This is a genomic window from Pseudonocardia sp. TMWB2A, assembly GCF_017312135.1.
Genome location: NZ_QKQY01000002.1, coordinates 5,236,597 through 5,351,939 on the forward strand (window position 1 = coordinate 5,236,597; position 115,343 = coordinate 5,351,939).

The window sequence follows — 115,343 nt, forward strand, 5'->3', positions numbered from 1 at the left end:
ATGCTGGTGCTCGGCGCGCTCAACTGGGCGTGCGAGTGGTGGAGCCCCGGGCGCGGCTCGCTGAAGTCCCTGGTCCGGACCGCCCGGACGATCGTCCGGCGCGGGCTGTCGGCTCCGACCGGCGGTTGACCCGACCGGAATTTTATCTAGGTTCGTTTATTCGATCGGTCCACGCCCTCTCCCGCCTCACGGAGGCCCGTCATGAGCACGCAGGCCGTCAGCTCCACCTCCCCCGCCCCGGCGACCGGGCGCTCCGAGTGGCTCGAGGGCCCCGGCCCCGGCCTCGTCGAGGGCACGGTCGGCGGTCTCCTGCGCGAGCAGGCCGCCGCGCACCCGGACACCGTCGCGCTCGTCGCGACCCGGCACGACGGCGCCGCCGGCCGCTGGACCTACGCCGAGCTGCTCGACGAGGCGAGCCGGGTCGCCGGGACCCTGCTGGAGCTCGCCGGGCCCGGCGGGCACGTCGCGATCTGGGCGCCGAACGTCGCGGAGTGGACGATCGTCCAGTACGCGGCGGGCCTGGCGGGGGTCGTGCTGGTGGCGCTCAACCCGGCCCTGCGCCCGGGCGAGCTGGAGTACGCACTCACCCTGTCCCGCTCGACGGTCCTGCTGCACGCCGACCGGGTGCGCGACCACGACCTGACCGGCGTCGTCGCCGACGTCGTGCCGCGGGTGGCCGGTCTCGCCCACGTGGTCAGCCTGTCCGACACCGACCGGCTGCACGGCACGCCGCTCGACGGCGGCTCGCCCGACATGCCGGAGCGCAGCGCGCCGGACGCCCCGGCGATGATGCAGTTCACCTCCGGGACCACCGGGCGCCCCAAGGGCGTGCTGCTGGCGCACCGCTCGCTGCTGAACAACGCCCGGCTCACCATGTACACCGCCGAGGCCCGCGACGGCGCCGTCGCCGTCGCGCCGCTGCCGACCTTCCACACCGCGGGCTGCGTCATCTCGACGCTGGGCCCCGCGGTGCTGGGCGGCACGGTGGTGCTGATCGAGCGGTTCGAGCCCGGCGCCGTGCTCGACGCGATGCACGACGAGCGCGCGACGATCCTGATGAGCGTGCCGACGGTGCTCGGCGCGGTGCTGCACGAGGCGCGCCGCCGCGACGGCCAGGCACCGGCGCTGGACACCGTCCTGGTCGGCGCCGCGACCGTCCCCGGGTCGATGATCACCGCCGTCCGGGAGACCTTCGGCGCCTTCGTGCACAACCTCTACGGCCAGACCGAGCTCTCCCCCGTGCTGAGCCTGACGCGGCGCTCCGACACCGCCGACGACCTCGTCCGCAGCGTCGGCCGCCCGCTGCCGCACACCGGGGCGCGGATCGTCGACCCCGCCACCGGCGACGTCGTGCCGCTCGGCACCGTCGGCGAGGTCTGCGCCCGCGGCTACAACCAGATGCTCTGCTACTACGACGACCCCGGCGCCACCGCCGCGACCGTCGACGACGAGGGCTGGGTGCACACCGGCGACCTCGGCTCGATGGACGACCGCGGCATGATCACCCTGACCGGCCGGCTGAAGGAGCTCATCATCCGCGGCGGCGAGAACATCGCCCCGGCCGAGATCGAGGTCGCGCTGGCCGAGCACCCGGCCGTGGCCGCGTCGGCCGTGGTCGGCCTGCCGGACCCCACCTGGGGCGAGATCGTCGCCGCCGCGGTGGTGACCCACGAGCCGCAGGAGCCCGGGTTCACCGACGAGCTGGCCGCGCACTGCCTGGAGCGGCTCACCCCGTACAAGGTGCCGGTGCGCTGGTTCCTGGTCGACGAGCTGCCCGTGACGCCGTCGGGGAAGGTCCAGAAGTTCGTGCTGCGCGACCAGCTCGACGCCTGAGGGCACGACAGGGTCGGGCCCCGGGCGCCGCCCGGGGCCCGACCCCTTCTCAGCCCAGCACCTCGGCGGCGCGCCGGGCGAGCCGGAACTTCTGGACCTTGCCGGTCGGGGTGGTCGGCAGGTCCTCGGCGGTGGTCACCAGCACGTGCTTGGGCACCTTGAACCGGGCGAGCTTCTCCCGGCAGAGCGCCAGCACCGCGTCGGGGTCGACGGTCGCGCCCGGCTCCGGGACGATCCACAGGCACCCGACCTCGCCCCACCGGTCGTCCGCGACACCGACGGCGTAGGCCTGGCTGACCCCGGGGTGGCGGGTGATCAGCTCCTCGATCTCCTTGGGCATCACCAGCTCGCCGCCGCTCTTGTAGAGCTCCTTGCTGCGGCCGGTGATCTCCAGGTAGCCGTCGTCGCGGACCCGGCCCAGATCGCCCGAGAACACCCGGCCCCCGCGCAGGGCGGCGGCGGTCTCCTCGGGCTTGTCCCAGAACCCGAGCATGTGGGTGGGCCCGGACGACACCAGCTCCCCCTCCGTCCCGGCCGGCAGCTCCTCGCCGGTCATCGGGTCGCAGGTCCGGTAGTGGCACAGGTCGCCGTCGTGGTCGGGCAGCCCGGCCACCCCGGCGCGCTTGACCCGCCCGACGGTCGCCGAGTGCTGCTCCAGGGGGTCCTCGGGCAGCGTCATCGTCATCGCGCCGCCGCACTCGGTCATCCCGTAGCCGGTGGTGATCTCGGAGATCCCCAGCTCGGCGCGGACCCGCTCCCACAGCCACACCGGCGCGGGCGCGGCGCCGGAGAGCACGGCGAACACCGAGGACAGGTCGCGCGCGGAACGGTCGGGGTGCTCCAGCAGGGCGACGGTCATGGTGGGCACGCAGAGGATCTCGGTCGCGCGGTGCCGCTCGATGCCGTCGAAGTAGTCGGCCGCGGAGAACGCCAGCCGCGGGACGATCGCCCCGCCGACGAACATGGCCGCGACCAGGCCCTCGACGTAGCCGAACATGTGGTAGCAGGGCAGCGAGAACAGGATGCGGCGCCCGTCCTCGAAGGCGCGGGTCAGCGCGGAGGCGTAGCCGGTGCGCAGGACGGCGTCGTGGGTGATCATCACCCCCTTCGGCGACCCCGTGGTGCCCGAGGTGTAGAGGATGTCGCCCAGGTCGCCCGGGGCGACCCCGGTGGACCCGGCCGCGACCGGCTCGCCGAGGGCACCCAGCTCCTCCACCGTCGTCACGTCGGGCCGGGCCGGGCGCACCGTCGGCAGCTGGACGACCGCGCGCAGGTCCGGGAGCTCGGCGGTGGGGCCGTGCTCCCAGCCGGGGGCCACGTCGTCGAGCAGGGCGAGGTGGTCGAGGTCGCCGTAGCCGGTCATCGTGACGAGCACCGTGCAGCGGGACTGGCGCAGCACGTAGGCGAGCTCGTCGCGGCGGTAGAGGAAGTTGAACGGGATGGCGACCGCGCCGGCCCGCGCGACCGCGAACTTGAGCGGGACGAACTCCAGGTGGTTGGCCATGAGCAGGCCGACCCGGTCGCCCGGGCGGACGCCGAGCGCGGCCAGCCCGCCGGCGAGCCGGGCCGTCAACTCGGCGGCGCCGGCGTAGTCGAGGGTGCGGTCGTCGGTGACGACGAGCGGCCGGTCGGGGAACTCGCGGGCGCAGTCGTCCAGGAACCCGTCGAGCGTGCGGGGCTGCCACGTCGGGTGGCGTGCCTCCAGGGCCGCTCGGCGGTGCGCGATCGGGGCGGGCATCGTCGGCCTCCTCGTCGATGTTTAATCGCTCGTAGATTAGACACCGCTGGATGGAGCGGGCAATCGTCCGTCCGGCCCACACCGGGGCCCGGCCGGAGCGCGTCTCCCGAGCCGGCCGACCGGCTGTTGACCCGGACGTGATCGGGACGCGACGCTGATGTCACGGCGGTGCCGACGATGGTGTGGGCCCGGCGGACCACGGAGGCGCGGCATGACGGTGTGGGACGTGTCCTCCCAGCCCGCGAGCGAGCAGTTCGCGTACTGGAGAGAGATCATCTGCGAGGCCTTCGTCCCGCTGTCGCCGGCGCCGACCGTCGCGGGTCACGGCTTCGCGAGCCGGGTCGAGACGCGGTCGCTCGACTCGGTCGTCCGGGCGTCCCTCGGCTCGCAGCCGCAGACGACCATCCACGGGCGCCGGGAGGTCGCCAGGACCGACGGTGACTACGTCTTCGTCAACCTCCAGACGGTCGGCGAGTGCGGGGTGGAACAGGCCGGTCGCCGGTCGGTGGTGCGGCCCGGCCAGTTCACCGTCGTCGACACCACCGAGCCCTACCGGTTCGCGTTCGACGCGCCGTGGGAGATGGTGTCCTACCGGGTGCCGCACGCGCTGTTGAGCAGCCGCCGTGACACGGTCCGGGACCTGCTCGCCGGGGCCTGGGGCGCCGACGGGGCGGGGGCCGTGGTGACCGGTCTCGTGCGGGCCATGTGGGAGGTCGAGCCCGGGCCGGGCGCCCCCGACGTCGAGGCCGCCCTCGTCTCGGCGCTGTGCGGCGTCGCCGGCGGGCAGGGCGCCGCCGCGAGGGACCCGCGGGCCGCGCTGCGGACCGCGGCCCTGCGCTGCATCGACCGCGGTCTGGGGGACCCGGCACTCGGCGTGGCGTCGGTGAGCCGGGAGCTCGGCGTCGCTCCGCGCACGCTGCACGCCGCCGTGAGCGCCGGCGGCGAGAGCTTCGCCGCGCTGCTGCGCCGCCGTCGGATGGAGCGGGCCGCGGCGCTGCTCGCCGGCCCGGGCGCCGCGCCGGCGGTCACCGAGGTCGCCGCGGCGGTGGGGTACGACGGCCCGTCGTCGTTCAGCCGGGCCTTCCGGCGTGCGTTCGGCCGGTCGCCGAGCGAGGCCCGCCGCGATGCACGAACTGCACGGGAAGCGTGCACGGACTGAACGGACCGACCGGTGTCCCGCCGTGAGACTGGCGTCGATCGCATGACTGACGACGGAGGTCGACGATGGCGGTGTCGTTCTCGCTCTCACCCGAGCAGGAGCAGCTGAAGAAGGTGGCCCGGCAGTTCGCCGAGGCGCACCTGGCGGATCTGGCCGAGGCCGTGCGGAACGAGCCGGATCCGGCCCGGCGTGCCGACCTCGCCCGGCCGGCGTTCGAGCAGGCGGTGGCGGCCGGTTTCCTCAAGGGGCTGATCCCGGTGCCCTTCGGCGGCGCCGCGGGCAACGGCGTCGACGCCGCGATCCTGATCGAGGAGTGGGCCGCCCACAGCCCGGACTTCGTGATCTCGATGGCCGGGCCGCTGATCGCGCTGGTGCCGGTCTACCAGGTCGGCACCCCGGAGCAGATCGAGCGCTTCGTCGCGCCGTTCCTGGCCGATGCCGGCGCACCGGTCGCGGCGATGGCGTACTCCGAGCCGGGTGGCAGCGCGAACTTCGACGCGCCCGCCCCGGCCGAAGGGGTCCGGACCACGGCGGAACCGGACGGCGACCACTACCTCGTCAACGGGACGAAGGCGTGGGCGTCGCACCTGCCCGGGTGGGACGGTGACGGTCCCGACATCATGACGATCGTCTGCCGCGCCCCGGGCGGGGTGTCGCTCGTCGTCGCCGAGCGGGAGCACCTGGCCGGGCACATCGAGGTCGAGCACCTCTACGACCTGCCCGGCCTGCGCGGGTGTCTCACCGCACGGATCCGGCTGCGCGACGTCCGCGTGCCCCGCGGCAACCTGCTCGGCACCGAGGGGCAGGGCGTCGAGCTGACCCGTGCCGCGTTCGTCGGCAGCGGGGCCTCGATCGGCACGTTCTCCGTCGCGGCGATGCGCCGGGCGTTCGAGATCGCACTCCGGTTCGCGACCACCGAGCACCGGGGCGGCGCCGTCCCGATCATCGAGCACCAGGCGGTGGCCGACGTCCTGACGAACGCGAAGGCGCGGATCGAGTCGGTCCGGCTGCTGTCGTGGCGGGCGCTGGACGCGGCCCTGTCCGGTGACCCGCACGGCCTGGAGTGGGCGCTGCACGCGAAGGTCCTCGGCTCCGACACCGCGGTCGAGGTGATCAACGACCTGATCCGGGTGGTCGGGGTCTCGGCCTACGACAACGGGTTCCCGCTCAAGCGGCTCCTGGACGAGGCGCTGGCCTACCCGGTGATCGAGGGGTCCAACATCGGGGTGCGCCGGCGCCAGATGCAGACGCTGCTGTCCGGCGCCGGGTACGACCCGCTCGCGGCGTCCGGGATGTCCTGAGGTCCGGAGGTCCGCTGCGCGACGCGGTGTGCCCGGCCGCGTCGCGCACCGCGGGCCCACCGTCCGGGACTCCGCCGACGGGACGACCCGGGACCCCGTGGTGCGACCGGGTGCCGATGTCGCCGGCGGACCGCGGCCGGTCACCGGGCCGGGTGCGGCTACGCCTCCTGTGCCGCCCCCGAGGCCAGCAGGGCGTCGACGTCCAGGCCGGCGCCGGCCAGCACCTCCCGGGTGTCGCGCCCGCGGGCCGGTGGCGCGGCGGGTGCGGCGACGGGGTGGCCGGAGAACCGGGGCGCCGGGCCGGGCTGCAGCACCCCGCCGGTGTCGGCCACGCTCCCCCGGGCGGCGACGTGCGGGTGGGCGGCGGCCTCGCGCAGCCCCAGCACCGGCGCGACGCAGGCGTCGGTGCCGTCGAAGACGGCGGTCCACTCGTCGCGGGTGCGGGTGGCGAAGCGCGCGGCGAGCGCGGCCCGCAGCGCGGGCCACCGGCTCCGGTCCTGCTGGTCCTCCGGCGCCGCCACCTCGCGCGGGATCTCCAGCAGCCGTAGCAGCTCGGCGTAGAACTTCGGCTCCAGCGACCCGACCGCCATGTGCCCGCCGTCGGCGGTCGCGTAGACCGCGTAGAATGGGGTGCCGCCGTCGAGCATGTTGACCCCGCGCCGGTCCTCCCAGCGGCCGGAGCCGAGCATGGCGTGGATCGCGGCGAGCAGGTGCGACGCGCCGTCGACGATCGCGGCGTCGACGACCTGGCCGCGCCCGGTGCGCTCGGCCTCCAGCAGCGCCGCGAGCACCCCGATCACCAGGTAGGTGGACCCGCCCCCGAAGTCGCCGACGAGGTTGAGCGGGATCTGCGGCGGGCCGCCCGCCTCGCCCATGGCGTGCAGGGCGCCGGTCAGCGCGATGTAGCCGATGTCGTGGCCGGCGGTGTGGGCGAGCGGGCCGTCCTGACCCCAGCCGGTCATCCGGCCGTAGACCAGCCGGGGGTTGCGCGCCCACACCGCGTCCGGCCCCACCCCCAGCCGCTCGGCGACGCCCGGCCGGTTCCCCTCGACCAGCACGTCCGCGCGTCCGGCGAGGGTCAGCACGGCCTCCACCGCCTCGGGACGCTTGAGGTCCAGCACGACCGACCGCTTGCCGCGGTTGAGCACGTCGGCCGCGGGCGGCGCCGTCGAGAGCGGCCCGGCCGCGGGCCGGTCGATCCGGATCACCTCGGCGCCGAGGTCGGCCAGCGCCATGCAGGCGAACGGCCCCGGCCCGATGCCCGCCAGCTCGACGACCGTCCGGCCGGCCAGCGGTCCACGACCGCGCTCCACCTCGTCCATGCCACGCCTCCAGGTCTTTTTTCTTATTACGATTAGACAGTAGCCTGACGCGATGACGGACGGACCGGACCGGCGACGGGGGCCGCGCCGCGCGGGCACCGGGTCCGCGCCGCGCTCGGCGCGGACCCGCGAACGGATCCTCGACGCCGCGGCGGTCGTGCTGAACCGCAGCGGCTACGCCGGCACCCGGCTGCTCGACATCGCCGGGCTCGCCGGCCTCCAGGCCCCGGCGATCTACTACCACTTCGCCTCCCGCGACGAGCTGATCCAGGAGGTCGTGCAGGTCGGGCTGCGGCGCACGATGGCCCACGTCCACGACGAGCTCGCCGCCCTCCCGGACGGGACGCCGCCGATGGACCGGATCGCCACCGCGGTGCGCGCCCACCTGGAGATCGTGCTGCGCGACTCGGAGTACGCCGCCGCGGCGATCCGCAACGCCGCCCAGCTCCCGCAGGGCATCCGCGACGTCCAGCTGCGCGACCAGCGCCGCTACGGCGCCCTGTGGCGCGGCCTGGTCGACGACGCACGGGCCGCTGGGCAGCTCGACCCGGAGCTGGACCCGCACGCGGCGCGGATGCTGGTGATGGGGGCGCTGAACTGGGCGCCGGAGTGGTGGCGCCCCGACCGCGGCGACCTCGCCGACACCGTGCGCACCGCGCAGACGATCGTGCGGGAGGGTCTCGCACCGGGCGGTTGACCCGGCCACGGCATTAATTTACTGTCGATTAAAAGAAGCGATCGAAGGAGATGACCCGTGGCGCCCATCGAGTCCGACACCGCGTTCGACGCGCTCGTGGTGGGAGCGGGGGCCGGTGGCCTGTTCGCCGCCGCCCGGCTGGCCCACGCCGGCTACCGCACCCTCGTCGTGGAGCGGCTCGACAAGGTCGGCGGTCGCGCCTCGACCACCGACATCGACGGCTTCCTCGTCAACGACGGGGCCATCGTGATCGAGGTCGGCGGGATCACCGAGGAGACCTTCGCCGAGGTCGGCGCCGAGTTCGACGTCCGCACCCCGCAGGTCCCCGTGCTGTACCGGGTCGGCGGGAAGAACCTCGACGTCACCCGCGGCGGCTGGGGCATGCTGCTCTCCCAGCTCACCCGGCAGGGCGCGAAGCTGCTCTCGGGCATCGGCGCCGCCCGCACCGACGACGACGCGCTGCCCGGCAGCGAGATGTCCACCGCGGAGTGGGTCGGGAAGTACTCGAAGAACGAGGCCGTCCAGGGCGTGTTCCGCAACATGTGCGCCTCGGTGTTCGCCGTCGGCTCCGAGGAGCTGCCCGCCCGGGTGTTCCTCACCTACTTCACCCGCAAGTCCGCGTTCAAGCGGTTCGGGTTCTGCCCCGCCGGGACCATCGGGGTCTGGCAGTCGCTGGCGGACTCCGTCGCCCGCAACGGCGGGCAGGTGTGGCTGTCCTCGGAGGTCGAGCGGCTGCACGTCGCCGACGGCCGGGTCACCGGCGCCACCGTCGTCCGCGACGGGGAGCGGGTCGAGGTCACCTGCCGGGTCGCGGTCAGCGACACCGGTCCCGCGGGCACCGTCGCCATGGTCGGCGAGGAGAACCTGCCGGCCGACTACCGCGAGCAGGTCCGGATCAAGGACCGTCCGTGCTCGATGCTCGCGGTGAACTTCGCCAGCCGTGAGCGCCTGGTGGACGTGCCGGGGATGCTGCTGTTCTCGAAGTCCGAGCGGCTCTGCTACGTCGCGAACTTCACCGACACCTGCCCGGAGATGGCCCCCGACGGCTGGAACCTCTACGTCGCGGCGTCGGTGCCCAAGCCCTCGGTCGGCGACTTCGACGCCGACGCCGAGGTGGCGCTGCTGAAGAAGGACCTCCAGGAGCAGGTCCCCGGCTTCGACGGCGCCCGGATCCTGTCCGTGGCCGTCATGCGCGACGGCTGGCCGCCGCAGCGCGCCGTCGCCGGGTACGACCTGACCTCGGAGACCCCGATCGCGAACCTCTGGAACGTCGGCGACGGCGTCAAGGAGTACGCCAACGGTGGCACGACGGCGTGCGCGGAGACCGCCAAGCTCGTCACCGAGCGCATCCTCGCGGACTTCCCGCTCACCGCGACCGTCTGACCTCCGCTCCCCGCCGACGCGCCGTCGCCCGTGCCCGGGTGGCGGCGCGTCGGGCGTCTCAGGTGGTGGCGTAGCGGCGGACGCCGTCGGCACCGTCGGCCGCGACGAGCTCCCCCGCCATGACGAGCACGTCGAGGTGGGCCGCGATCTCCAGCACCGCCAGCGCCGCGTGCTCGGTCGCCAGCTGCGACACGTGCTGCGCGCGCCGGGTCCACGGCAGCGCCGCGGCGACCGCCCAGGCCGTGTCGTCCCCGGCGCGGACCCGGTCGGCCGCGGCGGCCAGGCGCTGCTCGTGGTGGGCCAGCAGCTCGTCGACCCGGGTGTGCACGCTGCGGGTCACCGGCCCGTGTGCGGGCAGCAGCAGGGCGTCGGGCAGGTCCCGGACCAGCCGCAACGAGTCCAGGTAGCTGCGCAGCGGGGTGGGCTCGGGGGCGCGCTCGTAGCCGATCGAGGGCGTGATGTGCGGGAGCACGTGGTCGCCGGCGAACAGCGCGCCCCGTGCGGTGTCGCGCAGCACGACGTGTCCGCGGGTGTGCCCCGGGGTGGCCCGCACCTCCAGGTCCCCCCGCCCGGTCGGGACGGTCCCGCCGTCGTCGAGCCAGACGTCCGGCGGACCCCACGGGGTCGTGTCGGACTGCTCGATCGCCGCCACCAGCGCGGCGTACTCGCGTGCGAGGTCCGCTGCGCCGGCCCGGGCCACCAGCGGGGGCTGCGGGGCCGGGTGGTCGAGGGGGTGGGTCTGCGCGGTGACCGTCGGCTCCTCCCCGCGGCCCAGCAGGACCCGGGTCCCGTGCTCCGCCCGCAGGGTCAGCGCCTGGGTGTAGTGGTCGTGGTGGGCGTGGGTGACCACCACCTGCGCGACGTCGGCCGGGCCGTACCCGAGCGCGCGCAGCCCGCGGGTGAGGGCGTCGCCGTCGGCGCCGGCCCAGCCGGAGTCGACCAGCGTCGGGCCGTCGGCGCCCTCGATCACGTACACGTTGACCGCGCGCAGGCCGTCGGTGGGCAACGGCAACGGGATCCGGTGCACCCCCGGCAGCACGGGGTGCGCCCCCGGCTCGGTCCAGTCCTGCGTCTGCTCGGCGAGCTCCACGGTCACACGGTCTCCTCTGTTTTCGAATCTGAGTTCAATGTAGGTTGCGGGGGTGACCCCGCGCTACGAGGACCTGCGCTACACGACCGGCGACGGGCTCGCCCGGATCGAGCTGCACCGGCCGGACGCCCTGAACGCCTGGACCCCGCAGATGGGCTCCGAGCTGCTGGACGCGGTCCGCCGCGCGTCGGCGGACGACACGGTGCGGGCGGTGCTCGTCACCGGGGCGGGCCGCGCGTTCTGCGCGGGCGCCGACGTGAAGAACGCCCGCGACCTGACCCCGGAGGGCGACCCGGACCTGTCGAGCCGGCTGCGCGAGATCTACAACCCGATCGTCACCGGGATCCGGGCCGCGCCGAAGCCGTTCGTCGCCGCGGTCCAGGGCGCCTGCGCCGGGCTCGGGGTGTCCCTCGCCCTGTCCTGCGACCTGCTCGTCGCCGCCGACGACGCCTACCTGCTGCTCGCCTTCGTCCGGATCGGGGTGATGCCCGACGGTGGGACGACCGCGTTCCTGGCCGAGCGGATCGGGCTGACCCGGGCCGCCGAGCTGTGCATGCTGGGCGACCGGCTGCCCGCCGAGACCGCGCTCCGGTGGGGCCTGGTCAACGCCGTGCACCCCGTCGGGCGCCTCGCCGCGGAGGCGGAGACCCTCGCACAGCGGCTCGCGCAGGCGCCGACGGTCGCGCTGGCGAGCACCAAGCAGGCGCTCGGCGCCGCGGCCCAGCGACGCCTCGCCGACCAGCTGGAGCTGGAGGCGACGCTGCAGCAGCGCCACGCCACGACCCACGACTACGCCGAGGGCCGGGCCGCGTTCGTCGAGAAGCGGCGGGCCGTCTTCCGCGGGTGCTGACCCGCGGGGGCGGCCCGCCGTCCCCTCAGAGCCGCTCGATGATCGTCGCGTTGGCCATGCCACCGGCCTCGCACATCGTCTGCAGGCCGTAGCGGCCGCCGGTGGCCTCCAGGTGGTGCAGCATCGTCACCAGCAGCCGGGTCCCCGACGAGCCGAGCGCGTGGCCCAGCGCGATCGCCCCGCCGCGCGGGTTGAGCCGGGCCGGGTCCGCGCCGAACTCGCGGGCCCAGGCCAGCGGGACCGGCGCGAACGCCTCGTTGACCTCGTAGGCGTCGATGTCGCCGATGCCCAGGCCGCTGCGGGCCAGCACCGCGTGCGTGGCCGGGATCGGCCCGGTCAGCATCATCAGCGGGTCGTCGCCGACCACGGAGAACGCGTGGAACCGGGCGCGCGGGCGCAGGCCCAGCTCCACGGCGCGGCGCTCGCTCATGACCAGCACCGCGGACGCACCGTCGGTCAGCGGCGAGGAGTTGCCCGGGGTGATCTTCCAGTCGACGTCCGGGAAGCGGGCGAGGGCCCCGTCGGTCCGGAACGACGGCCGCAGCCCGGCGAGGCCCTCGGCGGTCGTCGTGCCGCGGACGGTCTCGTCGGTGACCAGGTCCGGTGCCTCCGGGACCGCGACGACCTCGGCGTCGAAGCCGCCCTCGGCCCAGGTCGCCGCGGCCCGGCGGTGCGACTCGGCGGAGTAGGCGTCGAGCTCGTCGCGGTCGAGCTTCCAGCGCTGGGCCACGAGCTCGGCCGAGATGCCCTGGTTGACCAGGCCGTCCGGGTAGCGGGCCGCGTGCCGGGCCCCGGCGCCGGCGCGCGCGCTGCCGATCGGCACCGCGCTCATCGACTCCACCCCGGCCGCGATCACGACGTCGTGCACGCCGGCCATGACCGCCTGCGCGGCGAACGCCGCGGCCTGCTGGCTGGACCCGCACTGCCGGTTCAGGGTGGTGCTCGGCACGCTCTCCGGGAACCCGGCCCCGAGCACCGCGTTGCGCCCGATGTTGCCGGCCTGCTCCCCCACCTGCTGGGCGCAGCCGACGATCACGTCCTCGACCAGCGCGGGGTCGATGCCCGCCCGCTCGACCAGCGCGACGAGCTGGCCGGCGAGCAGGTCGGCCGGGTGCACCCCGGACAGCCCTCCCCCGGCCTTCCCCTTGCCGACCGGGGTCCGGACGGCCTCGACGACGACGGCGGTGCCCATCAGAGCCGCTCGATGATCGTGACGTTGGCCTGGCCGCCGCCCTCGCACATGGTCTGCAGGCCGTAGCGGCCCCCGGTGCGCTCGAGCTCGTGCAGCATCGTGGTCATCAGCCGGGCGCCGGTCGCGCCGAGCGGGTGGCCCAGGGCGATCGCCCCGCCGTTGGGGTTGACCTTGGCCGGGTCGGCGCCGGTCTCGATCAGCCAGGCCTGCACGACCGAGGCGAACGCCTCGTTGATCTCGACGGTGTCGATGTCGTCGATCGTCAGGCCGGTGCGCTTGAGCGCGTACTCGGTGGCCGGGATGGGCGCGGTCAGCATCCACACCGGGTCCGAGCCGCGCACCGACACGTGGTGGATCCGCGCCCGCGGGGTCAGCCCGTGGTCGCGCACCGCCGTCTCCGAGGCGATGAGCAGGGCCGCCGTGCCGTCGGAGACCTGGCTGGACACCCCGGCGGTGAGCCGGCCGCCGTCGGTCAGGGTCTTCAGGGCGGCGAGCTTCTCCAGGGAGGTGTCGGCCCGCGGGCCCTCGTCCCGGACGACCTCGCCGAAGGGCACGATCTCGCGGTCGAACCGGCCCTCCTCGATCGCGGTGAGCGCGCGGCGGTGGCTCTCCAGCGCGAAGACCTCCATGTCCTCGCGGGAGAGGTTCCACTTCTCGGCGATCATCTCCGCGCTGCGGAACTGGCTGATCTCCTGGGAGCCGTAGCGGGCCTCCCAGCCGACGCTGCCCGTCCACGGGTCGGTCGCCCCGAACGGCTCGCCCGCGCCGAACGAGGACAGGATCGGGTACTGGGACATGACCTGCACGCCACCGGCGACGACGAGGTCCTGGGTGCCCGCCATGACCGCCTGCGCGGCGAAGGAGACCGCCTGCTGGCTGGACCCGCACTGCCGGTCGACGGTGGTGCCGGGCACGGACTCGGGCAGCCCGGCGACCAGGGCCGCGGTGCGCGCGATGTCCCCGGCCTGGGCGCCGATGGTGTCCAGGCAGCCGTAGACGACGTCGTCGATCGCGGCCGGGTCGACGCCGGTGCGCTCCACCAGCGCCCGGATCGGGTGCGCGCCGAGGTCCGCGGGGTGCACCGCGGCCAGGCCGCCCTTGCGCCGGCCCACCGGGGCCCGGACGGCGTCGACGATGTAGGCCTCGCCCATGAGTTCCTCTTCCTGCGTCGATCAGTGGCCCGCCGCGACGGCCGCGGCGTTGCGCTCCTCGGCGAACGCGAGTGCGTCCGCCCAGCTCGTGCGGCGTCCGATGCGGACGCGGTACTTCATGACGTCGGCGCGACGGTCGAGCGTCAGCGCGCCGGTCAGCCGGTCCCCGGTGCGGTACAGGGCCACGAAGCGGCCCTCCTCCACCGAGCCGGAGACGACCCGGATCTCGTCGGCGGCGGCGACCCCGACGAACTGGATGCGGCTGGAGTACCAGTCCGACCAGAAGTAGGGCACCGTCTCGTAGGGCGTCGCCGCGGCCGGGTCGAGCGCGTTCCGCGCGGCGCGGGCGCCCTGCTCCGCGGCGCTGGTCCAGTGCTCGATGCGCATCAGGCCACCGGTCGGCAGGTCGGCGAACAGCGGGTTGCGCCAGCGGACGACGTCGCCCGCGGCGTACACCCCGGGCAGCGCGGTCGCGAGCGTCTCGTCGGCGAGGACGCCGTCCTGCAGCCCGACGCCCGAGCCCTCCAGCCACTCCGTGTCCGGGGTGGCCCCGATCCCGGCGACGACGAGGTCCGCGGGCAGCACGGTGCCGTTGCTCAGCCGGACACCGGTGACCCGGTCGGTCCCCTCCACGGCGTCGACGCCGACGCCGCAGCGCAGGTCGGTGCCGTGGGCCTCGTGCAGCCGGGACAGCGCCGCGCCCATCTGCTCGCCGACCGCGCGCACCAGCGGGGTGGGCAGCGCCTCGACGATGGTGGCGGGCAGTCCCCTCCTGCGGGCGCCGGAGGCGACCTCGGAGCCGATGAACCCCGCGCCGACGACGACGGTGCGGGCCCCCGCGTCGAGCGCGGCCCGCACGGCGGCGGCGTCGTCGAGGGTGCGCAGGGTGTGCAGCCCGGCGAGGTCGCCGGGCAGCCTGCGGGCCCGCGCACCGGTGGCGACCACCAGGGCGTCGTAGCCGATCCGTCGGTCGCCGACGACGACCTCGCGGGCGTCGGCGTCGAGCCCGGTCGCGGGCGCACCCAGCTCCAGGTCCACGCCGAGGTCGGAGCGCAGGTGCTCCTCCTCGCGGAAGCGGACGTCGGGGGCCTCCCCGTCCTCGAGGAAGGCCTTCGACAGCGGCGGCCGGTCGTAGGGCAGGTGCGGCTCGGCGCCGACCAGCGTCACCGGGCCGGTGTGGCCGGCGTCGCGGGCGGCCTCGACGGCCCGCAGACCGGCGAGGGACGCCCCGACGACCACCAGACGGGGACCGGAACGCGGCGGCATCGCAGCACCTTTCGTCAACCAGATTTGAATCGAGAATAAACTTATGCGAGATTCGACGTCAACGCCGGGGACGCCGTTCGGGAGGACGCGATGCACGCAGACCGAGCCACCTACCGGGTCACCGAGGGGGTGGCCGAGATCAGGATGACCCGCCCGGATGCGGGGAACGCGATCGATCCGGCCATGGTCGAGGCGCTCGACGCCGCGATCCGCACCGCGGAGACCGACGACACCGTGCGGTGCGTGCTGCTGACCGCCGACGGCCCGGCCTTCTGCGTGGGCGGTGACCTGCGGTTCTTCCGCAGCAACCTCGACGCGCTGCCCGAGCACCTGGACTCGATGATCAGCACCTGGCACCGGTCGGCCCTGCGCAGGCTGTCCGCGCTGCCGGTGCCCGTCGTCGCCGCCGCCCGCGGCGGGGTCGGCGGCGGCGGGCTGGGCCTGCTGTGGGGTGCCGACGTCGTGGTCCTCGCCGACGACGCCAAGCTGGCGACCGGCTTCACCCGGCTCGGCATGACCGGGGACGGCGGCAGCTCCTGGTACCTGCCGCGGCTGGTGGGCCTGCGCCGCGCGCAGGACCTGATGCTGCGCTCGACGCCGGTCGGCGCCGCCGAGGCCCTGGAGTGCGGGCTGGCCTCACGGGTGGTGCCCGGCGCCGAGCTCGAGGACACCGGCTGGGCGCTCGCCCGGGAGTTCGCCGCCGGGCCGACCTGGGCCTACGGCGGGATCAAGCAGCTGCTGCGCGACAGCGGCGACCGCACGCACGCGGACCAGCTGATGGCCGAGTACGAGCTGATGAGGGCCGGCGCCGGCCGCGCCGACGTCCGGGAGGGCATCACCGCGTTCGCCGAGCGCCGCGCCCCGGAGTTCGACGGCCGATGACCGCAGGAGAGGACACGATGGGCACGACCGACGACGAGACCGTGGTCCGCCGCCTCTACCCGGCGCTGGCCGAGGGCGACCGGGAGACCCTCGACGCGATCCTGCACCCCGACTTCGTCGGCGTGCTCGCCGACGGCATGCCCGGCGGCGTCGGCGGTGAGCACCGCGGCGCCGAGGCGATGCGCCGCGACGGCTGGGGCGGTATCGCCCGGAACTTCGCCGCCCGCGCCGAGCCGGAGCGGTTCACCCCGACCGCCGACGGCCGGATGCTGGTGAGCGGGCGCTACCGGGGGCGCGGGCGTCGCGGCGGCGGCGCGCTGGACGCGGCGTTCACCCACGTCGTCACCGTCGCCGACGGCAGGCTCACCCGGCTCGAACAGCTCACCGACACCGCGCGGTGGGCCGCGGCGGCGCCGCCGTACACGACCCTCGACGTGCGGGTCGCCGACGGCGTCGCGACCGTGCGGCTGGACCGGCCCGAGAAGCACAACGCCGTCGACGCGACGATGGGCGCCGAGTTCGCCCGGGCCGTCGACGCGCTCGCCCGGGACACGACGGTGCGCGCGGTCCTGCTGACCGGCGGGGAGAAGGTCTTCAGCGTCGGCGGCGACATCGGGCTGTTCACCGGCTGCCCGCCCGAGGAGCTGCCCGCGCTGCTGCGCGACCTCACCGACCTCTACCACCCCGCCGTCGAGCGGTTGTCCACGATGGACGCCCCGGTCGTCGCCGCGGTGCACGGCGCCGCCGCCGGGGTGGGGCTCGGCCTGGTGTGCGCCGCGGACGTCGTCGTCGCCGCGCAGGAGGCGGTGTTCACCACCGCCTACGGCGGCATCGGGCTGACCTCCGACGCCGGGGTGTCCTGGTTCCTGCCCCGGCTGGTGGGCCTGCGCCGGGCGCAGGAGATGTTCCTGACCGGGCGCCGGCTCACCGCGGCCGAGGCGCTGGACTGGGGCCTGGTGACGACGGTCGTCCCCGACGGCGAGGTCGACGCGGCGGCACGCGACTACGCGGCGTCGGTCGCGGCGGGGCCGACGCGGGCGTTCGGCGCGGTGCGGCGGCTGCTGCGGCAGAGCGGCGACACCGACCTGCACACGCACCTGGCCGACGAGCAGGACTCGGTCGTCGAGGCCGGGCGCGGCAGCGACCTCCTGGAGGGCGCGCGGGCGCTGGCCGAGCGCCGGCGGCCCCGGTTCACCGGGGCCTGAGCGCGGCGGGCCCGGCCCCGACGAGGCGCAGCGCGAAGTCCGCGAGCTGCCAGGCGACCTCGTTCTCCCCCGGGCCCGCGTCGTCGCGGAACCACACCGCGACGCCCATCCCCTGGTCGAGGATCGCGTACGACGCGAGCTGCGGCGACGCGACCGAGAACACCCCGGCGTCGGCGCCCTCGGCGATCAGCCGCCGGAAGCGCTGCTCGTAGTCGGCGCGCCTGCCGAGGATCTCCGACCGGTGCGGCTCGGTCAGGCTGCGCAGCTCCCGGTTGCCGACGAAGGCCTCCACGCGGTGCCGGGCGTGGTAGCGCACGTGCGCCTCGACGGCGCGGCGCAGCCGTTCGACCGGGTCGTCGATCCCGGCCACCGCGGCGTCGTGCTCGCGGATCAGCGCGTCCATGGTGGCGTCGATGACCGAGGCGAGCAGCTCCTGCTTGGAGCGGACGTGCTTGTAGAGGCTCGGCCCGCGGATGCCGACGGCGGCACCGATGTCGGCCATCGTCGTCGCCTCGTAGCCGCGGCGGGCGAACTCCGCCAGCGCCGCCGACCGGATCTGATCGCTCCGCACGGCTAGCAGTCTATAGCCGTGGTGTGAGATGTGGCTCCCGACGCTGTCCTCGCATGGTGCGATGCTGCTACAAGATGGCTAACACCCATTAGCCGATGGAGGAGACATGGCGGTCGACCTCGCCCAGGACGCGCACGTGCAGGACCTCGCGGAGCGGACGGCACGCTTCGTCCGGGAGGTGGTGGTCCCGGTCGAGGAGGCCCACGGCGGCGTCCTGCCGTCGGACGGGGAGCGGGTCCGGCTGCAGGACGCCGCCCGCGCCGCGGGGGTGTTCGCCCCGCACGCCGCCCCCGAGTTCGGCGGGCACGGCCTGGACATGTGCGGCCGCGCCGCGGTGTTCGAGGAGGCCGGCTACTCGCTGCTCGGCCCGATCGCGCTGAACATCGCCGCCCCCGACGAGGGCAACATCCACCTGCTCGAGCGGATCGCCTCCGAGGACCAGAAGGTCCGCTACCTCGCCCCGCTCGCCGCCGGGGACGTGCGCTCGTGCTTCGCGATGACCGAGCCCTCCCCCGGCGCCGGGTCCGACCCCGACGCGCTGTCCACCACGGCCACCCGGATCGACGGCGGCTGGCGCATCGACGGCCGCAAGTGGTTCATCACCGGCGCCGACGGAGCCGCGTTCGCGATCGTCATGGCCCGCACCACCGGCTCCCCCGGTGACCGCGGCGGGGCGACGATGTTCCTGGTCGACGCCGGCAACCACGGCATGAAGATCGGACGGCACATCCCGACGCTGGACGAGTCGCTCTACGGCGGGCACCTGGAGGTCGAGTTCTCCGACTGCCGCATCGGCGACGACGCGGTGCTGGGTGAGGTCGACGAGGGCTACCGCTACGCGCAGGTGCGTCTCGGCCCGGCCCGGCTGACCCACTGCATGCGCTGGCTGGGCATCGCGCGCCGCGCCCAGGACATCGCCGTGGCCTGGGCGGCGGAGCGGCGGGTGTTCGGGTCGCGGCTGGCCGACCTCGGGATGGCGCAGGCGATGATCGCCGACAACGAGATCGACATCGCGGCCGCGCGCGGGCTGATCCTGCGCGCCTGCTGGGAGCTCGACCAGGGCCGCCCCGCCGGGATGGAGGTCTCGATCGCGAAGACGTTCACGGCGGAGGCGGTGTGGCGGGTGGTGGACCGCTCGTTGCAGCTCAACGGCGGGCGCGGGGTGTCCGGGGACGTGCTGCTGGGCCGGTTCCTGCGGGAGGTGCGTCCGTTCCGGATCTACGACGGGCCGTCGGAGACCCACCGCTGGTCCATCGCGAAGCGCACCGTCGGCCGCTACCGCGCGGAGCAGGCCCGATGAGCGTCACCGATACGACCGAGACGCCCGGCACGACCGACGCCGTCGGCACGACCGACGGCCTGGACCTGGCCGCGCTGGACGTCTTCCTGCACCAGCACGTCGACGGCTACCGGGGCGGGGTCACCGCCGAGCTGGTCTCCGGCGGGCGGTCGAACCTGACCTACCGGGTCACCGACGGCGAGCACGTCTGGATCCTGCGCCGCCCCCCGCTCGGCACACTGACCCCCTCCGCGCACGACATGGGCCGCGAGTACCGGGTCGTCGCCGCCCTCGCCGGGTCCGGGGTCCCGGTCGCACCGGCGGTCGCGCTGGCCGACGACGCGGTACTCGGGGTGCCGTTCGCGCTCACCGGGTTCGTCGACGGGATCGTGGTGCGCAGCGAGGACGACCTCGCCGCCCTCGACGACCCGACCGTGCGGGCGACCGCGTTCTCCCTGGTCGACACCCTCGCCGCGCTGCACGCCGTCGACGTCACCACCGGCCCGCTGGCCGAGCTGGGCCGCCCCGCCGGATACCTGCGCCGCCAGGTCGAACGCTGGTACGGCCAGTGGCAGCGGGTCGCCACCCGCGAGCTGCCCGACGTCGACACCCTGCACGGCCTGCTCGACGCGACCTGCCCGGCCGAGAGCGACCACGCCGTCGTGCACGGGGACTTCCGCATCGACAACGCCATCCTCGACCGCGACGACCCCACCGTGGTCCGGGCGCTGGTCGACTGGGAGATGGCCACCCTCGGCGACCCGCTGGCCGACCTGGCCCTGCACGTCGTCTACGGCGACCCCGTGTTCGCCCCGGTCCTGGCCGGGGCCGCGGCCTCCACCAGCCCCCGCATGCCGGGTGCCGACGAGCTGGTGGAGCACTACGCCGCGTCGTCCGGGCGCGAGCCGCGGGACTGGGCGTTCCACCGCGGCCTGGCCTACCTCAAGGTCGCCGTCATCGCCGAGGGCATCCACGCCCGGCACCTGCGCGGCGACACCCGCGGCGACGGGTTCGCGACCGTGGGCGAGGCGACCGCACCGCTGGCCGCGGCCGGGGTCGTCGCCGCCCGCGGTTGAGCGACGGCGGGCCGGGCCGGCCTGCGTGGCACGGCCCGGCCCGGCCGTCAGCGGACCTGCGCCGGCGCTCCGGCCGTGGCCGGGGCCGACGGCCCGACGCGGGCGGGTGCGGTCTCCGCGGCGAACCGGCTCGCCCAGGTCGAGATGATCCCGAGCAGCACGAACAGACCCGCCGGGCCGTACCAGCCGAGGAGCCCGTAGAGCGCGGTGGCGACGAAGGGCAGCAGACCGGCGACGACCGCGGCCGCGTTGTAGCCCAGCGAGATGCCCGAGGACCGCACGTCGCGCGGGAACTGCTCGGAGAACCAGGACGCCTCGACCGCGAAGATCGGGTCGTGGCTGAAGAGCAGCCCGAGTGCCACCGCGACGACGACGGCGATCGCGGCACCGGTGTTGACCAGCAGGAACATCGGGACACCGAACAGGATCGTGAACACCGACCCGAACAGGAACACCGGCTTGCGCCCGATCCGGTCCGACAGCGCCCCGAAGGCCAGGTGGCTGACCAGCCCGAGCGCGGACCCGACCAGGGTGCCGATGAGCACGGTGGTCCGGTCGGTCAGCGAGGCCAGCACGACGTAGGACAGCATGAAGCTGGTGGTGATGTAGTAGCCGCCGGTCTCGGCCAGACGCAGGCCGACGATGCGCAGGACGATCCGCCAGTCGTTGCGAAGGACGTCGAGGGCGGGGGTCTTGCGGATCTCGCCGGAGGCCTTCATCGCGTCGAACTCGGGCGACTCGGCGACCCGCATCCGGATGAACATGCCGACGCCGACCATCACCGCGGAGGCCAGGAACGGCGCGCGCCACACCCAGTCGCCGGTGAACATCTGCTCGGAGAGCAGGAAGGCGCCGTTGGCCAGCAGCAGACCGGCCGGGATGCCGATCTGGGGCACCGCGCCGAAGAAGCCGCGCCGTCGTTCCGGGGCGTGCTCGACGGCCATGAGCACCGCCCCGCTCCACTCGGCCCCGAAGCCGATGCCCTGGGCGATGCGGAGCACGACGAGCAGGATCGGGGCCAGCACACCGACCTGGGCGTAGGTGGGCAGGACACCGACCAGGACGGTGGCGACGCCCATCACGACGAGCGACCACATCAGGACGCGCTTGCGTCCGAGGCGGTCGCCGTAGTGCCCGGCGAGGTAGCCGCCCAGGGGGCGGAAGACGAAGCCGATCGCCAGCGTGGCGAACGAGGCCAGGACGCCGATCAGGGCGTTGTCGGTGTGGAAGAAGACGGTGCCGAAGTAGGCGGCCGCCGCGGTGCCGTAGATGAAGAAGTCGTAGCTCTCGACGGCGGTGCCGATCATCGAGGCGACGGAGACCTTCTTCGGGTCGTCCTTGCCGGCGACGCTGCCTGCGGTCGGGGTCATCGTGCTGCTCCTGTCGGGGGTGCGGTCAGTAGGTCTCGATCACGCGCGAGTCGTCGCGATGCAGCAGCCCCGCCCGGCTCGCGCGGAGGAAGCGGTCGTGGGCCGCGGCGAGCAGCGGGGTGTCCGCGCCGGCCGTCGCGGCGGCGTCGGCGACGAGGCCGGAGTCCTTGACGAAGATGCCGACGGTGCTGGTCACCTCGACGTCGGTGGCCGCGAGCATCCGCGGGCCGCGGTCGGTGAGCATCCAGGAGCCGCCGGCCCCGCCCTCGACGAGCGAGAGCACCTCCGCCCGGTCCAGCCCGAGCCGCCCGGCCAGGGCCAGCGCCTCGGCGGCCGCGGCCAGATGCACCGAGCACAGGTGCTGGTTGACGATCTTCACGGCCTGGCCGTCGCCGGGGTCCGTGCCGACCCGCCGCACCGTGCCCATCGCGCCGAGCACCGGGGCGGCGGCGTCGACGTCGGCGGCGGGCCCGGCGGCGAACAGCGTGAGCTCCCCGGTGCGCGCGCGGGCGACGCCGCCGGTCACGGGCACGTCCAGGACGGCCGCGCCGGCCGCGGCCAGGCGCGCGGCCTGGGCCCGGACGGCGTCCGGACCGACGGTGCTCATCACGATCCAGCACCGGCCGGTGAGCCCGTCCGCGGTGGCGGCGCCGACCAGGTCGTCGAGCTGCTCGGGGGTCGCGACCATCACGACCACGACGTCGGCGGAGCCGGCCGCGGCGAGGTCGGGGACGACCGTCAGGCCGGTCCCGGCGGCCCGCTCGGCCGCGGTGGGTGCCGGGTCGACCCCGGTCACGGTGAACCCGGCGCCGACGAGACGGGCGGCCATGGGCAGGCCGATCGCGCCGACTCCGACGAACACGATGTGCATGGCGGTGTGCCTCGCTCCTCCCGGCATGCGGAGTCCCCGGGCGGGCGCCGGGGGCCCGTCCGGTGGTGTGGGTGGAGGTCAGGGCTCGCCGACGAGCGAGGACCACACCTCGAAGTGGCGGCGCATCGCGGTCCGGGCGCCCTCGCGGTCGCGCTCGCCGATCGCCTCGACGACCCCGTAGTGGACGGTGTCGACGACCCGGGTCTGGCCCGGTCCGAGCGGGGTGCGGCGGACCGCACGGCGGCGGCGCTCGACGATCTCGTCGCGCAGCGCGTGGCTGAGGCCGTCGTGCAGCATCGTGAAGATGGGGTTGTCCACGACCTGGAACAGCCTGCGGTGGAACTCCATGTCGAGCTCGGCGGCCCGGACGTCGTCGCCGCCGCCGCTGGCCGTGACCATCCGGTCCACGAGGGCGCGGAGGTCGTCGACGTCGTCGGCGGTGGCGCGCCGGGCGGCCTCCTCGGCGACCGAGAGCTCCAGCATCTCGCGCGCGGAGCGGAACTGGTCGCCGCTGAGGTGGCCGAGCTGCTGGGACAGGTCGAAGTAGACCTGGATGAACCCGGCGTCGGGCACCCGCAGGTGCGAGCCCCGGCCCTGGGTCCGCTCGACGAAGCCCATCGCCTCCAGCATGGAGAGCTGCTCGCGCAGCGCTCCCCGGCTGATGTCCAGCGAGGCGCCGAGCTCGCGCTCGGTCGGCAGCCGCAGGGTCCCGTTGCGGGGCTCCCGCGTCGCCGCACCGGCGAGCCGGTGCATCAACGCGGAGAGATCGACACCCATCGCAGGACCTCCTCGTCGTCCGGGGGCCGCCCCCGGGTCGCGACGCCGAAGGTAGGGCGCCCACTCCCACCCGTCAAGCATTGGTCGAACCTTTTGTGACGCAGCAGGCCCCCCTATCGCCAGCTTCAGCGGATTGGTACAACCTTTACCCGTGGCGCTGCGCAGAGCGGCGGCCCGACCACCGACCGGAGGTGCCCGACGATGAGCTCACCCACGATCAGCCCGCCCGACACGCGGGCGGAGCGGATCCGCGCGGCCGCGACCCGGATCCGCCACCACGCACTGACCATGGGCGAGGTCCAGGGGCAGGGCTACATCGGCCAGGCGCTCGGCGTCGCCGACGTGCTCGCCGCCTTCTACGCCCGCGGCGACGGCGAGCTGACGCTGCGCCCGCAGGAGCCGGAGTGGGACGGCCGCGACCGGTTCCTGCTGTCCGTCGGGCACTACGCGATCGCCCTCTACGCCGCCCTCGCCGAGGCCGGGACGATCGGCGAGGACGAGCTGGAGACCTACGGGTCCGACGGCTCCCGCCTCCCGATGTCGGGGATGGCGTCCTACACCCCCGGCATGGAGATCTCCGGGGGCTCGCTCGGGCACGGTCTCGGCGTCGCCTGCGGGATGGCGCTCGGCCTGCGCCACCGCGGCAACCCGGCCCGGGTGGTGAACCTGCTGTCCGACGGCGAGCTGGACGAGGGCTCCACCTGGGAGGCGGCGATGGCGTGCGCCCACCACGAGCTCGCCGCCGTGACCGCCGTCGTCGACGTCAACGGGCTGCAGGCCGACGGCCCGACCGGCGGGGTCCTGCGGACCGAGCCGGTGGCGGACAAGTGGCGCGCGTTCGGCTGGTTCACCCAGCGCGTCGACGGCAACGACGTCGACGCCCTGCTGGCCGCCCTCGACCGCATCCGCGACCACACCGGCGGCCCGTCGGTCCTGATCTGCGACACCCGCACCGGGCGCGGCGTGCCGTTCCTGGAGGAGCGCGAGAAGGCGCACTTCCTGCCGGTGGCCGCACACGAGTGGGCCGCCGCCCACGACGCACTCGAGGGGATCGCGCGATGAACACGACCACCGGACCGCGCAGGCGGCTCACCACCTCGGCGATGATCGCCTCGTTCGCCGACCCCGACCAGCGGACCGTCGGTGCACCGTTCGGACACGCGCTGAACCGGCTCGCCGACGAGCGGCCCGAGATCGTCGGCCTGTCGGCGGACCTCGCCAAGTACACCGACATGCATGTCTTCCGCGACGCCAACCCCGACCGCTTCTTCCAGATGGGCATGGCCGAGCAGGCGATGCTCGGCGCCGCCGCGGGCATGGCCGAGGTCGGCCTGGTGCCGTTCGCCTCGACCTACTCGGTGTTCGCCACCCGCCGGGCCTACGACTTCCTGTGCCTCGACATCGCCGAGCCCGGGCTGAACGTCAACGTCGTCGGCGCGCTCCCCGGGCTGACGACCGGCTACGGCCCCAGCCACCAGGCCACCGAGGACCTCGCGATCCTGCGTGCCTGCCCGAACCTCACGATCGTCGACCCGTGCGACGCGACCGACATCGAGCAGGCCGTCCCCCAGCTCGCCGACCACCCCGGCCCCACCTACCTGCGACTGCTCCGCGGCCGGGTCCCCGCCGTCCTCGACGAGTACGACTACCGCTTCGAGCTGGGCCGGGCGGCGCTGCTCCGGCCCGGGCGGGACGTCCTGTTCGTCTCGACCGGGCTGATGACCATGCGCGCGCTGCAGGCCGCGTCCCGGCTGGAGGCCGACCACGTCGACGCCGCGGTGCTGCACGTGCCGACGGTCAAGCCGCTGGACACCGAGACGATCCTGCGGGAGCTGCGGACCGACCGGCTCGTCGTCACCGCCGAGAACCACAGCGTCGTCGGCGGGCTGTCGGAGTCGGTCGCCGCGGCCGCCGCCTGGGCCGGGGTCGCGACCCGCATCCGGCCGGCGGCCCTGCCCGACGAGTTCCTCGCCGCGGGCGCGCTGCCGACCCTGCACGACCGCTACGGCCTGTCCACCGACGCGCTCTGCGCACAGGTGAAGGCCGAGCTGTAGGGCGGCGCGCTCAGCGGGGTGAGGCGCTCGCGCTCGGCGTGCTCGAGCAGCCGCCGCAGCCGCCCGGCGATCGCGTCCTTGGTCATCGGCGGGTCGGCGAGACGGCCCAGCTCCTGCAACGACAGCTCCGGGTTGCGGGCCCGCAGCAGGCCGGTGGCCAGCAGGCGCTCGGGCACCCCGGCGGGCGGGTCCTCCAGCAGCGCCTGGACGCGCAGGGTCGTCATCGCCGCGGCCTGGGAGGCGCGCTCCCGGTTGGCGTCGTGCAGCGCGCCGCTCACCGGGACCTCGCCGGTCCCGCGCCGCAGGTCGGGGGTCCACGCCCGCGCCGCGCGCGGCGCACCCATCAGGCCGAGTGCCGCCCGCACGTCGGCGGGGTCGCGGACGACGACCCGGTCGCCGTGGGTGCTGGGGCGGGTCAGCGCGGCGACGCCGAGGCGCCGGGCCGCTCCGGTGAGCGCCATCGCCGTCTCCGGGGACGGGCAGAGCAGCTCCAGCCCGGCCCGGCCGCGGCCGCCGAGCGCCCCGGCCGCCAGGAACGCGGCGCGCCAGGCCCCGGCCAGGACCGCGTCGTCGCCCGCGACGACCGGCGGCGGCAGGCCGCGCACCCAGCGGCCGGTGCTGTCGCACAGCCGGGTGCGGCGGGCCAGCTCCGGGACCCGCGCGACGACCCGGAGCGACTCGGCGGACAGCCGGACGACGGGGATCTCGAACAGGTCGGTGAGCTGCCGGGCCAGGCGCCTGACGGAGCGCGCGCACCCGGCGGGGACGTCCAGCACCGGGACCGATGCCGCCCCGACGGTCTGGCCGAGGGTCCCGGCGCAGGCGAACCGGAGGGTCGTCGCCGCCTCCGCGCGGCCGATGTCGGCCCGTGCGGGGCGGTGCCGGAACAGCTCGTCCCGGACGTCGAGGATGTCCACCTGAGGCTCCTTCGGATCCGACCGGCGTGCTCCGCCGGTGCGGGCTCGGGTCCCCCCGGCCGTCGGACGACGCCCGGACGGGGGGACGGCCGGTCCGGGACGTACCGCCCTGGCGGGGGCGACGCGCCTCGGACCGACCGGTGGCGCACGCCGGGCTCCCGGTCGGCGCGCACCACACCCCGGACAACGACCGGCCGTCGGAGGACGAGGCGGATCCGCTTGCCCGCCACGACAACCGGGCGACTGGGGACGACCGGCGCGGCGCCCGGGGCGACCGGTGGTCGGCGGACCGCCGACCGGTGACCCTGCGTGATCCCCTCCCCCGGGCCGGCCCGGACGCCCCTCGCCGGTGCGGCCCCGATCGGGTCCGTGGACGGTTGGGACCACTCCGGCCGGGTAGCGCGTCCACAGCGGGCGGGACGCCGACGGGGCCGCCGCCCGACGGTCGTCGAGCGCGGAGGTAGACCCATGGACGGACACAGCGACGACTACGCGGAGGCCGACCTGGAGGTCGGCACGCCCGAGGACCACGCCGTCGGCGCGACGGCCGTCGCGGTGTCGATGAAGCGGTCGCTGGAGCGGATGGGACCGTCCCGCACCGCGCGTACGCTGCTGAAGCTGAACCAGGCCGAGGGCTTCGACTGCACCAGCTGCGCCTGGCCGGACCCGGACCCCGGGCACCGCTCGGTGGCCGAGTTCTGTGAGAACGGCGCGAAGGCGATCGCCGAGGAGGCGACGACGCGGCGCGCGACCCCGGAGTTCTTCGCCCGCCACAGCGTCGCCGAGCTCGACGAGCGGTCGGAGTACTGGCTCGGCCAGCAGGGCCGGATCACCCATCCCATGGTCCGGCGGCCGGGCGGGACCCACTACGAGCCGATCGGCTGGGACGCGGCGTTCCGGCTGATCGGCGACGAGCTGAACGCCCTGGACGGCCCCGGTGAGGCCACCTTCTACACCTCCGGCCGGGCGTCCAACGAGGCCGCGTTCGTCTACCAGCTCTTCGCGAGGGCGTTCGGGACCAACAACCTGCCGGACTGCTCGAACATGTGCCACGAGTCGACCTCGATCGCGCTGCAGGAGTCGATCGGGATCGGCAAGGCCAGCGTGACGCTGCCCGACCTGCTCGAGGCGGACGTGATCGTCATCGCCGGGCAGAACCCGGGCACCAACCACCCGCGGATGCTGACCCAGCTCGAGCACGCCAAGCGCAACGGCGCCACCATCATCACGATCAACCCGCTGCGCGAGGCCGGGCTGATGCGGTTCAAGAACCCGCAGACCCCGACGGGCGTCCTCGGACACGGCACCGACATCTCCGACCTCCACCTGCCGGTCCGGGTCAACGGCGACCTCGCGCTGTTCCAGGCCATCGGCTCACTGCTCGTCGAGTGGGACGCCCTGGACCACGAGTTCCTCGACCGGCACACCAGCGGCTTCGACGCCTGGCGCGACCACGTCGCCTCGATCGACCGCGACGCCGTCACCCGGTCCACCGGGCTGTCCTGGGCCGACATCACCCGGGCCGCGGCCCTGTTGCGGGACTCGCGCAAGACCGTCTTCTGCTGGGCGATGGGTCTGACCCAGCACCGCAACGGCGTCGCGACGATCAAGGAGGTCGTCAACGTCGCCCTGGCCCAGGGCAACATGGGCCGTGCGGGCGGCGGGCTGTTCCCGGTCCGCGGCCACTCCAACGTCCAGGGCGACCGGACGATGGGCATCTGGGAGCGCGTCCCGGACTCCTTCCTCGACGCCCTGCAGGCCGAGTTCGCGTTCGACCCGCCCCGCGAGCACGGCTTCGACACCGTCGACAGCATCCGGGCCATGCGTGACCGGAAGGTCAAGGTCTTCGTCGGCCTCGGCGGCAACTTCCTGCAGGCCGCACCGGACACCGACGTCACGACCGCGGCGCTGACCGGCACCCGGCTGACCGTGCAGATCTCGACGAAGATCAACCGGTCGCACCTGCACGGCGGCCGGACCGCGCTGATCCTGCCCACCCTGGGCCGGACCGAGCGCGACGTCCAGGAGTCCGGACCGCAGTTCGTCTCGGTCGAGGACTCCACGTGCTCCGTGCACTCGTCCCGCGGCCCGCTGCCGCCGGCGAGCCCGCACCTGCGCTCGGAGGTCGCGATCCTCACCGGGATCGCCGAGGCCACCCTGGGCGACCGGTACGGCATCGACTGGGCGGCGATGCGCGGGGACTACCGCCGCATCCGCGACCACATCTCCCGCGTCGTGACCGGCTGCGAGAGCTACGAGGTGAACGTCCGTCGCCCCGGTGGGTTCGTGCTGCCGCACCCGCCGCGGGACTCGCGGACCTTCGAGACCGGGTCCGGGCGCGGCGAGTTCGCGGTGTCGCCGATCGAGGTCCTCGAGGTGCCCGACGGGCACCTGCTGCTCCAGACCCTGCGCAGCCACGACCAGTTCAACACCACCATCTACGGCCTGTCGGACCGCTACCGCGGCATCGAGGGCGGGCGCCGGGTCGTGTTCTGCCACCGCGAGGACATCGCCGCGCTCGGGTACTCCGAGGGCGACCACGTGGACCTGATCACGCGCTGGGAGGGCGACGAGCACACCCGCTGCGCCCCCGGCTTCCGCCTGGTCGCCTACGACGTCCCGCGGGGCACCGCGGCGGCGTACTACCCGGAGACGAACCCGCTGGTGCCGCTCGACGCCACCGCGCTGAAGAGCAACCAGCCGGCGTCGAAGTCGGTGGTGGTCCGGCTCGGCGTCGCCGGGAGCGAGGAGTGCAACCCGCAGGGCGCCCAGGGTGCGGTCGGCGACGACAACAGCCACAAGTCCCGGCCGGAGGTGTCGCACGTGTCCTGACCGCCACCGGGGCGCCGGGCCTCACCAGGGGACGACCGCGCCGGTGTGGTCGAGGAACTGCAGGCCGCCGTCGTGCGCGTGGCCCACCAGGACCTCGGCCACCCCGCGCGCACTCTCCGCGACGGTCAGCCGGGCCCCGGGGCCGCCCAGCTCGGTCTGCACCCACCCCGGGTGCAGGAGCAGCAGGGTGCGCGGGTCCCCGGCCGTCCGGGCGGCGTAGCTGCGCATGAGCTGGTTGAGCGCGGACTTGCTCGCCCGGTAGACCTCGTGCCCGCCCCGGGTGTTGAACCCGATGCTGCCCTGCCGCGACGACATGACCCCGATCGTGCCGGTGGGCGGGACCAGCGGGGCGAGCCCCTCGACGACCCGCATCGGGCTCAGCGCGTTGGTCACCATGACCTCGACGAACACCTCGGTGGGCACCTGCGCGGCCGGCACGTCGGCGTCGGTGATGCCGGCGTTGACGAACAGCAGGTCGATCCGGCGGTCGCCGAGCCGCTCGCGCAGCGCGTCGATCTGCCCGGTGTCGGTGATGTCGAGGTGCTCGACGGTCACCCGCCCGGTCCGGTCGGCGAGTGCCGCGAGGGCCTCCGGGGTCTCACCACGCACGGTGGCGACGACGTCGAACCCCCGCTCGGCGAGTTCGCCCGCCAGGGCGAGCCCGAGTGAGCGCGAGGCCCCGACGACGAGTGCGGTGCGGTCGGTCATGTCTGCTCCTGGGTGTCGGTGCGGGGGTCGCCGGCGAGCCCGTTCTCGATCCGGCGCAGCAGGACGACGGCCGTGTCGATCCCCGCGGGGTCGTCGGCGACCCCGGCGAGCAGCTCGCTCCAGATGCGACGCAGCTCGCGCAGGTTCTGCTCGGCGCGGTCGGTCGGGTACAGGCGGACCCGGCGCGCGTCGTCGGGGTCGGACACGCGCCGCACCAGGCCCTTGGCCTCGAGGTTGCGTAGCGCCCGGCTGGTGTTGCTGGAGATCAGCCGGGTCGCCCGGGCGACGGCACCGGCGGTGATGCCCGGCTCGCGGTCGATCACGCGCATCACCGCGCTCTCCAGCGGGGTCCAGCTCTGCCCGGCGAACGCGGGCTCCTTCGACGCGTGGATGAGCCTGCCGACCGCGAGGATGCGGTCGGCCAGCTCGAACAGCCGGGTCTCCTGGTCGTCGTCCACCCCATCACCGTAGCTGAAAAACTGTCAGACGACAGGTATCAGGCGACAGTATTCGGGTCCGGGAACATCCGCGTCGCGATGGCGTCGTCGCCGGCCGGGACCCGGTCGAGGCCGACCATCCGGTCGACGACCATGTTCTGGAAGCGGTGGACGGGCTCCTCGAAGCGGAAGCACATCCGGCCGCCGCGGAAGGCCGGGTCCGCCAGGCCCTGCTGGACCCGCTCGACGATGTCCAGGTCCTGGCGGTTGACCAGGTCCCAGAACGCCTCGAGCTGGTCGAGCCCCGCACGGCCGGCCTCGTCGTCGACGAACTCGGGGTGGGTGAGCAGCACCGCGGTCTCCTCCGTCCGGTCGGCGGCCACCGGGCGGTTGAGCAGCACGAAGGCGTGGTTGGGCAGGACCACCAGCGCGCAGCTGGGGAACAGCCACACGAAGCGGCCGCTGTCCGCGTCGTCGGGGCCGAGCGTGCTCAGCGGCGCCGGGCCGTCCCAGCCGCCGGCCTCGGTGTTGCGCGACACCGGGGTGGTGCACATGCCGGTGTACATCCCGGGGCCCTGCCAGCGGTAGTGGTCGGAGAACCGCGAGACCCGGTTCAGCTCGGGGTGCACCCAGGGCAGGTGGTAGTACTCCATGAAGTTCTCGCCGACGAGCTTGTAGTTGGCCGCGACGTCGTAGCGGCGGCGCCGGCGGGGCGTCCAGGTCTCCAGCCGGTGGCCGGCGAACCGCGCGGGCAGGTCACCGAGCTGCTCGCGCAGCGGGCCCGGGTCGCGGCCGAGGTGCACGAACAGCAGGAACCCCCAGCTGTCGACGGCGACGGGGAGCAGCCCCTGGTCGGCGCGGTCGAAGCCGGTGGCGACCGAGGTGTCGAACACGGGCTCCTGCCCGGCCGGGACGTCGGAGCCCTCGAACAGCGGGGTGCCCAGGCACGAGCCGTCGGTGTCGTAGGTCCAGCTGTGGTACGGACAGCGGATGCGGCCGCGCCTGCCGACCTCGCGGGCGTCGGCGTCGAGCAGCCGGGTGGCGCGGTGGCGGCAGACGTTGTGGAAGGCGCGCAGCTCACCGTGCCGGTTGCGGGTGACGATCACCGACCGCCCGGCGACCTCGACGACGACGCAGGCCCCGTGCCGGTCGACGTCGGCGGTGAGGCCGACCGCGACCCAGCCGGTCGCGAACACCCGCTCCCGTTCGAGGGCGAAGAACTCCGGCGAGGTGTAGGCGTCGGGCAGCAGGGTCGACGCCAGGTCCACCGGGAGCCGGGTGTGCCGGTAGGTGGCCTCGTCGCCGAACGTGGCGGGGTCGACCGGCCGGGCGGGCAGGGCGTCGTGGTGGGCGGGCGCCGGGCCCGGGGTGACCGGGAGGTCGATGCTCACGGGGTCTCCTCTCGTCGCGGGGCGGACGGGCTCAGGTGTGGAAGCTGCGCGGGAAGGCGGGGTCGGTCAGCGCGGGCCGGGTGACGGAGAAGGCGTCGACCGGGTGCGCCGGCTCCTTGCCGAGCGCGAGATCGGTGAGCAGCCCACCGATCAGTGCGGCGAACTTGTACGCGTGCCCCGCCCCGATGGCGACGACGATCTGCGGGGTGCCGGGCAGGGTGTCGAGGACGAAGTCCTGGTCCGGCGGGACGGTGTAGAGGCAGGTCCTCGAGTACAGCTCCGGACCGCGGAACCGCGGCAGGTGCCGGGCGAGGAAGGCGTCGTAGCGCTCGCGGCGGACCGGGTCGGGGTCGAACGAGCGGCCGTCGGCGGTGGTCTCCTCGCCGCCCATGTGCTGGCCGAGCTTGGTCGCGACCTCGCCGTACACCGGGAAGCCGTAGAAGTTGTGCTCGCCGTGCCACATGAACACCGGGAAGCGGCCGGGCGAGAACTCGGCCAGGTGCGGGGTCGCGTAGTAGGTGACCTGCTCGCGCAGCACGGTCAGCGGCAGCCGCAGCCCGACCCCGGCGAGCAGCTGGTTGGTCCAGGCGTCGGCGGCCAGCACGACGCGGTCGGCGTGCAGGGTGCCCCCGTCGGTGACGACCGCGACCCCGCCGCCGTCGGCCCGGACCGACCGGACCGGGGTGTGCGGGCGGACCTCGGCGCCGTGCGCCCGGGCCAGCGCGACGTGCACAGCGTTCGCCCGCGCGGCGTCGACGATGCCGGATTCATCCTGGTAGAGGGCCTGCTCACCGCCGGAGGTCCGGAACTGGGGCCAGCGCCCGGTGAGGGCGTCGGCGTCGAGCAGCTCGTAGCCGACGCCGTAGCGGTCGAACAGCGCGGTGTAGCCCTCGATGTTGCGGGTGCCGGTCGCGGTGCCCGCGCGGGCGACCCGGTCCTCGATCACCAGCCCGCCGGTGCGGGTGACGAGCCGCTGGCCGGACTCCTCCTCGACGGCGGCCCACGCCCGGTAGGCGGGTGCGGCCAGGGCGGCGTAGGCGTCCTGGTGCTGGGCGAGCCGGATGATCCGCGAGTGGTCCTGGGAGGCGCCCCGGTGGTGCCCGAGCGCGAACTGCTCCAGGCCCAGGACCCCCGGGCCGAGCTCGGTGGCGAGCCGGTGCAGCGCGGCCGAGCCGAGCCCTCCGAGGCCGATGACGATCGCGCGGTACGCACCCATCCGTCGTGCTCCTGCCGTTCCGCGGTGTGCTGACGACGACAGGGTGGGCGCGGAGAACCGTTCAGGTCCATCACGGATTCGGACCCGGAATCTTGTACGTTCCGCGAATGATCGACCGGAGGCTGCGGGTCCTGGCCGCGATCGCCCGGCACGGGACGGTGACCGCGGCGGCCGAGGTGTGCCGGATGACGCCGTCGTCGGCGTCGCACCAGATGCAGGCACTGGCCCGCGAGCTCGGGGTGACGCTGCTCGAACCCGACGGACGACGGGTGCGCCTGACCGCCGCGGCGCGGACCCTGCTGGCGCACGGCGAGACGCTGCGGGCGCAGTGGGAACGGGCGCAGGCCGACCTGGCGGCCCACCGCGACGGCGACACCGGCGGGGCGCTGCGGTTCTCCGGGTTCTCCACCGCGGCGGCGGCCGTCGTGCCGGAGGTGCTGGGACGGCTGCGCGCCGCCCACCCCGGGTGGGAGCTGCAGCTGCGGGAGTGCGAGCCGGCGCGGGCGTTCGACCTGCTCGCCGCGGGTGACACCGACATCGTGGTGGTCGTCGCGACGTCGCGTCTCCCGCCGGTGACCGACCCGGCGTTCGACCAGCGGACCCTGTTCGACGAGCCGCTGGACCTGCTGGTCGGCCCGGACCACCCGCTGGTCGGGCGCGCGGACGTGGCGCTGGCCGACACGGCCGCGGAGCGGTGGATCTGCAGCAACCCGGGACGGGCCTACCACCAGCTCGTGACGATGGCCTGCGCCGGCGCGGGGTTCGCGCCCGACATCGCCCACCACGCCGACGAGTGGGACACCGGCGCCGCGCTCGTCTCCCGCGGGTTCGGCGTCGCGCTGGTCCCCCGCCTGGCCGACGTCCCGGCCCGCCACGAGACCCGGCGGATCCGGATCGGCACGCCGCCGGTGCCGATCCGCCGGGTGGTCGCCGCGGTCCGGGCCGGTGCGCGGCACCGGCCCGCGGTGGCCGCCGGGCTGGCGACCCTGGACGAGGTGTGCCGGGAGCTGGCCGACCGGCTCGCCGCAACCTGACCGCCGGGCCCCGACCGACGACGCCTTTGCCGTTCCAGCAACGATACTTGCCGATAATCACGAGTGGGTCGCACGCTGAGCTGCATGAACCTCTCCTACGACGTCATCGTGGTCGGCGGCGGCTCCGCCGGACTCTCCGGGGCGCTCCTGCTCGCCCGGGCCCGGTGGCGGGTGCTGGTGCTCGACGACGGCACCCCGCGCAACGCCCCCGCCGACGGCGTGCACAACTGGCTCACCCGCGACGGTCTGCCGCCGGCCGAGATCGCCCGGATCGGCCGGGAGGAGGTGCGCGGCTACGGCGGCGTCGTCCGCGACGCCCGGGTGACCGGCGCGCGCCTCCTGCCCGACGGCGGGTTCGCCGTCACCACCGCCGACGGTGCCGAGGTCACCGGTCGCAAGCTCCTGGTCACCACCGGTCTGACCGACGAGCTCCCGGCGGTCGGCGGCCTCGCCGCGCGCTGGGGGGCCGACGTCTTCGCCTGCCCGTTCTGCCACGCGTGGGAGCACCGCGACACACGGATCGGGGTGCTGTCCACCGGCCCGCACGACCTGGTGAAGGCGCATCTCGCCACCCGCTGGAGCGACGACGTCACCCTGTTCCTGCACACCGGACCCGAGCCCGACGACGAGCAGTGGGACGGGTTCGCCGCCTGCGGCATCTCGGTCGTCGACGGCGAGGTGACCGCGGTGGAGACCGGGCCCGGAGGGCTCTCCGGGCTCCGCCTGGGGTCGGGGCAGGTCATCGGGATCGACGCGCTGACGGTCTCGCCGCGGTCCGTCGCGCGGGGCGGGTTCCTCGCCGCGCTCGGGCCGGCGGCCGTCGCCCACCCGTCGGGGCTCGGCGACCACGTCCCCGCCGGTCCGATGGGCGCCACCACGGTGCCCGGGCTGTGGGTCGCCGGGAACGTCACGGACCCGATGGCGACCGTGCCGGCCGCCGTCGCCGCGGGCGCGGCCGCGGGTGCCGGGATCACCCGGGAGCTGCTGGACGAGGACGTCGCGCTCGCCCGCCGGGCGGCCGTCCCCGCCCGGTGACCGGGGGCGCGCCCGTCCCGGCCGGCACGGGGCGGGTGCGCGTCGTCGCCCGAGCGGGACCCCGCCCGCGGGGCCGGGATGGGACGGTGGGCGGGTGCAGATCGGAGCCGGCTGGCCGACCGTCCTCGCCGTCGTCGCGCTGACCGCGATCGCCGCCCTGGCCGCCCGCGTCGGGGGCACCGGCACCGCACGGATGTCGGTGTGGGCGGCGGTCCGCGCCGTGGTCCAGCTCGCCGTGGTCGCCGGGGTCATCGTGTTCGTCGTCCGGCACTGGTGGGCGACCGCGGCGTTCGTCGTCCTCATGCTCGCCGCCGCCACCGTGACCTCGGCACGACGGATGACCCGCCGCCGACGGGGGCTGCTCGCGGGCGTCGCCATCCTCGCCGGCACCGCCCCCGTGCTCGCCGTCGTCCTCGCCACCGGCGCGGTACCCCTCACCGGCGTCGCCGTGGTCCCCGTCGCCGGCATCGTCATCGGCGGCGCCATGACCGCCACCTCGCTCGCGGGCCGCCGGGCGCTGGCCCAGCTCACCGACCGCCACGGCGAGTACGAGGCCGCCCTCGCACTCGGGCTCCTCCCCCGCGACGCCGCCGTCCTGGTCATCCGCTCCGCCGCCCACGACGCCCTGGTCCCCGCCCTCGACCAGACCCGCACCGTCGGGCTGGTCACCCTGCCCGGGGCCTTCGTCGGCGTCCTGCTCGGCAGCGGCGACCCCGTCCGGGCCGCCGTCGCCCAGATCCTCGTCCTCGTCGGGCTCCTCGCCGCCGAGACCGTCGCCGCGCTGGTGACCGTCGAGCTCGTCGCCCGGCAGCGGATCGTGCGCGACCCGCCCCACGACCGGGCGCCCGCGTGAACGGCGCCGTCCGGGTCAGAGGCGGTAGAGGCGGATCTTGCTGTACAGCGCGGTGCGGGAGATCCCGAGCTCACGGGCGGCGGTGGACTTGTTCCCGTCGTGCTCGCGCAGCACGGCGGCGATGACCGAGGCCTCGGCGGTCTCCAGCGGCGTCAGTGCGCGACGTCCGCCGGCGTGCCGGACCCCGGGCCCCAGGTCGGCCGCGCCGACCGCCGGGCCGTCGGCGTCCCGGGCCGCGTCCCGCACGACGCGGGCGAGCTCGGCGAGGTTGCCGGGCCAGTGGTAGCGGCGCAGCGCGGCCAGCGCGTCCGCGGTGAACGTCAGCCCGTCGCCGTGCCGGCGCAGCTCGCCGCGGGCGAGGTCGGTGATCACGTCGGGGGTGCGGCGCAGGGGCGGCACCGGGAGGACGCTCGCGGCGAGACCGTCCAGCAGCAGGGCGGCGGCGGACGCGGGGGACTCGCCCTCGGCGACGGTGACCGTGAGCCCGACCCGGGGCCGGGTGCCGTCGTCGGCGAGGACCTCGCCGAGGACAGCGGTGACGGTGCGGACCGAAGCGGTGTCGAGCAGCTCCGCGTGGCGGACGACCACGGCACCCCGGGCCGCGCCGCGGCGCAGGCGCGCGATCCATCCGGCGGGGTCGAGCCGGTGGGTGGCGGCGTCGAGGACCTCCGCCCCGTCGCCCATCGCGGTGCGGAGCACGGTGGTCCTCCCGGTCCCCGCCTCCCCGAGGACCGCGACCGGACCGGTCCCGGCGAGGGCGGCGGCGCGGGCGGCGATCGCGGTCCGGTCCCCGCCCGCGGCGGCCGGGGGCCGGCGGGCGCGCCGGACCGCCGGGGTGACCCCGGCGGCGGCGGGCGGGTCGGCGGGGTCGTCGACGGTCAGCACCGCACCCGTCGGGGTGCCGCCGTCCCGGACGAGGCGCACCGTCGCGGTGAGGTCGGCCGGGAGCCCGAGGCTGATCCGGTCGCCGGTGCCGCGCAGGGCGCGGAGCTCATCCCAGAGGTCGAGCCGGTCCAGCCCGAGGTCGGCCGCCCGCTGGTCGGTGATGATCAGGTTGTCGCCGATCACGGCGATCGGTCCGGAACCGAGGCGCTGCTCCTGCAGGAACGCCGAGAGCAGGCGGCGCTCGCGGCCGGTGGCCATGTCGGACATGGCCACCCGGATCTCCTCGACGAGCTTGCGCACGACCACCGTGAGCAGGGAGTTCGTGTCGGCGGCCCGGCAGGTCACGTTGACCGCACCGGCGATGCGACGGGTGATGGGGTGCCGGACCGGCGCGGCGACGCAGGTGACGTCGTGGAAACGGTGCACGTAGTGCTCGGAACCGCGCACGACGGCCAGCGCGCCGGTCTCCAGTGCCGTACCCAGCCCGTTGGTGCCGACGTGCTCCTCGCCGAAGTTGAAGTGCTCGACGACCGACAGCTCGTCCAGGGTGTCGCGCAGCATCGGCTCGGACACCCAGCGCCAGATCACGCTGCCCGACGCGTCGGCCAGCGCCAGGCAGGAGCTGTCACCCACCAGCAGCTCGGCCATCCCGCTCATGATCGGGACGGCGACGCGGGCGAACTGGGTGTCGAGGTCGGTCTCGATGTAGGGGACGTCGACGTGCTCCGGGTCGACCCCGCTGAACCGTGACCGTCGCCAGGAGGTGAGCACCTCGTGGCGCAGGCCGCTCGGCTCCTCGCCCGACTGGAACCGCTCCCAGTCGTCACCCCTGGTCGTCATCGGCCCTCCTCCCGGACCCATCCTGCACGTCGGGGAGCCCGGGGTGGGACCGGCGGACCGGCCCCACCCCGACCGGCTCAGTTCCCGGACGCCTTCTCCTGCTCGTACTTCCTGGTCATGTGGTCGACGGCGTCGAGCTGAGTCTGCGCGTGCGCCTCGCGGGTGGCGCCGGCCCGGTCCTTCGCGTCGAGCGTGCTCTGCGCCTGCCCCTGGAAGTGCGGGAACACCTGCTGCGCGATCAGCTCGTAGGAGCGCCGGGTCGCCTCCGGGTTGGCCCACTCGTGGCCCAGCATCAGGAACGCCCCGAACCCGCCGGACTGGTCGACCAGCTTCTGCACCTGCGCCCGGGCGTCCTCGACCGTGCCGATCGCACCGATCCCGGCCTCGTTGATGAAGTCGATCATCCCCTTGACGTCGACGCTGTCCCCGACCGCCATCTGCGGGAACGCGGCGACCTTCTGGAAGTACTGGAACCAGTGCTCGATGCCGTACTCCACGTCCTTATAGGCCTGCTCGCGGGTCTCGGCGATGTGCATCAGCCCGCACAGCCGCCAGGCGGAACGGTCCGGGGCGGGCTGCCCGTGGTGGGCGGCCCGCTCCTCGACCACGTTCCAGTGGTGGGCCAGCGCGTCGAAGCCGTCCTGGGTGAGCGTCGCACCGATCGAGAGGAGCCCGACGCCGTGCTGCCCGGCCATCCGCGGCCCGGTCGGCGAGGCCACCGCGGCGACGACGACGTCGAAGCACGGGTCGGTGTAGGGACGCAGCTGCAGCTGCGCGTCGACCAGGTTGTGGGTCTTCGTCTGCCGGGTGACCGACTCACCGCGCAGCAGCCGCATGATGATGTCGAGGTTCTGCTCCAGCAGCTCGCGGGTGTCGGTCGGGGTCAGGCCGATCATCGCCGAGTCGGTCGGCAGCGATCCCGGGCCGCACCCGAGCATCGCCCGGCCGCGGGTCAGGTGGTCCAGCATCACCATGCGGTCGGCCACCCACAGCGGGTTATGGTAGGCGATCGAGGTGACGCCGGTGCCGAGCCGGATGCGACGGGTGCGCTCGGCCGCGGCCGCCATGAAGATCTCGGGCGAGGCGATGATCTCCGAACCGGCCGAGTGGTGCTCGCCGATCCAGGCCTCGTCGTAGCCGAGGGCGTCGAGGTGCTCGACGAGCTCGAGGTCGCGCTGCAGCGCCAGCGTCGGGTTCTGACCGGGCTTGTGGAAGGGCGCCAGGAAGGTGCCGAAACGCAGACGGCTCACGGGGACTCCAGTACGTGTCGATCAGCGGCCGCGTCCCGACCGCTCTGTCGGAGTCGTCAGCATGACCGCGGTCACGTCGTACGGACTGTGCGGAAAGTGGACACCCCCGCGTACGCCGCCATCGATTCGGACCTCGACCCGAATCAACGATTCCGTTGACAAAGCCGCCGAGGAGTGGCCACGCTCACATCCGAAGGTCCGGCCCGGCAGCAGCAGAGGAGCTGACATGTCACGGATGCGCTTCGGCATCTTCCTTCCCCCGCACCACGTGCCCGTCGGGCAGGACCCGACGTACTCGATGCAGCGCGACACCGAGCTGGTCCAGCGGCTCGACGCGATGGGGTTCGACGAGGCGTGGTTCGGGGAGCACCACTCGTGCGGCGTCGAGCTCATCAACGACCCGATCCTGTTCATCGCCCACTGCGCCCAGGTCACCAAGCACATCAGGCTCGGGACAGGGGTCGTCTCGCTGCCGTACCACAACCCCTTCCTGGTCGCGGACCGGATGGTGCAGCTGGACCACATGACCCGCGGCCGCGCGATGCTCGGCGTCGGGCCCGGCGCCCTGGCCACCGACGCCCTCATGCTCGGCATCGACCCCAAGGACACCCGCGCCGCCCTGGAGACCGACGTCGAGGTGCTGATGCACCTGCTCACCAGCGACGAGCCGATCTCCATCGAGACCGACCGGTACAAGCTGGTCGAGGCCCGCCTGCAGCTCGACTGCTACAGCGACCCGCACTTCGAGGTCGCCACCGCCGCGATCGTCTCCCCCTCGGGCCCGCGGCTCGTCGGCCGGCACGGCCTGGGGATGATCTCGATCGGCGCCACCATGAGCGAGGCCGGCTTCGACGCGCTCGCACTGCACTGGGACGTGGTGGAGGAGACGGCGCAGCAGCACGGGACCACACCCAGCCGCGACGGGTGGCGCCTGGTCGGCCCGATGCACATCGCCGACACCAGGGACCAGGCGATCAAGGACGTGGCGTACGGCATCGACGCGTGGTTCGACTACCTGCAGCACACGGCGTCGGCGCCGCAGCTGTCGGTGCAGGGGAGGTCGACGAAGGAGCGGATCGACTTCGTCATCGAGTCCGGCATGGGCGTGATCGGCACCGTCGACGACGCGATCGAGCAGATCGAGCGCCTCCAGGAGCAGTCGCGCGGCGGCTTCGGCGCCTACCTCATGTTCGCCCACAACTGGGCGCCCTGGGAGGAGACGCTGCACCACTACCACCTGTTCGCCAACCACGTCGCGCCGCGGTTCCGGGGCACGACCAAGCGGCTGCTCGCCAACGAGGCGTGGACCCGCAGCGTGCGCGACCCGCTGGCCGAGCGTCAGTGGGCCGCGATCAACGCCTTCACCGAGAAGCACGCGGCCGAGCGGGCGGCCCGCGGCGCCACCACGGGCGCGTGACCCCGGGTGGCGGCCCCGCGGGGCCGCCACCCGGACCGCACCGGGGCGCTCTGCACCCGACCTCGTCAACGCATTCGTTGATCCACCGGCGACACGAGAGGAACCACCGTGCCCGACACCGTGACCGTGGGGGCCGCCCGGCGGCAGGACGCCGGGCGGGCCGGCGCCACGACACCCGAGAGCCGCTGAGGAGGCGGGGATGGCTGCACCGAACTTCCGGCTCGACGGCGGCGTCGCGTTCGTGACCGGCGCCGCCGGCGGCATCGGCGCCGCGGTCGCGCTGGGACTGGCCGAGTCCGGGGCCGACGTCGCCTGCGCGGACGTCTCGGCCGACGCGTTGAGGTCCACCGTCGAGGCGGTCGAGGCGGTCGGCCGCCGGGCGATCAGCTGTCCGGCGGACGTGACCGACGCGTCGTCGCTGCGCGACGCCGTCGCCCGCACCGAGTCCGAGCTGGGCCCGCTGCGGCACGCGGTGAACTGCGCCGGCATCAACGACGGCGCCCCCGCGGAGGGCATGCCCGAGGAACAGTGGCGACGGCTCGTCGACATCAACCTGACGGGCGTGTTCCTCGCCTGCCAGGCCGAGGGCGCGGCCATGCTCGCCCACGGCGGAGGGACCATCGTCAACATCGGGTCCATCTCGGCGGCGATCGCCAACCGGGGCCTGACCCAGGCGCACTACAACTCGGCGAAGGCCGGCGTCGTGCACCTCACCACGTCACTGGCGCTGGAGTGGGCGCGGCGGGGTGTCCGGGTCAACACGGTGAGCCCGGGCTACACGGCGACCCCGATGGCGAAGTCACCTGCGGTGTGGGAGCACGTGAAGACCTACATCCCGGACATCCCGCTGAACCGGATGGCCGAGCCCGAGGAGATGGTCGGACCGACGGTGTTCCTCCTCAGCGAGGCGTCGTCGTACTGCACCGGGGTCAACCTCCTCGCCGACGGCGGCGCCGTCGCCTGGTGAGGTCGCTCCGCCCCCCCCGGGTGCGGCCGGTCGATGTCATCCCCGGGAGCTCGCGGACGCGCCGTCCGGATCCGGCAGCTCTGCCCAGAAGCGCGTCAGGGCCTCGGCGACCGGCGCCGGCGTCTCCTCCGGCCACCAGTGGCCCACGCCCTCCAGGTGCGCCATCGTCGCGCCCGACCGTCGCGCCGCCCACTCGTGCTGCACCAGCGTCCCGCTGGCCCTGTCGACGTCGTCCACGGCGATGAGAGCGAGCCCCGGACGCTGTGCGGCGTCCGGCAGAAGCCGTCCCGCCTCCGCCATCGCCGGCTGCCGTGCCGACCGCAACAGCGCGAGAACGGCACGACCCATCTCGGGATCCATGCCTGCGGCGACCCGCTCCGCCATGCGCCCGGTCATACCGAGGGCCGAGGTCACCGCGAGCCGCTGGTGCAGATCGCCTCCCCAGATCTCCTGCACCGAGGCCTCCCCGGGGCCCTCCTGCTGCCACACCTGTGCCCGCGGGTGCCAGAGGTAGTCGGGAGCGAACACGCCGAGGGCGTCGGAGGCCCAGCTGCGCAGCAGGTCCGGCCGGCTCATGGCCAACGCGGCGACGTGGATCCCGCCCCAGTCGTGACCGACCAGATCGACCGGCGCACGGAACAGCTCGAGCTGGGACGCCAGCCAGTCCCGATAGGACGTGGCCGAGCAGTCGAAGCCGCGGGGCGCGGGGACGCCGAACCCGGGCGGGGACAGGACGACCGCGTCGGCCCGGTCGAGCTCCGCGATGAGCGGTCCCCAGATGGCCGCCGACTCCGGGTTGCCGTGGACGAGGACGAGTGGGGTGCGGGACATGGAGCTACCTCTCAGATCGGTGGTGGTGGACAAGAGCTGGTCACGGCCGTTGCGGCACCGCGTCCCAGAAGGTGGTGAGCGTCCGGGCCCCGAGCCCCGGGTCCTGGTCCATCCACCAGTGCCCCAGTCCCGGTAGCACCGCGGTCCCGGCTCCCGCCCTTCTCGCGGAGCGGTGTCGCCGGGCCTCGGTGCCGCCCACGTGGTCGGCCGTGGCGATGATCGCCAGGCCGGGCCGTTCCGCCGCGCGGTGCAGGTCGGCGCCGAGCCGGGCCATCACCGGCTGGACGGCCGAGCGGTAGAGCGCGAGAACGGCTCGTCCCATCGCCTCGTCCTGTCCGGCCGCCACCCGCTCGGCCACCGCCGCGCTGATGCCGCGCCCGGTCAGCGACGCGACCCGCTCGGGGTGGGCCGCCCCGAACCTGCTCCGCACCGCGGTCTCCCCGCGGCCGGGCGTCTGCCACTCCTGGGCGAGGTCGTGCCAGACGTAGTCGGGGTCGAAGATCCCGACCGCGTCGCTGACCCAGCTGCGGAGCAGGTCCGGGCGGATCATGGCGACCCCGACCACGTGCCCACCGCCCCAGTCGTGCCCGACGAGGTCCACCGGCTCGGCGAACGCCTCGAGCTCGCCGACCAGCCAGTCCCGGTAGGCACCGACGGTCGCGTCGAATCCCGCCGGGATCGGCGCGCCGAACCCGGGCGGCGACAGACAGGTCACGTCGTCGCGGTCGAGCTCGCGCAGCAGGGGAGCCCAGATCTCGGCGGTCTCGGGGTTGCCGTGGACGAACACGGCCGGCATCCGGTCACGCTCCGATCGGAGTGCTCGACTGCAGGACCGACTCCACGAGCGCCCCGCTGCGGACGTGGGTGACCGCCCGGTCGTCGATCTCGATCATCGGTCCCTCCTCGTCCTGGGGTGGACCCACCGTAAGATACTTGTGAGTCGACACGCAAGTTAGGTCCCGCCTACTATCCGGGCATGCCAGAGGGAGAGCGGGTCGGCCGGCGCACCCAGGCGCAGCGGCGGGAGCAGACCGGCTCCGCGCTGCTCGCCGCGGCCGCGGATCTGGTCGTCGAGTCCGGGGTGCGCGCCGTGACCCTCGCCCGGGTCGGCGAGCGTGCCGGGTACAGCCGGGGCATCGTCACCCATCACTTCGGATCGAAACGGGCACTGCTCGACGCGTTGGCCCGCGCGACGCAGAGCGGGTTCGTTCCGGGGCTCGCCGGCACCGCCCCCGGACTGGAGCGACTGCTGACACTCGCACGCGGGTACGTCGGCGCCCTGGGCGATCTCGGCCCGATGAACCGCGCCTTCCTGCTGCTCTGGACCGAAGCACTCACGGACACGGAGCTCTCCGACGTCTTCCGGGAGCGCGACGACGCGTTCCGCGCCGATCTGCGCACCGACGTGGAGGCCGGGATCGCCGCGGGATCCGTCCGGCCGGACGCCGAGCCGCACGACGTGACCGTGGCGCTCCTCGGCCAGCTGCGGGGCATCGCCCTGCAGGTGCTGCTCGCCCCCGACGCCGTCGACACCGAGCGGCTCGCCCCGGTGGTGGCCGAGCAGTGGCGCCGGTCGCTGGCGACCGGACCCACGTGGTCCGGAGCAACCGGCCCTCCGTACGCGTCGACCGCGACCTGAGAAGACGATCGGGACTGCTGTCCGCAAGTGCGGAGAATAATCCTCATTCGATCCGCGCTAGCGAAGTTGCGCTTCGGGTGACACTCTCGAAACCGCCACCGGGCGGCACGCACACGACCCGCCGCCCGCCACGAGCGACGTCGACCAATGGAGGTCCGACACTCGATGAGCATCACCAGTGACACCCGGGCACCGCTCAAGGCGCTCGACAGGTTCTTCATCGGCGGCGAGTGGGTCACCCCGTCCTCGTCCAGCACGATCTCGGTGATCGAGCCCGCCACCGAACAGGTCTACTACCAGGTCCCGGAGGCCCAGAACGCCGACGTCGACCGGGCCGTCACCGCGGCCCGCGACGCGTTCGACAACGGCCCCTGGCCGGCGATGAGTCATGCGCAGCGCGCGGAGTTCCTGCGCGCCATCGGCGAGGCCGTGCGGGAGCGCACCGCCGACGTCGTCGAGGTCTGGCCGCGCGAGTCCGGCATCGTCCTGGGCGCGGCCCAGGCCATGATCGGCGGGGTCCCGGACGCGTACGCGTTCTACGCCGACCTGGCCGACACCTTCGCGTTCGAGGAGCCGGCGACGCCGACCGCGGGCGGCCGGTACGGGATGATCTCCCGTGAGCCGGTCGGGGTCGTCGGCGCGATCATCCCGTGGAACGCGCCCATGACACTGATCGCCTACAAGCTGGCACCGGCACTGCTCGCCGGCTGCACGGTGGTACTCAAGGCCTCGCCCGAGGCGCCGGGCGCGCCGTACATCATGGCCGAGATCGCGGAGAAGGTCGGCCTGCCCGCCGGCGCCCTCAACGTCCTCACCGCCGACCGCGAGGTCTCCGAGTCCCTGGTCCGCGACCCCCGGGTCGACAAGATCGCCTTCACCGGCTCCACCGCGGCGGGACGCCGGATCGCCTCGATCCTGGGCGAGCGCATCGGCCGCTACACCCTCGAGCTCGGCGGCAAGTCCGCCGCGGTCATCCTCGACGACATGGACCTCGCCGAGGCCGCGGCGAGCCTGTCCGGCGCCGAGTGCTTCCTGTCGGGCCAGGTCTGCTCGTCACTGACCCGCATCGTCGTACCGCGACGGCGGCACGACGAGATGGCCGACGCCCTGGCCGGGACGTTCTCCCAGGTCCGCGTCGGCGACCCGTTCGACGCGAACACCCAGATGGGCCCGCTGGCCATGGAGCGCCAGCGCGACCGGGTCGAGGGCTTCATCGCCCAGGGCAAGGCCGAGGGTGCGCGCCTGGTGACCGGCGGGGGCCGCCCGCAGGGCCTCGACCGGGGCTGGTTCATCGAGCCGACGGTGTTCGCCGGGGTCGACAACTCCTGGTCCATCGCCCAGGAGGAGATCTTCGGTCCGGTCCTGTCGGTGATCCCGGCCGAGGACGAGGAGGACGCGATCCGGATCGCCAACGACACGATCTACGGGCTGAACGCCGCGGTGTTCACCCACGACGCCGACCGCGCGCGGGGGGTGGCCGGCCGCCTGCGGGCGGGGACGGTCGGGCACAACAACTTCCGGACGGACTTCGGTATCGGCTTCGGCGGGTTCAAGCAGTCCGGGACGGGCCGGGAGGGCGGCGTCGACGGCCTGCTGCCGTACCTGGAGAACAAGACGATGATCTTCGAGGAGAAGCCGGGGAACTTCCCGGGCTGACCACTCGGTGCGGTGCGTCGTCGCCCCGACGGCGCACCGCACCGTGGTGTGCGCGCCGGTCAGCCGGGCTTGCGCACGAGGAACGCACTGCGGTCGGCGACGGTCGGGAGCACCCGGGCGTCGACGAACCCGGCGGCGGCGGTCATCTCCGAGAGTTCACCGACCGACCAGCACTTTCCCGGCGTCGAGTGCATCAGCAGGACGGAGTACTCGGCCACGGGGAGTGGTCCGGACTTGTCCGCGTCGATGTGGGTGTCGTGGTCGACCAGCCACCCACCTGGCGGCAGCGCCTCGAAGGACGCCGCAAGCAGCTGCGCGACGCGCTCCCGGTCCCAGTCGTGCAGCACCTGCGAGTAGAGGTGCAGGTCGTACCCCGCGGGAAGCGGATCGCTGAACATGTCGGCGCCGATCACTTCGATTCGCCCGGCCAGACCTCGGGCCTCCAGCAGCGAGCGGGCCGCCGCGTCCACGGGCGGGCGTTCGACGACGGCCGCTCGGGCCGTGGCTCGCTTCTCGATGAGCGCGGCGGCGTAGACACCGGAGCTGCCGCCGATGTCGAGCAGCCCGGTGCAGGGCAGATCGGCGAGAGTGTCGGCGAGCGCGGGGCCGAGGAACGCCCCCCGGGCGTCCATCGCGGCGGTGATGCGACCGGCGAAGTCCGGATCGACGAGACGGCCCGACCAGTCCCGTCGGTCTGCGGTGACGGCGCCGCCCGCTGTGCTGCTCGCCCAGGCGGCCGGCCGATCGGTCCGGAGCACCCGGACGAGCTCCTGGACTCCTGGTCGCTCGGCGAGAGACCGGTAGTAGGCACGGAGGTCGTACGGCGAGCCCGCAGTGAGGTGCGCTCGGGCGAGGTCGGTCACCCGGATGAGGTCACCGGAGGCGAGATCGCGGTCGACGAGTCCCCGTGCCGCGCAGAGCGTCAGGAGGACGTCGGCAGGTCGGGCGGCGAGCCCCAGTTCGCCGCACAGTTCGGATGCCGTCGTGGGCCCGATCCCTGCGAGCAGGCTGAACAGGTCGAGCTCCGCGACGGCCGCGACCAGGAGATCGGTCGCGCAGGCGGAGTCTCGGATCCGGTAGAGCGCCGTGGGGTCGGGAACGACGGGCACACCTTCCATGTCCTGACCGTAGGTTGCCCTCGGATGAGCCGCACCTGCGTTGCATCAGGATGGATGGGCATGCGTATGCGGGGATGATCAGGATGACCGACCCGGTCCGGAGTCCTGTCCGACGGTGGGCGTCTCGATGATGACGTCGGTCGACTTGACGACCGCGACGGCCAGCGAACCCGGTTCGAGGCGGAGCTCGCGGGCCGCCTCACTGCTCATCACCGACACGACCCGGTGGGGCCCGGCCTGGATCTCGACCTTCGCCATGACGAGATCACTGACGACCGACGTCACGAGCCCGACCATGTGGTTGCGCGCCGACGTGTCCCCCGGCCGCGGGTCGTCGGGGCCGAGGCCGGGGTTGTCGCGCAGGAACGTGGCGAGGTCTGCTCCGTCGACGATCATCCGGTTTCCGGAGTCGCGACCGGAGACGAAGGCACCTTTGGCGATCCATCGGCGGAAGACGTCGTCACCGACACCCACCATCCGCGCCGCCGTAGTGACTCGGTACTCCACCATGCTCGGCGATCCTAGGCCCGAGGTGTTCCCACGACCGAGCGGCTCAGATGTCGAGGAGCTGCTCGTAAAAACCCCCGAACCCTCGCCCGGGGTCGACGATGTGGATCTCCAGGATCCAGTGGCACGTCTTCCCCGACGGCGACACGCGTCGCAGCGGCGCGCGGTTTCCGGCGGTGATGTAGCTGCCGCGCTCCTCCCCGTCGATCCGTTCGTGCGGGAACTCGCCCACGAGGTGTCCGGCGTGCGTCTCCGGGTGCTCCCACCCCGCTTCGGCGATCAGCCCCAGGACGTGGTGATACAGCTCCTCGCCGGTGATGTCCGGCCGTTCGTGGAAGTGCCGTCGTCCTGCATCCCACAGCCGTGGCAGGTCCGCGGCGAGCCGATGCCGGGCCGGGTCGTCGCCGAGGACGTAGGTGCGGCCGAAGTCCGCCTCCCACTCGTCGAAGATCGGGCCGAAGTCCAGGAAGACGATGTCGTCGGTGGCGAGCGTGAGGTCGGGCGGGGTCTCCCGGTACGGATGCACCGTGTTCGGCCCGGCCCGGACGATCCGCTTGTGCCAGAAGCGCCGGATGCCGAACAGCTCCGATGCGAGCTCCCGGACCTGGCCGGACAGCGCGTGCTCGGTCACCCCGGGCACGATCAGACCGCGGTCGACCACCTCGTCGAACAGAGTTGACGCCTTCGCCTCGGCGTCGCGCAGGGCCGCCACCCGAGCGTGCTCCTCCGTAGCCATCGCCGACTCCCCCTCCGCGCCCAGCCCTCGCGTCCGCGCAACGGTCCGCCTTCTCCGCGTGTGCGGCTCGTTCCTGACGATAACAACGCCTCAGCGGAGATAGGCCCGGCCCGGGGCCGCGGGTGACTCGACGCCGAACCACCGTCCGGGGAGCCGGACGTCTACCCAGGTCGGCACCGTCGACCGGTCTGCCGAGGGTGCGTCGGCCCGGGCTCCGTCGAGCTCGGCGGCGACGGGACGCGGGCGCCGTCGGCCCCAGTGACCCGCTGGCCCACCGACCGGGCGAGGTCGTACAGGTCCCGGCTCGACCGTGTCCGAGCTGGTCCGGGAGGAGTTCGGCGACGGGATCGTCTCGGCCATCGGCTTCGAGCTCGCCATGGCACGGGTCGCCGATCCGGAGGGCGACCGCCTCGTGATCACCCTGAACGGGAAGGTCCTCCCCTACCGCGTCCGGTGAGACGCGGCGTCCCGACCTCGTGACAGGCACACCACCCCCTGATTAGTCTCACTGTGACTAGTCAGGGGGGTGTGATGTCGGAGGCTGCATTCGACAGCGGTGTTCGTAGCTCCCGCCCGCTCGGGCGGCTCGCCGACGGGACGGTGTTCCATGTCCCGATCGGCGTCATGCAGATCGACGTCGAGCACGCCCGGTGCCACCTCTGTGGCGACTGGTTCCGCTCGGTGGGCGCCCACCTGCGGGCACACGGCTGGGACCGGGCCGGCTACCGCGAGGCCTTCGGGCTGGAACGGAGCCAGCCGCTCGAGGGCCGGGCCACCCGGGAGCGGCGGGCCCGCGCCATGGAACGGCGGCGCCGGGACGATCCCGCGGTGCGGGCCGGGTGCGAGGTCGGACGACAGTGGGCCGCGACCGGCCGACTGTCCCGGCTGGCGGCATCGGCGGCGCGCGGACGCCGCCAGCCCGAGCAGCGCCGCCGCAAGACCCTGCTGACCCTGGCCGCGATCCCGCCCCGGGTACGCCACGAGGCCGCCGGCCGGGCGTCGGTGGCCCGCCTGCGTGCGGTGGCACAGCGTGCGGCCGACGACGCCGGGTTCGCCGACGTCGGGAGCCTCGTGCGGAGCCGTCTGACCGACGGCGGAAGCCTGGCCGGGCTGAGCCGGGCCGCCGGACTGCACAAGGACTGGTTCAGCCGGCACCTGCGGACCGTGGACCCGGACACCGCGCGCGAGGTGGCGGAGATGGTCTCCGGGCCGCGCCCGCCGCGGCACGACGCGGAGCTGTCCCGCCGGATCCGCGGATTCGACGACGTCGGGGCCTTCCTCCGCCGGCGCCATCTCGTCGAGCACCGCTCGGTGCGGGCGATCGCCGAGGAGGTCGGCATGAGCCGGTACGCCGTCACGGCCGCGATGGAACGGCACGGCGTCACCCTCACCCCGCACGTGACGGTGCGGACGGCGGCCCGGGACCACGCCGGCCGGGTGGCCGACACGCACGGGTTCGCGGATCTCGACGCCTACCTCCGCGACCGCCGGGAGGCGGGCTGGAGCTGGCGGCGGATCGCGGACGAGTGCGGCCGGCCACCGACCTGGCTCCGCCGGCACGCGGGCCCCACCGTCCGATGAACCCGTCCGACCCGATCGAGGACTCCTGATGGACAGCGCCGACTCCGCTCTCCGGTGCAGCAACGACGGGTGCAACCGGTCGTGGACGCCTGCCCCCGGGGAGCACCTGCCCCTGACCCCGGTCGACGAGCGACTGGCCTCGGGCGCGCGACGGTGGCATCCCTGCCCGGACTGCCTGCGCGACGACGGCCCGGCCGCCGGCCTGTCCCACCGGGTGCGGGAACGGACGGCCCGCGAGCTGGCCGCGATCACCGAGGACTGATCGCCGCGTTTGCGAGCAGCCCCGTCCCCGGAACACAGCCCGCGTACTCGAACCACTGTTCATGGGGCGCCGCGACGGCGACCTCGTGGTAGAGCCGCAGGGCACTACGACCGCCCTGCGCCCGGACCGCGCGTCCGAACGCGCCGAAGATCGCCAGGTGGGTGCGGTGCGACGCCGACCATCGCTCCAGGTCGGCCATGGTGCGCCACCAGCCCAGCCCGTAGGTGCGCTCGACGGGGTCACCGTCGTCGTCGACGACGGTGAGGAAGCGGTTGCTCAGGCATCCCGCGGCCGGCCCGCCGGGTCCCGCGAGATGGTCCATGCCCTCGTGCAGGCGCGGCGCGATCGCGTCGAGGTAGGTCCTGCGTTCGTCGTCGCCGGTGTCGGACCAGTCCTGGCCGGACCGGATCAGGCACACGCTCCCCCGTCCCCGCACCCGGACGCGGTCGTCCACGACGGTCGCCCAGGGGGTGAACGGGTCGCCCAGGGCCTCCGTCGCCGATGCCGGCATCCGGTCACGCATGCTGCCCCAGTAGCCGTGCTCGACGACCGCGTCCGAGAACCGCTCCGCGACGACGGCCACTCCCTCGGGCCGGCTGCGCGCTCCCGCGATCGTCTCCAGCCGACGGACCGACGGCCGGACCGCCTCGATCCATCGACCACCATCGGCCGGGGACAGCCACGCCTCCCGGTGGGCGTCGAACCACCGCTCGAAGGCGAGCGGGTCGGTCCAGTACGCGGCGACGACGGTCTCCGCGGGGCGGTCGTCCCTCCCGGCGGAGACCGCACGGTCGTGATGGCGGGGCCCGTCCGCACCCCGCAGGGCGGAACCGAGGTCATCGGTGCGCCCCGCACCCTGCGCTCCGAGGAACGCGATCACCACCTGCCGGACGTCGGGCTCGGCCCACGCCGAGAACGACGGGTAGGGCGGGTGGTGGCCGTCCGGGGACGCCGCCTCCAGGACGCGGGCCTCCCGCAGGTGCGGCGGGATCGCGGAGTCCAGGGGCATGGACCAACCTCCGTGCGTCGGCGTCACGTCCATCGTCGCCGAGAAACCGCATCCGCGGACTGTGCAGACGATCGGTTCCGCACATCCGGGTCTCGATCTAGTCTGCTCCCATGCCCACGACGCGTGCTCTGCTGCTCGCCCTCCTCACGACGGCGGCGCTGGTCAGCGGCTGCGGGTCCCCCGCCCCCGCCGCGCCGGCCCCGGCCCCGGCGGCGACGACCACCGCCACGGCACCGACGCCGGGCGAGGTGGCCGTGTCCGGGGACGTCCGCGCGCCGCGGACCTGGAGCCGCGCCGACCTCGCGGCCCTGCCCCAGACGACGGTGACCGTCCGCTACGGCAGCGGCAAGGGCCCGCAGGAGCACACCCTGAGCGGGGTGCCGCTCGTCCGGCTGCTCCCGCCGGAGGCACTCGCCACCACCGACGCGAAGAACGACCTGCTGTCCTTCGGGGTCCTCGCGGTCGGCGCCGACGGGTACCGCGCCCTCGTCTCCTACGGCGAGGCCTCCCCCGACTTCGGCAACCGTGGCCTGCTCGTGGCTCTGACCGAGGACGGGAAGCCGCTGGACCGGCCCCGGGTCGCCGTGCCGGGTGACGTGAAGGGCGGCCGCTACGTGAGCGACCTGGTCGAGCTGCGGGTCGCACGGATCGGCAGCTGAGCCGGCGTACGGCCGCCGCCCCGGACCGGTAGGGCGACGGCCGTCGGTCTCACGGCGCCAGGTAGATGGACTTCAGCGCCTGGTAGGCGACCAGCCCCTCGGGTCCGAGCTCGCGACCCAGCCCGGACTGCTTGACACCACCGAACGGTGCGGCCGGGTCGGGCAGGTAGGCGTTGATGCCGATCGTCCCGGTCTGCACCCTGGCCGCGACCGCCTCGCCCCGCTCGGGATCCGAGGTCCACACGCTGCCACCGAGACCGAAGTCGGACTCGTTGGCGATCCGGACGGCGTCGTCGACATCGGCGTAGGAGATCACCGAGAGGACCGGCCCGAAGATCTCCTCCTGGGCGATCGTGTGCCGGTTGTCGACGTCGGCGAACACGGTCGGCTCGACGAACCAGCCGCGGTCGAGCCCTGCCGGGCGTCCACCGCCAGTGGTGATCCGGGCACCCTCGCCGGCCCCCTTGGCGATGTAGCCCTCGATCCGGTCCCGCTGCCGCGACGACGCGACCGGGCCGATCTGGGTCCGCTCGTCGAGGGCGTCGCCGACCTGGAGACTGCGGGCGAACCCGGTCAGCGTGTCGACGACCTCGGCGTAGCGCGACGAGGGCGCCAGGATGCGTGTGCCCAGGTAGCAGGTCTGGCCGTTGTTGAGCAGGGTCGCGCCGAACAGGCTCTCGAGGTTCGAGGCGAGGTCGGCGTCGTCGAGGACGATCGCCGCCGACTTGCCACCCAGTTCGAGGGTGACCGGACGCAGCAGCCGTGCGCAGGTCTCGGCGACGGTCCGGCCCGCCGCCGTCGACCCGGTGAAGGCGACCTTGTCGACCTGCGGGTGCTCGATCAGGTACTGGCCGGTGTCCCGACCGCCCTGGACGATGTTCACCACGCCCGCCGGGAGGCCCGCGGCGGCCGCCGCCTCGGCGAACAGCTGCGCGTCGAGGACGGTCTCCGGGCTGGGCTTGAGCACGATCGTGCAGCCCATCGCGAGCGCCGGCCCGAGCTTGAACGCGGCGAGGGTCTGCGGGTAGTTCCACGGCACGATCCCGGCGACCACGCCGATCGGCTTGCGGGTCACCCGGATCCGCCCGCCCATCAGCCCGTCGCGGACCTCGTCGAGCTCGGTGCTGCGGATCAGGCCGGCGTAGTAGCGCAACAGCACCTGGGGGAAGACGCCCTCCAGCTGGGCGGCGATCGAGATCGGCATGCCGTTCTGCGACGCCACCCGACGGGCCATCTCGGGCGCGCGGGCGTCGAGCTCGTCGGCGAGCCGCTCCATCACCGCGGCCCGGTCCGCGGGCGCCCACATCGCCCAGCCCGACGGGTCGTCGAACGCGGCACGAGCGGCCGCGACAGCGGCGTCGACGTCCCGCTCGACGGCCTCGGGAGCCCGGCCGATGACCTCCTCCGTACTGGCGGAGACGACCTCGATGGTGCGCGACGACGACGGGGAGACCCACTCCCCGCCGATGTACAGGGACTCGTACACGGTGCTCACTGCGACTCCTTCGTCGGACTGCGATGCACGACAGCACACTTCCGCTGCTTCGGTTATCAGTCGACCATAGTTCAGCAGATGCGGTGATCGCGTCCACACGTGTCGCCTCAGCGCCCTCCGCGACCGGCCTCCCCCGACCGGACGGGCTCGAGCTCCTCCGCCCGGTAGCGCGCCGGTGAGCAGCCGAACCGCGCCCGGAACGCACGGCCGAACCACGCCGGGCTCGGGTACCCCCATCGAGCGCCCACCTCGGCCACCGTCAGGTGCGCGGACCTGGCGTCGCCCAGCTCGGCCCGGCACCGTCGTAGCCGTTGCTCCCGGATGACGGCGGCGACGGAGGTGCCGGTCTCGGCGAAGAGCCGGTGCAGGTGCCCCACCGAGATCCCGCACCGCGCCGCGACGAGGGCGGGCCCGAGATCGGCCTCGGGGAGCAGCCCCTCGATGACCTCGCGGGCCCGTTCGACGTGGACCGACCCGGACGCCTGCCCGTCGGACTGACTGCCGGCGAGGATGGCGAACAGGTTCGCCATGGTGCGCTGCACGCCGTCGAGGGCCGGACCGGACAGCTCCGCGGCGGCGACACGGTGCAGCGAGTCGAGAAGCGTGGCGACGACCGCCCCCATGCCGTCCCTGCCGTCGAACCGCACGGCCCGCATCCGGGCCACCTGCGCCCGACGCACACCCGCCATGCCGATCGGCTGCGTGCAGATGGTGTAGTCGAACGGGTCGACGGCGGTCAGCGTGAACGGGCTCCCGCCGTCCAGGACGACGACGTCTCCGGCGCCCAGCACGACCTCGCGACCACCCTGCACCGCCACCGAGCGGCCCTGCCGGATCAGCGCGGCATGCAGCCCGGCCTCGGCCGAGGGGTCGATGTGACGCTGCGCCCTGACGAACCGGTGGGGTCCGGCGGCGAGGCGGGACACGCGACCGGCGCCGAGCCGCGTCCCGGAGATCCTGCCGGAGACCGTCCGGCCCGCCCGGGGAAGCACGTCCAGGGTCCCGAGCTGGGCGTGCACCGAGGACGACCAGCGCGCGAGCCTCTCCCCCTCGGGCACCGTCGCGGTGTCGAACTCGAGCACGGTCATCCGCGATCTCCGCCGCGACGTCGGGCGGGCGCCCCCTCCGTGGGAGTCGCACGAACTTGACCGTGCCGACACAGTGCACGCGGCGAGCCGACGGCCGCCCGATGACCCGCACACCAGACTGATGTCGCTGTTGCTCCTGATAGAGACGATATCGGCCGCATCTGCGGAACGATACAGGCAGCCACCGACGACTACGTCAATACGTCACTACTCATTGACTGATGCAGGCAGCCGCTCCTACCTTCCCGCCACCGCCCATCAGGGCGCGGAACCAGAGCACCAGCCGGGAGCACGCCATGGAATCAGCCATCGACACCCACCTGCAGTGCCCGCGGACACTGTCCCGCCGCGTCGCGGACGACTACCGGCCGCCGTTCCCGATGTTCGTCGCCCGTGCCGGCAACGACCTCACGCAGGTGGTGATGGGCTACTTCGGCGTCCAGTACCGCGGCGAGGACCACCGCGCGGAGGCGCTGCGCACGTTGCGGGAGATCGTCGGCCAGTTCGCGCTCCCGGACGGCCCCGGCGAGTACGACACCACCGAGCACACCGACGCACAGGACCACGTCAACCTGATCGCCGTCGGCTACTGGCGGGATCCGGCGACCTACGAGCGCTGGCTGTCCGGCCCCGACGTCGCCGGCTGGTGGAACTCCGACGAGCGCCTCGCGGCCGACGTCGGGGTCTTCCGCGAGATCCTCTCGCCGCGTGCCGACCAGTTCGAGACGCTCTACGCCTTCACCGAGGACTTCCCCGGCGTCGGAGCGATCATGGACGGCGTCAGCGGCGAGATCGAGGAACACGGCTACTGGGGCTCGATGCGCGACCGCATCCCGCTCTCGCAGACCGAATGGCTCGGCGCCGACGGGGAGCTGACGGCCTCCGAGGACCCGTCGCGCCGAGGCCGGGTCCTCGTACGACCCCACGGCAACATCGCGCTGATCCGCTCGGGCCAGGACTGGGCCGAGGCCGGCGAGCGGGAGCGGACCCTCTACTCCGAGGAGATCGAACCGGTCCTCCGCCAGGGGATGGACTTCCTGCGCGACAACGGAAAGGACATCGGCTGCTACAGCAACCGGTACGTCCGCTACATCGACCTCGACGGCAACCCCGTCGACAAGTCCTACAACATCGGCCACTGGCGCTCGCTCGACCTGCTGGAGCGCTGGGCCGAGTCCCACCCCACGCACCTGCGGATCTTCGTGACCTTCTTCCGGGTCGTCGAGCGGCTCGAGAAGCTCCGGCTCTACCACGAGGTCTCGGTCTTCGACGCCGGCGACCAATACTACGAGTACGTCAACTGCCACCCGGCGACGGGGCTGCTGCGCGACGCGGTGGTGCCGGCCCGGGCCTGACCTCATCGGACGCCGGGTGCGCCGCAGGAGCGCACCCGGCGGAGAGGACCGGGGGCGAGGACGAGTCGCTCCCGAGCGGAGCTGCCTGACTGCCGGACCGAGCAGGCAGGACCCACTCACCGCGGTCGATCGTGCAGCAGACCTCGAACGTGCACTTCAGGCGATGGAGCGGGCGACGGGAATCGAATCACGAAGCCAGAGCTCGGAAGGCCCGACCCTGACATCTCACACAGCCCCCTGCGCTGCGACGACGGTGGAGCTCGCAGCGCAGGGGCCGCAGGAACGACCGTGCTTGCGGTTCGCGCCACAAACGGATGCACGTCGAGCAGGAGGATCCTCGATCATCAGCCCTGATGATCGACGTTAACGACCGTGCGGTCTCGATCGTCTTCACGGGTGCCACCGACACAGTGGCGCGACCTACGGGGAGAGACCGTGAAGAAGATCAGCCGCCGCACCGCCGTCCTCGTGGGCATCCCCCTCGGCCTCCTGCTCGCCGGCGGTATCGCCTTCGCCATCGTCGTCCTCACCACCACCATCGGAGGCACGACCGGCTTCATCGACTCCACCGCCTCAGCCAAGGTCGCCGGCGCATCAGGCACCAAGTCATCGGCCGACTGCTCGAACGTCACCGTGGACAGCACCACCGCGGTGACGGTCAACCCGCTTGTCTCACGCACGCTCGTCGAGGGCAAGACGCCCGAGGTGATTCCCGGATCCTGCTCCGTGTCCATTCGCATCGAGAACACCGGCCAGGTGCCGCTGATGACGTCCTCGTTCACCCCCGAGCGCGTACCGAACGGTTGGACCATCAGTCAGTCGAACACGCCGTACGCCCAGATCAACCCGGGACAGAGCGGCACGGTCGTGCTCTCGGTCTCCGCCAATGCGCAGGCCACCGCCGGCACCATCTCCGGACGCATCACCTCGTCGTCCTGAGCGGCGATGTTCACGCGAGATAGCGGCAGACCCCACACGAATCAGCGGCCGTCCCGTCTCGGAGTCCGGCTCGACCGACCGGCTCGTCTCGCGACCTCCGGTTGCTTGACGATCCGGCCTCGCCAACCTGGTTTTTGATGGGGACGATCGACGAGAACGCCGTCCAGTTCCAGGAGCGCACATGGGCAGACCCGACCAGCCACCACCTCGACGCCCGGAGGAGAACCGATCGGTCGGTCTGCTCGGCGCCCGGCGGGCGTTGCGCGAAGCCGAAGTCGAGAACGCCGAGCTCCACCTCCGAGTCGGTGAGCTGGAGTCCCTCCTGCACGCCAACGGTCAACGCGCGCGCCAGGAGATCGGGGCGCTCCGCCAGGAGGTGGGAGAGCTTCGCCGGCAGAACGTGGGACTGCGCAACCGTGACGCGGTCGCCTTCGAGCAGGAAGCGGAGCAGGCCGGTGCACAGCTGGCGCAGGTCCGCGCCACGCTGGCAGCCGCTACGGACTCCGTGCGGACCGAGCATCTGCGGGCACGGGAGATCGCGGAGCAGAGCCGGGCCGTTCTCTCCGAAGCGGTGATCGTGTCCGACCGAATCCTGACGACGGCCCGGGCGAAGGCCGTCGATCGGGAACGAGCGGTCGACGCCGAGCTCGCAGAGCGCCGGGCACGCATCGCCGAGTTGGACCGGCAGATCGTCGTCACCGAGGACCTGGCCATGCTGCAGGAGGCCGGAATCTACGAGTTCCGGCATCGCCTCGCGGACGCCGTCGCCTACAAGTCCCGCCTGGAGGATCTGAAGGACCGGTACAAATCCCTGCAACGCAACGACGAGGCAGTACTGGCTGCTTCCGGTTGGACCGTGAACGGGTCGGCAACCGAAGGCAAGCGGATGCTGCGCGACTACACCAAGCTGATGCTGCGTGCCTACAACGCCGAGGCCGACAACTGCATCCGCACGATGCGACCCCATCGCCTCGCCGCCTCGATCGACCGGCTCACGAAGGCCCGCGACACCATCGCCAAACTCGGGCGGACGATGCAGATCCGGGTCAGCGAGTCCTACCACCGGGCACGGGTCGAGGAACTCGAACTCACCGCTGACTACCTCACCCACCAGGAGCAGGAGAAGGAACGCGTCCGCGCCGAACGTGAACGCCAGCGCGACGAGGACGCGGCCCGAAAGGAGTTCGAGCGAGAGAAGGCTCGGCTCCTCAAGGAGCAGAACCACTGGAGGCTCGTGCAGGAGAGGTGGCGTGCGCAGGGGGACGACGCAAAGGTGGCCGAGGCCGATACGAAACTCGACCAACTCCATTCCGCCATCGAGGGCGTCGAGTCGCGCGAGGCGAACATCCGCACCGGTCACGTCTACGTGATCTCGAACGTCGGAGCGTTCGGCGAGCACATGGTCAAGATCGGTATGACCCGCCGACTCGATCCCCACGACCGCGTCCGGGAGCTGGGCGACGCATCGGTTCCGTTCAAGTTCGACATCCACGCCCTGGTGTTCAGCTCCGACGCCGTCGGCCTGGAGAACCGCCTTCATCGCGAACTCGCCGACCGCCGCGTCAACCGGGTCAACCTGCGGCGGGAGTTCTTCCACGCCACACCGGCGGAAGTCCTCGAGGTACTACGCCGTACCGATCAGGGCGACAACGTCCTGCACTTCACCGAACTCGCCGAAGCTGAGGAATGGCGCGCGAGCCGCACGATCGCCGCCGACGGCGCCGCCGTCCCGGCCTGATCCGCCCCGGAGAACACGATGTCCCCCACCGCCTGGCGGCCGCCGCCGAACTGGCCCACACCTCCCGAGGGCTGGACACCTCCACCGGGCTGGCAGCCCGACCCGACCTGGGGCCCCGCTCCTCCCGGATGGTCGTTCTGGGCCGACCCTGTCGTGGAAACGGAGGACGCAGGACCCGCTGACGACGAACCGTTGCTCGGCCACCGAGCAGCCCGGAAATGGCGCCAGAGCGAAACCGCGCTGAGACAATGCCTCGAACCGGGCGAACAGGTACGCGGGTTCTTCCAGGCGAACACCTTGCGTCCGCTGACCGACTACATCGCCGTGACCACGACGCGGATCCTCGGCGGCCTGGTCTCCGACCTCTCTCGCACTCCTCCGCAGCTGCGCGACGCGCGGCTGGCCGACATCGTCGCCCTCGAGTCCGAGTCCGCCGCGCTCACCCGCCTCCCGAGACTGTCCGCACGTATGCGGAACGGCGAGCAGGTGTTCCTCGGGCAGCTCCTGGTCGGCGACGACGAACAGCTGCTCCGCGCCGCCGCGACACTCCCCGAGCGACCGCACCCGACGCCGCCGCCGCCTCAGGCCACCGCGCAGCCCGACCCACAGAAAGCGGACAGCGCCGCTGACGTGCGGGTGGATACACCGGCTCCGACGAACGTCACCCCTACCGTCACCGAGCTGGAGAACGACGACTCGACGACCCTCGAACAGCGCCTCGGAAGACTGCTCGACGAGGCGGTGATCGACGATCAGCAAGCACGCTACATACGGTCGGTGTTACGTCCCTGACCAGATGACAACCGGGCAGGCACGCATCTCGCCGGCGAAGAGCGGGGGACGCGCAGCTGCGCCGCCGCGATTCGGGACGGGACTCCCGGTCGGCGCTTCCGCCTCGCCGGATCAGGGTCATCACTTCAGATGAGCCGCCAGTCGGCGGCATAACACTGGACCGTTCGGCACGATGGACGTGCCGAATGGGTCGTGTCGGGCGACCCGGACCGATTCGGGGACCACACGATGATCACCAGCCGCCGGAGGCGTCCCCTCTCTCACGTCGCAGTCGGCGGCTCCGTGGCGATCGCGCTCGTGGCCGCGCTGACCGGCGCGAGCATGCTGTCGTTCGCTCAGGCCTCCCCCACGGTGACGTCCGCACAGGAGCTGCTGGCTGCGCCGGTCGCGGTAGCGGGACCGGCGCTGGTCGATCTCTTCCCGGCACCGCCGCTCCCGGCCCGCGTCATCCCCGACGTCCCCCTCCCGACCCCGGAGCCCGAACTCACCGCAGCGGACCGCTGCGACGACCCGGCCTGGTGGAACTCGCGCACCACCGGCGACCCGGGTGACTACGTCGCCGCCTGCGGGACCTGGCCCTCGTGGATCGACCGCGGCGACGCCCCGTGCGGGCCCGACGAGCAGGACTGCAGCACCGCGGTCGAATCCCACGGGCCCGGTGCAGCGCCCTACACGGGCCCGACCGAGGGCCGGGCGTGGTCACCGGAGTACGGCTACTACGAAGGCCGCACCGACGGCCCGACCAACAGCAACGGCGAACCCTGCATGCAGGGCCGCGACAACAACGACCCCCACTGCTGAACCGCTGCACTGCGGTGGCCGGCGCTGGACGGGTGTGGATTCCCCGTCCTGCCCGTCGTAGACGGCCCCGATCCTGGTCCGATGCCGTGGTTTCGCGAGGTGGATTCCGACGCGGATGCGATGTGCGGCCCGTTCGGACCCGACGCGCGCACGAGCCGTGAACTAGCCTCGGGCCCGTGTCCGGGACCTCGATCACCCCGACGCTGTTGGTGATCTACACCGAGCAGCTGGAAGCCTGCCGCGTGTTCTACACCGACCTCGGTCTGCCCCTCGTGCGAGAGCAGCACGCTGGCGGCCCCGTCCACTATGCCGCCGAGCTCGACTGCGGCCTCGTGGTGGAGCTCTACCCCGCGGACTCCGCCGAGCGCGCCACCGGTCGCCTACGTCTGGGCCTGGCCGTCCCCGCGGCCATCGCCCAGCGAATCGGGGCGAGGACGCACATCGACCCCGACGGTCGCGCTGTGGTCGTGACCGCGGCCGATCCGGTCCACTACCTCGTCACGACGCGCCGATGGGCCGAGGGCTGGGAACTCCACATCTCCGACGCCGGCGGAGCCGAGATCGGCGTCACCCAGGTCGAGGATCTGAGCGACGCCGAGCGAATGGTCCAGGACTACCTCGCCGCCTGCGACCTCCCGCCCGGCCAGATCGACACACACCCGGCCGACCCGGGAAACACACCCTGAGACGGAATCGAGCCCGCGGCCGGCACTGCCGCACGAAGTCTGTCTCACGATCAGCGCCGCTCAGCGTTCCACTGGAAGTCCGCGGCGTCGTACACGCCGACGACCTGCGACAACGATCGCCGATCGGTGCTCATGAGCTGCCCTGGCAACTCCGTTCGTCGACAGCTTGTCACGCCCGCCCGGTCCGAGTCGAGAGCATGGAGGTCCGTCGGCTGGGTGGAGCCAGGCGGCCGGGGAACCTCGACGGACAGGAGGGCTCCTCGTCCGCCACTTTCAGAGGCGACCCGGCACGGCTAGGGCGCCACGCCGTGCTCGGCGGGATCGTCACCCTGACCCTCCGGAAGCGCTGACCGGCGGCCCGCTAGGCCAGCAAGCAGCGCCACCCCGGGCGCCGGGCCATACCGCACCATCGCCGGCGAGAGGAGCGCGACGCCGGCGAGAACCGGCCGTCGACGCCCGAGCAGGTCGGTGAGCAGACCGACCAGGACGGTCCCGACGAGCATCCCGATCGGGCCGGGCTGCCGAACAGCCCGACCCGAACCACCGTCAGGCCCCAGTCCTGGTCGACGAGCACGGCCAGGCAGGGCGGCGCCGTAGGCGATGACGTCGTACCCCTCGAGCCTCATGCACGCGACGCGGAGCAGCAGGACGCTCGGCGGTGTCCGCGACACCGCCGACGTCGACGCAGCAGCCGGTCAGGCCGGCGATGCGAGGGGAAAGCGCTTGTCCAGCCAGCCGCGGATCTCCTCGGCGGCCAGCTCGTTGCCCGTGGGTTCACCCTCGGCGACGGCGCCGCCGAAATGCAGGCCGCGGACCCTCGCGGTGGTCAGGTCCGCCGCGCCCAGAGCCGCGATCATGCGGTCCGAGTCCGCCGGAAAGGCCGCCTGGTCGCCGGTCAGCTCCAGGAACAGCGTGGGGACGGTGACTCCCGGGGCGCAGCGCACGAAGTCCGCCTTACTCGACAGTCCGGACCAGGTGGAGAGCCAGGCCTCGGGCGTGGTGAGCCGCCCGAAGCCGACCTGCCCGTAGTCGATCAGGTCCGGGCGTCTGCCGAACAGCGAGCCGTAGGGCCGCTCGCTCGGATCCAGGGAGAGATCGACGTTCCGCGGATCGGCGTCCGTGCGGAAGATCGTCATGATGGTCGGGGCCAGCGCCCGGCGCCGGTCGGCGGCCGCGCCGGACTCCTTGTGCGCTCGACGGGCCGCGGCGGTACGGGCCAACGACTCATGGGCGACCGCGTCGAGCCGGGCGACCCGGTCGCGCTGGGCCTGGCGGTAGCGCGCCAGGAACTCCGGGGAGTACGACGAGCTCGCGGGCGGCTCGGCGAACCCGTTGGCGGGGTTCCACGGATCCAGCTCGGGGATCACCGACAACGGGTCCGTCTCGTCGGCGACAGAGGGGTCGATGCAGGCCAGCAGCAGCTTGCCCTGGCCGGGGTGCGGGGCGAGGAAGACCGCACCGTCCGCGACCGGCATGTCCGCGCCCGCGAGGTCGACCGGCCGACCGCCCGGGGTCCGGGAGATCCGCTCCGACGGCACCAGCGCGGCCTGCTCCAGGTAGAACGCGAACAGCGTGCCGCCGCCGGAATGCCCGAGCACCACGACGTCGTCGAAACGCTCGCGCAGGAACACCTGCCCCGCGGCGACGTCCAGCAGCGCCTGCTCGTGGAGCAGGTTCAGATCGTTGTTGACCGAACGGGTGTGCTGGGTCCACACGGCCACCCCGGCCTGCAGCAGCAGCGGGACCAGCGCGTGGTGGGTGACGTCCTGGCGCGGGTGCATCAGGCACACCGCGGTCCGCGCGCCGGGCACGGTGGCCAGCACGCCACGCACGGTGGCCCCGTCCGAGGTGGACAGCTCGTGGACGCTGGTGACCGTCTCCGCGGGCCGTTCTCCTGCGGCGAGGTAGCGCCCCGCACCGAGACCCGTGCCGCCTCCCCCGGTCACACCGACTCCACGCGCAGCGCGTTCTTGTCGTGCTGGGTGATCGCGTCGCCGGGCGCGACACCGGCGATGCACGAGTACCAGACGGCGTGCCGGCAGCCGGTGGCGCGGCGGTCGATCACGACCGGTCCGTCCGCCCGGATCTCGAAGTACGGCCCGATCTTGTCGACGACCACCGTGGGATCCTCCGCCGCTACCGTGGCGACGGTGATGTTCTCCGGGACGTCGAGCACGTACAGCGTGCTCACCGGACCACCGTCTCCCAGCCCGCGGCCCGCTCCACGATCAGCTCCGCCTTGCGGGCGAGCAGCTTGCCGAACGTGGGCTCCGGCCGGGACACGACGTCGATCAGCGCGTCGATGGTGAGCTCCGCGTCGAGGTCCTCCTGCGGCGTCACCGGACGCATGGCGCGGGTGATCTCGAAGAAGTAGCCGTTCGGGTCGTGGGTGTAGATCGACTCGATGGTCTCGTGCTGGATCTGCATCTCGACCGGCCAGTCGCTGGCGTCGAGGCGGCGGCGGTACTCCAGCAGGTCCTCCTCGTTCTCGACGTGGATCGCGAGGTGCCGGGAGCGCACGAAGTACTCGGGGACGTCGGCGTCGAACCTGCCGTAGACGTCCCCCTTCTCCCGGAGCTCGCCGCCGACCGACGGGTCCGTGCCGAAGTAGTAGAAGAACGCGATCCGGTCGTCGTTGCCGATGTCGAAGAAGAAGTGGATGAAGTCCGGGTGATCCTCCGGACCCCAACCCGCGGCGCAGATCGAGTGCACCACCGGGAAACCGAGGACGTCCCGGTAGAAGCGCACGGTGGCCGCGGGATCGAACGTCGGGAACGCGACGTGGTCGACCCCCCGCACCAGGTGGTCCAGCTCGCTCATCAGTACCTCCATGACGGTCGTGCGGTGCTCACCCACGACCCTACGTGCGATTGACGCATGAGTCCATAGTTTGACGCATAAGACGATTCCCTGGGCACACGGGTACCCGGGCCCGTCGTCGCGAGCCTTCAGAGGTCGAGGACGCGCTCCAGGTGGTCCAGGTCCTGCCGCAGGAGCTTGATCGCCGCAGCGGGACCCCCGTCCCCGGGAACCTGGTGGTCAGGGCGCTGCAGCGCGGCGACGGCCATGTCGGCGAGCTGTTCGATCACGCTCTCGGCGGTGTCGCGGCCACCTGGGTGGAACCACCAGGCGACCCAGTTGCACATGCCGAGTACGCCGAGCGCCGCGACCCGGGCGTCGACCGGCCGGAGCACGCCGGAGCGCACCCCGTTGTCGATCACGCCGGCGACGGTCTTCAGCACCGCCCGGCGGCCCTCGTCGTACGCCGCGGTCAGCTCCCCGGGGAGTTCGGCCTCGGAGCGGATCAGCAACCGGAACCGCTCGGGTTGGGTCACCCTGCGCCGCACGAGGACCTCGACGATCCCCCGCAGGGTCACGAGCGGCTCCAGGTCCCGCGCGACCAGCGCGGTGAGCTCGTCGAGCGGCCCGCTGGTCACCTCGGTGACCAGCTTGGCCAGCAGCTCGTCCTTGCTCTTGACGTAGTAGTAGAGCGCGGGCCGGGTGATGCCCAGGGCGTCGGCGATGTCCTGCAGGCTCGTACCTGCGAATCCACGCTCGGCGAACAGCCGCGTCGCGTGCTCGTAGAGCTCGTTCTCCACCAGCTCCCGGCGAGCGGTGCTCGCCGCACCGCGCTTGCGCCCGGTCCCGTTGCCGCTCATGCGCCGATGGTACGGGCCGGTCTCATTCCGCCCCGGCGAGCAGTCGTCCGGCCCCGGGCAGCACGGGGTCGAGGCCGAGGCTCGTGAGCAGCGCGTACGCACCGGCCGTGGCGGCGGAGAGCACCGGGAGCCCGAACTCCTCCTCGGCCGGGACGACGAGGTCGAGCGAGGGCATCTGCACGCACGCGGAGATCACCAGGGCATCCGCCCCGGTGAGGTCGAGGCCTCGGGCCGCCTCCATCACCCGGTCCCCGGGGATGCACCCGACCTCGGTGTTGTCCCCGACCTCGAGTGCCGCCCAGTCCACGACGGTGAACCCCTCGGCCTCCAGGTACGCCACGACCTGCTCGGCGAGAGGCCGCATGTAGGGCGTGACCAGGCCGATCCGACGGGCCCCGAGCGCGGCCAGCCCGTCGACCAGGGCACCGGCGCTGGACAGGATCGGGGTGTCCGGGAGCTGGTCGCGGACGGCCTTCTCCACACGTCGGTGCTCGCCGGGGCCCTGCGCCATCAACGCGACCAGGCAGGCGTAGAGCAGGGCGTCGACGTGGGCGTCGGCCAGCTCGTCGACGCAGCGCTCCCGCTGGGCGTTCATCGCCATGAGCTCCTCGGGCGACACCTGGTGCATCCGCATCCGGCTGGAGTGGAAGGAGAAGCCGTCGGCATGGCGGGCGAGCAGGGCCGGGACCTCGGTCTCGACGGTCACGTTGGAGCTGGGGACGACCAGTCCGATCCGGTGTGTCACGGGACGGCACTCACTTTCCGGGCGATGTCGGCGGCCAGGCGCTTCTTGTCCGTCTTGCCGACGAGGGTGCGGGGGATGTCGGGCAGGTGTTCGAGACGTTCGGGCCACTTGAACTTGGCGACCTGGAGGGCGGCGAAGTGTTCCCGCACCTCGGACAGCGTCAGTTCCGCACCGTCCACCACCACGTAGGCGCAGGTCCGTTCACCGAGCCGCCGGTCCGGCATCGGCACCACCGCGACCGCGGTGATCCGCGGGTGCCGGAGCAGGAGCAGCTCCACCTCCTCGGCGTTGATCTTCTCGCCGCCGCGGTTGATCAGGTCCTTCAGCCGGCCCTCGATGGAGACGAAGCGTTCGCCGTCGATCCTGACGAACGAGGCCAGGTCACCCGTGCGGTAGAAGCCGTCCGAGGTGAAGGCGCGGGCGTTGTGCTCGGGGGCGTCGAAGTAGCCGGGAAGCGTGTAGGGCCCGCGCGCACACAGTTCGCCGACCTCGCCCTCCGCGACGTCGGCCTCCGAATCGGGGTCCAGGATCCGTGCCTCGTCGAGCGCGGACAGCGGGGTGCCCACCGTCGTCAGGCGCGCCTCCCGCGGCGCGCCGGGCCGGGTCGTCAGGAACAGGCCCTCGCCCATCCCGAACAGCTGTCCGGACCAGAGCCCACGGGCCTCGAGGGCCTCGAACAACGCGGGCGGCACCTTGCTGCCGGACAGGACGACCTGGGTCACCGCCCTGGTCGCGGCGTCGAACTCGGGATGGGCGACCGCACGGTAGTGGCCGTGTCCCAGCAGGACGTGCGTGACACTCTCGCGGGCCATCAATGGGAGCGACTCGTCGAGGTCGGGGGTGCCGAGGACGAGGCAGGCGCCCACACTGTGCGGCCCGTGGACCGCGCAGACGATGCCGGCGTTGTGGATGATCGGGATCAGGTGCGCGACCCGCGTCTGCGCCGTCCAGCCCCAGGACCGGGCGTACTCCGCGGCGTTGTACCAGTACTCCGCGTGCAGACGGGGGATCACCTTCGGTACCCCGGTGGTGCCGCCGGAGAGCTGGAAGGCGGCGACGGCGTCGGGGTCGATGTCCGCCTGGATCCGCTCGACCAGGGCGCGGGCCGCCGCGGTGTCGTGGTCACGGCCGAGCGCGGTGAGCGACACGCCGCGCGGGTCGTCCCCCAGGACGAGCACGTGTCGCAGCGTCGGGTGGTCGCGCCGTTGCTCCTCGGCGAAGCCCACGAGGTCGAAGCCGCGCAGGCCCGCCTCGACCAGGTGCGCGACCGCGCCCACGCGGCGGCTGATCTCACCGATCTCGTGCCCACGGTGCGCGGCGAGCGTGGCGACCGGAACCAGTCCGGCCTTGAGCACGCTGTACCAGGCGACCACGGCGTCGAGCCGGTTCGTGACCTGGAACAGCACGGGGTCACCGGGCCGCAGCCCCAGTCCGGCCAGCCCCGCGGCGAGGAGGTCGGTCCTCCGGTCGAGCTCGGCGAAGGTGAGCCGCCCCTCCATCGCGACGACGGCGTCGCGACCCGGATGGCGGAGCGCGATCCGGTGGAACTCGGTCGCGATCGTGTCGCCGCCCCACAGGCCGGTCCCGCGGTAGCGGCTGATCGCGTCCTCGGGGTAAGGGATGGGTGTCATGGCGTCTCCTCGGTGAGCGCCACCAGGTCGGCGCGGCCGCTGACCAGCCCGGCGGCGAGGTCGTCGCGCAGTGCGACCGCCCCCTCCACCGCGGTCAGCGCGCCGGTCTCCAGCCGGACCCGTTCGGCCAGGTCGAGACGGGTGAGCAGGGACGGACGGGCCGCCGGACCGGTGACCAGTACGCCGTCGGTCTCCCGGGCCCGCGCGACCAGCGTGTCCCCCTCCGGGGACCAGGGGTCGTGCAGGTCGACCCACAGCCGCTCCAGCTCCGGGAGCGTGGTGCGGTTCGGGAACGCGCGACCCCCGTGGGTGAGCGGTCGGTCCAGCACCCAGCCGGAGAGGTCGTCCACGGGTGGGTGCCCGCCGCCGTACTGACGCAGGGCCTCGCCGACGACATCCGGGCTGCTCTGGCCGAAGCGGTCCAGCGGCACGTTCCCGGCCCGGGACATGTACGCCACCATCAGCCTCTCCACGGGCAGCCCGGTCCGCGCGGGGAACGACTCCCACCACAGCTGGCTGCGCCGGGCCAGCTCCTGCAGCCGCTCGACGGCGGGCCGGCGGACCTCCTCGTACCGGGCGAACGCAGCGCCGGCCTCCGGCGCCTCACGCAGCGCTTCCACCAGGGCGATCGCGTCCTCCATCGCCAGCTTGGTGCCGGAGCCGATGGAGAAGTGCGCGGTGTGGGCGGCATCGCCGAGCAGCACTGTGTTCCCCGCCGACCAACGGTCGCAGCGGACGGTGCGGAACCGCAGCCAGCGTGTGCGGTTGCCGATCAGTGGCCGACCCCCCAGCTGCTCGGCGAAGATCTGCTCCAGGTACCGCAGGGAGGTCTCGTCCGAGGCATCGGACGACGTGCCGGGGGCCTCCAACGACCTGGTCGTGACGTCGAATCCCGCGCGCCGCCACGTCTGCTCGTCGGTCTCGATCAAGAAGGTGGAGCGACCGCTCGTGTACGGGTAGGCGTGGGTCACGAACGTGCCGTGATCGGTTTCGATCGGCGCGAACACGGCGGCGTCGAGCGCGAACTCGGTCGCGGCCCACAGGTAGAGGCCCTTGCCGATCTCGGTCCGACCGCCGGACGGACCGTTCTCACGGGTAGCGCTGCTGACGCCGTCCGCGGCGACCACCACGTCGGCGTCGAGCTCCTCGGCGGTGCGTCGGACGCCGAACTCGAGCTCCACCCCGGCCTTCTCCGCGTGGCTCCGGAGAACGTCGAGGAGGTCGGTGCGGGCGATGCCGATCAGCCGGTCGTTGCGCACCCGGGCCGAGTGCGGTCCGACCTGCATCGTCATGTCGTGCGGCAGACCTGCCGCGACGATGTCCCGCAGGGTGTCCGGGTCGGCGGCCTCCAGCTTGCGCTGCGTGCCCGCGGCGAGCCCGACACCGAACCCGAACGTCGTGCCGGGATCACCCTGCTCGTGTACGCGGACCTCGCAGGTGGGGTACGCGAGTTTCAGCAGGCGCGCGACGTAGAGCCCACCCGGCCCCCCGCCCAGCACCGCGACCCGTCGTGGCTGCATCACCGAACCTCCGATGGCTTCTTGACTGCTGCGTCGACTATTCGACGACAACGAGGCAGTCGAAGTCAACGTTGACTCTCATCTGAGTCGTTTAATAGTCTACGCAACCGTTAGCCACCTCACTTGCGCGAAGGAGCGCCAGCCATGGCCTATGTCATCGGAGTGGACGTGGGCGGCACGTTCACGGACGCCGTGCTCGACGACGACGCCGGAACCGTGCTCGCCGCGAAATCCCCGTCCACCCCGCCGGACTACTCGCGAGGGGTGCTCGACGTCCTGGAGCTGCTGGCCGAGCAGCTCGGGAAGAGCCTGCCCGAGATGCTGGCGCAGACCCACCACATCGCGCACGGCACCACGTCGTCGCTCAACGCCCTGGTGATGGGCAACGTGCCCCCGGTCGGGTTCCTGACCACGAAGGGGCACCGGGACTCGATCTTCATCATGAACGTCGAGGGCCGCTACCTGGGCCGTTCCCCCCACGAGCTGCAGCACGTCCTCGGCCAGACCAAGGACCACGCACTGCTGCCGAAGCGGCACGCACTCGAGGTCACCGAGCGGATCGACCGGGACGGCACCGTGGTCGTCGGGCTGGACGAGGAGGAGGCCCGCGCCGCGATCCACTCGCTCGTCGCGGACGGGGTCAGCGCGATCGCCGTCTCTCTCCTGTGGTCCTTCCGCAACCCGGTCCACGAGCGGCGGCTGCGGGAGCTGATCGCCGAGGAGGCCCCCGACCTGTTCGTGGCGCTGTCGTCCGAGGTCAGCCCCCGGATCCGAGAGTTCGCCAGGAACGCCACCACGATCATGTCCACCCAGATCGGGCCGGGCCTGCGGGACTACCTGGGCACGCTGGAGAGTTCACTGCGCGACAGCGGGCTCACCGGGCCGCTGCTCGTCATGCAGTCCAACGGTGGTGCCGTGGCGGCGAAGGAGGCCCCCGCGGCCGCGATCAGCACGGTCGGGTCCGTGCTGACCGGCGGTGTCGTGGGGAGTGTGGCGCTGGGACGTCAGCTCGGCCACCGCAACATCATCTCGACCGACGTCGGCGGCACGACGTTCCTGGCGGGCCTCGTCGTGGACGGTGAGCCGGTCCGCGACACCACCACGGTGATCAACCACCACCCGATCAACGTCCCGACCCTGCGGGTGGACGCGATCGGCTCCGGTGGTGGCGCCATCGCCTGGCTCGACGCGGGTGGCAACCTCCGCATCGGCCCGCGCAGCGCCCAGGCCGTGCCCGGCCCGGCCTGCTACGGCAACGGGGGCACGGAGCCGACCAACACCGACGCGAACCTGGTGCTGGGCATCCTGCCCGAGAAGGGCCTGCTCGGCGGGCGCAAGCCGCTGTCGCTGGAGCTGGCGCGCCAGGCCATCGACACACAGATCGCCAAGCCCCTCGGACTCGGTGTCGAGGAGGCCGCCGCTGCGATCTACACCGTGCAGAACGCCCAGACCGGCGACCTGCTGCGGAAGACCGTCGTGGAGTCCGGCCACGATCCCCGCAACTTCGTGCTCTACGCCTTCGGCGGCGCCGGACCCGCGCACTGCGCCGGGTACGCAGCGGAGGTCGGGTGCGAGACCGTCGTGGTCCCGCTGGGGCCCGTGGCCAGCGCGTTCTCCGCGTTCGGACTCGCGTCGAGCGACATCGTCCTGGCCGCCGAGCTCTCGGATCCGACCGTCGTCCCGTTCGACCCGCAGCGGGCCGAACGCAACTTCGCGGAGCTGGAGCAGCGGGTCCGCGCAGGGCTGGAGCGCCAGGGTGTCACCTTCGAGAAGGTCGAGCTGCACCGCGAGATCGACATGCGGTACTCGATGCAGCTCGCCGAGGTGACCGCACCCGTCGCGGGCGGCCCGCTGGGTATGCCGGAGGTCGAGGAGGCCGCGGCCGCCTTCGAGAAGCGCTACGCCGAGCTGTACGGCAAGGACGCCGGTTTCCGCGAGGCCGGCATCCAGGCCATCACGTTCCGGGTCCGGGCCGTCGGCGTGCTGCCGTTCAGCCCTGAGCTCCCGGAGGTCTCCGCGGCGCACGGTGACGCGACCCCGTTCACCACCCGCCCGGTGTGCCTGGACGCGGCCACCGGCTACGTCGACACCCCGGTCTACGACTACCGCGAGCTCCGCGCCGGTCACGTGCTGGCCGGCCCGGCGATCGCCGAGGTGCCGACCACCACGGTCGTCGTCCCCGGCGGAACCACCGGCACCGTCGACCACCTGGGTAACCTCACGATTCGCAGGAGCGCCTGATGACCATGCCGATCCCCGGCTCGGAGGCCTTCTCCAGCCGCCCCGTCGACCCCGACGAGCTGGCCCGCAGCCTGCCGTCGAGCCTGGAGGTCCACACCGTCACCCAGGAGCAGATCGACGGACTCGACCCGCTCACCTACGAGGTGATCCGACACCGGCTCTGGTCGGTCACCGACGAGATGGGCGAGGCGCTCAAGCGCATGTCCGGCTCGCCGATCGTCACCGACGCCAACGACTTCGACTTCGCCATCTCCGACGAGCTCGGCCAGGAGGTGCAGGTCGGCCTCTACAACACCATGCTCGTCGGCGCCGTCGACCTGGCCATCTACTGGACGCTGCGCAACCGGGCCGAGAACCCCGGCATCGAGGCCGGGGACATGTTCCTCACCAACGACCCGTGGGTCGGCGGCGGGCTGCACCAGAACGACGTCATGGTCTATCAGCCCGTCTTCCACGACGGGAAGCTGTTCGCCTGGACCAGTGCCATCGCGCACCAGCCGGACCTCGGGGGCGTGGGGCTGGGATCGTTCTCCCCCGCTGCGCAGGACGTCTTCTCCGAGTCCCTGCCCACCCCGCCGGTGAAGGTCGTCCGCGGCGGGACCCTGCAGCGCGACGTCGCCGACCTGTGGGTGCGCCGCTCGCGGGTCCCGATGCTCGTCGGGCTGGACCTGCGCGCCAAGATCGGCGCCAACAACGTCGGCGGCGAGCGCCTGCACGCGCTCATCGACCAGTACGGCGCGGACACGGTCAAGGCCGTGATGAAGCGGATGATGTCCGACGCCGAGTCCCGCCTGCGCGGCAAGCTCTCGAGCATCCCCGACGGGAGCTGGAGCGCCACCGGCTACCAGGACCAGTCCCACGAGGGCGACCGCGGCCTGCACAAGATCACCGTCACCACGACGAAGACGGGCGACCACCTCACCTTCGACTTCACCGGCACCGACCCGCAGGCAGGCGTCATCAACTGCACCTACGCGGGCATGCGCGGCGGGGTCATGCTGGCGCTGCTGCCGATCCTGGCCAACGACATCCCCTGGTCGGCCGGCGGGCTCATGCGCTGCTTCGACCTGGTCACCGAGGAGGGCACGCTCAACAACGCGACCTTCCCCGCCGCCGTGGGACGCGGGCCGATCGGTCCCGCCTGGCTGACCGGCAGCCTCATCGCGGAGTGCCTGTCCCAGATGCTCGACCGCGATCTGGAGCTGGGCAAGAACGTCCAGGCCACCTGCTGCGGCACCTGGGACACCGCCGTCATCGCCGGGCTGGACGAGCGCGGCGAGCAGCCGGCGCCCTTTCTGTCGATCATGATGGAGCCGATGGCGGGCGGCTACGGCGCCCGCCCGCACGCCGACGGCATCGACACCGGCGGGCTGTTCTGCATCCCGATGGGCCGGGTGCCCGACGTCGAGATGACCGAGTTCCTGTATCCGCTGCTCACCCTGTGGCGGCGCGAGGTGCCGGACTCCGGTGGTCCCGGGCGCCACCGCGGCGGGCTCGGCGCCTCGCTGGCCTTCACCCCGCACGGCACGAGCATCCCCATGGGCCTGGTGCTCGCCTCCAACGGCAAGGCCGTCGCGCAGAACGCCGGCCTGTCGGGCGGGCACCCCGGCAACACCGGTCTCGACGTGCTGGCCCGCCAGAGCCGGATCACCGAGATCCTGGCATCGGGAAGGATGCCGTCCTCCCTGGAGGAGGTGTCCGACTCCCTCGAGCCCGGCCAGAACTACGCGTCGAGCCACCTCGCCCCCGGCGAGGTCTTCGCCATGACCTGGCAGGGCGGCGGCGGATACGGCGACCCGCTCGCCCGCGATCCCGAGGCGGTCGCCCGGGACGTCCGCGAGGAGAAGATCACCGGGCCCGCGGCGGAGTCCGTCTACGGCGTCGTCCTGGGCGGCGACTCGGTGGACACCACCGCCACCGAGTCCGAGCGGTCGCGGCTGCGGAACGCGCGTCGCGACCGCTCCCGGATCGTCGGCGAGTCCCGCGGCAAGACGGACCTCGGGGCGAGGAAGCGCATCGACGACAACCTCGTCGAGGTGGGGTCCGCGGTCGCGTGCGGGCACTGCGGCGAGGTCCTGGGCGACCCCGCCGAGGGCCCGCTGGCACTCGCGGTCTACGACGGCGCTCCCACGGACGCCGGCCCGCAGATCATCGCGACCGCCGTCGACTACGTCGACGCGCCGGTGGTCTTCCGGCAGTACAGCTGCCCGTCCTGCTGGACCGCGTTGTCCTCCGCGGTGGTTCCCGCCGACCACCCGGACGCCGCCACCACCCTCGGGCGGCTGACGGTCACCGCCGGCTAGCACGCGTCGGGGGTGGGCGAGCGACACGCCCGCCCACCCCCGACCTCGTCCCCCACCCCAGGGCGCCGGCCACGCGGTGCTCCCGACCACGGAGAACGACAACATGCCCCTCGACTTCGCCGGACGCGTCGCCGTCGTCACCGGCGCGGGCGGAGGCCTCGGCCGTGCCCACGCCCTCGCCCTCGCCGCCCGCGGCGCACGCGTCGTGGTCAACGACGTCGGCGGCACGGTGAACGGCCTCGGCGCGGACCGCACCCCGGCCGAGAGCGTCGCCGCGGAGATCGCCGCGGCCGGCGGCGACGCCCTGGCCGACTCGACCGACATCACCGATCCCACACAGGTCGACGCCATGGTCGCGCGCGCCCTCGACCGATGGGGCCACGTCGACATCCTGATCAACAACGCCGGGGTCCTGCGCGACCGGACCTTCGCCAAACTCACTCTCGACGACTTCCGCCTCGTGCTGGACGTGCACCTCATGGGCAGCGTCCACACCAGCAAGGCCGTGTGGCCGCACATGAGAGAGCAGCACTACGGGCGCATCCTCATGACGACCTCCGTCTCCGGCATCTACGGCAACTTCGGTCAGGCCAACTACGCCGCCGCCAAGAGCGCCGTCGTCGGCCTCACCAACGTCCTGGCGATCGAGGGCGCCCGACACGACATCCGGGTCAACGCCTTGGCCCCGACGGCGGCGACGAGGATGACCGACGACCTGCTCGAGCCCGAACTCCTCGCCCGCATCACCCCCGAGACCATCACGCCGGGCGCGCTGTTCCTGGTCAGTGACGACGCCCCGACCAAGACCGTCCTCGGCGCAGGCGCAGGCGTGTTCGCCGTGTCGAAGATGCAGGAGGCGACCGGGGTCCACCTCGACGCCGACCACCTCACGCCCGAGGATGTGGCCGCGAACTGGGACCGCATCAGCGACCTGTCGGAGCCGCACGACATGGACTCCGCCTTCGACCAGACCCGGCGCTACGTCGAACTGGCCACCGCCCGGAGCCAGGCATGAGAGAGGCAGTCGTCGTCTCGACCGCCCGCACCGCCATCGGCAAGGCCTACCGCGGGACGCTGAGCGACACCACCGGACCGCGCATGGCCGCTCATGCCGTCGCCGAGGCGGTACGCCGGGCCGGGCTCGACGGGAACGACGACGGCGCCCATTCCAGCATCTGGCACGGACTCAACCGCCGTGAACGACGTCCTCGATCGTGCCGAGGTCTCGCCGACATCTGTCTCCGTCCTGCTCCGATCACCGACTCCGGATCCACTGCCCGCGCTTCGCAGGGTGGCGCTACCGGCTCCTACCCGGCCGGCCGCGGCTCCTCGATGAACTCCACGGTGGTCCCGTCCGGGTCACGGACGTAGATGAACCGGGTTCCCGCACGCGGCCCATCAGCCATCTCCCGCGGCCGCCCCGGAGCAACCCACCCACCCTCCGCGACACGGGCGAGCAGGGAATCCAGGTCCTCGACCACGAACGCGAGGTGCATCGCACCAGGGGCGTCCGGCCCCGGGGCGCGATCCGGCGCCGACCGCGGACGGACGTACTCCAGCAACTCGAGCCGATGTCCGGGCAACGGGATGATCGCAGTCCGGATGTCGGCGCCGGCTACCCCGACGACATCCTCCGCGAAGCTCCCCGTGAGGTGTGCACGTCGCTCCACCTCGACACCGAGGATGTCGCACCAGAACGCGACCGCCCGGTCCAGATCGGACACCGTGATCCCGGTGTGGTCGGTCCTACGAAGTTCGAAGCTCACCGACCCATCATCCGCCCCACGGCGATCACCGCCAGGCGGCGGAAGCCCGCCGGATCGACACGGCGTCCCGCGCACGTCCCCAGCTCGCGTCGTGCCCACCGGCGGCGGAATCTGTACTCGCGCAAGCAGCGCCGGCGCCGACAGCACGAAGCGAGGCGGACGCGTCCTGACCACCTCCCGCAGTGGCGATGTCGACTGAAGTCGGCCCGGGGTGACAGTCCTGATCGGCTCCCGCGGCGGAGGTGCTCGTAGTGCTGGGTGGCGAGCCCGCCGTGCCGTCGTGAGGGAGTGGCCTGATCTTGACGGTTGTCGTCCGTCCAGCCAGTAGAGTTCGCGGAAGGCGATCGCCGATGCCGGGTCGCCCGACGCGCGAGAGCGTGCGTCGGCTCGGGTCGCGGGCAGGCGTTGCCGGAAGGAGCGTGTTCCCTGTGTCGACGAGCGCCCCGGTCGATGGATTCACCCTGAGCTTCGACCGTCTGGGATCGGTTGGTCGGCCGCCGGTGGTCCTGCTTCATGGTTGGCCTGGGGACCGGACGGACATGGCGTCCGTCGCCGAGAGGCTCGGGGACGAGTTCGACGTCGTCGTGCCGGACCTGCGCGGTTTCGGCGCCTCGGACAAGCACCTCGGCGACCCCGGCGACTGCTACAGCATGGTGGCCCAGGCCCGCAGTGTCACGGGACTGATCGACGAGCTGGGGCTCTCCCGAGTCGTGCTGGGCGGTTACGACGTCGGCAGCAGAGTCGGTCAGCAGCTCGCGAAGGACAGGCCCGACCTGCTCAGCGCCATGGTCATCACGCCACCGGCTCCAGGCGTCGGGTCACGGATTCTCAGCGAAGGTCCGTTTCGCGAGTTCTGGTACCAGTCATTCCATCATCTCGACCTGGCCGAGAAGCTCCTCGACGGGAAACCGGACGCTGTGCGGGACTATCTGGAGTACTTCTGGACCCACTGGTCCGGCCCTGACTTCATCCTGGACGCCGCCCGGCTCGAGCACCTGACGTCGGTGTATGGCCCCGCCGGCGCGTTCGTTGCGTCGATCGGGTACTACCGAGCGGCCGGAGACGTCGTGGCGCGCTACCTGGGCGAGACGGTCCCCGACGAGAAGATCATGGTGCCCACGACGTTCCTGTGGGCCGAGCACGACCCCCTGTTCCTGCGCGCCTGGTCCGACCGTGTCGGAGAATTCTTCGCGCAGGTCACCGTGCAGCCCGTGGATGGGGTCGGCCACTTCGTCCCGGTCGAGGCGCCCGACACATTCGCCGGCGCCATCGTGCAAGCAAGCAGATAAGCCCCTGAGGGGCAGGTGGTCGGAGCCGTCTGAGACCGCGAGACACGGCAGGGTCCGAAGGATCAGGAGGCCGCTACTCGTCGGGCGCGGGCGTGGGCACGTCGGTAGGACCGGGTAGCGGTTTCGATGATCAGGCCGGCGAAGATGAGTCGGTCGATGATGGCGGCGCAGAGCCTGGGGTCGGTGAAGGTGTCGGTCCAGCCGGAGAAGGCCTGGTTGGAGGCGATGGGGATGGAGTTGGTTCCTTCGCGTTCGGTGATGACTTGGAAGAGCATCTCGGCGCCGCGCCGGTCGAGCTGCATGTAGCCGAGCTCGTCGATGCAGAGCAGGTCGATGCGGCGGCCCGACAGCAACAACCCCTCCACTGTTCCCCTCAGGTCAGCGAGGAGGTAGGCAGCGATCCACGCCGATGACGCGACCACTACACCCGCGCCAAGCACGAGCGAGCCCCGATTCATCATCGGTCGTCCTGTGGGGCGGTGGCGCCCGGAAGTCGCCGGAGCCAACCTCGGCTGCGCAGCTGCTCGACGTGGCGCGGCGAGAACCGGCCGGACACGATCGCCGTCATGGCTGCCACCATGCGAGCGGCCCACCGCGACGCTGGCGGAGGTCTTCGCGATCGCCACAGGAATCCAGCGGCGGTACAGACTGCTGGTGCTGCTGGCCGCGTGGCGCGTCGCAGCGCGTTCAACAAGATGTGGCAGAAGGCAGTGCGCACGGCGGGAGCCAACCCGAAGCTGCACCTGCACGATCTGCGGCACACCGGCCGCGCAGACCGGTGCGACGCTGCGCGAGGTGATGTCCCGCATCGGCCACGGCAGCGCGCGAGCAGCGCTCATCTACCAGCACGCGACGAGCGAGCGGGACCACCGGATCGCCGAGGCACTGGACCTGATGATCCGCGAAGCGCGAGCCGCCGGAGAAGAGGCCGCGAGCTGACCTCCGGCCACTGATCTGGCACGAATCTGGCACGAACGCCGAACGGCGCCCCTCCCGGGATCGGGAGTGGGTGCCGTTCGTGCTAGTCAGAGCGTGGAGCGGGCGACGGGAATCGAACCCGCGTAGCCAGTTTGGAAGGCCTCGCCAGACTGGCGTTCGCCGCCGCCGACCAGGGGAAACAGCGGACAAGACGCCCTTTGGCTGACCGCGTGTGCCCGCCAGTAGTTGCACGCCAATTGCACGGCGGCCCGGGATGGGCGCGTCGCTGACCACGAACCCGTCTGCCCCTTGCTTCGCTCAGCCAACTGGCAGCGTAGACCTTGCCTCGACTATCGTCGGGCAGCAGTCGATTCCGCGACTTGGAGATGTATGATCCAGCGTAGAACGTTCCTGCTCGCAGGCTTCAATGCTGCGCTTTTGACGCACATGTCGTGCGGGAGCAACAGGCCGCTGGCGTCTGTATCTGGATTTGCGGACGACTTTGAAACCCTGAGCACGGATCTCTGGACCACTGGCGAGCCGCACACCCTCGCGCGTACCGAAATGCTTCCAACGAATGTCACGGTCGTCGATGGAAAGCTGCATCTTAACCTGCCCGGCGGGGATCTGACCGGGGCCGAGCTGCGGAGTGTTGCCGCGCTTCCGGCGGGAACATGCAGGGCCAGGATCAAGGCAGCAGACTCCCCGGATTCGGTCACCGGTTTCTTTCTCTATGCGCCACCAGATTTCGCACATGAGGTCGATATTGAACTATATAATCGAACCGCTGGCCATGCGAGGTTGACGACCTACGCGGGCGGCGAACTCACGAAGACCGTCGAGGTTGACTTACCCTTCGACCCCGTAGCGGACTTTCATGACTACGCCATCGCGACCTTCCCCCGAGGCGTCGAGTTCTACGCGGACGGCCAGCTTCTCGGGTCCTGGGCCGCAGGGGTTCCCATCGACCCGATGAACTTCTATCTCAACGCGTGGTACCCGACCTGGCTCGGCGGCGTGCCCGCCCGTGAGGCGACAGCCGTCGTGGTCGACTCGGCTAGCTTCACCCCGCACCAGGCCTGATGCGTCGCTGAGCTGCATCGAAGCAGCCTGTGAGGAATCACTACGCGGCATCCGGTACCCAAGAAAGATGATCGGAGCGGTAGTGCGCTAACAAGCCGACTGCAGGCCACGACAGGTGACACGAAAGGCGCCGCGGACGCTCCCCATCAAGCGAACCGCCTCGGCCACGGAACCGTGTGGCGCGCCTCCCTGCGATTACAATCTGGGAGAACCGTGTCCAGTCACGCCTCTAGTCCCGCGTTTACCTGCGACATCTTCGCGGCTGGCCCCGCACTGCTCGGCCGCAACTCGGTGATCGATTACGGCCCTGCCGCTCAGGCACTGATCCAAGGCAGGTCGGTGCTCGTGACGGGAGCTGGCGGCTCCATCGGCAGCGAAATCGTTCGCCAGGTCCGAAGTCTCGGCGCCGAGCACGTCTACATGCTCGATCAGGACGAGGGCGCGCTGCATGCACTTCAGCTCGAGATCAGCGGAAACGGCCTACTCACGGATCCGCACGTCATCCTGGCCGACATCCGAGATGTCGACACGCTCCAACGGCTCGTCTGGGACATTCGTCCCGACATCGTCTTCCACGCCGCCGCCCACAAGCACCTACCGTTGCTCGAACGATTCCCCAGCGAAGGAATCAAAGCTAACGTCCTGGGCACTCACAACGTCGTCGCTGCAGCCGAATCCGCCGGCGCCCACCTCATCGTCAATGTGTCAACAGACAAGGCAGCAAACCCGACCAGTGTTCTCGGCGCGACGAAGCGAATCGCCGAGGACATCGCAGCCTGCTACGCCAGTGACCGGACCCGCGTCGCCTCGGTGCGCTTCGGCAACGTGCTCGGCAGCCGTGGCAGCCTCCTGACCTCGTTGGCCTGGCAGGTACGAAACGGCCACCCAGTCACCGTCACCGACGCACGTGCCACCCGCTACTTCATGACCATCCCAGAGGCCGCGTCCCTCGTGATCGAGGCAGCGGTTCTAGCTCGCGGCGGAGAGACCTACGTCCTCGACATGGGCGACCCCGTCGCCATCGTCGATCTCGTCGGCCGCTTCCTTACCCTGACCGGTGCCGACAACCCAATCGCCTACACCGGCCTGCGCGACGGAGAGAAGCTCGACGAACAGCTCGTCGATCAGAGTCGCGAGCAGACCACGGTCACCCCGCACGACCGCATCTCATGCATCCACCGCCGACCGGTCGAGCAGTCCAGCTTCTTCACACAGGTACACGATCTTTGCGCTGGAGCGCCGGTCATGTCCCGCGACGAACTGCTCACCAGGCTTTGGCAACTCGCCAGCCCCGTCGTCGTCCCGTCCGCCCGTCAGACCCCGGAACTGGAAATCGCGTCATGACCATCTACAGCGCGCTCGGATGGGTGCTCGCCCTCCTCCTGCTGCCCCTGGCCTGGATGCTCATCGACGCCATTGGCGGCGTCCGCGCCCGCCACTCCGCTGCGGTGAACGTCGGCACATTCAGCGTCTCCGACTTCGCTGTATTGGTCCCTATCTATGGCAACATCCGCTACCTGGAGAACGTCGACTACCTCGCCACCTACGGACCCAAGGTCGTCCTCTGCACCACGACCCACGAGACGGACGAGTTCAACCGCGCGCTGATCGAGATCGCCAGCAGGCACGGCTTTCGCATCTTCCGAGCCCACGCCGCCCCGGCTTCGCACGACGGCAAGCGAGCTACCGGCGGCACCGTACGCGACACCGTCATCCGTGAGGTTCTTCCGACACTCGCCGAGACGTACGTGGTCTGCATTGACGCCGACACGACCACCACCCAGCCTCTCGAAATCCTCATCGGGGCCATGGTCTCCCGCGGTCTCGACGTCGCATCGATCCGACTCGTACCCTCCAACGCACGCCACTCGATCATGACGCGGCTACAGGCCTATGAATACCGGCTCGCCATGAAGATGCGAGTCATCGCCCCGTGGCTAGTGTCCGGTGCCTGTCACGCCGGACGGACCGAGGCTCTGCGCGACGTCATGCGCCACCACTCCCTGTTCTTCCAAGGCAACGACGTCGAGACGGGTGTACTAGCAGAAGGCATGGGCTACCGCGTCGGCCATGTCCCGTTCGAGGTCCCCACGACAGTCCCCGAGACCTTCCGCGCGTGGTGGAGGCAGCACCTGGCCTGGGCCGGAGGCGAGTTCCGACTGTTCGTCGTCAACGCCCGGATCGGGCTCCGTCACCCGTACTTCTGGAGCTACGGTCTCATCGTCACCATCCTCATGCTCCCACTGCGCTGGCACGCCATCGTCCACGCCAACTCGATTCTGGCAATCGTCGTCGTCCTCTACATCGCACTCGGCCTCTACCTACACCGGGCCGGCCGCGACCTCGCCCTTCTCGCAGTCCCCTTCTATGCCGCGTTCATCAGCCTCGTACTCGTCCCCCTCGGCGCCTTCTCCTACGCGAAGATGGCCCTCAGTGCGCGCAACGCAGGAGTCATCCGGGTACCGGAACGGAGTGTTCGAAGCGGCAGCGACCGCGAGACCACCGCGGCAGGCCATACTCAGTAGCGCTGGCGCCTCGCTGCTACTCCACGGGCTTGCGTCGCGATGGCGGGGGGCGTGAAGCCTACTGATGGCCAGGCTGAGGGTCACGTTCTGGCAAAGCCGCGGCCGCCTTGACGGTATCCGCACCCTCGGGTGAGATGCGCGAATGATGGTCATTTACAAGATCACATGTCCGAGTGGCAAGATCTACATCGGTCAGGATCGAACCGACACGCTGAACTACTTCGGGAGCGCGAGCAGCTGGCTGATCGAGTAGGACTTCACTCGAGTCCAGCAACGCGACTTCACGATTCGCAAGGAGATCCTCTGGGAGTCGGACACTGCGACACAATCCGAGGTCAGCAGGGTCGAGCCTGACTTCATCCGCCGCCTGCGCTCGAACGATCGGGCCGTCGGCTACAACCGCTGGCCCAAGCATGATTCGGCGACCTCTTCGGTGTGAAGCAACTGAGGCGACGGCTCGACAGGCGATGGTGCCCAGGTGAACGGGTTTGTCGAGTCCGTGGACGTCCGCCGGGTGCTGCCGTCGTGAGGGGCCGTTGTCAGGCAATTGGTCAGGCACCCCACGACACGGGGTCTCCCGCCGCGCGTCCACCTACAGACGAGCAGGCGGTAGCCCCGGCTTGCGCCACACCAACAGGTACCGCCACATCGCCAGCAGCCGCGAGCGACTACCAGGGAGCACTGTGCGCGCCGCGTGGCGGACTTCGGCGTAGGTGTGCTGCGGCGGCCACACCATGGGCGCGGAGTGCTCCCAGAAGCCCAGGCGCCTCCGGAGGTAGGCGTGCTGCACCGCACCGAACCCATGCAGCAACACCTCTGGGAGTCGGGAGGTCCGAGCAAGACCGACCACAGCCACAACACCTCCCGGTGCAGTCAGCTCGGCGAACCGCAGCAACGACGCTTCGAGGTCCGGGAGATGGTGCATCGTGGCGACCGAGGCGACCACGTCGAACGAGCCCAGCTCGAAAGGGTGGCTCAGGACGTCTCCCCGCACCCAGCGGACCGAGTCGTCCTCCAGCCGCGCCGCGTCCAGAACAGTCGAGTCACAGTCGATGCCTGTCACGTTGGGGACTGCACGGCGCATTTCCGCCGCGAGCAGGCCGTTTCCTGTGCCCACATCCAAAGCTGATGTAGCCCCGCTGGGGATGACATCGAGCACGAGCCGGTGATAGTGGATGTTGTGGTTCCATCTCTGCGCTGGCTCGTCAGGCACGCACGCAGAGTGCCAGACAGGCACGCCCCGCGATGCGCGCTCTTCGGTGTGACGGCGGCCGAACACGACTACGTTGTACTGGCCTGTGATGTCGCGTGCCGTCTACCCAGGGCCTTCGTGTCATCGCGTCGTCTCAAGTTGCAGCAAGCTCCCCAGTGGTTTGCTCCGGGATTGCTCCGTGTACGCCCCTGTACGGCCACAGTGCCAGCGACCGCTCGCTCTCCCGCGCGACCCACCTCACCGAGCCGTGGCTGCGCCATCTCGTCGACCTGGCGCAGCCCGATCACGTTGGGGTCAGGGGGCACCGCCAGACAAACCGGACCACCTAGGGCGCGGCGCCCTGATCTTGGGCGTCGGCCCAACCCGACCACATTCCCAGGCTTGCCCCCTGGCCCCAACGTGATAGCCCTCCGGAGGTCGTCGAGATGGCGCAGCCACTTGCCACAAACGACCCGGACTCTCGTCGAGCGCGTATCGCCACCATCTCGGAGACCTGCCCGCCCGGCGAGGGCATCTTCTGACTTGAATCACTTTAGGACGGAACAGAACCCTTCGAATTGTACAGATAGCCTAAGAACTCGCTGTGCGCCACTCGCGACTCGTCCCATCTCCACACGCCAGCAGGGCGTGACCGGCGACTAGTCGATGTCAGAACAAGCCGCTTTTCAGCACGAGATATCCCAACAAAGAACGCCGAGGCCTCGTCCGCTGAATCACCCCAGAAAGTCTCTCGCTCAACCGCAAGCATGACCACGGAGTGAAACTCAAGACCCTTACTTTTGTGAATTGTCATTATTCGGACGGCCTGGTCGTTGTCTAAAGAAGTTACAAGATCCTCACCAGTGGTTACAACACCGCATACTTGATTAATGTTCGCAAGACACTGCGCTTGGACCTCATCGAGGTAGTTCCCGTCCCGATATTCCGACGCTAAATTGCGAGTAAAGTCGACACCAATCCTACTGATAAACGATGAGACAGCCTCTTCAACTTGATCCCGCAGGCTGCCGGCTTGACCAAGCTCCTGCTTCGTACTGCTGATGTAGTTCTCCCATTCCAATCGATAGCGGTACTCCGCGGCGGGCGTCAGGTCGGAAGGGATAAGGTAGCGATACAAGCGCACATAGGCACGAGCCTGCCGATCACCAAATAGCACTCGCAAGTAGTCGTTCAACAGGTTGAAGAGTGGCTCCTTCGCGAGGTCCTGCATAGACTGTTCGTCCCGACAGGGGACCCCTCGCTGCCCCAACTCCCGAACCAGGTCAGCGGCATACAGATTAGGCTGCTTAGACACAAGGACACCGATTCGCGATGGCTGCAGATTCTCATCGGAGATCCACCTACTGATTTCGTCCGCGAGGTGTGCCGCCTCATCAACCTCGCTATCGAACCCTAAATGTACTGCTTCGCCTTCATCACCAACCAAGTCCGTAGCCGGCAGGGCCGCATCAGGCTCAAGCACCTTGACCATCTCGTTCTGCATGCGTCGCAGACGAACCCCTGACCGTCGATTGATGTAGAGATTGAATCCGGTTGCCCCGAAATCTTGTCTAAATCGCTCAAAGATTCCTTCTAGCGCACCAGCCCATCGCATAATTCCCTGCTTTGTGTCACCTACTGCTGTTAGGACAGTCGGCGTTCCACCAAAAGCGACGCAAAGAAGCCTGTATTGGTCGCTTGTGCAATCCTGGAATTCGTCGAGTAGAACGTGACTGTACGTCTGTCGAATAGCTCGAAGTGCAATTGGGCTGGCTTCAAGAATCCTCGTCGCCAGAGGAATCATATCCCCGAATCGGATCTGCTTTCCGGGAATCAGCGTCTTCCCAACGGCGTAGTCAACTGTAAGCGCATCAGCCCCCTCTAGCACGACCCGAAATCTGTCGATCAGGCTTTTGCTAAAGGCATGAAACGTGTGACTGTCAAGTCGATCAGCGAGTTCGCTACCGCAGCGGCCCCTCACTCGTTCCGCAAGGTTCGCCCGAGCGTCACGCTTGGCCGAGATTGCCAGAATCCGCCTCGGATAAGGGCAGGATCCGGTTCGGAGTAGGTAATCACACCGTTGAGCTAAGACCTCTGTCTTCCCTGAGCCGGGGCCGGCAGTCACAGCAACACTTGCAGTCGACGTGACCGCTTTCAGAGCGTTAGGTTCCAGAGTCAGATCACCCGCAGGAACCCAAGAGTCTCGCGCGCTCACTCTGGAAGATCTTTCATCAGCTTATCAATAGATTTGATCATTCGAAGCAGTGAAGCCGGGGCACCGTCACGCAACTCGTCATCCGTCAAGTTCGACAGTGCGAACAGATGCGAAACAGGCTTGCTTGAGAGCTTGAAGATCCGGTGGTAGACGGAGAAGTGCATTCGCTCTTCCGTTGAGTACATCTCGACTGATTTAGCACTCTTGCCGAGAACCGAGGAAATCACGTCCGGATCCGGAGGCTCCAACTCGCTCTCTGTGATTCCGTACGCCTGAGCGAAACTAGTAATCATCGAGAAGTCAAGATCAAGGGGGTCAGAGAAAAATACTTGATTCTTCTCCTCAAGCCATTCGCGAGCCTTCGTTCCACGTTTCGACGAATGAGGAAAGTCGCATAGATCATCCCATTTTGGCAGCTTACTGATAACGTCTTCGCTTACCGTCGAAGCGGGATCGTGCTCGCGAAGCTGCTTGAACGCATAACGGATTCGACCCCAGCCGGCCTGATGCCTGCCAGTGTCTAGGTCCAGCAGAGTTACATGGGGGATGTCCAACCCACGCAGAAGACGCCAAAAGTGATGTACGAAACGACCACCGAGAGGAGCAACAGTGATCGAAGCATCGTCCGACCCATACTTAAACGCTTGCAAGAGTCGTGGCAGTACGATCAGCTCACTATCGCCTTCGCCTAGCACTACGAGGCGAGAGAAGTAGAGCTCTGGGTACGCCTGAACTGCTTCTTTTACGAACTTACGGGCCTCAACATCATCAGCAGGAAGAACGATACTCCGGATTGTCGTCTCTCGTTGATCATTAAGTCGAAGGTATCTGATCGCCTCGGGCGACACTCTGCGGAGCATAGAGGGTGCATGAGTCGCTACCGCGGCTTGCGCACTAGCTGACGACGCAAACTTGGTCAGAGCGGCGACGACTCGGCCCAGATAGTGAGGGGAAAGACTATTCTCTGGTTCTTCCATGACAATCATGGAGAACGTGGGTGGCCGCAACTTAGCTGCATCGAAACCGGTCGCCTGTCCCGACAGGACGTCGTTGAAGATGGCTTGAGCGCAAAGGACTAGAGACAGATAAAGAAGAGACTGTTGTCCATCAGACAGTAGGCTGTAGCTGACCGATCCGTCGCCATGTGTCGGACTGAACGAAACAGACAAGTTTCGAAGGACAGCTTCGAGGTCCGAGTTCTCGAAGGCGAGGTTCGGATCAGAGTAGAACGCGCCCTTGTGAAGCGACTTCCAATCTTCTTGTAGGCGTTTGGTCACTGCGATCACACCGGGATTGACTCCTAGAAGGTTGATCCCAACTTCATCGGCCAACTCAGCAAGCTTGCTTCGCTCCTCTGTCCAATCAGCCGCACGCAGGAGTTTCCCCAGAAGAGTAGTTGCATTGAAGGATATGTGCTCAGACGGGTCACGACGAGCCGGAATGTAGTGAACCTGAATCTTTGTGCGATCAAATCGCGAAACGGGCTGGCACTCCAGCGGATCGTTATTCTCATCTGCTCGCGTTACGTACTCGAGCTTTTCGTCGATTTCACCGTCGATATCAATCTGGGCGCTCAAGCGAATGCGGATCAAGGGAGGCGAATCAGGAGTTTCGAGTTTGAGATGCGCGTAGTGGTCAGGAACAGCTGGTGACTCTCCGTCTTCCAACAGCTCGGAGAACCCGAAGTCCGCCTCTATCCAAAGGTTAGCACTAACCTGCTTATCGCTTGTGACGTGAAAGTCTGAGGACTTGACACCTCGATTTCGTTTTTCGACTGCGAACATCCGAGACAGCGCCCGCAGAACGGCGGTCTTACCAGACCCGTTCGGACCGATTAGGAACGTAAGTGAATCGAAGTATACGGTTGAGGGCTCCGATCCAAATGACTGGAAGTTCCGCAGACGAAGACACTTGAGGTGCACAAGACTCCTTGTCGCATGCGGTGGCGTCCGACTGCAACCGCTCAACTACGGATCGTTAGCGACCCCCGAGCTGTTACTTGCTGCACCTCAGTCCAAGTAGCTGATACCGCGTGGCCGCCGGGGACCGGCCGGAGGCCGCACGCCCCGGCGGCCACAAGCGGTGCGGCGCCGAAGGCGCCGCCTTGATACCGAGAGGAAGGTCTAGACACGGCGAGCGCTGGCGTCGTTGTCGTGTCCCGGCTGATGCTTGACGTTCCGGTCTCACCTGATGCTTGACGTGCAGCGCGGACCAGGGAGGTAGGGTCGGAGTCATGTGGCTCCCGCTCGCGAAGCGCCCCCGTACCGCCTGAGGCGGTGCACCCCGCCGTCCGACCCTGCTAGGTCCGACGGCCTCTCACCCGTGCCGACATGGGCTTGCCGTGTAGACGTGCCACCGCCGCGTTCCCGCTTCCACGTTCAGGGACTGCGCGACTGTGGAGACCACTCAGGCCGTCGGCTGCCACGCTGACGGCTCTTCCCGATGCCCGACCCCGCTGGACGCCGTCCTCGAACGGCTGCGGTGCCCGCTGTGCCACGCCGCCGTACTGCGCCGAGACGGCAAGACTGTCCTCTGCCAGAGAGGCCATTCCTTCGACATCGCCCGCCAGGGCTACCTCACGTTGCTGTCCGGCCGACGCCGTCACCGTGGAGACACCGCGGAGATGGTGACGGCCCGAGAATCATTCCTGGGCCAGGGCCACTACGACGCACTGCGCTCGACAATCACAGCGTTCGCCGCCGAGTACGCCCCACGGCAGAGCAGGCTCGTCGCCGACCTCGCCGGAGGCACCGGTTACTACCTCGCCTCCACTCTCAACGCACTTCCGCAAGCATGTGGCGCGACCCTGGACCTGTCGGCAGCTGCACTGCGACGTGCGAGCCGCGCCCATCCCAGGGCCGCCGCCATCGGAGCAGACATGTGGCAACCGCTGCCCCTCGCGTCCCGGTCAGCCGATGTCGTGCTGAACGTCTTCGGTCCACGGACACCGGGCGAGATCGACCGCGTGCTGACCGGTGGCGGGGTCCTGATCATGGCGACGGCGGGCGCGGAGCATCTGCGTGAGCTACGCGACCGCCTCGGCACGATCGGCGTCGACTCCCGCAAGGCGAACCGGCTGCGGCACGCCTTTGGAGGCTTCGTCGAGGTCGCTCGACAACCGGTGAGATGGCGACTCGCACTGAGCCGCGACCAGGTGCGAGCACTCGTCGACATGGGGCCCAGCGCCCATCACATTGACTCAGACCACCGCGCCCGCGTTGTGCAAGAGTTGCCGGACACTCTCGGGCTTACCGCTGCTGTGGACGTCGTCGTTCTCCGTCGCGATACGAGCGGAGGTTAGACGGTCGCGGCGTCGGCGACGACGGTCCATCCTGCGGCACGGTCGGGATCGTCCCCACTGCCCAAGGCGATACTTCTGGCCAGTGCGCGGGCCGTGTTGAGGTCGTCATAGCTCAGCTTGAGCGCAAGCACGGCGATGTCGTACGCGGCTTCACCGTTCATCCCGCGGGGGTCGATGAACCACAATCGTCGGCCCCCGTGCAGGACGTTCGGAGGCGAGAGATCGCCGTGGCAGAGGCCCGGGCGTAGGTCGTCGGCGAGCTGGTCGAGCATGTCGAGTCCGGCGCGACGCTGTTCCTCAGCAGCAGGCCCGCGATGGGGCGGCTGGTCATCGGCCGGCGGTTCGGTGAGGCGAGCGTGCAGCCAGGGCACGATGTCTGGGGCCGATACAGGTCCGCTCCCGCTACGGAGGACACCCATCATTTCGGTCACCCTCGCAAGCTGGGACGGTGTCGGCTCCTGCTCGGCCAGTGAGGTCCCGGGACTGATGGCGTCCATCGCGGTCCAGGTGCTTGTCTGAGTGTTGCTGACGAGATGCAGGGCAGGCGCCAAGTCGAGCGCTGCCAATCGCTCCGATACCGCAGCCTGGTGGGCGGCGGCAGGATCCGGACTGGATCGCAGGACCAGACGCACGCCGGAGCGACTCGTCGCTTCGATCACGTGGGCTGATCGTGCAGAGAACGTACGACCGGTAGGTGTCACGGCGAGCGCGGCGCAGACCTCAGCCAGTTCGTTGGAAAGGCTCTCGATCCACGCAGCCGCACGGTCAGGCCATCGGCAGCGCACAGCGTCGGCAACAGCGGGGCTGAGAGAAGTCACGAGCGCAGTGCCCCAACGAGGGTGTGCATGTCGTCTACGACGACCAGGGCGTCCGCGTCGGCCAGTCCTTCGGCTCGCTCGGGCTGCTTGGCGTAGCCGATGCACGGCACTCCTGCTGCTGCCCCGGCGAGGATGTCGGTGATCGAGTCTCCGACGAACACCGCGTCGCTCGGTGCCGCTCGGCTGATCTCCAGGGCTACGTGCAGTAGGTGGGGGTCGGGCTTCATCTGCTCGGGGTGCCCGAAGGGGCGGGCGATGATCTGCGCGACGTGTTCGGTGAGGTCGTGGCGGGCCAGGTAGGTGCGGATGGCTCGCTCGGAGTTGTTGCTGACGACTAGGACGGCGTGGCCGGTGGCAACGGCGGTGCGGATGAGCTCGTGGGCTCCGGGGGTCGGTTCGGCGAAGATCGCGGCGCGGGTCTCGTGCTCGATGGCGTGAGCCTCGACGTCACGACCGGACTCGGGCGAGTGCCGGTAGGCGGCTCGGAGCAGGACCAGCGGGTCATCGGTGCGGACCTCGGTGAGATCGATGCCGTGCACGGTGGCGAACTGGCGGACAGCGGCGGCGACCTCGGGTGCGGGGTGGCCGGCGAACAGGTGGGCGACGGGCCCGTCGAAGTCCAGGAGCAGGACCCGGGCGCCGCGGAGCAGGTCAGCGAGCTGGGTGCGGGTTCCGGCCGGGAGGGTCACTGCGGGTACTCCCGGGTGATGGTGGTCCACACGGAGTCGAACCAGGTGCGGGCCTGAGTGACGTACTGGGGGCCGTTGCTGGTGTCGGCGTCGTCTCCGGTGGAGAAGTGGAACAGGGTGGCGTCCTTGCCCATCGGGTCGAAGATCGGCACGGGGGCCTTGTCGATGGTGACGGTGTGCTCGAGGACGGGGTAGAAGCCGAAGAACGCTTCCTCGTCGTTGATCAGGTAGAGCTTGAACAGCGGCGAGGCGCTGTGGGCCCGGACCTCCGCGGTCGCGGTCTTGACCAACCCGAGGTCGGCAAGCTCCTGAACGCCGTCGGTGATGCTGTCCACGGCACGACGAGTGATCCGGTCGGCGCGCTTGCGGACTGCGGGGTCGTCGGCGGCGGTGTCGGCTCGGCACGGGAGCGCGAGGGGGACGCCGGGATCGGACAGCATGATCCGCACGGCGATGGACTCCGGGCTAAGGCGTCCGGCGCGGACCTTGTCCAGGACCTCGGACAGGGTGTTGGCCAGGGTCTCGCCGGAGAACCCGGCGAAGTCGATGCGCACGTGCGGGCGCTCGAACGCGGCTTCGATGTGTGGGCGCAGCCCCACCGGTAGCTCGGTCTGGGCGCGGACGAACACCCCGCTCCCCTGGCGGCTGATGAGCAGTCGCTCGGCGTAGAGCGGACGCAGGGCAGCTTTGACCGTCTCGCGGGCGACGCCGTAGCGCTCGGCCAGCTCAGGCTGCGACGGCAGCTTCTCCCCCGCCTTGAGCTTGCCCAGCTTGATCGCGGCGCGGATCTGGTTGGAGATCTGCTGCGACGGAGTGCGCGGATCCTCCGGGTCCAGGTGCGCGAGGAACTCGGCTGGCGTGCTCATGACCCCACGGTATCGGTCGGCTGACTAGCCCGGCTAGCCATCTTCCACGTTCGTGCTTGACATGGCTAGCCAAGCCGGTCATTCTGAGATGGCTAGCCAAGCTGGTCAGGTCAACGAAGGAGAGAGTGATGAGGGATCTTCCGGTAGTGCTCGACGGCTTCAAGCTCACGGTGGTGGAGCCGCCCGCACCCAAGACCCGTCAGGACGCCAACGGCGCGGAGGTGCCGGTCACGGATCGGGACGGGGTGACGCAGTTCGTGGTGTCGCTGTTCGCGAAGCTCCAGGTCCAGGCGGGGCAGCGGGCGCCGAAGGGCGAAGAGATCAAGGTGACCCTGACGACGGACCCGGGTGAGGGGTTCGGGGAGGACGCCCGGGTGCAGTTGATCGACCCGAAGATCAACCCGTACTCGATCGAGTCCCCGGATGGTCGGACCGTCTCGGGGATCGCGTTCAAGGCGATGGGCCTCAAGCACGCCCACCCCGCGCCTGCGCCGATGCGGCGGGGTAAGGACGACGAGAACCACTCCTGACCGACACCGTCTGCGTGTCGGTGTCGCCCGGGTGATGTGCGGGCCGGCCGCCTGACACAGCGGCCCATCTATTCGCCGGAATGGTGTTCCGGCAATTCCCAGTAATTCCGAGACGGGGACACCTGTGTCCTTGATCAGGGGTGATCTGCGGTGGTGTGTGGCGAATGCAGCGGTAGCCGAGCGTGCGATGTGTGCGACGGCTACGGCGACTCGACCTGCGGTGTCGAGTGTGGGGCGTGTGGTGGTTCCGGGGTCTGCCCGGGCTGCTTCGGAGACGGCGAGACCCACGGTCCGGTGCCGTCGGTCGGGATGGAGATGACGGCATGAACACCAACACGAGCGTCCGTCCGCGGGTGACGACCGGTGTGGGTCGGCTGGTGCGGCGGCTGGAGATCGAGCGGCGTCGCTGGTCTCGCACCGAGCACCCGGTGGTGGCGACGGAGCAGGCGTGGCGGGCCGGGGTCGCCGAGGGCCTGCGCCTGGCCCAGCTCGCCATCCGCAAGGGGGTCTGAGGCGGTGGCGATCAACCTCGGGGCCCGCGACCGGGTCAAGACCCTGCCGAAGGTCAACCGGCGCGCCCTGCGCAAGTACGGCGAGTTCTGGCGGGCATTACAGCTCGTCGGCGACGCCCTCGCCGAAGCCGACAAGGTCGCCGCGAAGGCCACCGATTCCAAGTCCAAGCGGTCCGGGAAGGGGGTGTCGGCGAAGAGCGGTGCGGGCGGGGAGCACTGGTCGACTGCGTCGCCGGAGGAGATCCGGGCCTCGGCGAAGACCGCACACGCCTCGCTACGGGTCATGGCCGCCTCAGCCAAGAAGTGGGAGGCCGAGTTGGTCTCCCGCGAATGGAGGAAGTGATGTCGAAGGCTGTCGACCGCACCGTCGAAGAGTTGGATGCCGCGATGCGCGAACTCAAGCGTTCGTTGCATGGGATTCCGTATCGGACGGGTGGGTTCAAGAACACCCACGACAACCTCGCCCGCGACGTTGCCCACCTCACCGTGCACCTGGACTCGGCACGGGGCGCTCTGCGCGAACAGAAATGACCACCGGGTGGTGGGGTCGCCCGCTGCACTGATTCTTGGCGGAAACACACAGCGGGCGCCCCTGCTACCCGACACAAACTCTCGTGAGGACTGGTAGCAGTGAACAAGCGTAGTAGCTCTGCAACTCGTATGAACGGCCCGGCCCGCACCCATGTGGGTCGTGCGTCTCGGCCTCCGGGGCGGGAGTTCCAGGCGTTGGCCTGGACCGCCCGGCATCCCGGGTTCGTCGCCGTCCCCCTGATCGTCCTGGGGCTGGCGCTGATGCTCGGCCCGATCGTCACCGCGCTCATGCTCGGCGCTCTGGCGGGCTCCGTGGCGGTCTGGGGTCGTGCCCACCCGGCCAGCTTCGACCGATTCGCCGCACCCGCACTACGCGCGACCTGGCGGCGCTGGACGGTCTACCGCGGCCGACGCTGGGCGCAGCTCATGTCCGACTGCGGGCTCACGAAGGAGCACCGGCATACCGGGGACCTGCTCGTCCCTCGGGTGCTGCGGGTGCGGTCGTCGTCGGCGTCGATCGACACCGTCTACGTCCGCATGGTCCGCGGCCAGGACGTCGCCTACTGGCAGGAACGCTCCTCAATCCTCTGGGAAGCGCTCATCGCCCACCGGGTCGCCATCACCCGCCACCGCCCCGGTGTGGTCGCGATCGTGATCGAGTGGGAGCTTCCGTTCACCCGCACTATCCCCGCTCCGGACATCCCGGAGACGACCGAGGATGTGGACCTGGGTGCGGTGGAGATCGGGGACAACGAGCGCGGCGAACCCTTTACCGCCCCCGTCATCGGCGGACACCGCCTCGTGGCCGGCGCCTCCGGAGCGGGCAAGGGCTCCGTGCTCTGGTCGACCCTGCGCGGGGTCGGGCCCTGTATCCGCGACGGCATCGTCCGGGTCTGGATGGTGGACCTCAAGGGTGGGGTGGAGACCGAGCAGGGCGCCCCGCTGTTCCACCGCTACGCCACCTCCATGCCCGCCGCGCTGGAGCTGCTGACCGAGTTCCGGGACGCGATGCGCGACCGGCAGGACGACATGCGCGACCAGAACATCCGCGCCTGCACCCCGAGTGTGGGGACGCCGGTGGAGCTGCTGGTCATCGACGAGATGGCCATGCTCACCGCCTACGGCGACCGCACCTCGGTCCGCGACGCCCTCCGCCTCCTCGCCGAAGTCATGACCCAAGGTCGGGCGTCCCTGTTCGCGGTCCACGGCTACCTGCAGGAGCCCTCCAAGGACGTCGTGGACGTGCGGGAGCTGTTCACCCAGCGGATCTGCCTCGGCGTCACCGCGGCCTCCCACGTCGACATGGTCCTGGGCGAAGGGGCGCGGGAGCGTGGGGCGCTGGCTGATGAGATCCCCGGCGACGCCCGCCACGCCGGGATCGGCTTCGTCATCGACAAGGGGTCGCGTCTACCGGTCCGGTTCCGGGCGGCGTTCGTCTCCGACGACGACATCGCCGAGCTGGTGTCCCGCTGCACGCCCCCACCGGACGCCGACGTGATCGACCTCGACACCGAGCGGGGGGCCGCCTGATGGGCACCACCACCGCATGGGTCCTGCGCACCTGGCTCAAGTTCACCCTGCTCTTCGCGCTGATCGTCGGCGCCACGTGGATCTACCTCGGATCGGCGTCCGGCTGGTTCTGGATCGTCACCGCTGGTGCGGTCGTGGCCGAGTGGTACGTGGTCCGCCAGCTCGCCCGGGAGTGGTCGTGGGAGGCCCGCGCCACCTGGTGGTGGTCGGCATGACCGGCCAGACGAGCACGGTGCAGGGTGCGTTGTTCGGGGATCCGGTCACCGTCGAGACCAGCGACCACGGGCCCGCCGCGACGCAGGACCCGCGGGAGGTCGCCCGTGTGGTCGGTCTGGCGCTAGACCCGGGGCTGTTCGTCATCGAGCGCACCGGACTCGTGCTACGGGCCGACCCGGCCCGGCCTGGCGCCGACGCCCTCGCCCGCCACGACGGGGACACCGTCGCCCAGCTCCTCGACACCGGACACCTCCGCCTCGGCGGCACCCACCACATCCACCACAACGGCACAGAAAGTCCCGCCCGCTCGGTGCTGGTGCCCAAGGCGACCCGGGACATGGTGTCCCGCTGGGACCACCTACGGCCCATCCCGGCACCGACGCCGGAGCCCGCCAAGACGCCGCAGCGCTCCACCGGCGTGATCAACGTCGACGTCGTCGAGCCCGGTAAGGCGCTGGTCTGTCTCGGCATGACCGGTCAGGGCGGGACGATGCTGCGCGACGGCGGGCGCTACCGGGTCGAGAACGACCACGGCGCACTCGTCGGCCATGCCTCGTCCTACCGGGCTGCTGCTCGGCTCCTGGCCCGCTACCACGGCTTCACACCGGGTCCGGTCGAGATCGAGCACGAGCACCGCCGCTACCGCCGCTGAGGCGGCCTGGCCCGGCTCCGCCGCAGACGAGCCCCAGCTCCCGGCGGGGCCGGCGCCACCCCACCCCACTCACCTCGTCCCTCGGAGGGATGCCGTGATGACGGCTGCCACGACCACCCAGCATGACCACGACCTGTCCCACCTACTGCGCTCGGAGAACTTCCAGACCTGGCGCCGAGAAGTCACCGCCATCGGCGGCTGCGCCGCACCGATCCACCTGACCGGTTCCTCGCGGATCTACGACCGTGCCACCGGCACCGTCCTGGCCGAGCGAGACGGGGAGATCCTGGCCCCGTGCGGTAACCGCAGGGCGTCGGTGTGCCCGGCTTGTTCGGACCGCTACGCCTCCGACGCCTACCACCTCCTGCGCTCCGGAATGGCCGGCGGCAAGGGCGTCCCCGACACCGCCGCAGCCCACCCGCGGCTGTTCGTCACGCTGACCGCGCCGTCGTTCGGACCGGTCCACACCCGCCAAGTGACCGCCCGCGGCCTCGTCATCCCTTGCCGCTGCGGGGATAAGCACCACCGCGACGACCCGCGGGTCGGCTGCGCGCTCGACCCTGAGTCGCACGACTACGTGGGCGCGGTGCTCTGGCAAGCGCATTCCGGGGTCCTGTGGAACCGCTTCGCCATCCGACTCCGCCGCCTGCTCGCCCAGGTCCTCGGCGTCCGGGTGCGCGACTTTCGGGATCACGCCCGGCTGTCCTACGCCAAGGTCGCCGAGTACCAGCGCCGCGGGCTGGTCCACTTCCACGCCGTTGTCCGCCTCGACGGCCCCGACGGACCCTGGACCGCCCCACCGGCAGGGATCACCGCCGACGCGCTGCACATTGCGATCCGGGACGCAGCACACGACGTCTCGCTGACCGTCGACCGACCCGACGGCACCACGCAGGCGCTGGTGTGGGGGACGCAGGTCGACATTCGGCCGATCACGAGCACGACCGCGGTGGCGCTGGAGAACGACGACGGCGAAATCACCGACAACGCCCTGGCCGCCTACGTCGCCAAGTACGCCACCAAGGGCACCGGCAAGAGCGAGGCCACTGACCGCCCGATCCGCGACATCGCCCACCTCGATCACCTCGACATCACCCCGCACCACCGACGCCTGATCGAGACCGCCTGGGAGCTCGGCGGACACGAGCAGTACGAAGACCTGAACCTGCGCCGCTGGGCGCACATGCTCGGGTTCCGCGGCCACTTCCTCACAAAATCCCGCGCCTACTCCACAACGTTCGGCGCGATCCGCGGCGACCGACGCACCTACCGCCTCGGTGAGACCCTCGCCGCCCTCGACACCCCCACCGATCCCGGATCGGTGCTGGTGGTCAACGACTGGGCCGTCGTCCACATCGGCCACCGCAACGACGCCGAACGAGAGATCGCACTCGGCATCGCCGAACGACGGCGCGAACAGCGCACCACGCGAGCCCGGAAGGAGACGTCATGACCGCGCACTACCTGACCGTGCCCGAGGCGGCGGCCTACCTGAACACCTCGGTGCGCTTCGTCCGGCGGCTGATCGCCGAGCGTCGGATTGCCTTCCACCACATGGGCAGGCACGTCCGGCTCCGCGTGACCGACCTGGAGGCCTTCGTCCAGGCCGGACGGGTCGAGCCGGTAGACGTCTCCGCCGTGCGTCGACAGCTTCGGAAGGTGAGCTGATGGCACGCGGCAACCGCCCCGGGCACCGCCGATTCGGCCTGATCAGGAAGCTGCCGTCCGGGCGCTACCAGGCCTCCTACCTCGGTCCCGATGGTCGACGACGAACCGCACCCGACACGTTCGCCCGCAAGCGCGAGGCCGAGCAGTGGCTCTCGACGGTCGAGACCGAGCTGCTGCGCGACGACTGGACCGACCCGGCTCTGGGGAGGGTCCCGCTGCGTGAGTTCGCTGAGCAGTGGATCGCCGAGCACAAGATCAGCCGTAGGACCCGCGAGGAGTACGCCAGTCTCTGGGCCCTGCACCTGGCCCCGTACCTCGGCGACTACCCGCTCGGGCAGATCAGCACCGACCGCGTCCGGTCCTGGCGGTCCGCTCTCCTGAACGACGGACGTTCGGAGGATCGGACCGCCAAGGCCTACCGGCTCCTGCGCGCCATCCTCAACACCGCGGTCGACGACGGACTGATCAAGCGCAACCCGTGCCGGATCAAGGGCGCGGGCCAGCACCGGACCCCGGAGCGACCGACGGCGACGGTCGCGCAGGTCAATCGGCTCGCCGGGCTGGTGCCTCCGCGCTTCCGGGTCCTCGTCCTCGCAGCGTCGTTCACCGGACTGCGCTGGGGTGAGCTGGTGGCTCTGCGGCGCTGCGACATCGATCTCGACGGCGCAGCGATCCACGTCTACCGGCGCCTGGCCGAACACAAGAACGGAGAGATCGAAGCGGGCCCCACCAAGTCCGTGGCCGGGGCTCGCACCGTCGCTCTGCCCGACGTGCTGGTGACCGAGCTGCGCGAGCACATCGCCGAGTACGCCGAGGAAGGCACGGAGGGCCTGGTCTTCACCGGCGACCGCGACGGCCCGCTACGCCGGGGCAACTTCCACCGCGCCACCGCCTGGACCCGCACGGTCGTCGCGGCCGGCCTCCCGAGCGGCTTCCACTTCCACGACCTGCGCCACACCGGCAACCACCTCGCCGCCACGGCCGGGGCCAGCACCCGTGAGCTGATGCACCGCATGGGCCACGGCTCGATGCGGGCCGCCCTGATCTACCAGCACGCCACCAGCGAACGGGACCGAGCCATCGCGCGCCGCCTCAACGACCTGGTCCAGCGCGACGAGCACGACGACGGCTAGTTGCACGCTAGTTGCACGACAACGACGACGGCGCCCCTCCCAAGATCGGGAGTAGGCGCCGTTTCCGCTGGTAGAACCACCTGAGCGGGCGACGGGAATCGAACCCGCGTAGCCAGTTTGGAAGGAAGTTCGCGGGCTTCTTCCAGTGCCTCCACCTGCGACGATGACCGCAGTAGCGGGTGCACGGGTGTCTCTGACAACACCGTTCGCCAACAGCTCGTGTCACGCCGCGTGTCACAGCAGATCTCTATCGAGCGCGGACCACGGGCGTAAGCGACCGGTGGAACTCTGCGACCATCGGTCCCTAGGGTGCCGTCATGCCTGACGTTCCGCACCTGCCGCCAGAGCTGCGTACTCTGATCGAGCGCCGGGGCCCGCTGTCCAGCCAGCAACCGATTCGGTGGAACCGTCGCTCCTGGCTACGGCGGCTGGACGACCTGCCGGAAATCACAGTTCTTCGGGACGACTCGCTCGGGGACGAGGTCTCGCGCGAGCAAGTGACAGACGTCTTCCGAGCTGTCGGTAGAACACGGACCGTTACGGATGCCTTCGTCGCAGCGATGGTCTGGGGCTACGGACCGGTGGGCTATGGGCCGTACCGCACACGCCGGGTTCTCACCGCCAACCAGAACGCAGCGTCGCGCCTGCATGAGGTGCTGAGCGCAGCGGCAGTCGGCGACCGGAAGCGAGCGTTCGACCTCGCACGAGCGCCGGGCCTCAAGTACCTGGGCCCGGCGTTCGGCACGAAGTTCCTGTACTACGCATCCCTCACTGCCGGTAGGGACTCTGCGGTACTCCCGATCCTCGACTCCGTCGTGGCGGGATGGTTCCAGCAGAACACCACCTTCCAGCCGCGGCTCGACCTCTGGCGGTGGCAGGACTACGAGCACTACCTCCATGTCCTCCAAACATGGTCGCGTGAGCTGGATGGGATCCGCATCGACGTCCTGGAACAGCTCATCTTCGATTCCGCCTGGAGTGCAGGAACGGCTTCCCGGCAGGCGGAGGACCTCCCTTCCGCACTGCTTCGGGTGCGCGAGCTGTCGGTAGATCTGCCCGACGAGTTGCGATCGCAGGTCGAGCCGCACCTTGATGCACTCGACGATCTGGTCGGCACCGGACTCCCGGAGACCACCACTTCTGATGAGCCCGCACGGCGGTAGCTAACGCCTCCTCCCGAACGTCGACATGCCGATCGACCGCCGGATCTCGCCCTCGGGGGACAACACCATGCGCACCACTGTCCGTTCTCTCCTCGGCGCCGCCGTCATCGCCGTCGGCGTGACGAGCGGCGGCTCGGTGTACGCCGCGCAGACGATGGCCGCACCAGCGCCCTCACCAGTCGGAGCGGGTCCCGAGGCCGTGCGCTCTGCCGTGCTGCTGTCTGCCCCTCCGTCGCTGTCAACGCAATCGACGCCGCCCGCACCGCGGCCGAGGACGCCATCGCCGAGGCGACCGTGGCCGCAGCCCGACCTCGGTAGACGTGCGAGCCCGATGCCGACGCCCACGTCATCGACGGAATCGTCGTCAAACAAGGACTGTCCGGAACTCATCGCGGCTCAGGAAGACGCCCAACGCGAGTACGCCACCTCCGAAGAAGCCCAGTACGACTGGTACATCAACGGACCAGAGGCCGGGCAAATCGCCCAGGAGAACGCACCGCAGTCCTGCCGGGAACAGACCGGTATGACCACCGCCGAGTGCCAGGCTGACGCCGCCGACGGCAACGCGAGCTGACACCGGCCTCGTCATCGCACATGTAGCTCGACGATCGAGCTTACGCAGCTCAGAAGCGGCGAGCCATGATGCCGCGGACGTTGGACAGGTCCAGCTCGCCGGCCTCGGTCACGCCCGGCCAGCAGTACGCCTCCTGCTCCCCCACGAGCAGCCGGAACTCCTGTGCCCCCTCCCGTTCCGCACGCCGATGCAGCGCTTCCACGGCCTCGTCCCGCGCGTCCTGCCAGCTGACGCCTTCCCCCTCGTCAGTCCAGTCGACATTCTCTGCACCTGATCTCAGTACGCCTACCCGCCATCGCATAAAGCGAGCCTGAGCGCAGCGCCCCGGCCGCGCCAGCGGCCGGGGCGAGTTGTCCACATGTCGATCACTCACCGCGCTCGGGACCCTGGAAGGCGAGCAGATCAGCGGCGATCCGCCACGCGCTGAGCATCGACGAGTACGCGACCGCATCGGTCAGCTCCCACGTCACGGGACCGACCTGGATGCGCAGCATCGGCGGCAGGTCCCGACCGGGCTGAGCGGTCATCACATCGGTCGTCACCGCCGGTGTACCGGCGAATCGCACCATCGCCGACAGCAGCCACGGCCCGGTCGCCATCGACGGACGCCGCTCCGTGGGCAGCACGTGCGACAGCCCGCGCGCCAGCGGCGCCGCCGCGGCCCACTTCTCGGCGATCGTCGACGCCGTTAGGTGCGTCGACATGTAGACCAGGATCGTCCCCAGCGACACCCCGAGCTGCTGCTGAGGTGTTCCAGCGAACCGAAGGTCGACGCGCGTCGGGACGAGTCCAGCGACGCGAACGGCGATCGATCCGACCGAGGAGAATCCGCGCGCCGCGTCCTCGTCGGCGATCGTGGTCGTCGTGCTGGTGGTGGCGTGGTTCTGACTGCTCGCCATGCTGACCTCCCGATCAACGTCGGGCCTGTCGGCCCGGGTACCCCTTGGGGTGGCGGGGCGCTTGTTCCCCGCCGCCGCAAGGCGTCCCACCACGGCCGAAGAGGCTCGCGGGCAAGGGCAGCCCGAAGGGCTGTCGCCGAAGGCGACGCGCAGCGCCCTTTCCCGTGAGGTCGGCTGTGGTAAGCCACCGGGCCGTCAGGCCACGCCGCAGGCGTTCCACCGGGTTCTTGGCCGCGCGGCCTTGAGCGTGTCCGGAACTCTCCCACCCCGGCTCGGCCCAGGCTGACTAAGACCGCTGAGCCCACCAGAGATGGCGTTTATCGCGTCGACGAAGGTCGAGCCCGATCCCGCGGATCCGCGCACCGCCGACGAGCGATCGCGCTGCCCGAGCTGGCGCTCGCACGGGTCGCCCTACGTGCAGTCTCGGTCACACCATGGATAGCGTGACCGTGCTGCGACACGGATGGGGGGACGCGGTGGATGCCTTCGCGGTCCGGAACAAGGTGATCGACGACTACTCGTCCTTCGTTCATGGCTTCATGCACGTCAAGGACGAGCAGATCAGGACCAAGGTCGAGGAGGAAGTCGAGCGCGGCTTGTTCTGGCCTGAACCCTGGCTGGCGCTGAACCCGGCGTTCGAGTCGGGCGGCTCTGTCGGCGAGCTGGTCCGCGCCGGAGTCCTACATCCCGGCTGCGCACAGGTCTTTCGCACTGAGCCCGGGCGGGCCGGACGGGAGCTCACCCTGCACCGGCACCAGACGGACGCCATCGCGATCGCACAACGTCACGAGTCCTATGTCCTGACCACGGGAACCGGCTCCGGAAAGTCGCTCTCCTACATCGTCCCGATCGTCGACCGTGTATTGCGGGACGGCAGCGGCCGCGGGGTACGGGCGATCGTCGTCTACCCGATGAACGCGCTGGCGAACAGCCAGCTCGGCGAACTGCGTAAGTTCCTCGGTGAGAACGATCAGAAGGTTTCGTTCGCCCGCTACACCGGGCAGGAGAGTCAATCCGAGCGCGACGCGATCATCGCGAAGAAACCCGACATCCTGCTCACCAACTACATGATGCTCGAGCTGATGCTGACCCGACCGCGCGAGCGGGACGGTCTGGTCGCGACTGCCGATGAGCTGACTTTCCTAGTGCTCGACGAGTTGCACACCTACCGGGGGCGCCAGGGCGCCGACGTGGCGATGCTGATCCGGCGGCTGCGCACTGCGATCCGCCACGGAGCCGACCTGCAGTGTGTGGGCACGAGCGCGACACTCGCCGGGCCGGGAACGCTAGCCGAACAGCGCGAGGAAGTCGCGACGCTGGCGGGCCGACTGTTCGGAACCACGATCGATCCCGGCAACATCGTCGGCGAGACTCTGCGCCGGGCCACCGAGGAAATCGCCGATCGATCACGTCTGGCTGAGGCCATCGATCGAGCCCCGCCGACGTCGTTCGACTCGCTACGGCGCGACGACCTCGCGCGGTGGACCGAGGACACCTTCGGCCTTCGCGTGGTGGAGGGGCAGCTCACCCGCCAGCAACCCAAGCTGATCTCAGAGGCGGCCGCCGAACTCTCCGACCTCACTGGCCGGGACAACGTCGAGTGCGAAGAGGCGATCCGGCGCGTTCTACTAGCTGGAGCCGGCGCCCGCGACGACAACGGGCGATCACTGTTCGCGTTCAAGCTGCACCAGTTCATCGGCAAGGGCGAGACGGTGTATGTCACCCTCACCTCGCCCGAGCAGCGTTACCTCACCACCCGCTACCAGCGCAGCGCTCCGATCGAGCCAGCCGGACAGCCTCTGTTCCCGCTGGCGTTCTGTCGCGAGTGCGGCCAGGAGTTCCTGGTCGTGAACCGCACTCGGAAGGGCGAGGTGTTCAGGCCTCGGGTGGTCGGACAGCAGCTCGACGACGCTGCCGAGTCCACCGGGTTGCTGCTTATTCGGAGCAAGGACTGGCCGGCACATGACGGCCCTGATCTTCACGCTCTCCTCCCACCGGACTGGGTGGTCGAATCCGACAGCGGATCGGCGCTCGACCGGAACCGCGACACGCGCCTGCCGGAGCCGGTCCGGGTGGACCTCTTCGGCACCGTGGTCGACAGCGGTGGAACTCCGGCTGCCTACTTCGAGACGTTGCACTTCTGTCCGAACTGCCTGACCACCTACGAGAGCACCCAGCAGTCGGAGTTCTCCCGGGTCGCGAGCCTCGGCAACGGGGGGCGGGCCAGTGCGGTCTCGGTGCTGTCGCAGGCCGTCGTCCGGAACCTGCGGGAAGCAGATCTTCCGGCTGAGGCGCGCAAGTTCCTTGCCTTCTCCGACAATCGCCAGGACGCCAGCCTGCAGGCCGGACACTTCAATGACTTCGTCCTCGTCGGACTCATCCGTTCCGCGCTCTTCGCGGCGGTCGTCGAGAGCGAGAAGAAGTGGGGGGATCCCCTCACCGAGGATGAACTCGGTCTGCGCGTCGCAGCCACCCTCGGGCTGTCTCCGAACGACGTGGCCCGCACCGCGACCGACGACCCGGACGGTGAGTACGACGCCGACAAGCAGGTCAAGAAGGCGCTGAGGGACTCGGTCGCGTACCGGGTGTGGGCTGATCTGCGCCGAGGCTGGCGGATCACCATGCCGAACTTGGAGCAGACCGGCCAGCTCCAGTTGACCTACCGGTCAGTTGATCGACTCGCGACCGACGATCCGCGTTGGGAGGCCGCCGGCGAGCCCCTGGCCTCAGCCGACGCCGACACGCGTCGTTCCGTGATGCTCACGCTGCTGGACGAGATGCGTCGCAACATCTGCGTCGAGTCGGAGTTCCTCACCGAAGAGCGTTATGACGTGATCCGCCGTGCCAGCCGGCAGTGGCTGCGCGCACCATGGGCACTCGCCGAGGAGCAGGGCATCTACGCAGCGACCTGCTTTCCCGGGCCCCGGCCGTCGAGGACCGGCGCGGGCAGCGACCTCTACCTGTCCGGTCTGGGTCTGTTCGGCCGCTGGCTCCGCCGGTCCGGCCGGTTCCCCGAGCACCACCATGCCGTGTCGGTGAAGGACGCGGACGCGCTCATCGGGCACCTTCTGGAGATAATGTCGAAAGTCGGGATCCTCGAACGCGTAGAGGAGCGTCGACGGCCGGTCGGGTACCGCATCAAGGCCGGGATGATCGAATGGCGGCCAGGGTCGGGTGAGCACCGGGCCGCGGACCCACTGCGGACCAACGTCACCGAGGGGCGGGTCAACCCCTACTTCACGAACTTCTATGCGGAGGGAGCTCGCTCGCTGCGCGGGCTCGAGGCGAGGGAGCACACCGCACAGGTCAACCCGGAGCTGCGGCAGCAACGTGAGCAACAGTTCAGCGAGGCACGCCTGCCCATCCTCTATTGCTCGCCGACCATGGAGCTCGGCGTCGACATCCGCAGCCTCAATGTCGTCGGCATGCGCAACGTCCCGCCAACCCCGGCGAACTACGCACAGCGCTCCGGCCGTGCCGGGCGGTCGGGGCAGGCTGCTGTCGTCCTCACCTACTGCGCCACTGGCAACGCCCACGACAACTATTACTTCGGCCGCAGCCGGGACATGGTCGCCGGTGCAGTCGCCCCACCACGGCTTGAGCTCGGCAACCAGGATCTTGTCCGAGCCCATGCGCACGCTGTCTGGCTCGTCGAAACCGGACTGGACCTGCGTTCGAGCATGACCGAACTCGTCGACGTCGACCTGGCCGGCCAACCGCTGCACGACGATGTCCGCTCCCGCGTTCACGATCCAGGGGCAGCGGCACGTGCACAGGAAAGGATCACCGCGCTGCTCGCCGCAGCTACTCCGGTCGCCGAGTCGTCATGGTGGCGCGAGGACTGGGTCAGCCGGACCGTCACAGAGGCCGCAGCCCGGTTCGACCACGCACTCGACCGATGGCGCGGTCTCTATTCAGAAGCTCTCGTCGATCTCGACGCTGCCAATGACGTGCTCAAGACGATCAATGCCTCCGAGCAGGAGAAGGCACGTGCCCGTGGTCGCATCTCCGAGGCTCGGGCAGCGCTGGACCTCCTCAAGGGCGAGGTCGGTGACGTGAACCAAGGCGACTTCTATCCGTATCGCTACTTCGCCTCGGAGGGGTTTCTCCCTGGCTACTCGTTCCCGCGGCTCCCCCTGGCAGCGTTCATCCCGGGGGAACGACGGACGAAGAACGGTCAAGGCGACTACGTGCAGCGGCCCCGCTTCCTCGCGATCAGCGAGTTCGGTCCGGGTGCCTTCATCTACCACGAGGGTGCCCGATTCGAGGTCAACAGGGTTAGCCTCCCGGCGCGTGAGGACGGCACCGGCGTCAACATCACCGAGATCGACCGGTGCGGTCGTTGTGGGTACCTCAACGACGGCAACGGCCCGACCGGCACCACCGAGTGCGAGTACTGCGGATCCACGGAGTTGCAGAAACTGACCTCGATGATGCGGCTGCTCGCCGTGCGGACCCGGCGGCGTGACCGGATCAGCGCGGACGAGGAGGAGCGTCAGCGGGCCGGGCACGAGATCGTCACCGCGATCCGCTTCGAGCCTCGGGGTGAACGCAGCAGCCGCGTCGACAGCACCGTTCGGGACGCCGACGGGTGCTCGCTGGCCAGGCTCACCTATGGCGACACCGCGCTCATCCGCCGAATGAACGTCGGGCTGCGCCGACGGAAGAACAAGGCAGAGCGTGGCTACCTTCTCGACACGGTCGAGGGCCGCTGGAGCCCCAAGATCGATCCGAAGAATGCCGGCGACGACCGCGTCCAGCGCGTCGTGCCCTACGTCGAAGACCATCGCAATGCACTCGTCATCTCCTTCGACGCCGCTGTCCCGGCTCCCCAAAGGATGGCAGCGATGTACGCGCTCAAACGCGCCGCCGAGGCTCACTATCAGCTCGAAAGCAGCGAACTCGCCGTCGAGCCACTGCCTGAGCGGAGCGGCCCGAATGCGTGGGCCCGGCTGCTGTTCTTCGAAGCGGCCGAGGGGGGTGCGGGTGTACTGCGCCGGCTCGCCCAAGAGGACGGCCAGCTCCGACGCGTCGCCACCCGTGCGCTGGAGATCCTCCATTTCGACCCGGCGACCGGTGAGGACCGCAAACGGGCCGTGCACGCCCACGAGGACTGCGCGCAGGCCTGTTACGACTGTCTGCTGTCCTACGCCAACCAATGGGATCACCAGGAACTCGACCGCCATACGGTGCAGGACCTGCTGCTGCGATTGGCTACGTCAACGACTGAGGTCGGTGGTGCCGGCGAGGAACGTGACGCCCAGTTCGTCCGGCTTGCCGGACAGAGCAGCCCGTTCGAGAAGACCTTCCTGCGCTGGCTCGACGAGCACGGCTACCGGCTACCCGACGCCGCGCAGCAGGTCGTCGATGGGTTCTACGCGCGACCTGACTTCAGCTATCACCCAGGAGGTATGGACGTGGCGGTCTTCGTCGACGGCCCAGTACACGACGATCCCCGCCAGACCGAACGAGATGAGGCTGCCCGCGCCCGGCTGGAGGAGGAAGCTGGATGGACCGTCGTCAGGTTCCGCCATGACGATCCGAGCTGGCACGCCCTCGTCTCGGCCCACCCTGCGGTCTTCGGGCACGGGCGGGCGGGGGCGTGAGCGGCTTCCGATCCGGAACCCTCGTCCGAGCCCGCGGCCGCGAGTGGGTGGTGCTGCCCGGCGACCATGAGGATCTGATCCTCGCCCGTCCCCTCGGTGGCCGCGACGACGAGACGACGCTGCTGCTCCCTGGGGTGGAGGACGTCGCCTCCGCCCAGTTCTCCACACCCACAGTGGACGATCGCGGCGACGCCGCCCGAGCCAGGCTGCTGAGAGACGGGCTGCGGTTGTCGTTCCGCGACACGACCGGCCCCTTCCGGTCGTTCGCACAACTCGCTGTGACACCACGCAACTACCAGCTTGTCCCGCTGATGATGGCGAGCGCGCAGGACACCACGCGGATTCTCATCGCCGACGGCGTCGGAGTAGGCAAGACGGTCGAGGCAGGACTGATCGCAGCCGAACTGCTGGCCGCCGGGGACGCGACGCGGCTGGCCGTGCTGTGTTCCCCACAGCTCGCGCCGCAGTGGCAGGCCGAGCTGCGCGCCAAGTTCGGCATCGAGGCCGAGCTGCTTCTGCCATCGACCGCGAATCGGCTCGCGCGGCGGGCCGGCTTCACCTCTGTCTACGAGCACTTTCCGTACCTGATCGTGTCCACTGACTACATCAAGCAGCCCACCCGGCGCGACGAGTTCGCCGTGCACTGCCCCGAACTGGTCATCGTGGACGAGGCTCACACCTGCGTCGCCCCCACCGGTGTCGGACGAAGCAGCGCACACCAGCGCTACACCCTCTTGCGTCGCTTGGCCGACGACCGGAACCGGCATCTGCTCCTGCTCACCGCTACCCCGCACAGCGGAGACGACGGAGCCTGGCAGTCCCTGGTCGGGTTGCTCGACACCCGCCTCGCCGCGCTCCCAGCAGACCTGTCCGGGCCCGAGAACGACGCGAATCGCAAGCTGTTGGCCCGATACCTCGTACAGCGCCGTCGTGCCGACATCCGTGAGTACACGGCGGGCGAGGAGACCGAGGGCACCCCGTTCCCGGAACGGGAGCACACCGAGGAGTCCTACACGCTCACGCCGGACTACCGGCGGCTGTTCGAGCGCGTGCTCGACCACGTCCGCGAGCGGGTGTCCGACCCGAGCCTGAGCACAGTGCGCCAGCGAGTCCGGTGGTGGTCGGCGATCGCGCTGCTCCGCTCGATGGCGTCCAGCCCAGCCGCGGCCGAGCAGACACTGCGTGCCCGGTCCGGACTCGACGTCGACAGCGTCGAGGCCGCTGATGCCCTGGCCGTCCCGCTGGTCCTCGACGCCGACGCCGACGATGCGGTGGAGGGCGAGGACACTGGCCTCGGGGCGGACACCGGCGCCGCCGCCGATGTCCAGCAGACCAACGACGCCCGTGCTCGCCGGGCGCTGCTCGGTTTCGCCAAGGACGCCGCCGCGCTACGCGGCCCGAAGGGCGATGCGAAGCTGAAGCGGCTCCTGCCCATGATCGACCTCTTGGTCGGCGACGGCTTCCATCCCATCGTCTTCTGCCGCTACATCGCAACCGCCGAGTACGTCGCAGAGCACCTCACGACCGTGCTCGCCCGCAAGCACCCGACCGCCCGCGTCGAGGCCGTTACGGGACTGCTGCCGCCCGAGGAGCGCGAGGCGCGGGTCGAGCAGCTCACCGCCCACGACGGTCCGCATATCCTCGTCGCGACCGACTGTCTGTCCGAAGGTGTCAATCTGCAGGAAGGGTTCTCCGCGGTCCTACACTACGACCTCGCCTGGAACCCGACCCGTCACGAACAGCGCGAAGGCCGGGTCGACCGGTTCGGTCAGATGTCCCCCACGGTCCGCGCGATCACGTACTACGGCACCGACAACCGCATCGACGGAGTGGTGCTCGACGTGCTGCTGCGCCGCCACGAGGCGATCCGCCGGAGCACCGGGGTATCTGTTCCGGTTCCTGCGGACTCCACCGAGGTCATGACGGCGATCTGGGAGTCGCTGCTATTGCGCGGTGGAGACGCCGAGCAGCTCGCGTTCGACCTGCCCCGCATTACCGCGGACTCGGCGACCGGTGACGTGCTGACCCGTTGGGAGAACGCAGCGGAGCGGGAGAAGACGTCTCGCTCGCGGTTCCGCCAGGCCGGCCTGCATCCGGACGAGGTGGCCGCCGCTCTGTCCGCCGTGCGCCGCAGCCTCGGCGGGCCGGCGGATGCGGAGCGGTTCGTCCGCACCGCGCTGAGCCTGATGTCCGGCCAGATCGCGGACACCGATGACGGCTTTGAGGTGCTGGTCGACACTTTGCCCCGTGCACTCGTGGACCAGTTGCCGCCGCGCCGCCGCGATCGGCTCCGCTTCCATCGGGCCCTGCCGGCGCCGCCCGGAGCCCCGTTGCTGCAGCGGACAGATCCGACCGTCGAGGCCATCGCCCGCTACGTGCTCGACGCCGCGCTGGATCCCTTGCTGCCGGAGATCGCGCGGCCCGCCAGACGCGCGGCCGTCGTTCGCAGCGCCGCAGCGTCCGCGGTGACGACGTTGCTCGTCGTGCGGTTTCGAATCGAGCTGATCGTTCCCGGCAGCCGGCGCATCGTCACCCAGGTCGCAGAGGACGCACGTTTCCTGGCGTACCGAATCTCAGCTGGGCAGGTCGTCTGGCTCGACGACGACGCCGTTGCCGAGCTTGTCGCCGCCGAGCCCCGGGGCAACGTCCACGACGACCTGGCTCGCACCCAGCTCCAGCGTGCCCTGGACCGGCTGCCCGACCTGCAGGCCGAGCTCGTCGCCCGCGGGGAACGCGCCGCGGACGCCACCGCCGCCGAGCACCGCGGAGTCCGTGCGAGCAGCGGTCAGACGCGCCGCGGACTCACGGCCCGGCTGCTGCCACCGGCCGACGTGCTCGGCGTCTACATCTACCTGCCCGGAGGAGCCTCGTGACCGCCACCGTGATGTCGTCGTTCAGCGCCGTCACCACGACCGGCGCCGTGCTACCGGCCGACGCGCTCGCCCGCGCCGTCGATCTGCAGATGCCGGGTCAGGCCCCCGCGGACTACGGCCTCGTACCCGGCCAGGGTGTGAACGCCGCAGTGGCCCGCGCATGGGAACAGTGCCTGCTCGCGCATCGTGCCTGGCGTAATGCCCTGGCCGAAGGCACCGTTCCGGACGGCGCCGACGCGCTCACCCGCAAGCGCTGGTTGCACCCGCTGCTCTACGAGCTCGGGCACGGCAACCCGGTGTGGGTGGACGGCATCGAGGTTCCGCCGGCGCTCGGCCAGTCCGAACCGGAACGGCTCCGCATCACCCACCGGATGACATGGCCCGCGAACGCGGCCGAACCCGAGGCGGGCGTACCGATCCACCTGATCGGCGCCGAACGCGACCTCGACACCCGCCCGGAGCGGCAGCTGCGTTCCCCGAACGCACTCGTCCAGGAGTTCCTCAACCGCCATCCCCGCTACCTATGGGGGATCCTGTCCAACGGCCACACGCTGCGCGTCATGCGCGACGCGTCGAGTCTCGCCCGGCAGGCGCACGTCGAGTTTGACCTCGACGACATCTTCGACAACCAGCGCTACGCCGACTTCCGGCTGCTCTGGCTCACCGTCCACGCCACCCGCTTCGCCCCCGTCGCCGAGACACCGAATGCGACCGACCCCGACGGCGAGGGAGACGATGGCGAACCGGCCGAGACCCCACCGCTGAGCGCGGAGACCTGCCTGCTGGAACGCTGGCGGACAACCGCCATCGCCGACGGCGCTCGCGCCCTCAAAGCGCTGAGGCTCGGCGTGGCCCGGGCCATCGAGCACCTCGGCACCGGGTTCGTGTCCCACCCGGCCAATATCGCCCTGGTCGACGCGCTGCGCCATCGTCCGAACGCTGCCGACGACCTGCGCCGCAGCCTGCTGCGGGTCGCCTACCGGCTGCTCGTCCTGTTCGTCGCCGAGGACCGCGGCCGACTGCATCCACACAACGCCGACTCGGTTGCCCGCGACCGCTACACGCGACACTTCTCCACCGCCCGGCTACGGCGGCTCGCCGCGACCCGGCCGGGCACCCCGCACACCGACCTGTGGGCTGCACACCTGCTCGTCACCGACGGGCTGGCCGGCGACGGTCGCCCGGAGATCGCGGTGCCGGGCATCGCTGCGTCCCTGTTCGAACGGCGGTTTCTCAACGACCTCGACGGCGCGGTCCTGTCCAACAGAGCGTTGCTCGACGCCGTCCGCGCACTGTCCAGGATCGTCGACCCGGTCACCGGCGTCGAGCGGCCGGTCGACTTCCGCAATCTCGACAGCGAGGAGCTCGGCGGAGTCTACGAAGGACTGCTCGCCTACCAACCCCGTTACGACCCGCAGCGCCGCACCTTCAGCCTCACCGAGGCGGCCGGCAACGAACGCAAGAAGTCCGGCTCCTACTACACCCCGACCGGGCTGATCGAGCTCGTGCTCGACGAGGCCCTCGACCCGCTGATCGTGGAAGCCCGTCGGGCCCACGATGCCGAAGCGGCGCTGCTGGGACTCACCGTCGTCGACCCGGCGGTCGGCAGCGGACACTTCGTCGTCGCCGCGGCCCGGCGGATCGCGAAGGCGCTCGCCATCGCCCGCACCGGCGACCCGGAGCCGGGCCGCCCGACGCTCGATGCAGCGATCGCCGACGTCGTCGAGCACTGTGTGTTCGGCGTGGACGTCAACGAGCTCGCCATCGAGATCACCAAGGTCGCGCTGTGGATGGAGGCGTTCGACGGCTCGCGGCCGCTGCCGTTCCTCGACACCCACTTCAAGGTCGGCAACGCGCTCCTGGGCGCCACCCCGAAGCTGCTCGCGGACGGCGTCCCGGATGCCGCGTTTACTGTGCTCACCGGGGACGACAAGGAGTGGACCCGCAAGCTGAAGGCTCGCAACAAGACCGAGCGGGCCAGATCCCGCAACCAGCTCTGGCTCGACCTCGGTGCCGAGAACGGCAATGCGGGCCTCGCGAACAAGGTCCGCGCGATCGATGAGCAGAAGGTGAGCACCGCCGACGAGGCCCGCGCTCGCGCCGACGCCTGGCGGGCGTTCGAGACGAAGGATCCGGAGCTCGCGGCCCTGCGGTTCGCCGCTGACGCCTGGTGCGCGGCCTTCGTTCAGCCGAAGCGCCCGACCGACATCCCCGGCATCACCCACGCCACCGTCGCCCGAATCGCCGACGGTGACTCCGATGTGCCTGCTCGGGTGCGGGACACCGTTCTGCAGAAAGCCCGTCAGCATCGCTTCTTCCACTGGCATCTGGAGTTTCCGACGATCTTCACCGTGCCCGCAGCCGGGGACGACGACGTCGACCTCTCCACCGGGTGGCGGGGCGGGTTCTCCTGCGTGGTCGGCAACCCGCCGTGGGAACGGGTGAAGATCCAGGACAAGGAGTTCTTCGCCGCTTGCGGCGCCGATGCGATCGCGAACGCGTCGACCGCAGCGATCCGCAAGCGGATGATCGCCGAGCTGGAGTTCGAGGCCCCGGATCTGTTCGCGAGCTACCAGGACGCGCAGCGGGAGTCCGATGCGGTGATTCATCTGGTGCGCAGCGGCGGACGGATGCCGCTGACGTCGTCGGGGGACGTCAACACATACAGCGTGTTCGCCGAGACCTTCCGCACGCTCGTGGCCGAACAAGGAGCCGCCGGTATCATCACGCCTACCGGACTGGCGACGGACAAGACAACGTCCGAATTCTTCGGCGACACCCTGGAAGCGAAGCGGCTGCTCGCGTTCTATGACTTCGAGAACGAGGCCAAGGTTTTCGCTGGTGTCCACAACCAGTTCCGGTTCGCTGCCACCGTGATGAGCGGCCCGCACCGAGTCGCAGCGACGACCCGATTCGCCTTCTACACACGTTACCTGACGGATGTCCCCGAACGTCGATTCGATCTCGCGGCCGAAGAAGTCGTGTTGATGAACCCCAATACCGGAACGCTGCCGGTGTTTCGGACCCGGCGCGACGCTGAGATCACCCTGAAAGCATATCGGCGGCATCCGGTACTCATCCGTGACGGTGATGCACCAATCAATCCGTGGGGGCTCGACTTCTGCCGGTTGTTCGATATGGCGAACGACTCGGAGTTGTTTCTGGCCGAGAAGGATCTTGGCGGATCAGACTTCGACGGTTGGTCCTATCACGGGCACGGCCGTGAACGGACTCCTCTCTATGAGGCGAAGATGCTCGGGCACTTCGACCACCGTTACTCCACCTACCGCGACGCCACCCAAGCCCAGCTGAATAAAGGCACATTGCCCCGCCCGTCCGCCGCCCAGCACGACGACCCGAACATGGAACCGCTGGCTCGCTACTGGGTCGACGGCGCCGCTGTCCGCGACAGGCTCGCGCTGCGCTGGGACCGAGCTTGGCTTCTCGGCTGGCGGGACATCGCCCGGGCCAGTGACATGCGGACGTTCGTTCCATCGGTGCTGCCGACCAGCGCCGTCGGGCACGTTTTCCCTCTAGCTTTTCCGAAGGTTCCGGCGCACGGGCCGCTCCTACATGCGGTCTGGTCGTCACTTGCGTTCGACTACGTGGCTAGGCAAAAGCTCAGCGGCACTCACATGACGTACAACATCGTCAAGCAGCTCGCTTGCCCGCCGCCCACCACCTTCGACCAGCCCACCGACTGGCTGCCAGAGCAGACGCTCGAACGCTGGGTGCTTCCGTACGTCCGCGAGCTCGCCTACACCTCGTGGCGCCTGCGCCCCTACGCCCTCGACATGGGTGATGAGGGTCCGCCGTTCTGCTGGGACACCGAACGGCGCGAGCTGCTCCGGGCCGACCTCGACGCGGCGTTCCTCCACGTCTACGGACTCGATCGCACCGAGGCCGAGCACGTGCTCGACTCGTTCTTCGTCGTCCGCAAGTACGAGGTGCGCGACCACGGCGAGTTCCGCATCAAGCGCCTCGTTCTAGACGCCTACGACCGTATGGCCGCCGCGACCGCTCGTGGCGGACACGGATGGCTGCCTCTCGCCGACATTCCGGCAGGGGCGGGACCGCGGCACCCTGCTCGCCCCGCACAGGAAGGAATCCGGTAGTGCACTCGTCGGAGCTCCAGTTCCGCCGCCGCTGGTACGAAGCTCACGCTCGGCAATTCGCCGCTGACCCCGCAGTCGAACGCGAGTCCACCACCCGTCAGGCGGGCTTCGCCCGTAGCGCTGAGGAGGCCCTGGGGCATCTCGCCACCCTGCGCCGTACCGGCGACGTCGAAAGCTTCCGGGCGATGATGCAGGCGTGGGCGGTCAAGCCGGACACAGTCGCGTTCAACGGATTCGCCGGCCAGATGTTGCTCAACCAGCTGGTCAAGCGCAGTGAGGACCCGTACCGCACCGGTTCCCTTCTCGCTGAGGCGCTCACTGCCCCCGACGACATCGACGGGGCCACCGCGAAGATCCGCAGCGTGGTCGACGCCATCGACGCCGTCCGCAGCGGTGGACAGCCCGCCCCACGCAGCGCGGCGTTTCTGCTGTCCTACTTCTGGGCCCTCGCCGACCGGCGGTGGCCGATCCACTGGACCAGCGCCGCATCGTTCGTCGAGTTCATCACCGGTGTTCCTCTACCGAAACCTGTCGACGAGCGCTATCGCGAGTTCACCACTCGGGCGCAGGAACTCGACACCGACGTCGACCGGGTCGAACGGGTCGCCCGGTGGTGGGAGAACAATCGGCCCACAGTCGTCGATCCCGTGCTGATCGACCGGTGCGCGTTCGGTGCGGACGCCGATGCGGTGGACCATGACGACCTCATTCGCAACGCCGCCGCGCTTGTTGCGTTCGCCCGCTACACGCGCGACTTGGGAGCCGATGTCGAGAAGGAAGCGGGACGTCCGCTGCAGAGCGCCGCACCGGCTCGGGACTGGAAGGACGGCCGTCCTCGCGCCGACACCTGGGTCGACTGGACCGACGGCCGAACCGCCCCCGGCATCCGCATCTGGATCAACGCCCAGGGCATGGGCATTGGCGTCAAGCCCGGGCTTCCCCGGTCCGGCTGGTACGACGAGGCCGCCGCCGTCATCAGTGACCACCCTGTTCCAGGCTTCGGGGTCCTCGGGGCACGCGGGAGCCGGCGCGGCGAGGACGCCGGATTCGTCGGTTCTGCCGGCGAGTTCCTCTACGGTCGCTGGTTCGACCGCGACCAGCTCACCGAGCTCGACCTTCGCGCCGAACTACTCAGCACGGTCGAGCGCGCCCGGCCGGTACTGGATGAACTGATCACCCTCGCGGGTGGAGAACCGGGAACTGCGCGGCCAACCACGGCCCCCGACCCCCTCGTCGCACTCGCCGAAGAGTTCCGCAGATGGGGGTACCCGCGCCCCGCAGACGACATCGACCGCGCCGCCCGAGCGCGGTTCGCCGACCTGCTTGCCGACGGCGCGTTACCGGATCAAGATCCGGCGGAGCTGCGCAGGATCTGGAACACCCAGGCTTACGGTGGCCCCGGGCCGATGGCCCCGCTCAACGCCGCCCTCCGCGATCCGGCGACCTACGACCAGTTCCTCGACACTGTTCGCTATCTCTGTCACGGAGACGGCGAGGACGCCGACCGGATCGACGCGGTCCTCGCCGACCCACAGTGGAAGATCCACGGGCTCGGCGAGAGCGTCTGCATGAAGCTTTTGGCGATCACCCGTCCCGAACGGTTCTTGCCGGTCTTCCCCTACAAGGGCGAGCATGGCAAACACCGCCTGCTGCAGCTCCTCGGTCTGCCGGACCCGACCGCGACGAGTCGCGGACACGTTCAGGTCGATGCCAACGACCGGCTACGCCGCCGAGTCGAGCACCTGTTCCCCGGTGACCCGTGGGGGATGAGCCGATTCCTGCTCTGGTACGTCAGCCGCGAACCCGAGCGGACCGACGACGATCCGATCGCCGACCTCGCCGAAGACCTGCTGATCGACCGAGCCTTCCTCGACGAGATCATCGAGCTGCTCCGCGACAAGGGGCAGGTCGTTCTCTACGGGCCACCCGGCACCGGGAAGACGTACATCGCCAAGAAACTCGCTGAGGTACTTGCCCCCGACCGCCGACGACGCAGCATTGTGCAGTTCCATCCGTCGACCTCTTACGAGGACTTCGTGGAGGGATATCGCCCGCAGACCGTCGACGGTGCTGTTGCCTACTCACTCACCGACGGCCCGCTGCGGGCTCTCGCCGGAAGAGCGAAGGAAGCGCCTGGGACCCGTCACGTCATGCTCATCGACGAGATCAATCGTGGGAACCTGCCGAAGATCCTCGGCGAGCTGCTATTCCTGCTCGAGTATCGCGGTGAGCAGGTCGGCACCCTCTACCGACCCGACGAGGCGTTCGAGCTGCCTCCCGACCTGTGGTTCATTGGCACCATGAACACCGCGGACCGCTCGGTCGCTCTGATCGACGCTGCCCTACGCCGCCGCTTCCACTTCGTTCCCATCTACCCTGACAGCGGCCCGCTGGAAGGTTTGCTGCAGCGTTGGCTGAAGAAGCACGACGAACCCGCCTGGGTCGCCGGGCTCGTCGGCATGGTCAATGGCGAGCTCATCGACGCACTCGGTGGGCCGCATCTGCAGATCGGGCCCAGCCACTTCATGCGCCGCGGTCTCGATGAGACTGCTGTGGCGCGGATCTGGCGCTACAACGTGGAACCATTCGTGGAAGACCAATTCTTCGGCGACCAGGCCCGAATCGATCGGTTCCGCTGGGCCGAGGCGTGGCGGCGGTACCAGGACTGGTCCGGCTCCCAGGGGTCATCGAACGCGGACGCTGAGGAGTGAATTCGTCGACGCTCGTGCTGCACGAGCATTCGTCGGCGATCCATACTCTGCCCGACCAGAGCGCGAGGGCACTGACCACGATCGCCCCGCACGCACTGTCGGTGGCGCCGACCGCACGGGCCGGGGAATGGAAGATCTCCGCGACCAAGTTCGTCGGATCGGTCTCGGTCACAGGTCTCCGCGTGCTCATACGTCCCAAGGTCCGTCCGGAGAACGTGTTCCTGTTCCTCTCGGCCGGCCTTCCTCACTCTGCATGGCGGGACGAGGCATTCGACTACGCCGCTGACGGAGATCTACTTCCCGCTGTGCTCAGCTTCTTCGCGCGGACGGTCGAGACCACGCTCGCCCGAGGGGTGCTGAGGTCCTACCGAGAACGACACGAAGCCCTCGCCACCGTCAGAGGTCGCATCGACTTTCCGGCCCAGCTCCGGCGGGCGGCACTCGATCTCCCGGTCGCGTGCCGATACGACGACTACACCACCGACAACGACGAAAACCGCTACCTCCGCGCCGCCATCCGTTCGGCCTTACGCTCACCCCAACTGCCGCCTCCGGACCGGCATCGCCTGATCCGCGCCTTGGCCGGGCTGGACGAGGTGGCCGACGCCGCGCCCACGGCGGACGATATCGAGCGCATCATCATGACCCGACTCAACGAGCATTACCGGCCCGCGCTGCGACTTGCCGAGATCGTCCTGCGGAACCTGTCTCTGGTCGATATCGAGGGACGTCGATCCGCCTCTGCCTTCCTCGTGGACATGCCTGATCTGTTCGAGCGGTGGGTCAGCGGAGGACTCGCGGCCCGGCTGCGGGGACGGCTCCATGTCGACACCCAGACCCATCGCAGGCTCGATGTCGGTGGCCGCATCCCGTTGCGCCCCGACCTGGAGTTCCGGCGTCGTAGCGAAGTCGTCGGTGTCGCTGACGTCAAGTACAAGATCAGCGACGACGCACGGGCCCGTGGCGACGACTACCGCCAGGTGCTCGCGTATACCGTCGCGCTCGGCCTCGACGACGGTGTGCTCATCTACTGCCGAGCTGGGGACGGACGCTCGGAGAGCGCCGCCACTGTCGTTCGCAGCGGGACCCGACTGCACGTCCTCACGATCGATGCCGGCGGCACCGTCGACGCCGTGCTGACCGATCTTGACGTTCTGGCGGATTCCATCGCCGCACGCTGTAGTTCCGCAGCACTGCCGATCGGGGGCTCCCCATGACAACCGGATCCACCCAGCAGGTGGCGGCTCACGCCCGTCGCCTCGTCATCGAACAGATCGAGCGCCGCGGCGGCACGGCTCGCGAAGTTCCGGTCGGACGCCGTACCGAGGTGCATATGGACGGCCCGGACGGCCTCCGCCGGCTCCGAGTGGTGAGTCGGCGTCGCGGGGACTGGCAGTCCAGCATCCGCAACGGAGACACCGAGACTGAGCCCGATCGCTTCTGGGTGTTCGTCGATCTGTCCACCGAGCGTCCCGAGTTCCACATCGGGGCCGAGGAGGAGGTAGTGCACGGCATCCGCACCCGGCATGAGGCGTACCTCCGTCGCAACGGCGGCCATCGTGCATTCAACGACGCCTCGCTGCACTGCAGCATCCGGACCCGCGACATCGATGGATACGCCCGACGCTGGGACCTGCTCGGATTCGATTAGAAGGGCGTTGTTCAGACAGCACACAACACCATCGGACACGATCAATTACCGACAGAAGTGTCAGAGGGCGCGAGCACACTCCGCTCATGCGGACGATGACCGAGCCGATGTGGGTGGATGAGCTGGAGCAGCTCGCGGTCGACACGACCGCGGCCATGCTGGCGGCAGGGGGTTGGGTCCCTGCCCCGACGGTGCACTTGTTGTGCGCGGAGCTACCGCGGCTCCCGTACGCCGGCTACCTGCGCACCCGGCCGTTCTATCGCGGCGAGGACGCGCACCATGCGATCGCCGGTCTGGGCTGGATGGCGTCGATGGCGCAGGCATCACGCCTGGTGCTGGTCTGGGAACAGGCCGACCTCTCGGTCGCGCTGGAACGGCCGTCGCCGCTGCCGTCCGGGCTGGTCGTCGTCAACGTCCCGCGCGACGGTGAGCACGAGGTCCGCTGGCATCCGATGGACGTCGTCCAGACCGGCACGA

Annotated in this window: 101 protein-coding genes and 1 pseudogene (2 of these 102 only partly in view); 59 read left to right on the forward strand and 43 right to left on the reverse strand. The window is 70.8% G+C overall.

The annotated features are described in order from the left end of the window. Together DMP17_RS39150 and DMP17_RS39155 are read left to right on the forward strand one after the other, a co-directional pair. Positions 1-129, forward strand: the 3' portion of a protein-coding gene (locus DMP17_RS39150) for a TetR/AcrR family transcriptional regulator (protein ID WP_226350372.1). It extends 513 nt beyond the left edge of the window; the window shows 129 of its 642 coding nt (coding positions 514-642); its start codon lies beyond the left edge, outside the window; the stop codon is at positions 127-129. Between the two features lie 72 nt (positions 130-201). After that, a complete protein-coding gene (locus DMP17_RS39155) occupies positions 202-1,833 on the forward strand; it encodes an AMP-binding protein (RefSeq protein WP_337832158.1) in 1,632 nt (543 codons plus the stop codon). Positions 1,834-1,882: 49 nt separating this feature from the next. On the opposite strand, the gene DMP17_RS39160 is transcribed toward DMP17_RS39155, so the two are convergent. Beyond that, positions 1,883-3,571 carry a class I adenylate-forming enzyme family protein gene (locus DMP17_RS39160; protein ID WP_337832159.1) on the reverse strand — a complete coding sequence of 563 codons (1,689 nt, stop codon included), beginning with the start codon at positions 3,569-3,571 and terminating at the stop codon, positions 1,883-1,885. 211 nt (positions 3,572-3,782) lie between these two features. Between DMP17_RS39160 and DMP17_RS39165 the strand changes: the two genes are divergently transcribed. Both DMP17_RS39165 and DMP17_RS39170 read left to right on the forward strand, forming a co-directional pair. After that, a complete protein-coding gene (locus DMP17_RS39165; protein WP_337832160.1) occupies positions 3,783-4,730 on the forward strand; it encodes a helix-turn-helix domain-containing protein in 948 nt (315 codons plus the stop codon). A gap of 65 nt (positions 4,731-4,795) precedes the next feature. After that, positions 4,796-6,031, forward strand: coding sequence for an acyl-CoA dehydrogenase family protein (locus tag DMP17_RS39170; RefSeq protein ID WP_337832161.1), 1,236 nt, complete (start codon positions 4,796-4,798; stop codon positions 6,029-6,031). 158 nt (positions 6,032-6,189) lie between these two features. On the opposite strand, the gene DMP17_RS39175 is transcribed toward DMP17_RS39170, so the two are convergent. Next, positions 6,190-7,353, reverse strand: a complete 1,164-nt coding sequence (locus DMP17_RS39175) for a CaiB/BaiF CoA transferase family protein (RefSeq protein ID WP_337832162.1) — start codon at positions 7,351-7,353, stop codon at positions 6,190-6,192. Positions 7,354-7,405: 52 nt separating this feature from the next. On the opposite strand from DMP17_RS39175, the gene DMP17_RS39180 reads away from it, so the two are divergent. Both DMP17_RS39180 and DMP17_RS39185 read left to right on the forward strand, forming a co-directional pair. After that, a complete protein-coding gene (locus DMP17_RS39180; protein ID WP_226350367.1) occupies positions 7,406-8,050 on the forward strand; it encodes a TetR/AcrR family transcriptional regulator in 645 nt (214 codons plus the stop codon). A gap of 57 nt (positions 8,051-8,107) precedes the next feature. Beyond that, positions 8,108-9,433, forward strand: coding sequence for a phytoene desaturase family protein (locus DMP17_RS39185; protein WP_226350366.1), 1,326 nt, complete (start codon positions 8,108-8,110; stop codon positions 9,431-9,433). Between the two features lie 58 nt (positions 9,434-9,491). Here DMP17_RS39185 and DMP17_RS39190 read toward each other — a convergent pair whose 3' ends face one another. Then, positions 9,492-10,529 carry an MBL fold metallo-hydrolase gene (locus DMP17_RS39190; RefSeq protein ID WP_337832163.1) on the reverse strand — a complete coding sequence of 346 codons (1,038 nt, stop codon included), beginning with the start codon at positions 10,527-10,529 and terminating at the stop codon, positions 9,492-9,494. 46 nt (positions 10,530-10,575) lie between these two features. Here DMP17_RS39190 and DMP17_RS39195 point away from each other — a divergent pair, with 46 nt between their 5' ends. Further along, a complete protein-coding gene (locus DMP17_RS39195) occupies positions 10,576-11,373 on the forward strand; it encodes an enoyl-CoA hydratase/isomerase family protein (RefSeq protein WP_226350364.1) in 798 nt (265 codons plus the stop codon). A 25-nt stretch (positions 11,374-11,398) separates the two neighbouring features. On the opposite strand, the gene DMP17_RS39200 is transcribed toward DMP17_RS39195, so the two are convergent. From DMP17_RS39200 to DMP17_RS39210, 3 genes are read right to left on the reverse strand one after another with little or no spacing between them, the layout of a single operon-like run. After that, positions 11,399-12,565, reverse strand: a complete 1,167-nt coding sequence (locus DMP17_RS39200) for a thiolase family protein (RefSeq protein ID WP_337832164.1) — start codon at positions 12,563-12,565, stop codon at positions 11,399-11,401. Further along, positions 12,565-13,716: an acetyl-CoA C-acetyltransferase gene (locus DMP17_RS39205; protein ID WP_337832165.1), complete on the reverse strand. Its 1,152-nt coding sequence runs from the start codon at positions 13,714-13,716 to the stop codon at positions 12,565-12,567. Before DMP17_RS39205 ends, DMP17_RS39200 begins: the two co-directional genes overlap by 1 nt. A gap of 21 nt (positions 13,717-13,737) precedes the next feature. After that, positions 13,738-14,982, reverse strand: coding sequence for an NAD(P)/FAD-dependent oxidoreductase (locus tag DMP17_RS39210; protein WP_337832166.1), 1,245 nt, complete (start codon positions 14,980-14,982; stop codon positions 13,738-13,740). 90 nt (positions 14,983-15,072) lie between these two features. Between DMP17_RS39210 and DMP17_RS39215 the strand changes: the two genes are divergently transcribed. Together DMP17_RS39215 and DMP17_RS39220 are read left to right on the forward strand one after the other, a co-directional pair. After that, entirely contained in the window at positions 15,073-15,864 is a 792-nt protein-coding gene (locus DMP17_RS39215) for an enoyl-CoA hydratase/isomerase family protein (RefSeq protein ID WP_226350360.1), read from the forward strand. Further along, on the forward strand, positions 15,861-17,069 hold the full coding sequence (locus tag DMP17_RS39220; protein WP_337832167.1) for an enoyl-CoA hydratase-related protein: 1,209 nt from the start codon (positions 15,861-15,863) through the stop codon (positions 17,067-17,069). The genes DMP17_RS39215 and DMP17_RS39220 overlap by 4 nt, the downstream gene beginning before the upstream one ends. On the opposite strand, the gene DMP17_RS39225 is transcribed toward DMP17_RS39220, so the two are convergent. Then, complete coding sequence (locus DMP17_RS39225) at positions 17,056-17,640, reverse strand: TetR/AcrR family transcriptional regulator (RefSeq protein WP_226350358.1); 585 nt, start codon at positions 17,638-17,640, stop codon at positions 17,056-17,058. The two genes, DMP17_RS39220 and DMP17_RS39225, sit on opposite strands and share 14 nt — an antisense overlap. A 106-nt stretch (positions 17,641-17,746) precedes the next feature. Between DMP17_RS39225 and DMP17_RS39230 the strand changes: the two genes are divergently transcribed. Continuing rightward, entirely contained in the window at positions 17,747-18,940 is a 1,194-nt protein-coding gene (locus DMP17_RS39230; RefSeq protein ID WP_337832168.1) for an acyl-CoA dehydrogenase family protein, read from the forward strand. After that, the gene (locus DMP17_RS39235; protein ID WP_337832169.1) at positions 18,937-19,995 is read left to right on the forward strand and encodes a phosphotransferase family protein; all 1,059 of its coding nucleotides are present in this window, start codon (positions 18,937-18,939) and stop codon (positions 19,993-19,995) included. The genes DMP17_RS39230 and DMP17_RS39235 overlap by 4 nt, the downstream gene beginning before the upstream one ends. A gap of 47 nt (positions 19,996-20,042) precedes the next feature. Here DMP17_RS39235 and DMP17_RS39240 read toward each other — a convergent pair whose 3' ends face one another. The 3 genes from DMP17_RS39240 to DMP17_RS39250 all read right to left on the reverse strand — a co-directional run bounded on the left by DMP17_RS39240 (position 20,043) and on the right by DMP17_RS39250 (position 23,013). After that, entirely contained in the window at positions 20,043-21,365 is a 1,323-nt protein-coding gene (locus DMP17_RS39240) for an MFS transporter (protein ID WP_337832170.1), read from the reverse strand. 25 nt (positions 21,366-21,390) lie between these two features. Further along, a complete protein-coding gene (locus DMP17_RS39245) occupies positions 21,391-22,236 on the reverse strand; it encodes an NAD(P)-dependent oxidoreductase (RefSeq protein ID WP_337832171.1) in 846 nt (281 codons plus the stop codon). A 78-nt stretch (positions 22,237-22,314) separates the two neighbouring features. Further along, positions 22,315-23,013, reverse strand: a complete 699-nt coding sequence (locus DMP17_RS39250) for a FadR/GntR family transcriptional regulator (protein ID WP_226350353.1) — start codon at positions 23,011-23,013, stop codon at positions 22,315-22,317. Positions 23,014-23,214: 201 nt separating this feature from the next. On the opposite strand from DMP17_RS39250, the gene DMP17_RS39255 reads away from it, so the two are divergent. After that, entirely contained in the window at positions 23,215-24,075 is an 861-nt protein-coding gene (locus DMP17_RS39255; RefSeq protein WP_226350352.1) for a transketolase, read from the forward strand. Then, complete coding sequence (locus DMP17_RS39260; RefSeq protein WP_226366576.1) at positions 24,072-25,067, forward strand: transketolase family protein; 996 nt, start codon at positions 24,072-24,074, stop codon at positions 25,065-25,067. Before DMP17_RS39255 ends, DMP17_RS39260 begins: the two co-directional genes overlap by 4 nt. On the opposite strand, the gene whiA is transcribed toward DMP17_RS39260, so the two are convergent. After that, positions 25,016-25,984, reverse strand: coding sequence for a DNA-binding protein WhiA (gene whiA / locus DMP17_RS39265; protein WP_337832172.1), 969 nt, complete (start codon positions 25,982-25,984; stop codon positions 25,016-25,018). The genes DMP17_RS39260 and whiA overlap by 52 nt on opposite strands. A 468-nt stretch (positions 25,985-26,452) precedes the next feature. On the opposite strand from whiA, the gene DMP17_RS39270 reads away from it, so the two are divergent. After that, complete coding sequence (locus DMP17_RS39270) at positions 26,453-28,816, forward strand: FdhF/YdeP family oxidoreductase (RefSeq protein ID WP_337832173.1); 2,364 nt, start codon at positions 26,453-26,455, stop codon at positions 28,814-28,816. A 21-nt stretch (positions 28,817-28,837) separates the two neighbouring features. Here DMP17_RS39270 and DMP17_RS39275 read toward each other — a convergent pair whose 3' ends face one another. The 4 genes from DMP17_RS39275 to solA are packed head-to-tail and all read right to left on the reverse strand — an operon-like array spanning position 28,838 to position 32,568. Next, positions 28,838-29,524, reverse strand: coding sequence for an SDR family oxidoreductase (locus DMP17_RS39275; protein ID WP_337832174.1), 687 nt, complete (start codon positions 29,522-29,524; stop codon positions 28,838-28,840). Beyond that, a complete protein-coding gene (locus DMP17_RS39280; RefSeq protein ID WP_226366579.1) occupies positions 29,521-29,982 on the reverse strand; it encodes a MarR family winged helix-turn-helix transcriptional regulator in 462 nt (153 codons plus the stop codon). The genes DMP17_RS39275 and DMP17_RS39280 overlap by 4 nt, the downstream gene beginning before the upstream one ends. Before the next feature lie 38 nt (positions 29,983-30,020). Beyond that, positions 30,021-31,352: an aromatic ring-hydroxylating oxygenase subunit alpha gene (locus DMP17_RS39285; RefSeq protein WP_337832175.1), complete on the reverse strand. Its 1,332-nt coding sequence runs from the start codon at positions 31,350-31,352 to the stop codon at positions 30,021-30,023. A gap of 31 nt (positions 31,353-31,383) precedes the next feature. Next, a complete protein-coding gene (solA, locus tag DMP17_RS39290) occupies positions 31,384-32,568 on the reverse strand; it encodes an N-methyl-L-tryptophan oxidase (RefSeq protein ID WP_337832176.1) in 1,185 nt (394 codons plus the stop codon). Positions 32,569-32,675: 107 nt separating this feature from the next. Here solA and DMP17_RS39295 point away from each other — a divergent pair, with 107 nt between their 5' ends. The 3 genes from DMP17_RS39295 to DMP17_RS39305 all read left to right on the forward strand — a co-directional run bounded on the left by DMP17_RS39295 (position 32,676) and on the right by DMP17_RS39305 (position 35,490). Next, on the forward strand, positions 32,676-33,602 hold the full coding sequence (locus DMP17_RS39295; RefSeq protein WP_337832177.1) for a LysR substrate-binding domain-containing protein: 927 nt from the start codon (positions 32,676-32,678) through the stop codon (positions 33,600-33,602). A gap of 84 nt (positions 33,603-33,686) precedes the next feature. After that, positions 33,687-34,637: an NAD(P)/FAD-dependent oxidoreductase gene (locus tag DMP17_RS39300; protein ID WP_337832178.1), complete on the forward strand. Its 951-nt coding sequence runs from the start codon at positions 33,687-33,689 to the stop codon at positions 34,635-34,637. 100 nt (positions 34,638-34,737) lie between these two features. Then, the gene (locus DMP17_RS39305; protein WP_226350642.1) at positions 34,738-35,490 is read left to right on the forward strand and encodes an ABC transporter permease; all 753 of its coding nucleotides are present in this window, start codon (positions 34,738-34,740) and stop codon (positions 35,488-35,490) included. Positions 35,491-35,505: 15 nt separating this feature from the next. On the opposite strand, the gene DMP17_RS39310 is transcribed toward DMP17_RS39305, so the two are convergent. Both DMP17_RS39310 and DMP17_RS39315 read right to left on the reverse strand, forming a co-directional pair. Beyond that, positions 35,506-37,215: a sigma-54-dependent Fis family transcriptional regulator gene (locus tag DMP17_RS39310; protein WP_337832179.1), complete on the reverse strand. Its 1,710-nt coding sequence runs from the start codon at positions 37,213-37,215 to the stop codon at positions 35,506-35,508. Between the two features lie 77 nt (positions 37,216-37,292). Continuing rightward, the gene (locus DMP17_RS39315; protein ID WP_226350341.1) at positions 37,293-38,465 is read right to left on the reverse strand and encodes an LLM class flavin-dependent oxidoreductase; all 1,173 of its coding nucleotides are present in this window, start codon (positions 38,463-38,465) and stop codon (positions 37,293-37,295) included. A gap of 226 nt (positions 38,466-38,691) precedes the next feature. Here DMP17_RS39315 and DMP17_RS39320 point away from each other — a divergent pair, with 226 nt between their 5' ends. Beyond that, positions 38,692-39,882 (forward strand): LLM class flavin-dependent oxidoreductase, encoded by a 1,191-nt coding sequence (locus DMP17_RS39320; protein ID WP_337832180.1) that lies wholly within the window; start codon positions 38,692-38,694, stop codon positions 39,880-39,882. A 199-nt stretch (positions 39,883-40,081) separates the two neighbouring features. Then, positions 40,082-40,849, forward strand: a complete 768-nt coding sequence (locus DMP17_RS39325) for an SDR family oxidoreductase (protein ID WP_226350339.1) — start codon at positions 40,082-40,084, stop codon at positions 40,847-40,849. 36 nt (positions 40,850-40,885) lie between these two features. Here DMP17_RS39325 and DMP17_RS39330 read toward each other — a convergent pair whose 3' ends face one another. Both DMP17_RS39330 and DMP17_RS39335 read right to left on the reverse strand, forming a co-directional pair. Continuing rightward, the gene (locus DMP17_RS39330) at positions 40,886-41,680 is read right to left on the reverse strand and encodes an alpha/beta fold hydrolase (RefSeq protein ID WP_337832181.1); all 795 of its coding nucleotides are present in this window, start codon (positions 41,678-41,680) and stop codon (positions 40,886-40,888) included. A 40-nt stretch (positions 41,681-41,720) separates the two neighbouring features. Next, positions 41,721-42,476 carry an alpha/beta fold hydrolase gene (locus DMP17_RS39335; protein WP_337832182.1) on the reverse strand — a complete coding sequence of 252 codons (756 nt, stop codon included), beginning with the start codon at positions 42,474-42,476 and terminating at the stop codon, positions 41,721-41,723. Positions 42,477-42,656: 180 nt separating this feature from the next. On the opposite strand from DMP17_RS39335, the gene DMP17_RS39340 reads away from it, so the two are divergent. Both DMP17_RS39340 and DMP17_RS39345 read left to right on the forward strand, forming a co-directional pair. Beyond that, positions 42,657-43,319, forward strand: coding sequence for a TetR/AcrR family transcriptional regulator (locus DMP17_RS39340; RefSeq protein WP_337832183.1), 663 nt, complete (start codon positions 42,657-42,659; stop codon positions 43,317-43,319). 165 nt (positions 43,320-43,484) lie between these two features. After that, positions 43,485-44,975: an aldehyde dehydrogenase gene (locus DMP17_RS39345; RefSeq protein ID WP_337832184.1), complete on the forward strand. Its 1,491-nt coding sequence runs from the start codon at positions 43,485-43,487 to the stop codon at positions 44,973-44,975. A gap of 59 nt (positions 44,976-45,034) precedes the next feature. Here DMP17_RS39345 and DMP17_RS39350 read toward each other — a convergent pair whose 3' ends face one another. The 3 genes from DMP17_RS39350 to DMP17_RS39360 form a co-directional block, all read right to left on the reverse strand. Further along, entirely contained in the window at positions 45,035-46,093 is a 1,059-nt protein-coding gene (locus DMP17_RS39350) for a methyltransferase (protein ID WP_337832185.1), read from the reverse strand. Between the two features lie 78 nt (positions 46,094-46,171). Beyond that, complete coding sequence (locus DMP17_RS39355; protein WP_337832186.1) at positions 46,172-46,603, reverse strand: TOBE domain-containing protein; 432 nt, start codon at positions 46,601-46,603, stop codon at positions 46,172-46,174. 43 nt (positions 46,604-46,646) lie between these two features. Next, the gene (locus DMP17_RS39360) at positions 46,647-47,336 is read right to left on the reverse strand and encodes a M24 family metallopeptidase (RefSeq protein WP_226350332.1); all 690 of its coding nucleotides are present in this window, start codon (positions 47,334-47,336) and stop codon (positions 46,647-46,649) included. Positions 47,337-47,646: 310 nt separating this feature from the next. Between DMP17_RS39360 and DMP17_RS39365 the strand changes: the two genes are divergently transcribed. From DMP17_RS39365 to DMP17_RS39375, 3 genes are all read left to right on the forward strand, one after another. Further along, positions 47,647-47,793 carry a cyanase gene (locus DMP17_RS39365; protein ID WP_226350331.1) on the forward strand — a complete coding sequence of 49 codons (147 nt, stop codon included), beginning with the start codon at positions 47,647-47,649 and terminating at the stop codon, positions 47,791-47,793. 74 nt (positions 47,794-47,867) lie between these two features. Then, complete coding sequence (locus tag DMP17_RS39370) at positions 47,868-48,917, forward strand: MucR family transcriptional regulator (RefSeq protein ID WP_337832187.1); 1,050 nt, start codon at positions 47,868-47,870, stop codon at positions 48,915-48,917. 28 nt (positions 48,918-48,945) lie between these two features. Then, positions 48,946-49,179, forward strand: coding sequence for a hypothetical protein (locus DMP17_RS39375; protein ID WP_226350330.1), 234 nt, complete (start codon positions 48,946-48,948; stop codon positions 49,177-49,179). Here DMP17_RS39375 and DMP17_RS39380 read toward each other — a convergent pair. Beyond that, a complete protein-coding gene (locus DMP17_RS39380; protein ID WP_226350329.1) occupies positions 49,166-50,188 on the reverse strand; it encodes a phenylacetaldoxime dehydratase family protein in 1,023 nt (340 codons plus the stop codon). The genes DMP17_RS39375 and DMP17_RS39380 overlap by 14 nt on opposite strands. Positions 50,189-50,298: 110 nt before the next feature. Here DMP17_RS39380 and DMP17_RS39385 point away from each other — a divergent pair, with 110 nt between their 5' ends. Continuing rightward, complete coding sequence (locus DMP17_RS39385) at positions 50,299-50,847, forward strand: hypothetical protein (RefSeq protein WP_337832188.1); 549 nt, start codon at positions 50,299-50,301, stop codon at positions 50,845-50,847. A gap of 49 nt (positions 50,848-50,896) precedes the next feature. Here the strand turns inward: DMP17_RS39385 and DMP17_RS39390 are convergent, their stop codons facing one another. Both DMP17_RS39390 and DMP17_RS39395 read right to left on the reverse strand, forming a co-directional pair. Then, positions 50,897-52,342, reverse strand: a complete 1,446-nt coding sequence (locus DMP17_RS39390) for an aldehyde dehydrogenase (RefSeq protein ID WP_337832189.1) — start codon at positions 52,340-52,342, stop codon at positions 50,897-50,899. Between the two features lie 107 nt (positions 52,343-52,449). Further along, complete coding sequence (locus DMP17_RS39395) at positions 52,450-53,430, reverse strand: helix-turn-helix domain-containing protein (protein ID WP_337832190.1); 981 nt, start codon at positions 53,428-53,430, stop codon at positions 52,450-52,452. A gap of 296 nt (positions 53,431-53,726) precedes the next feature. Between DMP17_RS39395 and oxdA the strand changes: the two genes are divergently transcribed. From oxdA to DMP17_RS39425, 6 genes are all read left to right on the forward strand, one after another. Continuing rightward, entirely contained in the window at positions 53,727-54,785 is a 1,059-nt protein-coding gene (oxdA, locus tag DMP17_RS39400) for an aliphatic aldoxime dehydratase (RefSeq protein ID WP_337832191.1), read from the forward strand. Between the two features lie 435 nt (positions 54,786-55,220). Beyond that, positions 55,221-55,724, forward strand: coding sequence for a hypothetical protein (locus DMP17_RS39405; RefSeq protein ID WP_337832192.1), 504 nt, complete (start codon positions 55,221-55,223; stop codon positions 55,722-55,724). Between the two features lie 181 nt (positions 55,725-55,905). Then, positions 55,906-57,462 carry a DUF4041 domain-containing protein gene (locus tag DMP17_RS39410; protein WP_337832193.1) on the forward strand — a complete coding sequence of 519 codons (1,557 nt, stop codon included), beginning with the start codon at positions 55,906-55,908 and terminating at the stop codon, positions 57,460-57,462. A gap of 153 nt (positions 57,463-57,615) precedes the next feature. Beyond that, on the forward strand, positions 57,616-58,254 hold the full coding sequence (locus tag DMP17_RS39415; protein WP_226350322.1) for a hypothetical protein: 639 nt from the start codon (positions 57,616-57,618) through the stop codon (positions 58,252-58,254). A 282-nt stretch (positions 58,255-58,536) separates the two neighbouring features. Beyond that, a complete protein-coding gene (locus DMP17_RS39420; protein ID WP_226350321.1) occupies positions 58,537-59,055 on the forward strand; it encodes a hypothetical protein in 519 nt (172 codons plus the stop codon). A gap of 176 nt (positions 59,056-59,231) precedes the next feature. Next, entirely contained in the window at positions 59,232-59,741 is a 510-nt protein-coding gene (locus DMP17_RS39425; RefSeq protein ID WP_337832194.1) for a VOC family protein, read from the forward strand. 695 nt (positions 59,742-60,436) lie between these two features. Here DMP17_RS39425 and DMP17_RS39430 read toward each other — a convergent pair. The 7 genes from DMP17_RS39430 to DMP17_RS39460 form a co-directional block, all read right to left on the reverse strand. Continuing rightward, a complete protein-coding gene (locus tag DMP17_RS39430; RefSeq protein ID WP_337832195.1) occupies positions 60,437-61,687 on the reverse strand; it encodes an alpha/beta hydrolase in 1,251 nt (416 codons plus the stop codon). After that, a complete protein-coding gene (locus DMP17_RS39435; protein ID WP_337832196.1) occupies positions 61,684-61,932 on the reverse strand; it encodes a hypothetical protein in 249 nt (82 codons plus the stop codon). The genes DMP17_RS39430 and DMP17_RS39435 overlap by 4 nt, the downstream gene beginning before the upstream one ends. Further along, complete coding sequence (locus tag DMP17_RS39440; RefSeq protein WP_337832197.1) at positions 61,929-62,561, reverse strand: VOC family protein; 633 nt, start codon at positions 62,559-62,561, stop codon at positions 61,929-61,931. Before DMP17_RS39440 ends, DMP17_RS39435 begins: the two co-directional genes overlap by 4 nt. 128 nt (positions 62,562-62,689) lie before the next feature. Continuing rightward, positions 62,690-63,400, reverse strand: a complete 711-nt coding sequence (locus DMP17_RS39445) for a TetR/AcrR family transcriptional regulator (RefSeq protein WP_337832198.1) — start codon at positions 63,398-63,400, stop codon at positions 62,690-62,692. 22 nt (positions 63,401-63,422) lie between these two features. Then, on the reverse strand, positions 63,423-64,145 hold the full coding sequence (locus DMP17_RS39450; protein ID WP_337832199.1) for a maleate cis-trans isomerase family protein: 723 nt from the start codon (positions 64,143-64,145) through the stop codon (positions 63,423-63,425). After that, positions 64,142-65,776 (reverse strand): (2,3-dihydroxybenzoyl)adenylate synthase, encoded by a 1,635-nt coding sequence (locus DMP17_RS39455; protein WP_337832200.1) that lies wholly within the window; start codon positions 65,774-65,776, stop codon positions 64,142-64,144. Before DMP17_RS39455 ends, DMP17_RS39450 begins: the two co-directional genes overlap by 4 nt. Beyond that, entirely contained in the window at positions 65,773-67,296 is a 1,524-nt protein-coding gene (locus tag DMP17_RS39460) for an FAD-dependent monooxygenase (RefSeq protein ID WP_337832201.1), read from the reverse strand. The genes DMP17_RS39455 and DMP17_RS39460 overlap by 4 nt, the downstream gene beginning before the upstream one ends. A 144-nt stretch (positions 67,297-67,440) precedes the next feature. On the opposite strand from DMP17_RS39460, the gene DMP17_RS39465 reads away from it, so the two are divergent. The 3 genes from DMP17_RS39465 to DMP17_RS39475 all read left to right on the forward strand — a co-directional run bounded on the left by DMP17_RS39465 (position 67,441) and on the right by DMP17_RS39475 (position 72,855). Then, the gene (locus tag DMP17_RS39465; protein ID WP_337832202.1) at positions 67,441-69,537 is read left to right on the forward strand and encodes a hydantoinase/oxoprolinase family protein; all 2,097 of its coding nucleotides are present in this window, start codon (positions 67,441-67,443) and stop codon (positions 69,535-69,537) included. Beyond that, positions 69,537-71,840, forward strand: a complete 2,304-nt coding sequence (locus tag DMP17_RS39470) for a hydantoinase B/oxoprolinase family protein (protein ID WP_337832203.1) — start codon at positions 69,537-69,539, stop codon at positions 71,838-71,840. The genes DMP17_RS39465 and DMP17_RS39470 overlap by 1 nt, the downstream gene beginning before the upstream one ends. A gap of 103 nt (positions 71,841-71,943) precedes the next feature. Next, a complete protein-coding gene (locus DMP17_RS39475) occupies positions 71,944-72,855 on the forward strand; it encodes an SDR family NAD(P)-dependent oxidoreductase (protein WP_337832204.1) in 912 nt (303 codons plus the stop codon). A 292-nt stretch (positions 72,856-73,147) separates the two neighbouring features. On the opposite strand, the gene DMP17_RS39480 is transcribed toward DMP17_RS39475, so the two are convergent. After that, positions 73,148-73,606, reverse strand: coding sequence for a VOC family protein (locus DMP17_RS39480; protein WP_337832205.1), 459 nt, complete (start codon positions 73,604-73,606; stop codon positions 73,148-73,150). Between the two features lie 428 nt (positions 73,607-74,034). Here DMP17_RS39480 and DMP17_RS39485 point away from each other — a divergent pair, with 428 nt between their 5' ends. Next, a complete protein-coding gene (locus DMP17_RS39485; RefSeq protein WP_337832206.1) occupies positions 74,035-74,895 on the forward strand; it encodes an alpha/beta fold hydrolase in 861 nt (286 codons plus the stop codon). Positions 74,896-74,957: 62 nt separating this feature from the next. On the opposite strand, the gene DMP17_RS39490 is transcribed toward DMP17_RS39485, so the two are convergent. Then, the gene (locus DMP17_RS39490; protein ID WP_337832207.1) at positions 74,958-75,356 is read right to left on the reverse strand and encodes an ATP-binding protein; all 399 of its coding nucleotides are present in this window, start codon (positions 75,354-75,356) and stop codon (positions 74,958-74,960) included. Between the two features lie 193 nt (positions 75,357-75,549). Between DMP17_RS39490 and DMP17_RS39495 the strand changes: the two genes are divergently transcribed. From DMP17_RS39495 to DMP17_RS39510, 4 genes are all read left to right on the forward strand, one after another. Beyond that, on the forward strand, positions 75,550-75,834 hold the full coding sequence (locus tag DMP17_RS39495) for a hypothetical protein (protein WP_337832208.1): 285 nt from the start codon (positions 75,550-75,552) through the stop codon (positions 75,832-75,834). Between the two features lie 369 nt (positions 75,835-76,203). After that, a complete protein-coding gene (locus tag DMP17_RS39500; protein ID WP_337832209.1) occupies positions 76,204-76,896 on the forward strand; it encodes a glycoside hydrolase family 16 protein in 693 nt (230 codons plus the stop codon). Positions 76,897-77,109: 213 nt separating this feature from the next. Next, a complete protein-coding gene (locus DMP17_RS39505) occupies positions 77,110-78,240 on the forward strand; it encodes a polysaccharide biosynthesis protein (protein WP_337832210.1) in 1,131 nt (376 codons plus the stop codon). Beyond that, on the forward strand, positions 78,237-79,421 hold the full coding sequence (locus DMP17_RS39510) for a glycosyltransferase family 2 protein (protein ID WP_337832211.1): 1,185 nt from the start codon (positions 78,237-78,239) through the stop codon (positions 79,419-79,421). Before DMP17_RS39505 ends, DMP17_RS39510 begins: the two co-directional genes overlap by 4 nt. 592 nt (positions 79,422-80,013) lie before the next feature. On the opposite strand, the gene DMP17_RS39515 is transcribed toward DMP17_RS39510, so the two are convergent. The 4 genes and pseudogenes from DMP17_RS39515 to DMP17_RS39525 form a co-directional block, all read right to left on the reverse strand. Further along, a complete protein-coding gene (locus DMP17_RS39515) occupies positions 80,014-80,634 on the reverse strand; it encodes a class I SAM-dependent methyltransferase (protein WP_337832212.1) in 621 nt (206 codons plus the stop codon). Positions 80,635-81,166: 532 nt separating this feature from the next. Then, a complete protein-coding gene (locus DMP17_RS39520; RefSeq protein WP_337832213.1) occupies positions 81,167-82,117 on the reverse strand; it encodes a 3'-5' exonuclease in 951 nt (316 codons plus the stop codon). A 69-nt stretch (positions 82,118-82,186) separates the two neighbouring features. After that, positions 82,187-82,828 (reverse strand): annotated as a pseudogene (locus tag DMP17_RS46570) (UvrD-helicase domain-containing protein); the annotation flags it as partial. Next, positions 82,825-84,750, reverse strand: a complete 1,926-nt coding sequence (locus DMP17_RS39525; RefSeq protein WP_337832214.1) for an ATP-dependent nuclease — start codon at positions 84,748-84,750, stop codon at positions 82,825-82,827. The pseudogene DMP17_RS46570 and the gene DMP17_RS39525, both read right to left, overlap by 4 nt. Positions 84,751-85,223: 473 nt before the next feature. On the opposite strand from DMP17_RS39525, the gene DMP17_RS39530 reads away from it, so the two are divergent. Next, complete coding sequence (locus tag DMP17_RS39530; RefSeq protein ID WP_337832215.1) at positions 85,224-86,129, forward strand: putative RNA methyltransferase; 906 nt, start codon at positions 85,224-85,226, stop codon at positions 86,127-86,129. On the opposite strand, the gene DMP17_RS39535 is transcribed toward DMP17_RS39530, so the two are convergent. Genes DMP17_RS39535 through DMP17_RS39545 form a run of 3 tightly spaced genes read right to left on the reverse strand, consistent with a single transcriptional unit; the run spans position 86,126 to position 88,502 of the window. Beyond that, entirely contained in the window at positions 86,126-87,052 is a 927-nt protein-coding gene (locus tag DMP17_RS39535; RefSeq protein ID WP_337832216.1) for a phosphotransferase, read from the reverse strand. The two genes, DMP17_RS39530 and DMP17_RS39535, sit on opposite strands and share 4 nt — an antisense overlap. Further along, entirely contained in the window at positions 86,944-87,636 is a 693-nt protein-coding gene (locus DMP17_RS39540; RefSeq protein WP_337832217.1) for an HAD family hydrolase, read from the reverse strand. Before DMP17_RS39540 ends, DMP17_RS39535 begins: the two co-directional genes overlap by 109 nt. Next, positions 87,633-88,502: a winged helix-turn-helix domain-containing protein gene (locus DMP17_RS39545; protein ID WP_337832218.1), complete on the reverse strand. Its 870-nt coding sequence runs from the start codon at positions 88,500-88,502 to the stop codon at positions 87,633-87,635. The genes DMP17_RS39540 and DMP17_RS39545 overlap by 4 nt, the downstream gene beginning before the upstream one ends. 128 nt (positions 88,503-88,630) lie before the next feature. Here DMP17_RS39545 and DMP17_RS39550 point away from each other — a divergent pair, with 128 nt between their 5' ends. From DMP17_RS39550 to DMP17_RS39605, 12 genes are all read left to right on the forward strand, one after another. Beyond that, positions 88,631-89,032, forward strand: coding sequence for a hypothetical protein (locus tag DMP17_RS39550; protein ID WP_337832219.1), 402 nt, complete (start codon positions 88,631-88,633; stop codon positions 89,030-89,032). A 323-nt stretch (positions 89,033-89,355) separates the two neighbouring features. Further along, positions 89,356-89,544 (forward strand): hypothetical protein, encoded by a 189-nt coding sequence (locus tag DMP17_RS39555; protein ID WP_337832220.1) that lies wholly within the window; start codon positions 89,356-89,358, stop codon positions 89,542-89,544. A gap of 4 nt (positions 89,545-89,548) precedes the next feature. Next, positions 89,549-89,887 carry a hypothetical protein gene (locus tag DMP17_RS39560; RefSeq protein ID WP_337832221.1) on the forward strand — a complete coding sequence of 113 codons (339 nt, stop codon included), beginning with the start codon at positions 89,549-89,551 and terminating at the stop codon, positions 89,885-89,887. Further along, on the forward strand, positions 89,887-90,075 hold the full coding sequence (locus DMP17_RS39565; protein WP_010223771.1) for a hypothetical protein: 189 nt from the start codon (positions 89,887-89,889) through the stop codon (positions 90,073-90,075). The genes DMP17_RS39560 and DMP17_RS39565 overlap by 1 nt, the downstream gene beginning before the upstream one ends. Before the next feature lie 195 nt (positions 90,076-90,270). Further along, positions 90,271-91,605, forward strand: coding sequence for an FtsK/SpoIIIE domain-containing protein (locus tag DMP17_RS39570; protein WP_337832222.1), 1,335 nt, complete (start codon positions 90,271-90,273; stop codon positions 91,603-91,605). Continuing rightward, positions 91,605-91,820: a hypothetical protein gene (locus DMP17_RS39575; RefSeq protein WP_337832223.1), complete on the forward strand. Its 216-nt coding sequence runs from the start codon at positions 91,605-91,607 to the stop codon at positions 91,818-91,820. The genes DMP17_RS39570 and DMP17_RS39575 overlap by 1 nt, the downstream gene beginning before the upstream one ends. Then, entirely contained in the window at positions 91,784-92,473 is a 690-nt protein-coding gene (locus DMP17_RS39580; RefSeq protein ID WP_337832224.1) for a hypothetical protein, read from the forward strand. The genes DMP17_RS39575 and DMP17_RS39580 overlap by 37 nt, the downstream gene beginning before the upstream one ends. Before the next feature lie 97 nt (positions 92,474-92,570). Continuing rightward, entirely contained in the window at positions 92,571-93,926 is a 1,356-nt protein-coding gene (locus tag DMP17_RS39585) for a replication initiator (protein ID WP_337832225.1), read from the forward strand. Then, the gene (locus tag DMP17_RS39590; RefSeq protein WP_208824972.1) at positions 93,923-94,141 is read left to right on the forward strand and encodes a helix-turn-helix domain-containing protein; all 219 of its coding nucleotides are present in this window, start codon (positions 93,923-93,925) and stop codon (positions 94,139-94,141) included. The genes DMP17_RS39585 and DMP17_RS39590 overlap by 4 nt, the downstream gene beginning before the upstream one ends. Continuing rightward, positions 94,141-95,274 carry a tyrosine-type recombinase/integrase gene (locus tag DMP17_RS39595; protein ID WP_337832226.1) on the forward strand — a complete coding sequence of 378 codons (1,134 nt, stop codon included), beginning with the start codon at positions 94,141-94,143 and terminating at the stop codon, positions 95,272-95,274. The genes DMP17_RS39590 and DMP17_RS39595 overlap by 1 nt, the downstream gene beginning before the upstream one ends. 317 nt (positions 95,275-95,591) lie before the next feature. Further along, on the forward strand, positions 95,592-96,437 hold the full coding sequence (locus DMP17_RS39600) for an 8-oxoguanine DNA glycosylase OGG fold protein (RefSeq protein WP_337832227.1): 846 nt from the start codon (positions 95,592-95,594) through the stop codon (positions 96,435-96,437). 25 nt (positions 96,438-96,462) lie between these two features. Further along, complete coding sequence (locus DMP17_RS39605) at positions 96,463-97,011, forward strand: hypothetical protein (protein ID WP_337832228.1); 549 nt, start codon at positions 96,463-96,465, stop codon at positions 97,009-97,011. Positions 97,012-97,060: 49 nt separating this feature from the next. Here the strand turns inward: DMP17_RS39605 and DMP17_RS39610 are convergent, their stop codons facing one another. After that, complete coding sequence (locus DMP17_RS39610; RefSeq protein WP_337832229.1) at positions 97,061-97,213, reverse strand: hypothetical protein; 153 nt, start codon at positions 97,211-97,213, stop codon at positions 97,061-97,063. A 163-nt stretch (positions 97,214-97,376) separates the two neighbouring features. Beyond that, positions 97,377-97,910: a hypothetical protein gene (locus DMP17_RS39615; RefSeq protein WP_337832230.1), complete on the reverse strand. Its 534-nt coding sequence runs from the start codon at positions 97,908-97,910 to the stop codon at positions 97,377-97,379. A gap of 443 nt (positions 97,911-98,353) precedes the next feature. On the opposite strand from DMP17_RS39615, the gene DMP17_RS39620 reads away from it, so the two are divergent. The 7 genes from DMP17_RS39620 to DMP17_RS39650 all read left to right on the forward strand — a co-directional run. Beyond that, a complete protein-coding gene (locus DMP17_RS39620; RefSeq protein ID WP_337832231.1) occupies positions 98,354-103,516 on the forward strand; it encodes a DEAD/DEAH box helicase in 5,163 nt (1,720 codons plus the stop codon). Then, entirely contained in the window at positions 103,513-106,389 is a 2,877-nt protein-coding gene (locus DMP17_RS39625; RefSeq protein ID WP_337832232.1) for a helicase-related protein, read from the forward strand. The genes DMP17_RS39620 and DMP17_RS39625 overlap by 4 nt, the downstream gene beginning before the upstream one ends. After that, positions 106,386-110,504 (forward strand): Eco57I restriction-modification methylase domain-containing protein, encoded by a 4,119-nt coding sequence (locus DMP17_RS39630; RefSeq protein WP_337832233.1) that lies wholly within the window; start codon positions 106,386-106,388, stop codon positions 110,502-110,504. The genes DMP17_RS39625 and DMP17_RS39630 overlap by 4 nt, the downstream gene beginning before the upstream one ends. Continuing rightward, entirely contained in the window at positions 110,504-113,215 is a 2,712-nt protein-coding gene (locus tag DMP17_RS39635) for an McrB family protein (RefSeq protein ID WP_337832234.1), read from the forward strand. Before DMP17_RS39630 ends, DMP17_RS39635 begins: the two co-directional genes overlap by 1 nt. After that, positions 113,212-114,432 (forward strand): McrC family protein, encoded by a 1,221-nt coding sequence (locus DMP17_RS39640; RefSeq protein ID WP_337832235.1) that lies wholly within the window; start codon positions 113,212-113,214, stop codon positions 114,430-114,432. Before DMP17_RS39635 ends, DMP17_RS39640 begins: the two co-directional genes overlap by 4 nt. Continuing rightward, positions 114,429-114,866: a hypothetical protein gene (locus DMP17_RS39645; protein ID WP_337832236.1), complete on the forward strand. Its 438-nt coding sequence runs from the start codon at positions 114,429-114,431 to the stop codon at positions 114,864-114,866. Before DMP17_RS39640 ends, DMP17_RS39645 begins: the two co-directional genes overlap by 4 nt. Before the next feature lie 86 nt (positions 114,867-114,952). Continuing rightward, a protein-coding gene (locus DMP17_RS39650) for a hypothetical protein (protein ID WP_337832237.1) crosses the window boundary here: on the forward strand, positions 114,953-115,343 show its 5' portion. Its footprint extends 281 nt past the window's final position; 391 of the gene's 672 nt are visible here — the first part of the coding sequence; its start codon is at positions 114,953-114,955; its stop codon lies beyond the right edge, outside the window.

Coding starts and splice junctions, on each gene's coding strand:
- DMP17_RS39395 (WP_337832190.1), bottom strand. CDS start 53,430: ATGACCGTGCTCGAGTTCGACACCGCGACGGTGCCCGAGGGGGAGAGG.
- DMP17_RS39375 (WP_226350330.1), top strand. CDS start 48,946: ATGGACAGCGCCGACTCCGCTCTCCGGTGCAGCAACGACGGGTGCAAC.
- DMP17_RS39545 (WP_337832218.1), bottom strand. CDS start 88,502: ATGAGCACGCCAGCCGAGTTCCTCGCGCACCTGGACCCGGAGGATCCG.
- DMP17_RS39310 (WP_337832179.1), bottom strand. CDS start 37,215: ATGACGACCAGGGGTGACGACTGGGAGCGGTTCCAGTCGGGCGAGGAG.
- DMP17_RS39385 (WP_337832188.1), top strand. CDS start 50,299: ATGCCCACGACGCGTGCTCTGCTGCTCGCCCTCCTCACGACGGCGGCG.
- DMP17_RS39440 (WP_337832197.1), bottom strand. CDS start 62,561: ATGAGCGAGCTGGACCACCTGGTGCGGGGGGTCGACCACGTCGCGTTC.
- DMP17_RS39360 (WP_226350332.1), bottom strand. CDS start 47,336: ATGGCTACGGAGGAGCACGCTCGGGTGGCGGCCCTGCGCGACGCCGAG.
- DMP17_RS39270 (WP_337832173.1), top strand. CDS start 26,453: ATGGACGGACACAGCGACGACTACGCGGAGGCCGACCTGGAGGTCGGC.
- DMP17_RS39295 (WP_337832177.1), top strand. CDS start 32,676: ATGATCGACCGGAGGCTGCGGGTCCTGGCCGCGATCGCCCGGCACGGG.
- DMP17_RS39575 (WP_337832223.1), top strand. CDS start 91,605: ATGGGCACCACCACCGCATGGGTCCTGCGCACCTGGCTCAAGTTCACC.
- DMP17_RS39465 (WP_337832202.1), top strand. CDS start 67,441: ATGGCCTATGTCATCGGAGTGGACGTGGGCGGCACGTTCACGGACGCC.
- DMP17_RS39615 (WP_337832230.1), bottom strand. CDS start 97,910: ATGGCGAGCAGTCAGAACCACGCCACCACCAGCACGACGACCACGATC.
- DMP17_RS39345 (WP_337832184.1), top strand. CDS start 43,485: ATGAGCATCACCAGTGACACCCGGGCACCGCTCAAGGCGCTCGACAGG.
- DMP17_RS39470 (WP_337832203.1), top strand. CDS start 69,537: ATGACCATGCCGATCCCCGGCTCGGAGGCCTTCTCCAGCCGCCCCGTC.
- DMP17_RS39565 (WP_010223771.1), top strand. CDS start 89,887: ATGTCGAAGGCTGTCGACCGCACCGTCGAAGAGTTGGATGCCGCGATG.
- DMP17_RS39320 (WP_337832180.1), top strand. CDS start 38,692: ATGTCACGGATGCGCTTCGGCATCTTCCTTCCCCCGCACCACGTGCCC.
- DMP17_RS39300 (WP_337832178.1), top strand. CDS start 33,687: ATGAACCTCTCCTACGACGTCATCGTGGTCGGCGGCGGCTCCGCCGGA.
- DMP17_RS39235 (WP_337832169.1), top strand. CDS start 18,937: ATGAGCGTCACCGATACGACCGAGACGCCCGGCACGACCGACGCCGTC.
- DMP17_RS39350 (WP_337832185.1), bottom strand. CDS start 46,093: ATGGAAGGTGTGCCCGTCGTTCCCGACCCCACGGCGCTCTACCGGATC.
- DMP17_RS39510 (WP_337832211.1), top strand. CDS start 78,237: ATGACCATCTACAGCGCGCTCGGATGGGTGCTCGCCCTCCTCCTGCTG.
- DMP17_RS39275 (WP_337832174.1), bottom strand. CDS start 29,524: ATGACCGACCGCACCGCACTCGTCGTCGGGGCCTCGCGCTCACTCGGG.
- DMP17_RS39245 (WP_337832171.1), bottom strand. CDS start 22,236: ATGCACATCGTGTTCGTCGGAGTCGGCGCGATCGGCCTGCCCATGGCC.
- DMP17_RS39445 (WP_337832198.1), bottom strand. CDS start 63,400: ATGAGCGGCAACGGGACCGGGCGCAAGCGCGGTGCGGCGAGCACCGCT.
- solA (WP_337832176.1), bottom strand. CDS start 32,568: ATGGGTGCGTACCGCGCGATCGTCATCGGCCTCGGAGGGCTCGGCTCG.
- DMP17_RS39475 (WP_337832204.1), top strand. CDS start 71,944: ATGCCCCTCGACTTCGCCGGACGCGTCGCCGTCGTCACCGGCGCGGGC.
- DMP17_RS39205 (WP_337832165.1), bottom strand. CDS start 13,716: ATGGGCGAGGCCTACATCGTCGACGCCGTCCGGGCCCCGGTGGGCCGG.
- DMP17_RS39325 (WP_226350339.1), top strand. CDS start 40,082: ATGGCTGCACCGAACTTCCGGCTCGACGGCGGCGTCGCGTTCGTGACC.
- DMP17_RS39165 (WP_337832160.1), top strand. CDS start 3,783: ATGACGGTGTGGGACGTGTCCTCCCAGCCCGCGAGCGAGCAGTTCGCG.
- DMP17_RS39255 (WP_226350352.1), top strand. CDS start 23,215: ATGAGCTCACCCACGATCAGCCCGCCCGACACGCGGGCGGAGCGGATC.
- DMP17_RS39180 (WP_226350367.1), top strand. CDS start 7,406: ATGACGGACGGACCGGACCGGCGACGGGGGCCGCGCCGCGCGGGCACC.
- DMP17_RS39455 (WP_337832200.1), bottom strand. CDS start 65,776: ATGACACCCATCCCTTACCCCGAGGACGCGATCAGCCGCTACCGCGGG.
- DMP17_RS39550 (WP_337832219.1), top strand. CDS start 88,631: ATGAGGGATCTTCCGGTAGTGCTCGACGGCTTCAAGCTCACGGTGGTG.
- oxdA (WP_337832191.1), top strand. CDS start 53,727: ATGGAATCAGCCATCGACACCCACCTGCAGTGCCCGCGGACACTGTCC.
- DMP17_RS39175 (WP_337832162.1), bottom strand. CDS start 7,353: ATGGACGAGGTGGAGCGCGGTCGTGGACCGCTGGCCGGCCGGACGGTC.
- DMP17_RS39170 (WP_337832161.1), top strand. CDS start 4,796: ATGGCGGTGTCGTTCTCGCTCTCACCCGAGCAGGAGCAGCTGAAGAAG.
- DMP17_RS39600 (WP_337832227.1), top strand. CDS start 95,592: ATGCCTGACGTTCCGCACCTGCCGCCAGAGCTGCGTACTCTGATCGAG.
- DMP17_RS39520 (WP_337832213.1), bottom strand. CDS start 82,117: ATGCAGAACGAGATGGTCAAGGTGCTTGAGCCTGATGCGGCCCTGCCG.
- DMP17_RS39250 (WP_226350353.1), bottom strand. CDS start 23,013: ATGGGTGTCGATCTCTCCGCGTTGATGCACCGGCTCGCCGGTGCGGCG.
- DMP17_RS39585 (WP_337832225.1), top strand. CDS start 92,571: ATGACGGCTGCCACGACCACCCAGCATGACCACGACCTGTCCCACCTA.
- DMP17_RS39380 (WP_226350329.1), bottom strand. CDS start 50,188: ATGCCCCTGGACTCCGCGATCCCGCCGCACCTGCGGGAGGCCCGCGTC.
- DMP17_RS39335 (WP_337832182.1), bottom strand. CDS start 42,476: ATGCCGGCCGTGTTCGTCCACGGCAACCCCGAGACCGCCGAGATCTGG.
- DMP17_RS39555 (WP_337832220.1), top strand. CDS start 89,356: ATGAACACCAACACGAGCGTCCGTCCGCGGGTGACGACCGGTGTGGGT.
- DMP17_RS39605 (WP_337832228.1), top strand. CDS start 96,463: ATGCCGATCGACCGCCGGATCTCGCCCTCGGGGGACAACACCATGCGC.
- DMP17_RS39230 (WP_337832168.1), top strand. CDS start 17,747: ATGGCGGTCGACCTCGCCCAGGACGCGCACGTGCAGGACCTCGCGGAG.
- DMP17_RS39370 (WP_337832187.1), top strand. CDS start 47,868: ATGTCGGAGGCTGCATTCGACAGCGGTGTTCGTAGCTCCCGCCCGCTC.
- DMP17_RS39490 (WP_337832207.1), bottom strand. CDS start 75,356: ATGATGAATCGGGGCTCGCTCGTGCTTGGCGCGGGTGTAGTGGTCGCG.
- DMP17_RS39645 (WP_337832236.1), top strand. CDS start 114,429: ATGACAACCGGATCCACCCAGCAGGTGGCGGCTCACGCCCGTCGCCTC.
- DMP17_RS39500 (WP_337832209.1), top strand. CDS start 76,204: ATGATCCAGCGTAGAACGTTCCTGCTCGCAGGCTTCAATGCTGCGCTT.
- DMP17_RS39340 (WP_337832183.1), top strand. CDS start 42,657: ATGCCAGAGGGAGAGCGGGTCGGCCGGCGCACCCAGGCGCAGCGGCGG.
- DMP17_RS39260 (WP_226366576.1), top strand. CDS start 24,072: ATGAACACGACCACCGGACCGCGCAGGCGGCTCACCACCTCGGCGATG.
- DMP17_RS39460 (WP_337832201.1), bottom strand. CDS start 67,296: ATGCAGCCACGACGGGTCGCGGTGCTGGGCGGGGGGCCGGGTGGGCTC.
- DMP17_RS39220 (WP_337832167.1), top strand. CDS start 15,861: ATGACCGCAGGAGAGGACACGATGGGCACGACCGACGACGAGACCGTG.
- DMP17_RS39330 (WP_337832181.1), bottom strand. CDS start 41,680: ATGTCCCGCACCCCACTCGTCCTCGTCCACGGCAACCCGGAGTCGGCG.
- DMP17_RS39210 (WP_337832166.1), bottom strand. CDS start 14,982: ATGCCGCCGCGTTCCGGTCCCCGTCTGGTGGTCGTCGGGGCGTCCCTC.
- DMP17_RS39595 (WP_337832226.1), top strand. CDS start 94,141: ATGGCACGCGGCAACCGCCCCGGGCACCGCCGATTCGGCCTGATCAGG.
- DMP17_RS39355 (WP_337832186.1), bottom strand. CDS start 46,603: ATGGTGGAGTACCGAGTCACTACGGCGGCGCGGATGGTGGGTGTCGGT.
- DMP17_RS39200 (WP_337832164.1), bottom strand. CDS start 12,565: ATGGGCACCGCCGTCGTCGTCGAGGCCGTCCGGACCCCGGTCGGCAAG.
- DMP17_RS39410 (WP_337832193.1), top strand. CDS start 55,906: ATGGGCAGACCCGACCAGCCACCACCTCGACGCCCGGAGGAGAACCGA.
- DMP17_RS39240 (WP_337832170.1), bottom strand. CDS start 21,365: ATGACCCCGACCGCAGGCAGCGTCGCCGGCAAGGACGACCCGAAGAAG.
- DMP17_RS39160 (WP_337832159.1), bottom strand. CDS start 3,571: ATGCCCGCCCCGATCGCGCACCGCCGAGCGGCCCTGGAGGCACGCCAC.
- DMP17_RS39155 (WP_337832158.1), top strand. CDS start 202: ATGAGCACGCAGGCCGTCAGCTCCACCTCCCCCGCCCCGGCGACCGGG.
- DMP17_RS39215 (WP_226350360.1), top strand. CDS start 15,073: ATGCACGCAGACCGAGCCACCTACCGGGTCACCGAGGGGGTGGCCGAG.
- DMP17_RS39590 (WP_208824972.1), top strand. CDS start 93,923: ATGACCGCGCACTACCTGACCGTGCCCGAGGCGGCGGCCTACCTGAAC.